At 67.8% G+C, this 99,024-nt stretch carries 88 protein-coding genes, 2 tRNA genes and 3 pseudogenes (1 of these 93 running past the window's edge); 49 read left to right on the top strand and 44 right to left on the bottom strand.

Annotated features, from left to right (window positions below; genetic code table 11):
- From ACYVLQ_RS18445 to ACYVLQ_RS18400, 10 genes and pseudogenes are all read right to left on the bottom strand, one after another.
- Nucleotides 1-490 (bottom strand): annotated as a pseudogene (locus ACYVLQ_RS18445) (hypothetical protein); the annotation flags it as partial.
- Nucleotides 487-1,347 (bottom strand): hypothetical protein, encoded by an 861-nt coding sequence (locus ACYVLQ_RS18440; protein ID WP_460698726.1) that lies wholly within the window; start codon nt 1,345-1,347, stop codon nt 487-489. The pseudogene ACYVLQ_RS18445 and the gene ACYVLQ_RS18440, both read right to left, overlap by 4 nt.
- Before the next feature lie 74 nt (nt 1,348-1,421).
- Entirely contained in the window at nt 1,422-3,986 is a 2,565-nt protein-coding gene (locus ACYVLQ_RS18435) for a hypothetical protein (protein ID WP_460698725.1), read from the bottom strand.
- Nucleotides 3,983-6,499, bottom strand: coding sequence for an ATP-binding protein (locus tag ACYVLQ_RS18430; protein ID WP_460698724.1), 2,517 nt, complete (start codon nt 6,497-6,499; stop codon nt 3,983-3,985). The genes ACYVLQ_RS18435 and ACYVLQ_RS18430 overlap by 4 nt, the downstream gene beginning before the upstream one ends.
- A complete protein-coding gene (locus ACYVLQ_RS18425; protein ID WP_460698723.1) occupies nt 6,499-7,035 on the bottom strand; it encodes a hypothetical protein in 537 nt (178 codons plus the stop codon). The genes ACYVLQ_RS18430 and ACYVLQ_RS18425 overlap by 1 nt, the downstream gene beginning before the upstream one ends.
- Nucleotides 7,032-7,295, bottom strand: a complete 264-nt coding sequence (locus tag ACYVLQ_RS18420) for a hypothetical protein (RefSeq protein ID WP_460698722.1) — start codon at nt 7,293-7,295, stop codon at nt 7,032-7,034. The genes ACYVLQ_RS18425 and ACYVLQ_RS18420 overlap by 4 nt, the downstream gene beginning before the upstream one ends.
- A gap of 19 nt (nt 7,296-7,314) precedes the next feature.
- On the bottom strand, nt 7,315-8,262 hold the full coding sequence (locus tag ACYVLQ_RS18415; protein ID WP_460698721.1) for a conjugal transfer protein: 948 nt from the start codon (nt 8,260-8,262) through the stop codon (nt 7,315-7,317).
- Nucleotides 8,263-8,385: 123 nt separating this feature from the next.
- On the bottom strand, nt 8,386-9,504 hold the full coding sequence (locus ACYVLQ_RS18410) for a GAF domain-containing protein (RefSeq protein ID WP_460698720.1): 1,119 nt from the start codon (nt 9,502-9,504) through the stop codon (nt 8,386-8,388).
- Between the two features lie 279 nt (nt 9,505-9,783).
- On the bottom strand, nt 9,784-10,680 hold the full coding sequence (locus ACYVLQ_RS18405; RefSeq protein ID WP_460698719.1) for an ROK family protein: 897 nt from the start codon (nt 10,678-10,680) through the stop codon (nt 9,784-9,786).
- A 50-nt stretch (nt 10,681-10,730) separates the two neighbouring features.
- Nucleotides 10,731-11,228, bottom strand: a complete 498-nt coding sequence (locus ACYVLQ_RS18400; protein ID WP_460698718.1) for a hypothetical protein — start codon at nt 11,226-11,228, stop codon at nt 10,731-10,733.
- A gap of 263 nt (nt 11,229-11,491) precedes the next feature.
- Between ACYVLQ_RS18400 and ACYVLQ_RS18395 the strand changes: the two genes are divergently transcribed.
- Entirely contained in the window at nt 11,492-12,211 is a 720-nt protein-coding gene (locus ACYVLQ_RS18395; protein WP_460698717.1) for a MerR family transcriptional regulator, read from the top strand.
- A 5-nt stretch (nt 12,212-12,216) separates the two neighbouring features.
- Here ACYVLQ_RS18395 and ACYVLQ_RS18390 read toward each other — a convergent pair whose 3' ends face one another.
- Nucleotides 12,217-12,435: a hypothetical protein gene (locus ACYVLQ_RS18390; RefSeq protein ID WP_460698716.1), complete on the bottom strand. Its 219-nt coding sequence runs from the start codon at nt 12,433-12,435 to the stop codon at nt 12,217-12,219.
- 130 nt (nt 12,436-12,565) lie between these two features.
- Nucleotides 12,566-12,976 carry a hypothetical protein gene (locus ACYVLQ_RS18385; protein ID WP_460698715.1) on the bottom strand — a complete coding sequence of 137 codons (411 nt, stop codon included), beginning with the start codon at nt 12,974-12,976 and terminating at the stop codon, nt 12,566-12,568.
- A gap of 146 nt (nt 12,977-13,122) precedes the next feature.
- Between ACYVLQ_RS18385 and ACYVLQ_RS18380 the strand changes: the two genes are divergently transcribed.
- Both ACYVLQ_RS18380 and ACYVLQ_RS18375 read left to right on the top strand, forming a co-directional pair.
- Complete coding sequence (locus tag ACYVLQ_RS18380) at nt 13,123-13,689, top strand: TerD family protein (protein WP_460698714.1); 567 nt, start codon at nt 13,123-13,125, stop codon at nt 13,687-13,689.
- A gap of 92 nt (nt 13,690-13,781) precedes the next feature.
- Entirely contained in the window at nt 13,782-15,539 is a 1,758-nt protein-coding gene (locus ACYVLQ_RS18375; RefSeq protein WP_460698713.1) for an alpha/beta hydrolase, read from the top strand.
- A gap of 43 nt (nt 15,540-15,582) precedes the next feature.
- On the opposite strand, the gene ACYVLQ_RS18370 is transcribed toward ACYVLQ_RS18375, so the two are convergent.
- Nucleotides 15,583-16,524 carry an oxygenase MpaB family protein gene (locus ACYVLQ_RS18370; RefSeq protein WP_460698712.1) on the bottom strand — a complete coding sequence of 314 codons (942 nt, stop codon included), beginning with the start codon at nt 16,522-16,524 and terminating at the stop codon, nt 15,583-15,585.
- Between the two features lie 149 nt (nt 16,525-16,673).
- Between ACYVLQ_RS18370 and ACYVLQ_RS18365 the strand changes: the two genes are divergently transcribed.
- The 6 genes from ACYVLQ_RS18365 to ACYVLQ_RS18340 all read left to right on the top strand — a co-directional run bounded on the left by ACYVLQ_RS18365 (nt 16,674) and on the right by ACYVLQ_RS18340 (nt 21,425).
- The gene (locus ACYVLQ_RS18365; protein WP_460698728.1) at nt 16,674-17,333 is read left to right on the top strand and encodes a TetR/AcrR family transcriptional regulator; all 660 of its coding nucleotides are present in this window, start codon (nt 16,674-16,676) and stop codon (nt 17,331-17,333) included.
- A gap of 196 nt (nt 17,334-17,529) precedes the next feature.
- A complete protein-coding gene (locus tag ACYVLQ_RS18360) occupies nt 17,530-17,964 on the top strand; it encodes a VOC family protein (RefSeq protein WP_460698711.1) in 435 nt (144 codons plus the stop codon).
- Nucleotides 17,965-18,053: 89 nt separating this feature from the next.
- Nucleotides 18,054-18,860, top strand: a complete 807-nt coding sequence (locus tag ACYVLQ_RS18355; RefSeq protein WP_460698710.1) for an ArsR/SmtB family transcription factor — start codon at nt 18,054-18,056, stop codon at nt 18,858-18,860.
- Nucleotides 18,861-18,937: 77 nt separating this feature from the next.
- Nucleotides 18,938-19,603, top strand: a complete 666-nt coding sequence (locus ACYVLQ_RS18350; protein WP_460698709.1) for a DUF998 domain-containing protein — start codon at nt 18,938-18,940, stop codon at nt 19,601-19,603.
- Between the two features lie 90 nt (nt 19,604-19,693).
- The gene (locus ACYVLQ_RS18345; RefSeq protein WP_460698708.1) at nt 19,694-20,131 is read left to right on the top strand and encodes a nuclear transport factor 2 family protein; all 438 of its coding nucleotides are present in this window, start codon (nt 19,694-19,696) and stop codon (nt 20,129-20,131) included.
- A gap of 256 nt (nt 20,132-20,387) precedes the next feature.
- Nucleotides 20,388-21,425 carry an LLM class flavin-dependent oxidoreductase gene (locus ACYVLQ_RS18340; RefSeq protein ID WP_460698707.1) on the top strand — a complete coding sequence of 346 codons (1,038 nt, stop codon included), beginning with the start codon at nt 20,388-20,390 and terminating at the stop codon, nt 21,423-21,425.
- A 79-nt stretch (nt 21,426-21,504) separates the two neighbouring features.
- On the opposite strand, the gene ctaD is transcribed toward ACYVLQ_RS18340, so the two are convergent.
- On the bottom strand, nt 21,505-23,244 hold the full coding sequence (ctaD, locus tag ACYVLQ_RS18335; RefSeq protein ID WP_460698706.1) for an aa3-type cytochrome oxidase subunit I: 1,740 nt from the start codon (nt 23,242-23,244) through the stop codon (nt 21,505-21,507).
- Between the two features lie 265 nt (nt 23,245-23,509).
- Here ctaD and ACYVLQ_RS18330 point away from each other — a divergent pair.
- Nucleotides 23,510-23,582 (top strand) — tRNA-Gly (locus ACYVLQ_RS18330).
- Nucleotides 23,583-23,611: 29 nt separating this feature from the next.
- Here ACYVLQ_RS18330 and ACYVLQ_RS18325 read toward each other — a convergent pair.
- From ACYVLQ_RS18325 to ACYVLQ_RS18315, 3 genes are read right to left on the bottom strand one after another with little or no spacing between them, the layout of a single operon-like run.
- A complete protein-coding gene (locus ACYVLQ_RS18325) occupies nt 23,612-24,397 on the bottom strand; it encodes an ATP-binding cassette domain-containing protein (protein ID WP_460698705.1) in 786 nt (261 codons plus the stop codon).
- Complete coding sequence (locus ACYVLQ_RS18320) at nt 24,394-25,389, bottom strand: ABC transporter permease (protein WP_460698704.1); 996 nt, start codon at nt 25,387-25,389, stop codon at nt 24,394-24,396. The genes ACYVLQ_RS18325 and ACYVLQ_RS18320 overlap by 4 nt, the downstream gene beginning before the upstream one ends.
- A gap of 6 nt (nt 25,390-25,395) precedes the next feature.
- Nucleotides 25,396-26,415: a substrate-binding domain-containing protein gene (locus tag ACYVLQ_RS18315; protein WP_460698703.1), complete on the bottom strand. Its 1,020-nt coding sequence runs from the start codon at nt 26,413-26,415 to the stop codon at nt 25,396-25,398.
- A 133-nt stretch (nt 26,416-26,548) separates the two neighbouring features.
- Here ACYVLQ_RS18315 and ACYVLQ_RS18310 point away from each other — a divergent pair, with 133 nt between their 5' ends.
- The 6 genes from ACYVLQ_RS18310 (at nt 26,549) to ACYVLQ_RS18285 (ending at nt 44,359) form a co-directional block, all read left to right on the top strand.
- Nucleotides 26,549-27,601, top strand: coding sequence for a LacI family DNA-binding transcriptional regulator (locus ACYVLQ_RS18310; RefSeq protein WP_460698702.1), 1,053 nt, complete (start codon nt 26,549-26,551; stop codon nt 27,599-27,601).
- A gap of 140 nt (nt 27,602-27,741) precedes the next feature.
- Entirely contained in the window at nt 27,742-28,137 is a 396-nt protein-coding gene (locus ACYVLQ_RS18305; RefSeq protein WP_460698701.1) for an AMP-binding protein, read from the top strand.
- 46 nt (nt 28,138-28,183) lie between these two features.
- Nucleotides 28,184-41,788 carry an amino acid adenylation domain-containing protein gene (locus ACYVLQ_RS18300; RefSeq protein WP_460698700.1) on the top strand — a complete coding sequence of 4,535 codons (13,605 nt, stop codon included), beginning with the start codon at nt 28,184-28,186 and terminating at the stop codon, nt 41,786-41,788.
- On the top strand, nt 41,785-42,750 hold the full coding sequence (locus tag ACYVLQ_RS18295; protein WP_460698699.1) for an ATP-binding cassette domain-containing protein: 966 nt from the start codon (nt 41,785-41,787) through the stop codon (nt 42,748-42,750). Before ACYVLQ_RS18300 ends, ACYVLQ_RS18295 begins: the two co-directional genes overlap by 4 nt.
- Nucleotides 42,747-43,559 carry an ABC transporter permease gene (locus ACYVLQ_RS18290; protein WP_460698698.1) on the top strand — a complete coding sequence of 271 codons (813 nt, stop codon included), beginning with the start codon at nt 42,747-42,749 and terminating at the stop codon, nt 43,557-43,559. Before ACYVLQ_RS18295 ends, ACYVLQ_RS18290 begins: the two co-directional genes overlap by 4 nt.
- Nucleotides 43,556-44,359 (top strand): ABC transporter permease, encoded by an 804-nt coding sequence (locus tag ACYVLQ_RS18285; protein ID WP_460698697.1) that lies wholly within the window; start codon nt 43,556-43,558, stop codon nt 44,357-44,359. Before ACYVLQ_RS18290 ends, ACYVLQ_RS18285 begins: the two co-directional genes overlap by 4 nt.
- A gap of 422 nt (nt 44,360-44,781) precedes the next feature.
- On the opposite strand, the gene ACYVLQ_RS18280 is transcribed toward ACYVLQ_RS18285, so the two are convergent.
- From ACYVLQ_RS18280 to ACYVLQ_RS18265, 4 genes are all read right to left on the bottom strand, one after another.
- Nucleotides 44,782-45,336 (bottom strand): CGNR zinc finger domain-containing protein, encoded by a 555-nt coding sequence (locus ACYVLQ_RS18280; protein ID WP_460698696.1) that lies wholly within the window; start codon nt 45,334-45,336, stop codon nt 44,782-44,784.
- On the bottom strand, nt 45,333-46,226 hold the full coding sequence (locus ACYVLQ_RS18275) for an alpha/beta fold hydrolase (protein ID WP_460698695.1): 894 nt from the start codon (nt 46,224-46,226) through the stop codon (nt 45,333-45,335). Before ACYVLQ_RS18275 ends, ACYVLQ_RS18280 begins: the two co-directional genes overlap by 4 nt.
- A 221-nt stretch (nt 46,227-46,447) precedes the next feature.
- Nucleotides 46,448-46,918 (bottom strand): NUDIX hydrolase, encoded by a 471-nt coding sequence (locus ACYVLQ_RS18270; RefSeq protein ID WP_460698694.1) that lies wholly within the window; start codon nt 46,916-46,918, stop codon nt 46,448-46,450.
- Between the two features lie 4 nt (nt 46,919-46,922).
- Nucleotides 46,923-47,663 carry a helix-turn-helix domain-containing protein gene (locus tag ACYVLQ_RS18265; protein ID WP_460698693.1) on the bottom strand — a complete coding sequence of 247 codons (741 nt, stop codon included), beginning with the start codon at nt 47,661-47,663 and terminating at the stop codon, nt 46,923-46,925.
- Between the two features lie 194 nt (nt 47,664-47,857).
- Here ACYVLQ_RS18265 and ACYVLQ_RS18260 point away from each other — a divergent pair, with 194 nt between their 5' ends.
- Both ACYVLQ_RS18260 and ACYVLQ_RS18255 read left to right on the top strand, forming a co-directional pair.
- A complete protein-coding gene (locus tag ACYVLQ_RS18260; RefSeq protein ID WP_460698692.1) occupies nt 47,858-48,121 on the top strand; it encodes a hypothetical protein in 264 nt (87 codons plus the stop codon).
- Nucleotides 48,122-48,353: 232 nt separating this feature from the next.
- Nucleotides 48,354-49,004: a Uma2 family endonuclease gene (locus ACYVLQ_RS18255; RefSeq protein ID WP_460698691.1), complete on the top strand. Its 651-nt coding sequence runs from the start codon at nt 48,354-48,356 to the stop codon at nt 49,002-49,004.
- A 9-nt stretch (nt 49,005-49,013) separates the two neighbouring features.
- On the opposite strand, the gene ACYVLQ_RS18250 is transcribed toward ACYVLQ_RS18255, so the two are convergent.
- The 4 genes from ACYVLQ_RS18250 to uraD all read right to left on the bottom strand — a co-directional run bounded on the left by ACYVLQ_RS18250 (nt 49,014) and on the right by uraD (nt 51,719).
- Entirely contained in the window at nt 49,014-49,778 is a 765-nt protein-coding gene (locus ACYVLQ_RS18250; protein WP_460698690.1) for an IclR family transcriptional regulator, read from the bottom strand.
- 200 nt (nt 49,779-49,978) lie between these two features.
- The gene (pucL, locus tag ACYVLQ_RS18245; protein ID WP_460698689.1) at nt 49,979-50,884 is read right to left on the bottom strand and encodes a factor-independent urate hydroxylase; all 906 of its coding nucleotides are present in this window, start codon (nt 50,882-50,884) and stop codon (nt 49,979-49,981) included.
- Nucleotides 50,885-50,889: 5 nt separating this feature from the next.
- The gene (gene uraH / locus ACYVLQ_RS18240) at nt 50,890-51,225 is read right to left on the bottom strand and encodes a hydroxyisourate hydrolase (protein WP_460698688.1); all 336 of its coding nucleotides are present in this window, start codon (nt 51,223-51,225) and stop codon (nt 50,890-50,892) included.
- Complete coding sequence (gene uraD / locus ACYVLQ_RS18235) at nt 51,222-51,719, bottom strand: 2-oxo-4-hydroxy-4-carboxy-5-ureidoimidazoline decarboxylase (RefSeq protein WP_460698687.1); 498 nt, start codon at nt 51,717-51,719, stop codon at nt 51,222-51,224. The genes uraH and uraD overlap by 4 nt, the downstream gene beginning before the upstream one ends.
- 443 nt (nt 51,720-52,162) lie before the next feature.
- Here uraD and ACYVLQ_RS18230 point away from each other — a divergent pair, with 443 nt between their 5' ends.
- The 7 genes from ACYVLQ_RS18230 to gcl all read left to right on the top strand — a co-directional run bounded on the left by ACYVLQ_RS18230 (nt 52,163) and on the right by gcl (nt 60,292).
- Nucleotides 52,163-52,972, top strand: coding sequence for a hydroxypyruvate isomerase family protein (locus tag ACYVLQ_RS18230; RefSeq protein WP_460698686.1), 810 nt, complete (start codon nt 52,163-52,165; stop codon nt 52,970-52,972).
- Between the two features lie 11 nt (nt 52,973-52,983).
- Nucleotides 52,984-53,868: a 2-hydroxy-3-oxopropionate reductase gene (locus ACYVLQ_RS18225; RefSeq protein ID WP_460698685.1), complete on the top strand. Its 885-nt coding sequence runs from the start codon at nt 52,984-52,986 to the stop codon at nt 53,866-53,868.
- 5 nt (nt 53,869-53,873) lie between these two features.
- Nucleotides 53,874-55,025: a glycerate kinase gene (locus tag ACYVLQ_RS18220; RefSeq protein WP_460698684.1), complete on the top strand. Its 1,152-nt coding sequence runs from the start codon at nt 53,874-53,876 to the stop codon at nt 55,023-55,025.
- Between the two features lie 571 nt (nt 55,026-55,596).
- The gene (allB, locus tag ACYVLQ_RS18215) at nt 55,597-56,931 is read left to right on the top strand and encodes an allantoinase AllB (protein ID WP_460698683.1); all 1,335 of its coding nucleotides are present in this window, start codon (nt 55,597-55,599) and stop codon (nt 56,929-56,931) included.
- Nucleotides 56,932-57,936: an allantoicase gene (gene alc, locus ACYVLQ_RS18210; RefSeq protein WP_460698682.1), complete on the top strand. Its 1,005-nt coding sequence runs from the start codon at nt 56,932-56,934 to the stop codon at nt 57,934-57,936. It abuts the gene before it with no gap.
- A 17-nt stretch (nt 57,937-57,953) separates the two neighbouring features.
- The gene (locus tag ACYVLQ_RS18205; RefSeq protein ID WP_460698681.1) at nt 57,954-58,340 is read left to right on the top strand and encodes an allophanate hydrolase-related protein; all 387 of its coding nucleotides are present in this window, start codon (nt 57,954-57,956) and stop codon (nt 58,338-58,340) included.
- Between the two features lie 161 nt (nt 58,341-58,501).
- Nucleotides 58,502-60,292, top strand: coding sequence for a glyoxylate carboligase (gcl, locus tag ACYVLQ_RS18200; RefSeq protein WP_460698680.1), 1,791 nt, complete (start codon nt 58,502-58,504; stop codon nt 60,290-60,292).
- A 73-nt stretch (nt 60,293-60,365) separates the two neighbouring features.
- Here the strand turns inward: gcl and ACYVLQ_RS18195 are convergent, their stop codons facing one another.
- The gene (locus ACYVLQ_RS18195; protein ID WP_460698679.1) at nt 60,366-61,298 is read right to left on the bottom strand and encodes an alpha/beta fold hydrolase; all 933 of its coding nucleotides are present in this window, start codon (nt 61,296-61,298) and stop codon (nt 60,366-60,368) included.
- A gap of 117 nt (nt 61,299-61,415) precedes the next feature.
- Here ACYVLQ_RS18195 and ACYVLQ_RS18190 point away from each other — a divergent pair, with 117 nt between their 5' ends.
- The 3 genes from ACYVLQ_RS18190 (at nt 61,416) to ACYVLQ_RS18180 (ending at nt 63,143) form a co-directional block, all read left to right on the top strand.
- Nucleotides 61,416-61,736: an ArsR/SmtB family transcription factor gene (locus ACYVLQ_RS18190; RefSeq protein WP_460698678.1), complete on the top strand. Its 321-nt coding sequence runs from the start codon at nt 61,416-61,418 to the stop codon at nt 61,734-61,736.
- A gap of 89 nt (nt 61,737-61,825) precedes the next feature.
- Entirely contained in the window at nt 61,826-62,395 is a 570-nt protein-coding gene (locus ACYVLQ_RS18185) for a hypothetical protein (protein ID WP_460698677.1), read from the top strand.
- Entirely contained in the window at nt 62,385-63,143 is a 759-nt protein-coding gene (locus tag ACYVLQ_RS18180; RefSeq protein ID WP_460698676.1) for an NYN domain-containing protein, read from the top strand. Before ACYVLQ_RS18185 ends, ACYVLQ_RS18180 begins: the two co-directional genes overlap by 11 nt.
- A 98-nt stretch (nt 63,144-63,241) precedes the next feature.
- Here ACYVLQ_RS18180 and ACYVLQ_RS18175 read toward each other — a convergent pair whose 3' ends face one another.
- Entirely contained in the window at nt 63,242-63,997 is a 756-nt protein-coding gene (locus ACYVLQ_RS18175; protein WP_460698675.1) for a hypothetical protein, read from the bottom strand.
- Between the two features lie 452 nt (nt 63,998-64,449).
- Here ACYVLQ_RS18175 and ACYVLQ_RS18170 point away from each other — a divergent pair, with 452 nt between their 5' ends.
- Together ACYVLQ_RS18170 and ACYVLQ_RS18165 are read left to right on the top strand one after the other, a co-directional pair.
- Nucleotides 64,450-65,256 (top strand): ABC transporter permease, encoded by an 807-nt coding sequence (locus tag ACYVLQ_RS18170; protein WP_460698674.1) that lies wholly within the window; start codon nt 64,450-64,452, stop codon nt 65,254-65,256.
- Nucleotides 65,257-65,293: 37 nt separating this feature from the next.
- Complete coding sequence (locus ACYVLQ_RS18165) at nt 65,294-66,103, top strand: ABC transporter permease (RefSeq protein ID WP_460698673.1); 810 nt, start codon at nt 65,294-65,296, stop codon at nt 66,101-66,103.
- A 35-nt stretch (nt 66,104-66,138) separates the two neighbouring features.
- Here ACYVLQ_RS18165 and ACYVLQ_RS18160 read toward each other — a convergent pair.
- Nucleotides 66,139-66,375, bottom strand: a pseudogene (locus tag ACYVLQ_RS18160) (zinc ribbon domain-containing protein); the annotation flags it as partial.
- 87 nt (nt 66,376-66,462) lie between these two features.
- Nucleotides 66,463-66,537 (bottom strand): annotated as a pseudogene (locus ACYVLQ_RS18155) (helix-turn-helix domain-containing protein); the annotation flags it as partial.
- A gap of 14 nt (nt 66,538-66,551) precedes the next feature.
- Here ACYVLQ_RS18155 and ACYVLQ_RS18150 point away from each other — a divergent pair.
- A complete protein-coding gene (locus ACYVLQ_RS18150; RefSeq protein ID WP_460698672.1) occupies nt 66,552-67,562 on the top strand; it encodes an ABC transporter ATP-binding protein in 1,011 nt (336 codons plus the stop codon).
- On the opposite strand, the gene ACYVLQ_RS18145 is transcribed toward ACYVLQ_RS18150, so the two are convergent.
- Nucleotides 67,502-68,311, bottom strand: coding sequence for a DUF4389 domain-containing protein (locus ACYVLQ_RS18145; protein ID WP_460698671.1), 810 nt, complete (start codon nt 68,309-68,311; stop codon nt 67,502-67,504). The genes ACYVLQ_RS18150 and ACYVLQ_RS18145 overlap by 61 nt on opposite strands.
- A gap of 257 nt (nt 68,312-68,568) precedes the next feature.
- Between ACYVLQ_RS18145 and ACYVLQ_RS18140 the strand changes: the two genes are divergently transcribed.
- From ACYVLQ_RS18140 to ACYVLQ_RS18125, 4 genes are read left to right on the top strand one after another with little or no spacing between them, the layout of a single operon-like run.
- On the top strand, nt 68,569-71,265 hold the full coding sequence (locus ACYVLQ_RS18140; protein WP_460698670.1) for a sensor histidine kinase: 2,697 nt from the start codon (nt 68,569-68,571) through the stop codon (nt 71,263-71,265).
- Nucleotides 71,262-71,690, top strand: a complete 429-nt coding sequence (locus ACYVLQ_RS18135) for a roadblock/LC7 domain-containing protein (protein WP_460698669.1) — start codon at nt 71,262-71,264, stop codon at nt 71,688-71,690. The genes ACYVLQ_RS18140 and ACYVLQ_RS18135 overlap by 4 nt, the downstream gene beginning before the upstream one ends.
- On the top strand, nt 71,687-72,118 hold the full coding sequence (locus tag ACYVLQ_RS18130) for a DUF742 domain-containing protein (RefSeq protein WP_460698668.1): 432 nt from the start codon (nt 71,687-71,689) through the stop codon (nt 72,116-72,118). The genes ACYVLQ_RS18135 and ACYVLQ_RS18130 overlap by 4 nt, the downstream gene beginning before the upstream one ends.
- The gene (locus ACYVLQ_RS18125; protein ID WP_460698727.1) at nt 72,099-72,704 is read left to right on the top strand and encodes a GTP-binding protein; all 606 of its coding nucleotides are present in this window, start codon (nt 72,099-72,101) and stop codon (nt 72,702-72,704) included. The genes ACYVLQ_RS18130 and ACYVLQ_RS18125 overlap by 20 nt, the downstream gene beginning before the upstream one ends.
- 472 nt (nt 72,705-73,176) lie before the next feature.
- Here ACYVLQ_RS18125 and ACYVLQ_RS18120 read toward each other — a convergent pair whose 3' ends face one another.
- Nucleotides 73,177-73,497: a hypothetical protein gene (locus tag ACYVLQ_RS18120; protein WP_068021320.1), complete on the bottom strand. Its 321-nt coding sequence runs from the start codon at nt 73,495-73,497 to the stop codon at nt 73,177-73,179.
- A gap of 420 nt (nt 73,498-73,917) precedes the next feature.
- Here ACYVLQ_RS18120 and ACYVLQ_RS18115 point away from each other — a divergent pair, with 420 nt between their 5' ends.
- Nucleotides 73,918-74,475, top strand: a complete 558-nt coding sequence (locus tag ACYVLQ_RS18115; RefSeq protein WP_460698667.1) for a DUF4254 domain-containing protein — start codon at nt 73,918-73,920, stop codon at nt 74,473-74,475.
- A 137-nt stretch (nt 74,476-74,612) separates the two neighbouring features.
- Here ACYVLQ_RS18115 and ACYVLQ_RS18110 read toward each other — a convergent pair whose 3' ends face one another.
- From ACYVLQ_RS18110 to ACYVLQ_RS18100, 3 genes are read right to left on the bottom strand one after another with little or no spacing between them, the layout of a single operon-like run.
- Nucleotides 74,613-74,936, bottom strand: a complete 324-nt coding sequence (locus ACYVLQ_RS18110; protein WP_460698666.1) for a hypothetical protein — start codon at nt 74,934-74,936, stop codon at nt 74,613-74,615.
- Entirely contained in the window at nt 74,937-76,085 is a 1,149-nt protein-coding gene (locus ACYVLQ_RS18105) for a fatty acid desaturase family protein (RefSeq protein ID WP_460698665.1), read from the bottom strand.
- Nucleotides 76,086-76,100: 15 nt separating this feature from the next.
- Nucleotides 76,101-77,270: a ferredoxin reductase gene (locus ACYVLQ_RS18100; RefSeq protein WP_460698664.1), complete on the bottom strand. Its 1,170-nt coding sequence runs from the start codon at nt 77,268-77,270 to the stop codon at nt 76,101-76,103.
- Between the two features lie 225 nt (nt 77,271-77,495).
- Here ACYVLQ_RS18100 and ACYVLQ_RS18095 point away from each other — a divergent pair, with 225 nt between their 5' ends.
- The 6 genes from ACYVLQ_RS18095 (at nt 77,496) to lysA (ending at nt 84,097) form a co-directional block, all read left to right on the top strand.
- Nucleotides 77,496-78,116 carry a TetR family transcriptional regulator gene (locus ACYVLQ_RS18095; RefSeq protein WP_460698663.1) on the top strand — a complete coding sequence of 207 codons (621 nt, stop codon included), beginning with the start codon at nt 77,496-77,498 and terminating at the stop codon, nt 78,114-78,116.
- A gap of 270 nt (nt 78,117-78,386) precedes the next feature.
- Nucleotides 78,387-78,974: a PadR family transcriptional regulator gene (locus ACYVLQ_RS18090; protein ID WP_460698662.1), complete on the top strand. Its 588-nt coding sequence runs from the start codon at nt 78,387-78,389 to the stop codon at nt 78,972-78,974.
- Between the two features lie 5 nt (nt 78,975-78,979).
- A complete protein-coding gene (locus ACYVLQ_RS18085; protein ID WP_460698661.1) occupies nt 78,980-81,049 on the top strand; it encodes an FAD-dependent oxidoreductase in 2,070 nt (689 codons plus the stop codon).
- Nucleotides 81,049-81,705, top strand: a complete 657-nt coding sequence (locus tag ACYVLQ_RS18080) for a VOC family protein (RefSeq protein WP_460698660.1) — start codon at nt 81,049-81,051, stop codon at nt 81,703-81,705. Before ACYVLQ_RS18085 ends, ACYVLQ_RS18080 begins: the two co-directional genes overlap by 1 nt.
- A gap of 34 nt (nt 81,706-81,739) precedes the next feature.
- Nucleotides 81,740-82,537, top strand: a complete 798-nt coding sequence (gene cmrA, locus ACYVLQ_RS18075; RefSeq protein ID WP_460698659.1) for a mycolate reductase — start codon at nt 81,740-81,742, stop codon at nt 82,535-82,537.
- A 216-nt stretch (nt 82,538-82,753) separates the two neighbouring features.
- Nucleotides 82,754-84,097, top strand: coding sequence for a diaminopimelate decarboxylase (gene lysA / locus ACYVLQ_RS18070; RefSeq protein ID WP_460698658.1), 1,344 nt, complete (start codon nt 82,754-82,756; stop codon nt 84,095-84,097).
- 116 nt (nt 84,098-84,213) lie between these two features.
- Here lysA and ACYVLQ_RS18065 read toward each other — a convergent pair whose 3' ends face one another.
- Together ACYVLQ_RS18065 and ACYVLQ_RS18060 are read right to left on the bottom strand one after the other, a co-directional pair.
- Nucleotides 84,214-86,046 carry a helicase HerA-like domain-containing protein gene (locus ACYVLQ_RS18065; RefSeq protein WP_460698657.1) on the bottom strand — a complete coding sequence of 611 codons (1,833 nt, stop codon included), beginning with the start codon at nt 86,044-86,046 and terminating at the stop codon, nt 84,214-84,216.
- A 433-nt stretch (nt 86,047-86,479) separates the two neighbouring features.
- A complete protein-coding gene (locus ACYVLQ_RS18060) occupies nt 86,480-87,646 on the bottom strand; it encodes a helix-turn-helix domain-containing protein (protein ID WP_460698656.1) in 1,167 nt (388 codons plus the stop codon).
- A gap of 215 nt (nt 87,647-87,861) precedes the next feature.
- Between ACYVLQ_RS18060 and ACYVLQ_RS18055 the strand changes: the two genes are divergently transcribed.
- The 4 genes from ACYVLQ_RS18055 to ACYVLQ_RS18040 all read left to right on the top strand — a co-directional run bounded on the left by ACYVLQ_RS18055 (nt 87,862) and on the right by ACYVLQ_RS18040 (nt 90,937).
- Nucleotides 87,862-88,527: a hypothetical protein gene (locus ACYVLQ_RS18055; protein ID WP_460698655.1), complete on the top strand. Its 666-nt coding sequence runs from the start codon at nt 87,862-87,864 to the stop codon at nt 88,525-88,527.
- A 308-nt stretch (nt 88,528-88,835) separates the two neighbouring features.
- Complete coding sequence (locus ACYVLQ_RS18050) at nt 88,836-89,405, top strand: hypothetical protein (RefSeq protein WP_460698654.1); 570 nt, start codon at nt 88,836-88,838, stop codon at nt 89,403-89,405.
- 32 nt (nt 89,406-89,437) lie between these two features.
- On the top strand, nt 89,438-90,424 hold the full coding sequence (locus ACYVLQ_RS18045) for a hypothetical protein (protein WP_460698653.1): 987 nt from the start codon (nt 89,438-89,440) through the stop codon (nt 90,422-90,424).
- Nucleotides 90,425-90,502: 78 nt separating this feature from the next.
- Entirely contained in the window at nt 90,503-90,937 is a 435-nt protein-coding gene (locus ACYVLQ_RS18040; RefSeq protein ID WP_460698652.1) for a hypothetical protein, read from the top strand.
- 118 nt (nt 90,938-91,055) lie between these two features.
- On the opposite strand, the gene ACYVLQ_RS18035 is transcribed toward ACYVLQ_RS18040, so the two are convergent.
- The 4 genes from ACYVLQ_RS18035 to ACYVLQ_RS18020 form a co-directional block, all read right to left on the bottom strand.
- A complete protein-coding gene (locus ACYVLQ_RS18035) occupies nt 91,056-91,223 on the bottom strand; it encodes a hypothetical protein (protein ID WP_460698651.1) in 168 nt (55 codons plus the stop codon).
- Nucleotides 91,220-91,582 (bottom strand): hypothetical protein, encoded by a 363-nt coding sequence (locus ACYVLQ_RS18030; RefSeq protein ID WP_460698650.1) that lies wholly within the window; start codon nt 91,580-91,582, stop codon nt 91,220-91,222. The genes ACYVLQ_RS18035 and ACYVLQ_RS18030 overlap by 4 nt, the downstream gene beginning before the upstream one ends.
- Nucleotides 91,582-92,013 carry a hypothetical protein gene (locus ACYVLQ_RS18025; protein WP_460698649.1) on the bottom strand — a complete coding sequence of 144 codons (432 nt, stop codon included), beginning with the start codon at nt 92,011-92,013 and terminating at the stop codon, nt 91,582-91,584. Before ACYVLQ_RS18025 ends, ACYVLQ_RS18030 begins: the two co-directional genes overlap by 1 nt.
- 138 nt (nt 92,014-92,151) lie before the next feature.
- The gene (locus ACYVLQ_RS18020; RefSeq protein ID WP_460698648.1) at nt 92,152-93,630 is read right to left on the bottom strand and encodes a recombinase family protein; all 1,479 of its coding nucleotides are present in this window, start codon (nt 93,628-93,630) and stop codon (nt 92,152-92,154) included.
- 18 nt (nt 93,631-93,648) lie between these two features.
- On the opposite strand from ACYVLQ_RS18020, the gene orn reads away from it, so the two are divergent.
- The gene (orn, locus tag ACYVLQ_RS18015) at nt 93,649-94,281 is read left to right on the top strand and encodes an oligoribonuclease (protein ID WP_460698647.1); all 633 of its coding nucleotides are present in this window, start codon (nt 93,649-93,651) and stop codon (nt 94,279-94,281) included.
- A 58-nt stretch (nt 94,282-94,339) separates the two neighbouring features.
- Nucleotides 94,340-94,412 (top strand) — tRNA-His (locus ACYVLQ_RS18010).
- Nucleotides 94,413-94,469: 57 nt separating this feature from the next.
- Here the strand turns inward: ACYVLQ_RS18010 and ACYVLQ_RS18005 are convergent.
- A complete protein-coding gene (locus tag ACYVLQ_RS18005; RefSeq protein WP_460698646.1) occupies nt 94,470-94,988 on the bottom strand; it encodes a hypothetical protein in 519 nt (172 codons plus the stop codon).
- Between the two features lie 277 nt (nt 94,989-95,265).
- Between ACYVLQ_RS18005 and ACYVLQ_RS18000 the strand changes: the two genes are divergently transcribed.
- Nucleotides 95,266-96,471, top strand: coding sequence for a glycoside hydrolase family 76 protein (locus ACYVLQ_RS18000; RefSeq protein WP_460698645.1), 1,206 nt, complete (start codon nt 95,266-95,268; stop codon nt 96,469-96,471).
- A gap of 347 nt (nt 96,472-96,818) precedes the next feature.
- On the opposite strand, the gene ACYVLQ_RS17995 is transcribed toward ACYVLQ_RS18000, so the two are convergent.
- From ACYVLQ_RS17995 to ACYVLQ_RS17985, 3 genes are all read right to left on the bottom strand, one after another.
- Nucleotides 96,819-97,334, bottom strand: a complete 516-nt coding sequence (locus ACYVLQ_RS17995; protein ID WP_460698644.1) for a hypothetical protein — start codon at nt 97,332-97,334, stop codon at nt 96,819-96,821.
- Nucleotides 97,335-97,475: 141 nt separating this feature from the next.
- Nucleotides 97,476-98,822: a DUF2252 domain-containing protein gene (locus ACYVLQ_RS17990; protein WP_460698643.1), complete on the bottom strand. Its 1,347-nt coding sequence runs from the start codon at nt 98,820-98,822 to the stop codon at nt 97,476-97,478.
- 102 nt (nt 98,823-98,924) lie between these two features.
- Nucleotides 98,925-99,024: the end of a L,D-transpeptidase gene (locus ACYVLQ_RS17985; protein ID WP_460698642.1), read on the bottom strand. 1,109 nt of this gene lie beyond the right edge of the window; the window shows 100 of its 1,209 coding nt (coding positions 1,110-1,209); the start codon falls outside the window, past its right edge — the gene reads right to left on this strand; the stop codon is at nt 98,925-98,927.

Raw genomic sequence — 99,024 nt, 5'->3', positions numbered from 1 at the left:
GCAGCATGCTCGCCGCCATCGCACCCGCCTGCAACGCGGCCGGAGCCAGACTGGAGACCATGTCCGGGTTGACCAAGGGCTCGGGCTCGGCGGGCGGTGGCGGAGCCGGAACAGCTTGCGGCGTACCGGATTGCGCCGGGGCGGCGGTGGCGGGCGCACCGGGGTCCCCCGGCGACGGCGCGGTCTGCCCCGGCTGCGCCTGCTTCGGTCCGATCGTCGGCGGCGGGGCGACCTGATTCGGATTCACCAGTTGCGACTGCCCGCCCTCACCCGGGGCCGTCGCCCCGGGCTGCGAGGGCGCACCCGACTGCGACCCGCCTGGTTGATTCGGCGCCCACGGCGACGTGAGGCGGGGCGTCGGCGCCCGCCGCCGGGTCCACGGGGTCTCCGACCCCGGCGTCGAATTTCCTTCCGCCGCAGCCGTTCCCGCTCCCGCATCGGCGTCGTCGACCGGCTCGACCGCCGTCGGGAACACCTCCGCGGTGGTCACGTCGCCCCCTTCAACACCCGCTTCACCCGCACCTCGCTGCCGCTCGGGATCGACTGCTCGACAACCTGTCCCGTGGCCGGGTCGCCGGTAATCACGTGGGACGCATCGACAGCGACCCCGACGCGGGTCGGAGCATGGGAGCGATAGTTCCAGAACACCAGGTCGCCGGGCGAGGTCGCGTAGGGGTCGACGCGCTGGCCGCACATCGCCTGTCCCGCAACGGTGCTCGGGAGCGTCACCACTTCCGACACGGTCGTCACCGCCGACCGCGAGCACGTCCCCGCGACCGCGGTTCTCCCGGGTGTCACGGCATCTTGCCCGCCCGTGGCGGTGGTATTCGCCGATAGCTCGCAGCGCCCCGTCACCGCCGCCTCCGACGCCTGGGCTATCACGTACTGCGCGAGCGTCGCGTCGTCGGTGACCGTTCGCCCGCCCAGCTGCTGCAGGGCCACGCCGCGGGCACAGTCGACCGCGGGGCCACGATTGACGGTATCCAGCGCCGGAAGCTGATACGGCGCCGACCGCATCGCGGTCAGGCACGACCGCTGCCAGGCCGACGCCTCGGTCTCGTCGGGCGCGATCGTCATCTCGGCGTACGGATTGGTCGTCGGTATGTCGGAGGGCGCCATCGTCTCGCGCGCGGACCCGGTACGAGGTCCGGCCGACGTCGTGGACGTGGCCGTCTCGGTGGCGGACGGATCGGGACCGAGCGCGCTGTCGCACTGGTACCGGAAATCCGCGGCCGCGGACGACGTGTTCTCACCCACCGCGAGCACGACCAGAATGCCCGCACCCGCCAGCACTCCCAGCACCGCCAGCAGCGCCATCAGCCCCAGCCATACTTGGAAAGGGACCATCGAGAGGAATATGAGTCGGCCGATCTTCACATTTCCTCCTGCGGGTTGATGGTTTCAGTCCGATCGAAAACCGATCAATCGAAACCGTCGCGGACGGCGGCCATTTTCTCCGACCACTCAACGTCCCGCCAGTGGGATCCACCCGTACTCGGCGTCACCGACAGCGACGGTCCAGCGTCTCCCCACATACGGTTATATGTCCGGATAGATTCGTAGGCCGAATTGCGCAACTTCCGGAACCGTTTCTGATCCGTGACATCGTCGAAGAAGCGGTTCTTGACCCTCTGCACATCCAGCGCGTGCTCGTTGGTGATCCACCGACGCATGCGGTCCGCGTCCTTGCTCTCCACACCATGGTCCTGGAGTATCTGGTACCACCGGTTCGGCTGACCTTTTTCATCCTCCTTCGGCGGCTTATAGTTGGCGTATGCAGCATCACCCAGATGTGCAACGTCGTTCAACGCCTCGACGAAGTGGATCTTGGATTCAAGCGATTCATCCCTATTGTAAACATAATCCTTCGCCAGCCGTTCGTGCAGGGGATCCAAATGGATCTGTCCACCCCCCTTGTGCGAATCTCGATACATCTCCACCGATTGATTCAAAGTTCCGTAAGCGGCCATGACCCGCTCGGCGTCGACATCCCCGTTGAGATAATCATTCGACAAATCGTGGGCGTTTCGAATCGAGGCAGCAAGGCGGGAGAGGTGCTTATTCTTGAACGGCTCGTCCGCAATCAAGCGTTCTACGACCCCCTGGTCCCTCCCAACCATGTGAGCCTTTCGCTCGGCATTTCCCCCAGCGCCTATGTATGCACCCAGGAAACCTTGCGGAAAGCCCCCCGAGTCAAGATGCCCCTGCAGGGCGCCAGCGGCACCCCGCCAGGTGTCGAGCCCACCGGCCTTAATCCCCTTTTCCCGCGCACCGACCGAGAATGCGTGCCAATTCATATTCGAGATTCGATACGTACCCCGCTTACCGCCATATAGTGGGTCCGACCAGGCAGCCTTTTGCGCCCTTGCCTGGTCCCGCTTCATCTTCGACTGCGGGTGACCGAAGCCGGGAATTCCGCCGACCAACCACTCCAGCGGTGCAAAATTGGAGATGGTGTTCGCCCCAGCCATCGCCGCCATCATCTTGAAATGATTCGTCCCGGCGGCGGTCTCTCCCATTCCCATTCCCATTCCCAGTGCACGCCCGCCGACACCGCCGGCACCCGCGCCGCCACCGCCGACACCCTCGCCAGCGCCCTGGATTGCCAGCGCTGTCCGGTTCGCGACCCAATCGGAGCCCCGCCCCATACTGTCCCGCAAATGCCGGAATTCGACGACACCGACGATCATGAAGAAAGGCCACAACACAAGCACCGCTAATACGTTCCCACCGGCCTGGCTCAGCAGATTGTCGGAGATGAGCAGGACCACACCGGTGCCCGCACAGTAGCCCATGAATCGCAGGACAGCGAACCCGGTAGACACCACATTAGTCACGAGAAACGTCTGCGAGGGACCATAGATATAGGCGCCCGCAGCAAATCCGAAAATTATCATGAAACCATGTATGAAGATGGCGAGCACGGCACGCGTGAGATTGGAGATCATGAACCCGAACCCGACGCATAGCACCAGCTGAACAAAGATCATCAGAAACCCGATCGCGATCTGAGCAGCACGGGGGTTGTCAGCGGACTTGTACGCACCGTAGTCGCCACATGTCTTCATGCCTTCTTTTATCTGGTCTTCGTCACCCACACTCGTGGCCGTCGACCACATTGCCTTGCATTCCGGCCGCATGTCTACGACGTGGCCGAAGTTCCATACCTGCAGCGGCTTCCGAATGAAGTTGTCGGCCATACTGGCCTGCAATGCCGGGACGAGCGCATTCGGGTTGGGGTTACTGTTCCCGTTCAGTCCGGCCGCGACCGACAGGCCAACGTCCCGCCCTTGCGCGAGCCAGCCGTCCTTACTCAGTTCATGCGCCATCGGATTGGTCAGAAAGAAGCCGGAAAAGGTCGCCGCGAGAAGGAGCGCCACTATCTGCCGAACGGCCTTGGCGACGAATCCCCGCACGAGGAAGTACGCGATGAACAAAGCGCCTATGGCCGCCGCAGTGAACGAGACGGCCAGCGTTCCCATCTGATCCGCGAAGCTCTGGGCGGCGCCCAGCAGCGGCTGCCTGAATGTATCGAGCCAGGAAAGGTCGATCCCCTTTCCCACCAGCCACACCAACACCTGGGCGATGAACAGCCAACCCGCGAACAGGATGACGATGAAGGACGATACGAAAGTGTCACCCGGATTGAGAATACTGCCGTGATTGGTCGCGAAGGTGTACTGCGAGACGTCTACGCCCGACGAGTCCTTGACCTCCAGGAACCCGAGGCCATTGGCCGGAGCGGTATCGGAGCCGGAGGCGGCGATCGCCACGGACCCCACGGCGAAGGGGAAGACCACGACGAAGAAGAAGATGACCAGCGTCCACGCCGTCCAACGCCGTCGGCGGGTCGCCCCGATCCACAGGCCACAGCGCCGCCACAGCTCCCGGGGCCGCCACCGCTCGGGGTCGAAATACTCCAGCTCCCACGGTCGTTCGGTGATCCACCGGTCGCGTCTGGGACCTTTCGTGTCGCGCGGCTTCACGAGGCTGCCCGTCCCTCCGGCAGCGCGGCACGCACGACCCCCGGCGTGCTGCTGATCGCGTCGGCACGGTCCTCGCGTGCGGGCCCGAGGATCTTGCCCCGCCCGATTCGATTGAGGGCGTCGCGCATGAACACCTCGCCGCGCCGCTCCTCCGGGACCGACCGACCGGGACCGGTCGCCGGGGATGTCTCCTCGCGCAGAATCTGCAGCAGAAAGGGTGCTTCCTGGAGATCGACGCCCAGCCATTCCAGGCTGTTGCGGGCCAGGGTCTCGTCGCGCTGACGGAATACGAAGCGGTTCGGGATCAGATTGTGCGCCGCCCCTTGGAAGTCCGTGGCCGGATCATGCGACGCCAGCCCGATCGCCGCCAGGTGTTTGCGGCCGTCACGGCTGAAGTCGGAGGTCACCGCGGACCCGACCTGCGTCTGGGTGAAATGGTGCGCCTCGTCCCCGACGAGCAGCCCGAACCGGCCGTTGTCGTTTAGGAACGCCTCCCGTGCGGCAACTCCGACCAATTCGTACAACGCCGTCCCCAGCCGCTTGGTCAGCGGCAGACGGTTGTACATGTGGGGCGTCGTGAGTTCCTCGGCGGTCGGCAGCGCCACGTTGTGGCTGCGGACCACCGTCGCCGCGGCATCGAGTTGCAGCGGCGGCAGATCGGCGTCGAACAGCACCGGCACCCGGTCGACGATCGTTCCCAGCCGCGCGGCGAGGTCGGAATATTCGTCGCCTTCGTTTCGGTCACGGAGCCTGCGCACCGCATGGAACAGATCGAGCATGCTGCGGATCCCATGCTCCTCGATCCCCCTGGGTGTCAGCAGGGTGCCGAAGGCAGCGCCCGGGCCGCTGGTCGGAGACAGATCCAGCAGCGGCAGAATCGAATCCAGCGTCCGCTCACCGGCCACCCTCGGGGCGAACAATCGCAGCGGGTCGAGAGATACGGTCGGATTGCTCAGATCGATGATGACAGCGTCGTCGATGGACGCGGCGAAATGCTCCCACTCACCCACCTGACTGCGGTCGATGGCGAGGAACTGCCCGCCCATGTCGTGCACCAGGACCGCCATGAGTTTCAGGAAGTACGACTTTCCCGATCCGAGCTCACCGGTGACCGCGAACGACGCGGACATATCGTGGTACGCGGCCTCCATGATGCCGAAGTGGATCGGTTCGAAATTCCCGGACAGCAGGTTCACGCCGATCACCGGCCCGCTGTCGTCGCCGATCTGACTGGTGGTGAAGGGGACGAAACCCGACCACATATCGGAGGGCAGGATATGGGCGAAATCGTCGTACGCGCGGCGGGCCGGACTGCCGGGCACCATCATCGACCACAGATCGACCTGGGCGCCGAGCGGCGCCGTCATCTCGACCTGAAACCGCTTGTACCGGCGTTTGAGGGTGTTGACCACGTCCATGGTCTCGTCGTGCGAGGCGCTGCCGACCGCGATGACCGTGGTGAACGATACCTCTGACTCACCGCCGTGGACCTCGAAGTGCTGGTTGTATTCCGCCAGCATCTGAGCCTTCGATATCAGGGTGTTCTGCGCGAAGGACACCTCCTGATCACGCTGGTCCATCTGCTCGCCCAGGCGCCGCAGGTTCAGCTCGTTGTTCTTGAGCACCGTTTCCGCGGGCTTGACCGATACCCGAATGGCCCAGTCGATGGTCGCGTCGCCCACCCCCTCCAGGACGCTCAGGAACTCACTGCCGCCGGGGAATGTCATGCCCGCGTAGGGGAACGAGTGCGGCGTGAGCATCGCCTGATAGGACGGCCGGTACTCGAAGTCCGGTTGCACGACCTTGATCACCGGAACGAACGACGGGCGGAACCGGCGATTACTGTCGGCCTGCGCGCCCTCGTCCAGAGCCGCCGATCGGAAGACCGCCGCCGTCGCATCGTCGAGGACTCCGGCGCGCGTCGGCGCGACCGGGTCCCCCGCGGCGCCGCGCGACAGATAGTGCTCCCACAGCCACTGGAACATCGACGCGGGGACCGGGACCGGGTCGAAATCACCACCGATGCGAGACAGGATCTCATTCGCCTTGTCGTCGAACGCATCCAACTCGGCCCGGGAGACAGAGGTGGGATCGAAGGTCGTCGCGCCGCCGCGCCACACCCGAGACAGCGAGGAGATCCCCGGGCTCGTGGTGCCGACCGGGATCGACAGCAGAAATATCCGAGTTCTGGGGACAATCGCCCGCACCCGCTCGTAGGAGGCGACCACCTCCAGCGCGTAGTCCTCGCACTCGTCCAGGTCGACGCCCTCGACCATCTTGCTCAAGACATCGAGGATATTCAGCCGCGCCTGAATACCGAGCAGCAATGATCCATTGGGCAGGTTGTTGATCAGTGAGTGATGCGCCGCCTTCACATCGAATTTGTCGGTGGCCTTGCGCAATCCGTAGCCCAGCGGGTTGATGAAATAGGTCGCGGTGACGAGCCCCGAATGGGTGAACTGCAGGTTGCCCCGGACGGCGGCCGTGGGTTGAATATCTCGTTCGAACGCCATCAGCGGCTCGCTCCCGACAGCGCGCCGTCGCCGTTTCCTCCGGCCCGAGCCGACGCGCCGGCCCATCGGTCGAGGACTGACAATGGTTGCGCGCTCGCCATCGAAGTGACAGGCAGGCGGCCCCCGGCCGATCCACCCACGCGGTCGGGGAGCAGGACGACCACGCTCTCCTCGACGAACAGGGTGTGCCGAGCAGACTCCTCGGTCACCGGCATTCCCGATGCCGACACCGGTTTCCGGAACACGATCAACCTCCCTACCCAGAACATCCGCGAGGAGAGCCGCACCCCGGTATAGGGCACCAGCCCGATCCCGAATGCCGATGCGATGGTGATCGCCGTGCCCGACACGAACGTGACGGCCGGGTTCGCGGGCAGGGTCATGGCCAGGACCGAGGTGAGCAGCAGCAGCACCATCCCGACCACCACCTGCGGCAGTGTGTACGGCCCGAACGGTAGCTTCTGTCCGCTCTGCGACTTGCCGATCATGGTGGGCACCCGCTTGACGGGGGTGAACACCTTGATCACCTGACTCACTGATAGCTCCCGATCGGGTGGTCGGGGATCACCGAATTCGAGTCCACGCGGGCGTAGTTCACCAGCGTCGGCAACAGCCAGAACAGCACCGCGGCAAGCAGACCCGTCGCGGCGACAACGAGAATCCGGCCCGGCGACAACCGCGACTTGGCCGCCTCGGAGATGAAGATCACGAGAATCACGATGGTGAGGATGATGATCCCCGCCCAGCGCACGAAATTCAGCACCTCGGAGAGGATGAAGCCGAATTGACTACCCATGAGACTGCCCCTTTCCGGATCAGTTCTGTGTCGCCGGTGGGATGGACACCGCGGTGGACGGCGACGCGCTGGTGGAACTCGGAGAAGCACCCGCCGTGTTGCCGCCACCGGCAACCACGGTCAGCGGATCCTTCAACGCCGGAACCGAATCCAGCGCTTGCACCTGCCACTGCCCCGCGGTGCGAACCATGGTCAGCGGATAAGCCAAAGTAGGTGCGGCGCCCGTTCCGGCCTTCGGATTGACCGTGACGAGCACCTTGGCGGTCGAGCTACTGATGCCGCAGTCGGCATTCTCGGCGCCGACGGAAACGGTTTCCACCGACGCGAACGGGGCAGGGCGCAGGGGCGCGATCCCCGAGTTCTGCGCGACGTAGCGGGTGACGTCGCCGTTGCCGCTGAGAAAAGCCGCCAGGAAGCCACTGGCCACCGGTGTCAGCGGAGTATCGGGTCCACAGGTCGACTTGTACCGCAGCATCAGGTCCTCGCCCCGGCCCGGCGGAGCGACGGCTGCCGGGAGGCCCAGCGCCCGCATTCGCCCGTCGACAGCGACCGATACGGCCACCCGGTAGTACTCGCGGGCGGCCGCGGCGCCGGAGGTCTTGGGCCGCACCGAGACAGTCACCGCCCAGACGTCGAGCTGTGCCGTTCCGACGTCGCGCGTGGAGTGGACGACGATCGCGTCGGAGACCTGCCGGGGCGTGGTCGGCAGGGTCACCTGCTGGCCGACGTCGACGAATTCCTTGATCTTGTCCTGCTGTCCCGCCGTCGCCCCCAGATACGTCACCACGAACTCCTCGGCGAACGACTCCGCCAACCGCGCGTGACCGACGATCGCTACCGTCGTCTTCTCGGAGGGTTTGGGCGGCGGCGGAGTGAACCAGCCGATGATCGTGCGCCCGCCGCCGAGTACCGCCAGGACGGCCAACACCGCGATGATCGCGTTGTCGCGGCGGCGGCGAGCGGCCATCCGGCGAAGTAACTCATCGCCCGAATCTGCCGTTCTGCCAACCGCTAGCCGCACTCTCGAAATGGTAGAGAGCGCGGGGGCTTCTATTTCCCCCACTATTCCCGCCTCTGGGAAGGTAGAAAATCAGTATGCGGGTGTGCGTTTCATGCGGTCGGCCAGCCAGTGGCGCAGCTGATCGTCGTAACCGATCGGCCCGCGCAGCCGCGGCTCCACGACCTGCCGATGCTCGAGCACGGGGACGTCGTCGGCGACCCGCACCAGCTGCGCGATGGCCAGTTGGCGGCTGGAAAATCCCGGATACGGGTACAGCAGCAGGGACGTCGGCGTGTAGCCGCCGCCGTAGTTCAACGCGCGGACCGTGACTCCCGCGGTGTCGCCGGAACGCAGGCGGTCACCGATCTCCACCAGCCGATTCCGGTCGTCGGGGTGAAAGACGTCGATCGGCCGGAAAAGATAGTCCCACCGGATCCACGGCGCCGGGTCGGTGAGCCAATGCGAGATGCTGGTGTGCTCGAGCTGCACCACCGCGAGATGAGTCCCGGCCCGGCGGTGCGCTTCCCGCAGCCCCACCCGCTCGAGGGTCGACCACGACGCGGGCAGCTCCTCCGTGGACACGTCCTCGATCAGCCACCAGGCGCCGCGCGTGCGCACGTCGTCGCGGGCGCGAATCGTGATGCGCCACTGGCCCGGTCGGCCGGACCCGTGCGGGACCGCGACGTCGAACTGCAGCTTGCTGCCCAGGGCGGGCGCATAGAGCAGATCGAGAACCTCGGCATGCCGATCGAAGGCCGACATTCGATGGAACAGCTCGGCGATCGACATGCGCGGCACGTACTCCTCGGCCGCGATCCCCGACAGTTGGGTGATCCCGCTGGGCTGCTGCAGGGTCTGCGTGGACAGGTCCCAGATCGCACCGACCGCGGCGCGCGGCTCCGGGATGTGCGCCGAGGCGGGCCCCAGCCATAGCCGGACCGCGTGGACGTCGCCCGCGGGTCCGAACACCGGCTGAATTTTCAGCAGATGCGCCCCGGACCGGGTCGGTATGCGCAGGTCGACCTCTTCGGCCCGGTCCCGGGTCGCGCGCATCGCCTCGGCGATCCGCGCGGTCGACAAACTGTCGTACACCGCCGGGATCTTGCTGAGCAGTCGTTGCAGCACCCGCTGCCACCCCGCGAAGTCGCGCGGCGCCTCCCCCACCGACGCCACGGACATCGAGTCCGGCGCCAACGTTTCGATCGTCACCCACGGGATCACTGCGTCACTTCGCATCGCGCTTGCCTGTACCAGCCGTTCCTCCGGATCATGGCTCGATCGAGCCATCTCCTGACATCAGGCAATGTACCGTTGTACAACGGTTCATTCAAGCGGGATCTTTGAACACAGAGCCAATACCAATCGGTAGGACCCGCCTGAGCTGCGGGTCATTCGACGTTAACGCCCCTGTTGCCGATTTGTCCCGAATTCTGCGAACTGAACTGTCCGCCCGACACGGCAGCCGATGAGATCGATGGGCCCGCGCCCTCACTCCGCCTGTGCCGCCGTCAGCGCGAGCACACCGGCACCCGCCAGTACGCCCATGTCACCGAGTTCCGACGGAACCACGCGCAGACCGGTCAGGAAGCTCACCCGCGCATGCGTCGCGACCGCCTTGTTGAGCGGCTTCCACAGCGGCGTCCCGGCTTTCGCGAGCGTACCGCCGACGACCACGCGATCGATGTCCAGCAGCGGCGCCACCGAGGCGATCGCCCGGCCCAGTGCGGTTCCGGCCCGGCCCAGCGCCGCGGCCGCGATCTCGTCACCGGTCCCGGCGGCCTCGACCAGGTCTTCGACACCGTGGCCCGGCCAGCCCTGGCCCTGCGCCCAGCGCACCAGGGCGGCGCCGCCGGCCACCGCCTCGAGACAGCCGCGGCCGCCGCATTCGCACTGCTCGTCGAACCCGGGTACCAGCATGTGCCCGATGTGACCGGCGTTTCCGGTGCGGCCCACCACGACGAAACCGCCCACCATGACGCCCGCGCTGACCCGGTGCGAGACCGTGATCGACAGCGCGTCCATCACCTCGCTGGTCGCTCCGAAGTTGCGTTCGGCCAGACCCAGGCACACACCGTCGAGGGCCAACTGCACCGAGGCGACGGGAAAGAGCTTCTGGACCGCTTCGACGATCCCGAACCCCATGCGCCACTCCGGAATCTCGGGCGGGGCCACCACCCCGGCCGCCATATCGATCGGCCCGACCGATGCGATGCCGACGGCGGTGACCTCGTCCTCGCCGGACACTTCCAGCAGCAGATCGCGGCAGACCTCCCAGGCGGCCCCGTCCGGTACCGGATGCCTGCGGATGTCCTCCTCGCCGACGTCATCGGCCACTCGGCTCGCCGCGAACCCCGCCGGGCCGATCTCCAAAGCCAGCAACGTCATGAGTCACCCACCGCTACACCTAGGTTCCGAGTTCTCGTGCACAGTACCGGTCACTGGCCGCCGGCGGCGGCCGGGCGGAGCCGATGACCGAGCACGATACGCCGCCGCGGGGTGGGCGCGGCGGATTCGGCGCATACCGGCCTCGTACCGGTGCGGATGATGCGCAGGGGGCGTTTGTGGTCGGCGGGCGTGGCGCGGTGCCGATCGAGGTTCTCCACGATCCGGCCCGCGCTGTCGTAGGCCACCCCGGCCCAGATCATGGCCCGCGGTCCGTCGCCGCGTTCGATCAGCGTCTCCGCGAGCTGTCGGCAGCTGGTGAACAGGGGGCAGCTGTTGCAGGTTCGCACCGCGGTCCGCCAGGATTCCGGAGTTCCGACATCGAGGTCCCAGTCGTCAGGCCCGTCCGCGCACGGCGGCCGGTGCGCACCCTTGGTGGCAGCGATCGGAGGCGCAACAGGTTTGGGTGCAACGGGTTTGGGGGCCACGGTCGAGATGTGCGTCGGCGCGTATGTGCCGATGAGTAGCCGACGAGTCTGGGGAATGGTCATAGCCGTCTCCGGGGATGCCGGGGCACGCGCCGAGGGGACGCGGCCCACTGGTCGGGCGGGCATCGGGGCTGCTCAACAGTCCCCGGAAACCAGCAGCGAACTGCTGTACTCCGCACGTTAACCGACGATTCGAGCAGCAGCAAGCACTTGCGCCGCTACGCAACGGCACGTTGACCAAGTGGTGATCTAGACGTATCGTTGCTTAACGGCTCGTTTCGGCACGATACGTTTTTTACGGGGTTAGTTGTGGTTTGCTAAGAGGTATGGCTGTGCAGTCGGAGTTCACGATCGACGAACTTGCGCGGGCCGCCGACACTACGGTGCGTAGCGTCCGCGTGTACCACGAGCGTGGGTTGCTGCCGTCTCCCGATGTTCGCGGGCGGGTCGGTTACTACGGTTCGGATCATCTCAATCGGCTGCAGACGATCAGCCGCCTGCTGAGTCGCGGTATGAAGCTGAACGGCATCCGCGAACTCCTCGACGCGTGGGACCGCGGTGACGGCTTGGCCGATGTGCTCGGCGTCAGCGAACCGGTCCCCTCGGAAACGCAGACGACACCCTTTCCGGCGGTGAACGAGCCCGGTCCGGAGCAGCGGGCCCCCGAACTCCCCGAGTACATCCGGCAGGTGCTCGACACCAGCAACGATCCGCTGGATGCGTACCAGCTGACCAATCCGCGCTGCAGCGATCTGGCCACCCGCCTCGTCGAGGCAGGATTGTCCACGACCGCGTCGTTCCAGCTGGTCGAGCAGTTGCGGGGCGCTTGCGATCAGATCGCGGAATGGTATGCGTCGGAACTGTTCTACTGCCTCGCCCGGCAAGGTTACGAGGAGTCGGAGCGCACCCCCAAGGACCGCATGAAGCTCGAGTCGGATCTGGCCATCGCGCGATTGATCACCACCCGCGCCGCCTCCGAACTCCTCGACCAGGCCTTCGCCCGATACGCGGAACTACCCCCGCAGGAGACGGCGGATACGCACTGACGCCGCTACGCGGTATCGGCCCGCCGGACGGCCAGCTCGGCCGTCTGGACGGCCCGGTGCCGCAGGCGGCACAGCGTGCTGCGTTCGACGCCGGTGAAGCTGCCGGTCTCGACTTCCCGGGCGAGAGCCTCCACGCGCCGCCGCAGCCGCGTCGCGGTCTCCAGGTTCAGCGGCCGTTGCGCCGTGGCGACGGCCGATTCCAAGCGCCAGCGTAGATGTCTCATACCTTCTCCCCAGGCTGCGTGCCTCCATTTCGGGGATTGCCGGTCCGAACGCCGCCGAAACCGCGAATCGCTGTGCCCTACGTCATTTCCGGCCCGGTGGAGTTCGGAGCGACTCCCGCCAGCGCGGATATCAGAGGTCTACAGCGGCACCGGCCGGTTTGCGGTCGGCGGCGCTGTGCGCACCGCTGGGTGCGCCGCTGCGGCCGACCACGCGGCTGCCGAGGAACGCGGTATAGGCGATCAGGCCGACGACACCCAGCGTGCGGGTGCGGCGCAGCGTGATCGCGAGGCCGAGCACCAGTTCGGTGAATCCGTTGCTGTAGGTCCACTGCCGCGTCGACCGCGGGAAGGCCACGCTGGTGAGCGGATCGAAGACCTGGGGCGCGGTGAAGTGGGCGGCGCCGGTTCCGGCCAGCCCGAGACCGAACAGCCGGGCGGCGGTGCTGTCGGGGGTGCGCGCGTCGAGCACCACCGGGCGCTTCGGTGTCCTGCCCTCGACCAGCGCCTGGCTCGCCCGGCGCTTCCTCCTCCTGAGCCCCATGATCACTCCTGTCGTCGGTAGGCGGCCGCAAACTTGTCTGGGACAGTCTGTCACATTCTGCCCGGCCGATCCGTTAGGGTTGGGGCCCAACGCAAGTCCGGACGCCCGGCGCTGTGTCACCGCGGTCCGGGGAGGGGAGCAATGCGGTGCTCATTCCGCTGCACCGATCGAGCGGCGCACCGATCGACCACATCGTCATGGGGCTGGGCTGGGACCCGACGCATCCGCGGCAGCGGAAGTCCTGGTGGTGGTGGTTCGGCGGCGGCAAGCCCGAGATCGATCTGAATTCGGCGGCGCTGCTGTTCAGCGGCGACGATCTGGTCGACGTGATCTATCACGAGCGACTCGGCACCGACGACGGCTCGGTGCGCCATCACGGCGACAGCGTCACCGGCGAGGGACCCGGCGACGACGAGGTGATCAGCGTCGACTTCCCGCGGCTGCCGGAGCAGGTGAGCGCCATCGTGCTGCTGGTGACCTGCTACAGCGGCCAGACGTTCGAAGGTATCGAGCGGGCGTACTGCCGCCTGGTGGACGACGAGGCGGGCGTCGAGATCACCCGCTACCGGCTCCCCGCCGGACCGTATACCGGGCTGGTGATGGGAGTCTTGGAGCGCGGCGCCTCCGGTTGGCGGTTCCGGCAGGTCGCGGCGGGCATCTCGGCGGCCCATCCGGTCGATGCGGTGCCACTGGTCGGCAAGTATCTGCACTGACCGTTCCGCCTCGGCGGCGGCACCGTGCCGGATGCACTCGGTGACCCGCGTGGCAACGACACCCGCCCGGGCAAACCGGCAACACTCTGGTTATGACCGAGGATTCGCTGCCGAAGGCCTCCGTCGGCGCCCGCCTCCTGGACCGGATACGGACCGCCGAGCGCCAGGCGCATCCGAGTTATCTCGGCGTGGTGGTCGCGGCGATCTTCTTCGCCTGGTCGGTGTCGCCGTCGCTGCTGCCGCGGACCTGGATTTTCCAGGGTTTGGTCAGCGGGGTCACCGCGGCGATCGGCTACGGCGTGGGCGCGACGCTGGGGTGGATGTTTCGGCGCTGGGTCCGCCCGCGGCTGCCCGCGCTCCCGCGGCGCCTGACCGCGGCGGCCGAACCGTCGCAGGGCGTGCGCGACGCGATCAAGGCGACCGTGCTCCTGGCCGTCGTCGTCGGGGCGGCCGCGATCCTGGCCCGGTCCGCGCGCTGGCAGCGCGACATTCAGAGCCTGATGGGCATGGACAGGACCACCACCTCCGGATATCTGCGGACCGAACTGCTCGCCTTCGCCACCCTCGCGATCCTCGTCCTGCTGTTCCGAGCGCTGCGCTGGGCGGTGAACAAGGTCGCCGGACTGCTGAGTTCGCGGCTGCGGGTGCCGCGCGCGCTGTCGCTGGCCGGTGGCGTCGTGGTAGTCGCCGTCGCCCTCGCGCTGCTGTTCCAGGGCATCCTGGTGCGGGGCTTCTTCGATGTCGCGAACTCGGCATTCGGTCTGCGCAACGGCCGCACCTCTCCGGCGGCGGTGCCGCCGCGCCTTCCGGAGCGGTCGGGCAGCCCGATGTCGTTGGCGCCCTGGGACACTCTGGGTTCCGAAGGACGATGGTTCGTCTCCTTCGTGCCGACCGCCGGACGCATCGCGGAGGTCACCGGTAAGCCCGCCACGGAGCCGATCCGGGTGTACGCGGGACTCGAATCCGCCCCCGACCCGGCGGCCGTCGCCGACCTGGTGGTCCGAGAACTGGAGCGCACCAAGGCTTTCGAGCGCAAGGTGCTGGTGCTGGTGACGACCACCGGGACCGGCTGGGTCGATTCGACCACGGCCGAGTCGATCGAGTACATGTACGGCGGCGACACCGCCACAGCGGCCACCCAGTACTCGTATCTGCCCAGCGTGCTGTCGTTCCTGTCCGATCGGGAGAAGGCGACGCAGGCCGGTCGGCTGCTGTTCGACAAGGTGCACGCCCGCTGGTCGACGCTCCCGCCCGAGGCGCGCCCGAAGCTGCTGGTCTACGGGGAAAGCCTGGGCTCACAGGGATCCGAGGCCGCGTTCACGGGCCTGGGCGATATCCGCGCGAAGGCCGACGGGGTGCTGTGGGTGGGCCCGCCGAATTCCAATCGCATCTGGGCCGAGGTGGAACGGCGCCGCGATCCGGGCACCCCGGAGATCCTTCCCGTCTACGCAGACGGACTGGTGGTGCGCTTCGCCGCCGCGGCAGATGAGCTGAATCAGCCTCCGGGGCAATGGCTTTCACCGCGCGTGGCGTACCTCCAGCACGCCTCCGACCCCATCGTGTGGTGGTCGCCGGATCTGCTGTTCGAACGCCCGGACTGGCTCGCCGAGCCGCGCGGACCCGACGTGTCGCGCTCGGTGCGCTGGTGGCCCATTGTCACCTTCTGGCAGATCAGCGCGGATCTCGCACTCGCCCAGAAGGTCCCGTCGGGCCACGGCCACCGCTACGGCACGTTGGTCCTGGACGGCTGGGCCGCCGTGACCGAGCCCCCGGACTGGAACCCCGAACTCTCCCAACGCATCCGCCAGGCCCTGGACGAGGACTGGGACCGCGAGATACAGGAGAAATAAGTCCCGGCCTACCCCTCTCGAGGCCGGGCGCCGGGCCTGTCGATCAGCCCGCGAGCGGGCGGGCCGCGCGGAGGCTGTACAGTTCGCGGGCCTTCGCGGGGGTGATGGTTTCGGGGGTGGTCGGCGGTTCCATCCGCACGTGCTGCGCGAGGATCCGCCCGGCCATGGGCGCGATGAACGGCGCGGCCTTGATGAGCCCGAACTTGTCGAATCGGGTGAACATCCACACCAGGACCTTGGCGGGGAGCTTGATGCCGAGGTCCACGATGCCCGGACGATCGAAACCGCCGAGGCGGCGCATCCACTTCGGCAGCGTCGCGACCGACGCGAGCGAAAGCAACCGGCTGCCGAGGGCATAGGAGAGCCCGGCGCCATTGCGGGGCGAGGTCCACAGCAGGTGGTGCATGCCCTCCTCGGCTCGTTCGGAGCTGCACAGTTGCGGGCGGACGCGTTCGAAGTAGGCGCGGACCTCGTCCCGGGAGCGGGGGACGTCCTGTGGCTTGCAGGTCTGCAGTTCGGCCGCGATCGCGCACTCCTGCCAGTACCGCGCCTCCTCCTCGGGGCCCAGCGGTCCGGGACCGAACATCTCGTAGGCCTTCAGGACCGAATGCCAGCCGGTGATGTGGATCCACAGCTGGGTCTCGGGGCTGTTGGCGCTGTAGCGCTTGCCGCTGATCGGCTCGATGCCCGTCATCGCGGCGTGCACCCGCATCAGATGCTCCGAGGCCTGGATCGCGGTGCGGCCGTCGCCGATCGCCACGATCAGGAAGTAGGAGAAGGTGTTGTCCAGGCGGCTGCGCGGGTCGCTGTAGATCCCGCGCGCGTCGGCGACGGCCGCGGTCAGGAACGGGTCGAAGTGCTCGAGGACGACCGCGCGCTGAAAGCCGATCACCGCCGTCGGGGCGGTCCAGATCTTCCAGCTGGGCGAATCCGGGCCGAAGAACCCGTAGTCGTCCCGGCGAAGGGTGGTCGGATCGAAGCCCATCAGCTACTCCTCTGTGCGCTGCCGCGGCGAATACAACGCCACCGTAGCAATTGTGGGCGGCGAATACAACGGACGCGTAATATTCGGGCCGGGACCGCGTGCGGCCCGCGGTGCGAGTGCTGACACGATGGGCCGTAGGAGGTGAGGTGGTGACGAAATCCCGCGGCGCGGCCGGTCGGCCGCGGCGCCGCTACGCGCCGCGCCTGCCCCGTGAGCAGCGCCGCGCGCAACTGCTCGACGCCGCCTTCGCCGTGCTGAGCCGCGTGGAGCTGCACGAGCTCAGCATGGAGGCCGTCGCGGACGCGGCCGGGGTGGGAAAACCCGTGCTCTACACCGTGTTCAAGACGCGGGCGGAGCTGGTGGAGGCGCTGCTCGAGCGCGAACGCGAGCGCGGCCTGGACCAGGTGGCGAGCACGCTGCCCACCGACCTCATCGGCGCCGACCCGGTGACCGCGGCATCGGCGACGATCGAGGCCTTCGTCGGTGTGGCACTGGAGAATCCGACCCGCTGGCGGCTGATCCTCGCCACCCCCGGCAGCGCTCCGGACGAATACCGCGCGGCACTGCGGAGTTCGCGCACCGGAATCTTCGATCAGGCCGAGGCACTGGTCCGCATGGGCACCGCCCTCGATTCCCGTTGGGCCACAGTCGATTCCGCGCTACTCACGAATTCCCTGCTGAGCATCGCCGAAATGCTCGGCAGGCTGGCGGTCAGCGAACCGGACGCCTATCCCAGGGAGCGCCTCGAAGACTTCGTGCGCTCCATCGTCGGTCTCCTGGTCGGCGCCCCCGCGGCCGACCGGAAGTAGGGCGATGAGTACCGCTCGGCGTCAGCTCAGTTGTGCCGCACCGAAAGACACGTGGAAGCGCTGGCACCACGGTGTCTCGACCAACTCAACCACTTCCGCGGCCTGATCGAGCCCGATCCGTGCCGGTCGTCACCGATTCGTCGGACTTCGAGACAGCCGTCCGGGCTCGGCGACCGAGACGGCTACCATGCGCCGCATGGCCATCAAACTCGAGAACGTCGCCATCGCCGTTCGCGACCTCGAAGCAACAATCGCCTTCTTCACCGATCTCGGTCTCACGGTGCTCGGCCGCGACACGGTCAGCGGTGAGTGGACCGACACCGCCGTCGGCCTCGACGGCAACCACGCCAAGATCGCCATGCTGCAGACACCGGACGGTCTCGGCCGCCTCGAACTCTTCGAGTACATCCACCCCCAGGCGATCGAGACCGAGCCCACCCGCCCCAACGAGATCGGCATGCACCGCGTCGCCTTCTCGGTCGACGATATCGACGCGGCCCTCGAGACGGCCGCGAAGCACGGCTGCTACCCACTGCGCGGCGTCGCGACCTATCAGGACATCTACAAACTCACCTACGTCCGCGGCCCCAGCGGCATCATCGTCATGCTCGCCCAGCAACTCCAGCAGTGACGCCCCCGCTACTCCTTTCCGCCATCCCTGGCCACCTCGGATTCTGTCGCGCATTGACATGTGACCTTTTGGTCACATATTGTCGGGACGTGGCAGACGACGACCTCGCGTTCAAGGCACTCGCCGACCCGAGTCGCCGGTTCCTGCTCGATCTCCTGTTCGCCCGCGACGGTCGCACGCTGGGGGAACTGGAGTCCGAGCTGGAAATGACCCGTTTCGGTGTCGCGAAGCATCTGCGGGTGCTGGAGGACGCGGGGCTGGTGGTCACGCGCCGCTCGGGCCGGGAGAAATTGCACTTCCTCAATCCGGTGCCGATCCGTCTGATCCACGACCGATGGATCGGCAAATACACCGAGCGGGCGGCCGCCGCGCTCGTCGACCTCAAATTCGAACTGGAGCAGCAAGCCATGGCATCGACACCCGACACCACCACCCGCACCGTCCAGGTCTACCGCGTGTACATCAAGGCGGCCCCGCAGGCGATCTGGGACGCCATCACCCAGCCGGAGTGGACCGTGAAGTTCGGCTACCAGGCACCGGTCGAGTACGACCTGCGTCCGGGCGGCACGTTCCGCGGACTGGCCAGCGACGCGATGAAGGAGCACGGCGCCCCGGACGTGGTGATCGACGGCGAGGTCCTCGAGGCCGATCCGCCGCGCCGGCTCGTACAGACCTGGCGCGCACTGTTTCTCGACGAGGACTTCACCCGGCTCACCTACGAGATCGAGGACGAGGGCACGGGCGTCTCGGTCCTCACCGTCACTCACGACGTAACCGGCGCACCGCAGACCGCCGCCCAGACCGGCGGCAAGCTGCCCAATGCGGGCGGCGGCTGGAATCAGACGCTCAGCGATCTGAAGACGCTGCTGGAGACCGGAAAAGCCCTGTACGCCTGACTATTTCACGTTCGCCTCGCACCCGCCGGGCGGGTGCGAGCACCCCTTCCCGACAAATCCACCCTCGGAGCACCATCATGTCCACTGTCACATCCACCGGCCCCCTGAACACACCCGCCGAATCACGCACCACCCGTACACTTCTCGCCTGCGGTATCGCGGCGGGCCCGTTGTTCGTCGTCCTGATCGTCGCACAAGCGTTGACCCGCAACGGTTTCGACGCCGCCCGACACCCATTGAGCATGCTGAGCCTCGGCGGGCACGGCTGGATCCAAATCGGGAACTTCGTGGTCTGCGGCGCGCTGGTGCTGGCCTCAGCCGTCGGCCTGCGCCGCGCGCTGGACCGCACGCGCTCCGCGACCTGGGCGAGCGCGCTCGTCGGCGTGTACGGCGCGTGCCTGGTGTGGGCGGGCGTACTTCCCACCGATCCCGCCGACGGCTTCCCGCTCGGCACCCCGGACGGCCCTCCCGCCGAGGTCAGCTGGCACAGCATGCTGCACAACGTCGCACCCGTCGGCACCGGTCTCGCGGTCAGCGCGGCGTGTGCGATATTCGCCTATCGGTATGCCCGTGCGGGACGCCGGGGGTGGGCGACCTATTGCGCCCTCGCACCGATCCTCTACCTCACACTCGCGTTCGCCGCCTTCCCCCTGCACGACTACCGCGTGATGCTCGTGGGCGGCGCCGCGGTATGGACCTGCGCCTCGGCCTGCGCGCTGAAAACGCTGACCGAGATGCCCTGAACCGGCCTCCCGCCGATTCCGCCGTTCCCCCTCCGGCGCACCGCGAATCCTGGTGACATGGGGGCGATCATCCGTCGTCAGGAGGCAGTCGTGTTGTCGCTACAGGAGATTTCGGACCGGCTGGAGATCGAGGACCTCATGGTCCGCTACTCGCACGCCGTCGACACGGGGCGATGGGACGAGCTCGACGAGATCTTCACCCCCGACGCATTCATCGACTACACCGCCATGGGCGGACCGAAGGGCGGCCTGGAGGAGATCAAGCAGTTCCTCGCCCAGGTGATGCCGAATTTCCTCGCCTTCCAGCACCTCATCAGCAACTCCTCGATCACGGTCGAGGGCGACACCGCCGCGGGCCGCACCATGTGCCACAACCCGATGCTCACCCCCGACGGCGACGGCGGGCAGCGCCTGATGCTCTGCGGCCTCTGGTATCTCGATACCTTCGCCCGCATCGATGGGTCCTGGCGCATCGCCCGGCGCGAGGAGGAGAAGAGTTACATGTTCGTCGCTCCGTCGGCGGGATGAGCCCGACTGCGCGGAAACCCGCCCGGGAGCACGGCATTCGATGCGACACTGAAGAGGGAATCCGACATTGCGGGCAGGCCCGCCGACGGAGGTGTCATGAAGGTCGGCGACCGGGTCAGATTGACCAAGAACCACGACATCGCCCCCCTCGCCGCGATCGCCGCCGGGACGGTCGGCGAGATCGTCGGCGTGCGCAACGAGCTCGCCCCGGCCTGACCGTCCGGAATCAGCGGCGGCCGGAGGCGTTGACACCGGTATGACGTCGTTGCACTCGGTCCGGTTCTCGATCTTGGACCGCTCCCGTGTCCGGCAGGGGCAGAGCCACCCGGCGGCGCTGCGGGACACCGTCGAATTCGGACAGCTGGCCGAGCGGTGGGGCTATCACCGGTTCTGGGTGTCGGAACATCACAGCGTGCCGGGCGTGGCCGGGTCCGCGCCGACCGTGCTGGCCGCGGCCGTCGCCGCCGCGACCGACCGGATCCGGGTGGGGACCGGCGGGGTGATGCTGCCCAACCACCAGCCGCTGGTCGTCGCCGAGCAGTTCGGGGTGCTGGAGTCGCTGTATCCCGGGCGGATCGATATGGGGCTGGGCCGGTCGGTCGGATTCACCGGCGGGGTGCGCCGCGCCCTCGGCCACGACAAGGGCGATGCCGAGGATTTCGACGCCCAGCTCACCGAGCTGCTGGACTACTTCGCCACAGGCCGCGACGGCGTGCATGCCTGGCCCGCCGAGGGGCTGCGGGTCCCGGCCTATCTGCTGGCCATCGGCTCGGGCGCGGATCGGGCGGCGCGCTTCGGCCTGCCCCTGGTGATCGCCGCCGCGCACGGCGAGGAGGCGATGGTGCGCTCCATCGAGCAGTACCGCAACGACTTCCGGCCCACGGCGTGGGGTGCGGCGCCCTATGTGATCGTCTCCGGATCGGTCGTCGTCGCCGATACCGCCGAGCAGGCGCGGCGGCTGCTGATGCCCGAGGCGTGGTCGGCCGCGTATTCGCGCACCCGCGGCGAGTTTCCGGTGCTGGCGCCGCCCGACAGCATCGATCCCGAGGCGATGACCGAGCGGGAGCGGCGCCTCTTCGACGACTCGATGCGCGGGCACCTGGCCGGTACCGACGACACCGTCGCCGACGGGCTGGAGCGGCTGATCGATCGCACCGGCGCGGACGAGATCCTGGTGCACACCAGCACCTTCGACCGCGCGGCCCGGATGGAGTCGCACCGGCGGCTGGCGCGGTTGGTCGGGCTCGGGAGGGCGGACCGGCCCGCCGAAGCGACAGACTCTGTGCCCCGGTAGGGCACAGAGCCTTCGGTCGCCTCAAGGGCACGAACTAGCGCAGGCCAACAGGAGCCCGGCACCGGTCCGAGCGGGAATCTTACTTCGATACGACAGTTTCCTCGGTAATTCGAGCGTGCGAGTTGCCGCCGAATCCGACGTGCGCCTCGCTCCGCATCCGCTCGACCATGTGCGGGTAGTGCAGCTCGAACGCCGGACGCTCCGACCGGATCCGCGGCAGCTCGTAGAAGTTGTGCCGCGGCGGCGGGCAACTGGTCGCCCACTCCAGCGAGTTGCCATACCCCCACGGATCGTCCACCGTCACCACCTCGCCGTACCGGTAGCTCTTGAAGACGTTCCACACGAACGGCAGCACCGAACCGCCCAGGATGAAGGCGCCGATCGTGGAGATGGTGTTCAGCAGCGTGAACCCGTCGGTCTCCAGGTAGTCGGCGTAGCGGCGCGGCATACCTTCGGCACCCACCCAGTGCTGCACCAGGAACGTGGTGTGAAAACCGATGAATGTGGTCCAGAAGTGCCATTTTCCGAGACGCTCGTCGAGCATCCGGCCGGTCATCTTGGGGAACCAGAAGTAGATTCCCGCGTAGGTCGCGAAGGCGATGGTGCCGAAGAGCACGTAGTGGAAGTGCGCGACGACGAAATAGGAGTCGGATACGTGGAAGTCCAGCGGCGGGCTGGCCAGGATGACACCCGACAGACCACCGAACAGGAACGTGACGATGAAGCCCACCGAGAACAACATCGGTGACTCGAACGTCAACTGCCCCTTCCACATCGTGCCGATCCAGTTGAAGAACTTCACGCCCGTGGGGACCGCGATCAGGAACGTCATGAACGAGAAGAACGGCAGCAGCACCGCACCGGTCGCGTACATGTGATGCGCCCACACCGCGATCGACAAGGCGGCGATCGCGAAGGTCGCGTACACCAGCGCGGTATAGCCGAAGATCGGCTTGCGGCTGAACACCGGGAAGATCTCCGACACGATACCGAAGAACGGCAGCGCGATGATGTACACCTCGGGATGACCGAAATACCAGAACAGATGCTGATAGAGCAGGGTGCCGCCATTGGCGGCGTCATAGACGTGCCCGCCCAGGTGCCGGTCGTAGAACAGTCCCATCAGCGCGGCGGTCAGCACCGGGAAGGCGACCAGGATCAACACGCTGGTCACCACGATGGTCCAGGTGAAGATCGGCAGCCGGAACGGCGTCATGCCCGGGCAGCGCAGGCAGACCACCGTCGTGATCATGTTGACGCCGCCGAGGATGGTGCCAAGGCCGGAGACGGCCAGGCCCATGATCCACAGGTCGGCGCCGACGCCCGGTGCGTGCACCATATCGTTCAGCGGGGAGTACGCGGTCCAGCCGAAATCGGCGGCACCGCCCGGGGTGATGAAGCCCGCCGTGGCCATGGTCGCGCCGAACAGATACAGCCAGTAGCTGAACGCGTTCAGGCGCGGGAAGGCGACGTCGGGCGCGCCGATCTGCAGCGGCAGCACGATATTCGCGAACGCGAACACGATCGCGGTGGCGTAGAACAGCAGCATGATCGTGCCGTGCATGGTGAACAGCTGGTTGAACTGCTCCGTCGACAGGAATTGTAGGCCGGGCCGCGCCAGCTCGCCGCGCATCAACAACGCCATCAGGCCGCCGATGAGGAAGAACGACATGGCGGTGAACAGATACATCTGGCCGAGCATCTTGGGGTCGGTGGTCGTCAGGGCCAGATACAGAAACGACCCTTTCGACCGACCCCGCGGCGGAAAGGGCCGCACGGCCACGAGCTCGCGCTCCGGCTTCGGAGATACAGCGGTCAACACATCCTCCTAGGTCGTTCCGCAGCGACCGTGTGCTGACGGAACCGGAACATGAAACCCACGAATGACGCGCACGACGAACGCAAGCAGCATACTTACAGCTACTGGCACGTGCGTCGGGAACACTCCGAGTCCACCGAGCTCGATCCCGCGACCATGGCGCCACTCCACCCCTGCAACCCACGCTCACGTACCGCCGCTGACCAGTCGATTCGCGGTGACTGACGGCGATCGACTATTCTTCCTTCGTCGCCGAGTGCGACATGCGGATGTAGCGCAGCTGGTAGCGCATCACCTTGCCAAGGTGAGGGTCGCGGGTTCGAATCCCGTCATCCGCTCTCCGACCGGGCCCTCCCCCACCTGCGGATCAGTCGCCGACGCGGTGGTCGTCCACCTCTTCCCCGGCCATCGCGCCGGTCATGATCGCTACGGCGTCGGACATCGTGAACTCGTGCGGGCGGATCACCGCTACCCGGCGGCCGAGGCGCTGGATGTGGACGCGGTCGGCGATATCGAAGACGTTGGGCATGTTGTGGCTGATGACGATTACCGCGAGGCCGCGATCGCGGACCCCGCGGATGAGGTCCAGCACCATGCCGGTCTCCTTGACGCCCAGGGCCGCGGTCGGCTCGTCCATGATCACCACGTGCCGGGCGAAGGCCGCACTGCGCGCCACGGCCACGCCTTGGCGCTGGCCGCCCGACAGCGTTTCGACGGTCTGCTTCATCGACCGGATGCCGATCTTCAGATTCGCCATGTGCTGCTGGGATTCTCGCAGCATCCGGTCCTTGTCGACCATCCGGAACACCGAGCCGAGCACGCCGCGGCGGCGCACCTCCCGGCCCAGGAACAGGTTGTCGGCGATATCGAGGGCCGGGGCGACGGCCAGGTCCTGATACACGGTCTCGATGCCCGCGCGGCGCGCGTCGATCGGGCGGCGGAAGCGCACCCGCGTGCCGTCGAGGTAGATCTCGCCCTCGTCCGGGACCAGCGCGCCCGACAGCGCCTTGATCAGCGTGGACTTCCCCGCGCCGTTATCGCCGATCACCGCCAGGATCTCGTTGGGGTACAGGTCGAAATCGGCGCCGTCCAGCGCGGTGACGTGGCCGTACCGCTTCACCAGGCCCGTGGCCCGCAGCACCGGCTCGGTCATCGCTGCCTCCCGCGATTGAACTGGTCGATGGCCACCGCCGCGATCACCAGCACGCCGGTGATCAGGGTCTGATAGATCGACGCGACACCCATGAGCTGCAAGCCGTTTCGGATGATGCCGACGATCATGGCGCCCAGCAGCGTGCCGATCACGCTGCCGCGCCCACCGAACAGGCTGGTGCCGCCCAGCACCACCGCGGTGATCGAGTCGAGATTATCGGTCTGCCCGGTATTCGGGTCGCCGACGCCGGTGCGCGCCACCAGCAGCAGCGCCGCCAGCCCGTAGATGAGGCCCGCCGCCGTGTAGACGCCGAGAAGCACACGGCGAGTGTCGATTCCGGTCAGCCGCGCGGCCTCCGGATTGTTGCCGACGGCGTAGACGTGCCGCCCCGACGCGGTCTGGCGCAGCACGTACCAGGCGACCGCGAACAGGATCAGCATCGCCACCGACCCGTAGGTGATGTCGGTATCGCCCACGGGGAAGGTCTTACCCAGATAGGTCAGGGCGTCCGGCAGCCCGGAGATCGTCTGCTCCTGCGAGTAGATGTGGGTGAGCGCGAACGCGATACCGTACATCCCGAGGGTGACGATGAACGGCGGCAGCCGCAGGAAACTCACCAAAGAGCCGTTCAGCAAGCCGAATCCGGCCGTCAGGGCCAGTCCGAGCGCGATCGCCAGCAGGGGCGGCATGCCGGAATCCACGGCCAGCTTCGTGATCACGATATTGCCCAGCGCCATCACCGCGCCGTTGGACAGATCGATTCCGGCGGTGAGGATGATCAGCGTCTGGCCGATCGCCAGCGTGCCGACCACCATCACCTGCTGCACGATCAGCGAGAAGTTCCCGCCGGTGAGGAAGCGGTCGGACTGCGAGGCGAAGAACACGACCGCGATGACGATCGCCGCGATCGGCCCGAAGCTGGGCAGGGATATGAGCCGCGTGAGTGCCGATATCGACTGTGCAGAAGGCGTTTTCGAGGCCGTGGTCGTCATGCGATCTCACCCCCAGCAGTTGTCCAGCCCGTACTGCACGTCCTTGGAGTCCACTCCCGCTTGCGGTTTCGCGGTCACCAGGTTGACGCCCGTGTCCGTATACCCCTCGGACTTCCTGCCGTTCTTGGCGTGGTCGACCACCGCCTTCACGCCCTCGCTGGCCATCTTCAGCGGGTACTGCTGGGAGGTGGCCGCGATCTTGCCGTCCTTGACCGCCTGCACCCCGCCGCAGCCGCCGTCGACGGACACGATCAGCGCGTTGTTCTCCTTGCCCGCCGTCTTCAGCGCGGTGTAGGCGCCCAGCGCGGACGGCTCGTTGATGGTGTAGACGACATTGATGTCCGGATCCTTCTGCAGGCAGGTCTCCATCGCCGTCTGCGCCTTGGACTGATCGCCCTGGGCCGGCTGGGCGCACACCACGTTCGGGGCGCTCACGTCCTGGCGCATCTCCTCGGTGGCCTGCGCCGCGCCGAAACCGGACAGAAACCCGTTGTGCCGCAACACACCTACGGTGACGCCCGGATTCAGATCGATCATCGCGATCTTGGCGGGCCGGTCACCCTGGACCGCCTTGGCGTACTTGCCGATCAGTTGCCCGGCGGTGAAGTTGTTGGTGGCGAACAGGGCATCGACCGCGCTCTGCGGATCGGTCGGGGTATCCAGCGCGATCACCTGGACATCCTTCGCGCGGGCCTTCTCGATGGCCGGGACGATCGCCTTCGTATCGCTGGCGGCGATGAGAATGCCCTTCGCCCCGGCGGCGACCATGTTCTCGATCGCGGTCACCTGGCTGGCATTGTCACCGTCGAATTTGCCTGCGGCCGTGAGCAACTTGACCCCGGCCGCATCGGCCTCCTGCTGTGCGCCCTCCTTCATCTTGACGAAGAACGGGTTGGTGTCGGTCTTGGTGATCAGCCCGACCGTGATCTTCCCGTCGCCGGAACCGTTGCCGCACGCGGTGGCGGCGCAGGCGAGGGATGCGGCGGACAGCGCGGCGAAGGCGATACGGACGGCACGTGAGGTCATCGATGTGCTCCTGCGGTACTACGTATGACAACGTTGTCATGACGATAGAGCGTGATCCAGCTCACGTCCAGAGAATCATTCTAAGATGTTCCGCGAGAAGGCGTTTGTGGGGCGTGAGGCGAAAATGGTTGCGATGTCAGCGTTGTCAGATCCGGGCGCGCCACGCCGCGTCGCCACCATGCGCGAGGTCGCCGCGCTCGCCGGGGTGAGCATCAAGACAGTGTCGCGGGTGGTGCGTGGCGAGGGTGGGGTTTCGCCGGAATTGACCGCCCGGGTCGCCGACGCCGCGGCCATGCTCGACTACCGGCACAATCTGGCCGCCAGCACACTGCGCGGGCACGGGCAGAAAACGGCCGCGATCGGGCTGCTGCTGATGGATGTCGCCAACCCGTACGCCTCGGCCCTGCATCGCGCGGTCGAGGATTTCGCCCACGGCCGTGGCACTCTCGTGTTCGCGGTGAGCACCGACGAGGACCCGGTCCGGCAGCGCGAGGTGCTCGACGCGCTGCTGTCGCGCCGGGTCGACGGGCTGATCGTGATGCCGGTCGGCACCGACCACGGCCTGCTGCTGCGCGAGCGGCAGCGCGGGACACCCATCGTGTTCGTCGACCGCGGCCCGGCCGCCGCCGAAATCGACAGCGTCACCGCCGACAATCGCGACGGTGCCCGCCGCGCCGTCGAGCACCTCGCCGCCCACGGCCATCGGCGCATCGCCTATCTCGGTGATCTGCAGACGATCTGGACGGCGGCCGAACGCTACGCGGGTTACGTCGAGGGCCTGGCGCGCACCGGCGTCACCCTCGATCCCGCGCTGGTCCGCACCGACCTGCACTCCCCCGCGGCCGCCGCGGCCGCCGCCGATGCGCTGCTGTCGGGTCCCGGGCGCCCCACCGCGCTGTTCAGCGCCCAGAACATGATCACCCTCGGCGCGTTGCGCGCCATTCAGAAACGCGGCCTGCACAACGAGATCGCGCTCATCGGGTTCGATGATCTTCCCCTCGCGGAGTTGCTGCACCCCGCCCTCACCGCCGTCGCCCAGGACCCGGCCGCCATCGGCCGCACGGCGGCGGAAATCTTGTTCAGCCGCCTCGACGGCGACGACTCCCGGCTACGGCACGAGGTGATCCCCACGCGCCTGCTGGTGCGCGGCTCCGGCGAAATCGCCTGCCGACCGCTGAGCCCGTAACGATCTCACCCGCCACCAAGGGTGGAGATTGTCCACACCCTGGGGTGGGCGTCCGCAGCACTGGGGGCGCTGTCGGCGGGGGTCCGCAGCGGCGACAGTGAATGTGTCCCGAACACAGCGAGACCCAAGGGGTTGGCACCATGCGGAACCACAGCGCACCGGCGACCGTCGCCGTCACGACCGACGACTGCGAACTGACCTGGGCGGAGTTGGACCGCTGGTCGAACCGGCTGGCGCGGATGCTGATGCAGCACGGCGCCGGGACCGGCAGCCGCGTCGCGATCGCCGTCACCGCTCCGATGGAGGCCGCCGTCACCCGCGCGGCGATCGCCAAGGTGGGCGCGGTCCCCGTCGAGGACGAAATGCTCTATATCCAAGCCGATCTGGGGGTCACGATCAGGGCGGAGCGCGACGGCCTGAACGACTCGATCGGCTGGCTGGTGCTCGACGACCGCACGACGCTGGTGGGATACCTCACCGGTTCGGACGCACCGCTCGCGAACGCCGCATGCCCGTCGGCGAAACAGGCCGCCTGACACCGATACGACACGCCGCCGGACACTGAAATCCCCAGGAATGCCCATGCCTCAGCGCTCGGAACCGGCGCCCACCGTCTCGCGCCCGCCCACCGGAGCCTTCGCCCTGTCGGCCGCTCAGCGCGGCATCTGGTTCGCCCAGCACTTCGCCGGTGACACGCCGATCTCCATCGCCCAGTTCGTCGAATTCTCGGGTGCGGTCGATGTCGACGCGCTCGCCGCGGCGGCCCGACAGGCCGGGCGCGAGTTCGGCACCGGATATCTGCGGCTGATCGAGATGGACGGTCAGCCATACCAGTTGGTCGATACCGAACTCGACGATCACATCGAGACCATCGATCTGCGCGGGGAACCCGACCCCGAGGCGGCGGCGCGAGCCTGGATGCGCGCGGAGTATTCCGCGCCGTTGAACCTGCTGACCGATCGGCTCGTCCAGGTCGCCATGCTGCGGATCGGGGCGGACCGCTGGTTCTGGTACTCCCGGTTGCACCACATCGTGCTGGACGGCGTCGGCGCGCTGACCATGATGCAGCGCACGGCCGAGATCTACGACCACTCGGTGCGGGGCCGCGAAGTCCCCGCGGGGCGGGCGGAGCATCTGCGCCGGATCGTGGAAGACGATCTGTCCTACCGGGATTCGGATCGCCTGCGGACCGACCGGGAGTACTGGCGCGAGCACCTGAACGGAATGGCGCAGCCGGTCACCCTGGCCGGGCGCGAGGCGGGCGTCGACGCACAGCCGAATCTGGTCAGCGGCGAATTGCCCACCGCGACAGCGCAATTGCTCGAGGTCGTCGCCGAGCGGCAGCAGTCGAGCGCGGCGCCGATCATCGTCGCCGCCTTCGGCGCGTACCTCGGCGCCATGACCGGTGCGCCGGAAGTCGTACTCGGCCTGCCGGTCTCGGGCCGCACCACGGCGACGCTGCGGCGCTCGGGCGGCATGGTCGCCAACGTGGTGCCGCTGCGGCTGCGCCTGGATCCCACGCAGACGGTGGGCGATCTGATCCGTGCCACTCAGGCCGAACTCACCGGGGCGCTGCGCCGCCAACGGTACCGGCAGGAGGACATCATCAGGGATCTCGGCTGGGCGATGGACGAGGTCACCTCGTTCGGGCCGACGGTCAATCTGATGATGGTGGACAGCCGGATTCGGCTCGGCGAGGTCACCGGGCGGCTGCACGTGCTGACCTCCGGCCTGATCGACGATCTGTTCGTCAACGTGTACCCGGGTGTCGGCGGGGAGTCCACCCATATCGACTTCCAGGCCAACCCGAAGCTCTACGACGAGCGCGAACTGGGCACGCAGCACGATCGCTTCCTCACATTCCTGTCGCGGTTCCTCACTGCCGGAGCGGATTCCGCGCTGGCGTCGGTCCCTGTGACCTCGGCGGCCGAGCGGGCCGAGCTGGTTCCCGCGCGCGGTTCGGCCGATGCGGCGCCGTGCACGCTGCCCGACATCCTGACGGTCGCGGCGCGGCCGCGGGCCGACGCGATCGCGGTGCGGGCCGAGGACGGTGTGCTGTCCTACCGACAGCTCGACGAGCACGCCGCGCGGCTGGCGCGGTTGCTCATCGCCGCCGGTGCGGGACCCGAACGCGCGGTGGCGATCTCCGTTCCGCGGTCGCTGCGGTCGGTGCTGGCGATGTGGGCCGTGGCGCAGACCGGCGCGGCCTTCGTCCCGATCGATCCCACCTACCCGGCCGATCGGATCGAGTACATGGTCGCCGACAGCGGCGCGGTCATCGGGGTGACCGTGGCGGCGGCGCGAGCGGCGCTTCCGGACCGGATCCGCTGGCTGGTACTCGACGATCCGGATACCGATTCCGCGGTGGCCGAGCAGGTTTCGGCGCCGATCACCGATGCCGACCGGCACGCGGCGGTCCACCCCGACCAGCTCGCCTATCTCATCTACACCTCGGGCTCGACCGGTCTGCCCAAGGGCGTACCGGTTTCGCATCGCGGCCTCGCGAATCTGGCAGCGGGCTCCGGCGCCGCGTTCGGTGTCGGCGCGGATTCGGTGGTGGCGCACGCGGTGTCGCCGAGCTTCGACATCTCGGTGGAGGAGCTGCTGGTGGGCTTCGCGGCGGGCGCGACGGTCGCGGTGGTGCCGCCGCGGGCCTATGCCGGGCAGGAGCTGGCGGACGTGCTGCGCGCGCATCGCGTCACACATCTGAATGTCACTCCGGCCGTGGTGGGTTCGCTGGACCCGGCGGCGCTGCCCGAACTGCGGACCGTCGTCGTGGGCGGTGACGCATGCCCGCCCGAACTGGTCTCGACCTGGTCCGGCCGCACCCTGCTGAACGGGTACGGGCCGACGGAGACGACGGTGACGGCCACGGTGAGCGGGCCGATGGCGCCCGGTGCGCCGGTCACCATCGGCGGCCCCGCGCGCGGTGTGACCGCCCTCGTGCTCGACCCCTGGCTGCGGCCGGTTCCCCCCGGGGTGACCGGCGAGCTGTATCTCGGCGGCGCGGGCCTGGCGCGCGGCTATCACCGCCGCACCGGCATGACCGCGACCAGCTTTGTGGCACACCCGTATACGCCCGGCGAACGCATGTACCGCACCGGCGATCTGGTGCGCTGGCGTCGCCGCGACGGGCGCCCGGAGTTGGAGTACGCCGGTCGCGGTGACGCGCAGGTGAAGGTGCGCGGGTACCGCATCGAACTCGGCGAGATCGACGCGGTGCTGCAAGGGCTGCCGGAGCTCGACTTCGCGGTCACGATCGGCGCCGAAACCGGTTCGGGCGCTACCGCTCTCGTGTCCTACGTAGTCGGCAAGCCCGGGGCGGACCCGGATCCCGAGCAGCTGAAGAACGCTGCCGCGCAGACCCTTCCGGCGTATATGGTGCCCGCGCTGGTCATGGTGCTGGACCGCGTCCCGCTGACGCCCGTCGGCAAGCTGGATCGCCGCGCGCTGCCGCCGCCGGACTTCCGGGCCCGCGCGAGCACCGGGCGCGCGCCCTCGACACCGCGCGAGCGGGCCCTGGCGGCGCTGTTCGCTGAGGTCCTGGGCCTGGACGCGGTGGGCGCCGACGACAGCTTCTTCACGCTCGGCGGCGACAGCATCGTCGCCATCCGGCTGGTGTCGCGAGCCCGGGCGGCGGGGCTGAGCTTCAGCGCACGGGATGTGTTCGAGCGCCGGACGGTGGCCGGGCTGGCGGCCGTCGCCTCCGACGCGGCCGCCACGGCCGTACCCGAACTGCCCGGCGGCGGGGTGGGCGCCGTCGAACTCACGCCGATCGTCCACGCCATGCTCGAAACCGGCGACGCCTGGGGACGTTTCGCGCAGGCCGTGCTGATCGGGCTGCCCGGAGATATCGACCGGTCACGGCTCACTGCGGCGGTACAGGCGCTCATAGACCATCACGACATGCTCCGCAGCTCGCTGCGGCGCACCGGCGACGGCTGGGAATGGGCTGTGGGCGAGCGTGGTTCGGTGCGTGCGGCCGACGTCGTGAGCAGCGTGCCGGTCGACAGCGACAGCGTGGATTCGGCAATCGACAGCGAACTGTGCAGGGCCGCGGACTCTCTCGACCCTGAGTCGGGTGCGGTCTTCCGCGTCGCCCTGCTCGAATCCCCCGGCACCGATCCGATGCTCTGGTTGGTGCTGCATCACCTCGTCGTCGACGGGATCTCATGGCGCATTCTGCTGCCCGACCTCGCCACCGCCTACTCCGGCGGCGCGCTGGAACCGGTGGGCACCTCCTACCGGCGCTGGGCAGACGGTCAGCGCGAGCAAGCCCTGCGGCGCGTCGACGAGCTGCCGCTGTGGCGCGACCTGCTCGCCACCGACGATCCGCCGCTCGGAGCGCGCGCGTTCGACCCGGCCGTCGATATCGTGGCCACCGAGGCCCGGCTGCGGACCACCGTCGACGCCGATCTCGCGACCGCGGCGCTGGAAACGATTCCGGACCGCTTTCATTGCGGCGCCGACGATGCCATGCTCACCGCGCTCGCCCTGGCCGTGGCCCGGTGGCGCGAACACCGCACCACACTGCTCACGCTGGAGGGGCACGGTCGCGAGGAGGCAGTGCTGCCCGGCGCCGACGTCTCACGCACGGTGGGGTGGTTCACCACTGTCCATCCGGTAGCCCTGGACCTGAGTGGGATCGACCTCGACGACGCCTTCGCCGGTGGCGCGGCCGCCGGGGCGGCGATCAAGTCCGTGAAGGAGCAGTTGCGCACGGTGCCGGACAAGGGCGTCGGCTACGGGATGCTGCGCCATCTGAATCCCGCTACGGCAGCGGAGCTTTCGAGGCAGCGGGAGCCGCAGATCAGCTTCAACTACCTCGGCCGTGCCACCACCGCCGACTCGGCGGCGACCCAGACAAGTTGGCTGCCACAGCGTTTCGAGGCCACCCGCGACGATCGGGCGCCGCTGGCCGCGGTCGTCGACATCAACGCGATCATGGGTGCCGACGGGCTCGAGGTTACGTGGGCGTACGCCTCCCTCCTGCTCGGCGAGGATCGGATCGGCGAACTGGCCGACCTGTGGGTCGCGGCGTTGAAAGCGCTCGCCGCGTACGCGGAGAACGCCGATTCCGGTGGGCACACGCCCTCCGATTTCGGACTCGTCGCCGTATCGCAACCGCAGATCGACTCCTGGGAGCGTGCCTATCCCGGCCTCACGGACGTGTGGCCGCTGTCGCCTTTGCAGTCCGGCATGCTGTTCCATGCCCGCTACGACACCGATACCGCCGACGACTACACCGTCCAGACCCGGCTCAGTCTCGCCGGTCGCATCGACGCGGATCGTCTTCGTGCGGCCGCGCAGGCGCTGGTCGACAGGCACGAGAACCTTCGGGTGGCCTTCGTCGAGACCGCCGACGGCCCGCGGCAGATCGTCGTGGGTTCGACCGAGATCCCTTGGCGTGATATCGATCTGACGGGTATCGCCGAGCTCGCCGAACGGGAGCGGGAACTCGAGCGGGCGATCACCGTCGACGCGAGCACCCGATTCGACACGACGCGGCCTCCGCTGCTGCGTTTCGCGCTCATCCACACCGGGGCACAGGCGTGCACGCTGCTCATGACGAACCACCACCTGGTGCTGGACGGCTGGTCGACCCCGTTGCTGGTGCGCGAGTTGCTCGCCGGATACCTCGGCCTGGTGTCCGGTCGGCCCGCCGAGTTGCCCGCGCCGCCGTCGTATCGCGCGTTCCTCGCCTGGCTCGCCGAACAGGACGACGAGGCGTCGCTCGCGGCGTGGACCGAGGCGCTGGCGGGCGTCGACTCGCCTACCCGCGCGGTGCCGTCGCTGGCGGGCATCACGTCGGCCGAATCCGCCACGGTGACCGTTGATCTGTCCCGGGACGTCGTGACGCGGCTGGAGTCCACCACACGGGACGCGGGCGCCACCGTCAACACCGCGGTGCAGGCGGCGTGGGCCTTGCTGCTCGCCATGCTTACCGGGCGCGGCGACGTGGTTTTCGGCGGCACGGTCTCCGGCCGCCCGCCACAGCTGCCCGGCGTCGAGGACATGGTGGGCCTGTTCATCAACACGGTTCCGGTCCGGGTGCGGCTGAATCCGGCCGAGTCGATCGCCGATCTGCTCGCCCGCGTACAAGCCGAGCAGGCTCGGCTGCTCGATCATCAGCATGTCGGGCTGGCCGCCGTCCATCGGGCCGTCGGATTGCCCGAATTGTTCGACACGCTGACGGTTTTCGAGTCGTACCCGATCGACCGAGAGGCGCTGTCGCAGGCCCTCGACATCGCCGGTATGCGGATTCTCGACGTGACCGGCACCGATGCGACGCCGTACCCGCTGAACCTCATGGCGATTCCGCTCCCCGACGGCCTGCGGTTGTCGGTCAAATATCTGGCCGACTACCTCGACGGCGGTGCCGCACGCGGGCTGCTCGACCGCTTCGTTCTGCTGCTCGAGCAGATCGCCGAGGAACCGCGGCGGCGGGTCGGCCGGTTGCGGCACTGCGACGCGGACGAACTGCGGGCACTGCTGCCGGTGCGTGGCGCCGATTCCGTTGCGCCGCGCATACTTCCGGACATCCTCGCCGCCGGTGCCCGGATCGATCCGGGCGCCGTCGCGGTCGGCGCCGGGGATCTGACGATGACCTACGGCGAACTGGACGCCTGGTCGAACCGGTTCGCCCGGGTGCTGCTGCGGCGCGGCGTGGGCCGCGAGGTGTTCGTGGTGCTGGCGCTGACCCGTTCGGTGGAGTCGGTGGTGGCGATGTGGGCGGTTGCCAAGACCGGCGCCGCCTTCCTGCCGCTGGATCCGAATCATCCGGTGGAGCGGATCGAGCACATTCTCACCGATTCTCGGGCGCCGATCGGAATCACGGTGTGCGCCACCGGCGAAACACTGCCCGGCTCCATCGACTGGCTGCTGCTGGACGACCTGAACACCATCCGCCGCGTGATGACCGTGTCCGACGCGCCCGTCACCGACGCCGAGCGCGGCGGGCCGATCGTCCTCGACCAGACCGCGTACCTGATCTACACGTCGGGCTCCACCGGCAAGCCGAAGGCGGTGCTGCTCAGCCATCGCGGGCTCGCCAATCTGGTTGCCGCCCAGCGGGAGTCGCTGGAGCTGAACCACACGGCCTCCGTATTGCAGGTCGCCTCACCGAGTTTCGACGCCTCCGTGCACGAGCTGCTGAAGGCGCACGGCATGGGCGGTCGGCTGGTGCTGTCGCCACCCGAGGTGTACGGCGGCGCCGAGCTGGAGAAGCTGCTGCGCGAGCAGCGGATCACGCACGCCGTGATCACGCCGTCGGTGCTGGCGACGATGGATCCGCGCGAACTCGACGACCTTCGCATGCTGTCGGTCGCGGGCGAGCCGGCCGGGCCGGAGCTGGTCGCCGAATGGTCGACAGGGCGGCGCATGGTGAACCTGTACGGCCCCACGGAGTTCAGCATCTGGGCTACCGGACCGGGTGAGCTGCGCGCCGGTGCGCCGATCACGATCGGCGGGCCGATCCGCGGCGCGGCGGCGATGGTCCTCGACGCCTGGCTGCGGCCGGTGCCGGTGGGTGTCACCGGCGAGCTGTATCTGGCCGGTCCCGCGCTGGCGCGCGGCTACTTCAACCGCTTCGCCCTCACCTCCACGCGGTTCGTGGCAGACCCGTACGGCGCTCCGGGCGCCCGCATGTATCGCACGGGCGATATGGTGCGCTGGGTCGAGACGCCCGGCGCCGGTGTGGAACTGGAGTATCTGGGCCGCACCGACTTCCAGGTGAAGATCCGCGGTCTACGCATCGAGCTCGGCGAGATCGATGCGGTGCTGGCCGGGGACCGCGAGGTCGACTACGCGGCGACGATCGGCTGCCCGGGTCCGACCGGTGCGACGGTGCTCGTGTCCTATATCGTCCCCGTCCCGGGGCACACCATCGATACCGAGCGCCTGCGGGGCCGCATTGCGGGCGCGCTGCCCGGCTACATGGTGCCGAGCTATCTCATAGTGCTGGACGAGGTTCCGCTCACCCCGGTGGGCAAGCTGGACCGCGCCGCGCTGCCCGCACCCGATTTCGCCGATCTGCAACAGCGCTACCTGGCGCCGCGCACGGCCGTGGAACAGGCGGTCGCCCAGGCCTTCGCCGAGGTTCTGGGCACCGAGCGGGTCAGCGCCGACCGCTCGTTCTTCGAGCTGGGCGGGAACTCGCTGAACGCGACCCGCGTTGTGGCACGGGTCAATTCGGCATTGGGTTCGACCGTCGCACTGCGTGATCTGTTCGATGCGCCCACCGTGGCGCGACTGGCCGCCCGGATTCCCGCCGCCACCGACGGTGCGGGCCGCCGGGCACTCGCGCCCCGGCTCCGGCCCGACCGGGTGCCGTTGTCGCCCGCGCAGCAACGCATGTGGGTGCTCAACCGGATGGACCCGGGCTCCGCCGCCTACAACATCGCCGCGGCCCTGCGCCTCACCGGCGAGCTGGACATCGCCGCCCTGCGAACCGCATTCGCCGACCTTCTCGCACGACACGAAAGCCTCCGCACGGTCTATCCGGCCGACGCCGACGGGCCACGCCAGGTCGTGATCGACGCCGCCGCAGCCCTGCCCGACATCCGGCTCATCCACACGGAAGACGGCACCGCCCTACGCAACCGCATCACCGAACTCGCCGGTACCGGATTCGACCTCGCCGAACAACCGCCGCTGCGAATAGGCCTGTTCCATCTCATCGAAAAGCCCGATCCCGCCGACGCCCCGTCCTCTTCCTATTTCCGGGCGGACGAACACGCTGGAAGTACGACGAATGGTGAGCGCGCCGGAGGACAGCCGCCCGTGTATGTCGTGGTGCTGGTCGTGCACCACATCAGCGCCGACGGGGCCTCGATGGCGCCACTGGCGGCCGATCTGATGGCGGCGTATGTAGCGCATCGGGACGGCGACGGGAGCCCGCTGCCGTCGCTGCCCGTGCAGTATGCCGATTTCGCGCTCTGGCATCGCGAGTTGCTCGGCGTAGAGTCCGATCCGGAGTCGCTGGCGGCCAAGCAGATTCGGTTCTGGACCGACACGCTCGCCGGAGCGCCCGATGTGCTGGAACTGCCCTCGGATCGGCCGCGCCCGGCGGTGCAGTCCATGCGCAGCGCCGATCGGCGTTTCGAACTCGACGCCGAACTGCACCTTGCGCTGGTCGATCTCGCGGCCGAGACCGGTACCAGCCTTTTCATGGTGGTCCACGCCGCACTGGCCGTACTGCTCGCCCGGCTCGGCGGCACCGACGACGTCGTGGTCGGCACGGCGGTGGCCGGGCGCGGCGAACAGGCCCTGGACGGGCTCGTCGGCATGTTCGTCAACACCCTCGCCTTGCGGACCGCGGTCGATCCGAATGCCGTCTTCCGGCAATTTCTTTCGCAGGTCCGCACCACCGACCTGGACGCCTTCGGCCACGCCGACATCCCATTCGAACGACTGGTGCAGGTGCTCGATCCCGCCCGGTCGACCGCGCACCATCCGATCTTCCAGGTCTCGCTGTCGCTGCAGAACTTCGTGGAACCGGTGCTGGAGCTGCCCGGATTGCGCGTCGAGGCCGAGCCGTTCGACCGCGACGCATCGCAGTTCGATCTTAGTCTCGATCTGCGGGAACGCTTCTCGGAATCCGCCCCGGCGGGCGTGGACGCTGTACTCACCTTCGCCACCGACCTCTTCGATGACGAGACGGCGGAAGCCTTCGCGCGTCGCTGGCGGCGAGTGCTGGCCCAGATCGTCGCGAATCCGGACCGGACCGTCGCCGAGATCGGCATACTCGATGACCCCGAATACGCCGCGCTGGTTCCGGTCTCGGGTGCACCCGGTACGCACGAGACGACCCTGGCAAATCAGCTCGCGGCGACCGCCGCCCGATATCCCGACCGCCCGGCACTGATCGCCGATGGCGCCACGCTCACCTACCGGGAACTCGAGCAGCGCTCCGGGCGACTGACGGCGGTGCTACGCGATGCGGGCGCCGGGCCGGAAACCGTTGTGGCCCTTGCTTTGACGCGCGGCGCTGAACTGCTCATCGGTCTCTGGGCCGCCGCACGGACGGGAGCGGCCTTCCTCCCCGTCGACCCGGCACACCCCCTCGACCGGATCGAGCACCTGCTCTTCGATTCCGGCGCGGTGCTGGGGATAACCGTCGCCAGTCATCGCACCCGGTTGCCCGCGGGCGCCCACTGGCTGGTTCTGGACGATCCGCAGGTGCTCCGGACCTGGCAGGACGCCCCGGAGGATGCATCGCTGCCCGAGGTCCGAGCCGACCACCCCGCGTGGATGATCTACACATCCGGCTCGACCGGAACTCCCAAGGGCGTCAGCGTCACCCACCGAGGGATCGCCGATCTGATTGCGGCACAGCGCGAGTCCCTCGGGCTGGACGCGACCGCGCGGGTGCTGCAGGTCGCCTCGCCGAGTTTCGACGCGTCGGTGTTCGAGGCACTCATGGCATTCGGGTCCGGCGGGGTCGCGGTGGTCGCGCCGCCCGACGTCTTCGGTGGCCCCGCGCTGGCGGAACTCATCGCGGCCGAGCGGGTCTCGCATCTGGTGATCACACCGTCCGCGCTGGCCACCATGGACCCCGACGCGGTGGCCAGCGTGCGGGTGCTCGCGGTGGCCGGTGAGGCGATCGGCCCCGAGCTGGTGCAGCGCTGGGCTTCCGGCCGCACCATGGTCAACCTGTACGGCCCCACCGAATTCACCATCTGGGCAACCACTTCCCGACCACTGCGGCCGGACGCCCCGGTCACCATCGGCGCACCTGTCCGCGGCGCCGCCGCCCTGGCGCTCGACGACCGGCTGCGCCCCGTCCCCTTCGGAGTAGCGGGCGAACTGTACCTGTCCGGTCCCGCCCTGGCGCGCGGCTACCAGTCCCGCCCGGACCTCACCGCGGCTCGCTTCGTGGCCGATCCGTTCGGCACACCCGGGGACCGCATGTACCGCACCGGCGACCTGGTCCGCTGGACCGGATCGCTCGACGCCCCCGAACTGGAATACCTGGGCCGCACCGACTTCCAGGTCAAGGTCCGCGGCCAGCGCATCGAACTCGGCGAGATCGACGCCGTCCTCGGTCGCGCGCCCGGAGTCGACTTCGCCGTCACCCTGGGCGTCCGGACGCCTACCGGTTCGACCACCCTCGCCGCCTACGTGGTCCCCGCGGCGTCCCGGAAGCTCGCGGCCGAACCGAGCCGGGCGAACTCGATCGGCCATCCAGCGGAACCCGCGGCGCACGCACTCGGCCCCACCGTGTCCGAGGAGGCGCCTCACCACACCGACGGCACGGGCCGTACGGCGAGTACCTCCGCTCCCGCACCGACGACAGGCTTGTCCGATAGCGCACCGGCTTCCGAGTCCGCCGGAGCTGCGGCACTCCGCCCGGCAACGGTGCCCGCCGAGGGCCTCGGAGCGCCGAGGCGTCCCGTCGCGGACGAAGGGCTCGCGGAGCGGGCGGCAGGAACCGGCACGGACTACCCCGACGGCAGCGCGGTGCGCTCTGCCGCGGCGGGGTTCGATGTGGCTGCTCTCCGCGCGTATGCGGCCGAGATTCTTCCCGCGTACATGGTGCCCTCCGCCTTCGTGGTGCTGGATGCCGTCCCGCTCGACGCGGTCGGCAAGCTGGATCGGAAGGCGTTGCCGGAGCCCGTTTTCGACGATGTGGGCATCGAGTACGTCGCGCCGCGCACACCCACCGAGTCGAGGCTGGCGGCCGTGGTCGCCGAGGTTCTGGGCCGGGAGCGGGTCGGGGTGCTCGATTCCTTCTTCGCCCTGGGCGGGGACAGCATTCTCGCCATCCAGCTGGTGTCGCGGGCCCGGGCGCAGGGCATCACGCTCACGCCGATGCAGGTGTTCGAGCACCGCAGCATCGCCGCCCTGGCCGAGGTCGCCGACGCGGGCGATACGGTGGTGGCGCTGGAGGAACTGCCCGGCGGCGGAGTCGGAGAGATGCCGCTGACACCGATCGTCCGATACATGGTCGAGCGGGGCGGCGACTTCGACCGGTTCGCCCAGACCGCGGTGCTGGAGCTGCCGGTCGGAATCGAGCGGCGGCAACTCGTGGCCACGCTGGCCGCGGTGATCGATCATCACGACGTGCTGCGGGCCATCCTGTCTCGCGATGATGACGGTGAATGGCGCTTGCGCACAAGCGGTCCCGGCGCCGTCGATGTGCATTCGCTGGTTCACCGAATCGAGTTCGCCGCCGATGCCGACACCGTGGACCTGCGCGAGTTCGCCGTCGCCGCCGTCGATTCCGCCATGGACCGCCTCGATCCGGCGAGCGGGACGATGCTGCAGTTCGTGTGGCTCGACCCGGTCGGCGCGGCCGGTGCCCGGCACCGCGCGGGTCGGCTGATCGTGATCGCGCACCACCTGGTGGTCGACGGGGTCTCGTGGCGCATCATGGTGCCCGACTTCATGGCCGCCTGGGCACAGGTTTCCGCGGGCACGCCCCCGGTCCTGTCCGAGTCTGGGACATCCATGCGCCGCTGGGCACACGCACTCACCGAAGAGGCACAGCGCTACGAACGGGCGGCCGAAACCGACTACTGGCGCAGGGTCGTCGACGGCCGCGATCCACTCGTCGGTCCCCGCGAGCTGGATCCCGCGGTCGATCGCGTGAACACCCTGCGCACTGTCGAAATCGAACTTTCCGAACGGGTTACGACCGACGTGCTCACGACGCTTCCCGCACTGTTCGACGGCAGTGTCGAGGATGGTCTGTTCGCCACACTGTCCCTCGCCGTGTTGCGATGGCGAGACCGCCGCGGCAGTTCACTCGCGACGGCAGACGAAAGCTCCGTGCTACTGCGCCTCGAGGGCCACGGCCGCCAGCAGGAGATCATCCCCGGTGCTGACCTGTCACGCACGGTCGGCTGGTTCACCAGCATCTACCCGATGCGCGTGGACATGGCGGGAATCGACATCGACGACGCCCTCACCGGAGGCCCCGCCATGGGCTCGGCGATCCGCGCCGCGAAGCATCAGCGATTGGCCATCCCCGACAAAGGCATCGGATTCGGGCTGCTTCGTTACTTGAATCCGACTGCCGCCGAACGGCTTCCGAAGCGGTTGCCCGGCCGGATCGCCTTCAACTATCTCGGCCGGTACTCCGCGTCGGAAATCCCCGCCGGACTGGAGGGCCTGGGCTGGCTGCCCACCGATGAGTTCGGCGATCTGCACGCCGATGAGCACGCCTCGGTCCCGGTGGCCGCGGAGATCGACGTGAACGCCCTCGTCGTCGGGGGCCGCCTGCGGGCAAGTCTCCGCTATCCCGAGACTCTGCTGACACACGACGATATCGCCGCCCTGGCCGCGATATGGTCCGAAATGCTCAATGCGGCAGCGATTTTCGCTTCGACATCGCACGCACGCCGCGCCGCGGCCGAGGAGGCGGAATACCTCGCGGCACAACAAGCGAGCAGCGAACCGGCCGGGCTCGGCCTGGACGTCCTGCTGCCGATCCGCCCCGAGGGCGACGACCCCGCGCTGTTCTGCATCCACCCCTCCTCCGGAATCGCCTGGACCTACCTGGGATTCGCCGAACACCTGCGCCCGGGACGGCCGATCTACGGCCTGCAGGCGCCGGACCTGAGCGGCGAGCCGTCGCCCGGCTCCATCGACGCCTTCGCCGACCGATATGTGCGCGAGATCCGCCGCATCCAGCCACAGGGCCCGTACCACCTGCTCGGCTGGTCGTTCGGCGGGCTCATCGCCCATGCGGTCGCCACCCGGCTCGAACGGTCCGGGGCCGAGGTGGGCATGGTCGCCCTGCTGGACGCGGACACCGCCGACATCGACGGCGCCAGCATCGAAAAGCTCACCGCCGGAGCCTTCGTCAACACCTTCGGCTCCGTCTTCGGCATCGACGAGGTGCCCGCGACGGCCACCGCACAGGTTGCGGCGGAGCTGATCCAGGAGCGTATGGGCGGTGTGTCGATGGTGGATGCCACCACCCTCGAGCGCATGGCGGGTTCCTACAACGCGTCGGCGGACACTCGCACCGGCTACCGCCGTCCCGTATTCCGCGGCGACGTCCTGTATTTCAGCGCGACCGTCGACACCTCCGACATCTTCGGCCCCGACGGGTGGCGCCCTTTCGTCACCGGCGTCATCACCAACCACGACATCGATGTAGCCCACGACGAGCTGACCGCTCCGCACGTGCTGCCGACCATCGCGCACGCGCTCGACAACCACCTGGAAGGCTGGCAGTGAACATATCCGGCGGAGTCCTCGTCGAGGGCATAGCGAAATCCTTCGGCGCCGTATCCGCGCTGCGCGGTGTCGATTTCGAGGCGCGGCCGGGCGAGGTGCTGGGCGTACTGGGCCCGAACGGCGCGGGCAAGACCACGACGGTGAACATTCTGTCGACGCTCATCGCGCCCGACCGGGGGCGTGCGCGCGTCGCCGGATACGACGTCGTGGCCGATCCGGCCGCGGTGCGCCGGTCCATCATGCTGACCGGCCAGTTCGCCGCCCTCGACGACATGCTCAGCGGCTACGAGAATCTCGTGATGTTCGGCCGCCTGATGGGTCTGCGCAAGCGCGCCGCCCGCGCCCGGGCCACCGAACTGATCGCCGAGTTCGATCTCGACGCGGCCGCCGATCGTCGCGTCGGCACCTATTCGGGGGGCATGCGCCGCCGCATCGACATCGCCTGTGGACTGGTGGTGCGGCCGGACGTGGTCTTCCTCGATGAGCCGACCACCGGACTGGATCCCCGCAGCCGCCAAGGGGTCTGGGACCTGGTCGCCGGATTTCGCAAGGAAGGGATCACGACGCTGCTGACCACGCAGTATCTGGAGGAGGCGGATGCGCTGTGCGACCGCGTCATCGTGATCGACCACGGCGTGGTGATCGCCGACGGCACCGCCGACGAACTGAAGGCCCGCACCGGCGGCAGCTACTGCGAGGTGGTGCCGCTGAACCCGAAGGAACTGCCCGCCATCGCCGCGGCGCTGGGTTCGCTGCTGCCCGACGCCAATCTGTCCGCGCTGACCGGTGATTCGGACCGGCTCGCCGTTCCGGCGCCCGACGGCACGCAGACGCTGACCGAGGCGCTGCGCCGAATAGACAGCGCCGGTATCGAACTCGTCGACATCGCGCTGCGCAGGCCGTCGCTCGACGACGTATTCCTGAAGCTCACCGGCCATCTCGCCGACGGGGCCGCCCGATGACCGCATGGCAGGCGTCGATACGCGCCACCCCGATCACCGTGCAGCAGTGGTGGGTGCTGACGGTCCGGTTGATCACGCCCTCGGTGAAGACGGGCGAGGTCCTCGCCTCGGTGCTGGCCCCGGCCGCGTTCACCGCGAGCTTCTACCTCCCGCTCGACCGCGTGATGTCGTTCTCCGGCACCGGATTCTCCAGCTACGCGCAGTTCATGATGCCGATCGTGATCCTGCAGGCCGCGGCGTTCACCGCGATCTCCGCCGCCTTCCGGGCCGCGACCGACGCGGTGTCCGGGCTGGACCGGCGGTTCGGGACGATGCCGATCGGCCCGCTGGTGCCGCTTGCGGCGCGCATGTCCGGCAACGTGTTCCGGCTGTTCGTCGCGCTGGCCGCCGCCCTCGCCTGCGGTCACGTCATCGGCTTCCGCTTCCATCTCGACGCCGCGCACACCCTCGGATTCCTGCTGCTGGCGGTGCTGATCGGCCTGGGCTTCACGCTCGGCGCGGATGCCATCGGCACCGCGTCGAAGAGTCCGGAGGCCACCACCCAGGCGCTGGTGCTGCCGCCGCTGATCTTCGGCATGCTGTCCACCGGCCTCGCCCCGGCGACCCAATTTCCGCACTGGATACAGCCTTTCGTGCGCAATCAGCCGATCTCGCAATTCGCGACCGCGTTGCGCGCGCTGGCCGGGGACACCCGGGCCGATGTCGGCGCGATGAGCTGGTCGCTGCTGGGCCCGCCGCTGGCGTGGGCGGGCGCGATCGCGCTGGCGGGGATCGCATTCAGCGTCCGGTTGAGCAGGAGGAAGGCATGACCACACAGCTCGCCGCATACCGGTCCGAAAACGGACCCTCGATTTTACTGCGGCACACCGTGATTCAGACGCAGCGCTTGCTGGTGCGCTGGATGCGGAGCCCGGTCACCCTGCTCGAGACCCTGATCATTCCGTGCCTGCTGCTGTTCATGCTGGACACGGTGGTCGGCGGTCAGATCGAACGTTTCTCGGGAACCGACGCCCTTTACGGCTCCGTGCCGATGGTGGCGATCGTCGGCGCGCTGTCGGGGGCGGTGGCGGGAGGGGTGATGCTCGGGCGCGAACGGGACGCCGGTCTGCTCGCCCGATTCTGGGTACTGCCCGTACATCGCGGGTCCGGGCTCGCGGCCCGCGTGCTGGCGGAAGGCTGCCGCATCTTCGCGGGCACCGTCATCGTCATCGCCGTGGGATTCGTCCTCGGCTTCCGGTTCCAGCAGGGCCCGCTCGCGGCCGCCGTCTTCGTGCTGGTGCCGGTGCTGTTCGGCCTGGCCTTCGCGACCATCGTCACCGCCGTCGCCGTGTTCACGGCGAAAGCCACACTGGTGGAAGGGATTACGATTCTGTCCTCGCTGCTGATGTTCTTCAGCACGGGATTCGTCCCACTGGCCGCCTATCCGCGGTGGCTGCAGCCGGTGGTCCGCAATCAGCCGATGTCGGTCACGGTCGACGCGATGAAGGCGCTGTCGCTCGGCGGCCCCCTCGCCCACCCGCTCACCCTCACCCTCGCCTGGTCCCTCGGCGGCATCGCCCTGTTCGCCGTCCCCGCGGCGCTCGGCTACCGCCGCGCCAGCAGGCGTTGACCCAGACCACCCCGCAGGTGAATCCCGTGGTACGGCCGTTCTTGCACAGGATCTCCCCCGCCCCGGCGGGCGCACCGATCCCGGTCAGCGTCGAGGGCCCGACCTGCCGCACCGGCCTCACCCTGCCGGGATCGAATTCGATGACGGCCCAGTCGTCTTCGGCATCCTGCACCACGACGAACCCGAGCGGTCCGGCGCCGGACGCCGCCTCCGCGCCGACCAGTGCCCCGGTATTTTCGGCGCAATGCCCGGCGGTAATTCCTACGAGCTTGTCCTCGCGGGTCGTAGCCGATCGCGGTCAGCGTGCACAGCGCCATCTGACCACGCTACGGCCCGATAGCCGACACACATGACAGACACTCCGGGGACGCACACACGAACCGGCTCTTCGGGACGTCCGCGGAGCCGAGGCACGCCCCGGATCAAGAATGTGCGGAGCGGAAACGCGCCGCCTTGGCCTGGTTCCCGCAGGTTTTCATGCTGCACCACCGACGGCGCCGACCGCGGGAGCTGTCGAGGAAGAACCAGCCGCAGCGATCGCAAGTACGCACGGGGCGCGGCGGTGGGCTCAGTACCAGCCTGATCCCGGCCAGCGCGACCACCGTGAGCGCGCCCTGAGCCGTTTGCGGCGCCACGGAACCGTCCGGCCCCACCGTGACATCGCTGCCGATGCCGCGACGTGCCGTATCGAGGAGCCCCGCCAACGCATCCGGGGGCACGGCGTGACCACGGGCCTGCGCCTCGAAGATCACCCAGAAGCGCTCCCGCAGCACCCGCGCGACGGCCAGCGCAGGCTCGTCGAGGTGGACCTTGCCGGACGACGGCAGCAGTTCGGCGTGGCGCAGCCAGGACGTCAGATCGTCGCCGCTACCGAGCAGATCGGCACCGAGTTCCGGCGTGCGACGGTAGACGGTATTCGCGAAGTCGAGGGCGATGTCACCGGCGATGAAATGGTCGTCGATCCACGTGGTGGTCACGCTCGCGCCGCCGCCCGATGGAGCACGTCACCGACGAAGGTGGCCAACTGCGCCGACACTTCGGCCGCGTGCGTCTCCAGCAGGCAGTGCCCGGCGTCGTACAGATGGGCGTCGAACGCGGTCATCTCCCGGTGATAGGCCAGGACCTCGGCGATGTCGAAGTACGGGTCGTGGCGGCCCCACAGCACCAGGCACGGGGGCTGAAACTCCTTGTGGTAGGCCGTGATATCCGCGAAGCGGGCCACGTGATTTCGATAGTCGTAGAAGAGTTGGAACTGGATATCGATACTGCCGGGCCGGGCAAGCCGTTCCCAGTCGAGATGCCACGACTCGCACGGATACAGCTCCTGCAACTCCGGCCGCTGTTCACCGATGTACTGATCACGGGTTGCCGAGAAGTTCAGCCACTCCGGCAGCGCCGCCCTGTTCTCCTCGGTCGGCTCCGCCCAGTACCGGCGGGGCGCATCCCACGCCTCGTGCAGCCCCTCTTCGTGCGCGTTGCCGTTCTGCACCACCAGCCCGAGCACCCGCTCCGGATGACGCATCGCCATCAAATACCCGACAGGCGTACCGAAGTCGGTCACGTAGAGCACATAGCGCTCCACACCGAGCTCGTCGATGAGCGACTCGATCACATGAGACAGATGCTCGAAGGTGTACTCGTACTCCTCGAGCGGCGGCGCACCGGAGAACCCGAACCCGGGCAGATCCGGCGCGATCGCATAGAACTGCTCACCGAGAACGGGCACCACCTCCCGGAACGTATACGACGAGCTGGGATAACCATGCAGCAGCAGCACCGCGGTCGAGGACGGCGCCCCCGCCTCGCGATACCGCACCGTCACCCCATCCAGCTCCCGCCACAGATGCCTCGTCTTGGCCATACGCATCACAGCACTCCCTCCAACGTCGGGACCTTGTACTCCCCAGAGTAACCTTATTGAGGGTTTTAAACGGTTGCTGATCTCAGCGCACCTGCACGGCCGGACGGGACGGGCTGGCAGCGCGGTCTTAGAACTGCACCCTTGGGACAGCCCGGAATTGACCGCGACACCGATCGAATGGTGTACCGACAGCTACGCCGGGTGGGTCGAGCGCGCTGCAGGCGAAATCAGCCGAGATATGGCGCGCTTCGTCCCTCCAGATAGTGGGTCAGCCTGAGTCGCTGCGTGTGATGCATGTCGAGACTGCTCAGATCGGCGGGGGATACGAACCGTAGTTCGGTGGACTCATCGGAGATCGCGAGCTCACCCCCAATGACACGAGCAAGGAAGCATACGTTGAACTGGCGTCGGACCTCGCCATCGCTGTAGGCGATTACGTGGCGCGGATCGGTGTAAGTGCCGACGAGCCCGGTGATTTCGATGTCGAGGCCGGTTTCCTCCTTGACCTCTCGTATCGCACAGCCGGGGAGACTGTCGGTCATCTCCATGCCGCCGCCGGGCAGCGCCCATAAGCCGCTGTCAGCACGCCGCTGAAGCAGAATGCGACCCGTGTCATCGCACACCACCGCGGACGCCGCAACGACAAGACTGTTCGGCTCCGGTGCTGCTGGGTCATCGTAGAACTCGGTGCGCGCCATCGGCTCAGCCTTCCACTGGTCGGCCCGTTTGCCAGACCGCGTTGAAACTGTCGCTGTAGGTGTCGAACAGGCCACCGTCGAGGGTGCGACGCAGATGCCAGACGGGCGCCTTGTAAGCATTCACTCCCCACATGTGGGCGTTGACCAACATTTCTTCGTCGGCTCGAAAGATGCTGTTGTAAAGCGTCGTGGCATGGGTCCGCAGCTCAATACTCGGTGTTACTCGCAGTGCCCGGTAGTGCATCAAGGCGAGACGGCAGCGGGATTCGATACCGTGCCCAAATTTCTCTTCCCTGCCCCGTTGCAGGACATTGGCGCTATCGGCGTCACCCACGGCGATCCGTATCGCACAGCCCGCCTCGGCTCGTTCGATCAGAAGATCGTTGAGACTTGGGTACGCCTCGTGGAGGAAGACCGCCGCGTAGACCAGGATGTCGATGCGGTCACGCGCCGCCGCGAACAGGTCGACGAACATCGACGCCGGGACGCATGCCCTCTGGTCGTAGAGGGCAACAAGCTCTGGACTGACGGCACGGGCTGTGCGCGGCTGCCGTAGAGCGGGCCACAGAGCATGGACATCCTCACCCAAAAACTCAGCAGCTTGGATCGCGGTACGCCGCCGAGGGACTCGACCGAGGTTCACCCAGCGTTCAACAGATTTCGGATCCACGCCTGTCGCCTCGGCCAAGCTCGCATGGGTCCATCCTCGCGACGCCAGGGCAGTTCGCAACCGCTCATTCGACATAGGGACGTTATACACCAGCCGGGACGTCCCGAAGTGGGAAACGTAGGAGGTTCCGATGCCCCAACGCTCAGCGAGACCCTGTGTGCAGCACGCGCTGCCGGGTGTCGCCAACCTCGGCAGCGAGTGCATCCCAACCACACACGGCAGGGGACACGGTGACGCGGCCGACCGCTTTCGGATGGATCGACTACGAGGTGAGCAGCGCGCCCGAGTGGGATCGCTCCCAGGTACAGCGGCTCGCGCGGCGGCTTGGATACCGGCTGGTGTGGCCGCGCGAACTCTCGGTCTTGCCGGTCGCGGATCAGGCGCGCAACGCTGGCGCGGATGTGGTGATCGTTCCGGCGCCCGACCATCTCGACCCACTCGAGCTGAACGCGACGATGGTTGTCGCGGACGTGGAAACGGTATTGCCGCGGTTGAGCTTCGCGCGCTGGTCGATAACGGGGGCGGCACGATGAGTGGGTGGAATGTCGTCGGACTGGTGGTCGCAGCCGGGCTGCCCCTGCTGGTGTTGGTGGCGTCGATCTGGTGGCCCGATAGGGACCAGGGCGACGAGTAGATACCCGCCGCCCGACCGAGTGGCGACTTTGCTCTCGGCAGTAGTGACTATGCATCTCCCAATCCGCCGCCCACAAGACGACCCGACGCAATCCTGCCGGTCGGCGGCAGCCCACGATTAACATCGACACCATGTCGACTCCACACGTCGAGCGACCCGATCTTCCCGAGTACATGACCTGGGAAGAACTCGGACGCCTCTCCGAGGAGATCGCGGGTCAGATCGAGCTGTGGGACGGCAGGGTGGTGTGGGTTCGGCGGGGTCCGGCCGAGCACCAGGACTTCTCGGCTGAGTTCCGTAATGCGCTGCGCAGATGCGCCCGGGATGACGTGGCCGGTCACCGAGAGCATTGCTGGCGAGTAACCATCGAAACGAATGTATTCTTCGGCGACACTGGGAAATCGGACTTCGTGACTCCCAATTTCCTCGTGTACAGGCGCCTGGAGGAGGCGTTTCAAGACATCCGTGCTGCCGATGTCTACCTCGCGGGCGAAGTACTTTCGCCGTCAAACACCGATCGCGACATAGAAGCGAAGAAGGCGCGTTACGCCAGCGCAGGCATTCCCTGGTATTGGGAAGTGCTCCTGGGGCGCGACAACCCCATCAACGTTGTCCGCGCATATGCGCTGGAGACGGGTCATGGGCGCTTGCCGTCCGGAGTCAGACCGCTTCACCCTGCCAACTACGTGATTGCCGATGAGTGGGCAGCGACCAGGACGGCAGGGATCTCGTTCGAGTTTCCCTATCCCATCCGTATCCCCTGGTCCGAGTTGGAGTTCTGACCGCGGCGGTCAGGTCTGGGCCGTCAGGTCCTTGCCCAGGTTCGCTGCGGTCTCCTGGAGTAGCGGAATGATCGAGTCCATGTCCAGGCCGGAGACTCGGGCCTGCGGGCCGGAGATCGAAATTGCCGCTCGCGTAGGGGCATTCGGGATCGCGACCGCGAAGCACCGGACGCCGATTTCCTGTTCGCCATCGTCGACCGCGTAGCCCTGGATGCGGATGCGGTCGACCTCGGTGCGCATGACCGACGGGTCGGTGATGGTGTGGGTGGTGCGGGGGCTCATGGCGATGCGGGACAGGATGCGGTCGCTCTCCTCGGGCGCCAGGGTCGCGAGGACGGCCTTGCCGACGGCGGTGCAGTGCAGGTCCACGCGCTGGCCCACCTCCGTGAACATGCGCATGGCGTGCGGGGAGGGCACCTGGGCGACGTAGACGACCTGGTCGCCGTCGAGCACCGCCATGTTGGAGGTCTCGCCGGTGAGGTCGCGCAGCCGGGTCAGGTGCGGGCGGGCCGAGGCGCCGAGCACTCGACCGGCGGTCTCGCCGAGGCGAATCAGCCTGGGCCCCAAGGAGTATCGGCGCGACGGCTGCTGCCGGATGTAACCGCCGGTAATCAGGGTGCGCAGCAGCCGGTGAATGGTCGGCTGCGGCAAGCCGGACGCCTCGGCCAGTTGCGACAGCGTCGCCTCCCCGCCCGCGTCGGCGACCAGCTCCAGCAGTTCGAAGGCGCGATCGACCGACTGCACCCCGCCGGTCCGCGGACTGGCTTCGGTCACGGCGATCCTTCCGTCCTGAGTGGGCATGCCCACCATCTTCGCAGCCTCGTTCCACCTTATGGAAGTTCGCATAGTGGAAATAGACTTCGATAATACGGAAGAGTTGACACGTCCTGCCGTCGCACCCGCCATTCTGGCACATCGGAGGCTTTCATAGCCGCCATCGCCGCACGCCGGTATTCAGATGCGTAGGCCGGGCGTCAGCAGAAGCCGGGGATTCCGTGCCACGCCGCGCCGCGGTCGGTGGCGTCGTCGCGCTCGACCGCGGCCTCGATCAGGCCGTAGGGCCGGTCCGCGGCGATGAACACCTCGCCCGGGTTGTCGAGGCCGAAACGTCCTATGTCGTACAGGAAGTGGTGCTTGTTCGGCGCGGAGAATTTGATCTCGGCGACCTCCCGATGCTGCTCGAGCACTGCGCGACCCATGCTGTAGAGGGTCTGCTGCAGGGCGTAGGAGTGCACGGCGGCGAACTGGCGCAGCAGGATCGAGCGAATGGAGTCGAAAGACTTGTCCCAGTTGACATCCGTGTGGTCGTAGCGCCACCGAGCCACCAGCGAGGTGGCCATAATCCGGTCGTTGGTCTCCTCGAGCGTGGTGTACTTGTCCTTGAAGTAGCCGTGGAACTCCGACCCGGTCGATTTCAGCACCACCAGATCCTTGATGCCCGAGACGACATGCGCGCGCCGGTCCGGGCCGACTCCGTCCACATTGATCACCGTCGTCCGCACGCCGCCGCCGCTCCGCACGAACGAGTGGTCGTGGCCGATGCCGTCGACAGGGATTCTGTCCCAGGCGTATTCGTCGATCTCCACGCGTGCGCCGTCGGCGCCCGGGCAGCGGGCGATGAAGTGGTCGGCGAGGGTCAGGCCGAAGTCCTCGATCGCCTCCACGCCCTTCTCCTTGGCGAAGGCGAAAACGGTGTTCTTCTGGGTGTCCGTGGGCAGGATGTCGCACTGGTCCCCGGTGATGTGGGCGTCGGCGAACCGGCCGCGCAGCGCGGAGGAGACGTTGAGGTCGCGGATCTGGTGTCGCGCGCTGTCGCGGAAGACCCGGACGAGGCGGTTCTCGGCCTTGCCGTACTGGTTGGACCCGAGCTGGATGGCCATGGAAGTCAGCTCCCTCGATAGGTGGAAATGGCGAACGGGGACAGCAGCAGCGGCACGTGGTGGTGCTGCCGCGGATCGGCGACGGTGAAGGTCACCGTCACCTCGGGAAAGAATCGGTCGCGATCGCCGAAATAGCCTGCGGCGTCGAAGATCAGGCGGTAGTCACCGGCGTCCACCCGCTCCGGACCGATGACCGCGACCCGGCCGTCGTCGTCGGTGCGGCCGCTGCCCAGCTCCCGCCAGCCGTCGCCGGTTCGGGCCTCCAGTCGCACCGCGACACCCCGAGCCGGATGACCGGCCGCGGTGTCGAGCACATGGGTGGTGATCGCGCTACGCGTCATTGAACAACCATCCGTTCCAGCCGCTGTCGTGCGATGGCGGCGAGTTCTCTTCGGGTGACCAGGATTTCGTCGGCCGGTTCGTTGCCGAGCCGTTCCGACAGGTCGGCGAGCATCTCGTGGCCGCTGCGGCCCGAGGCGCACACCAGGTAGATGTGGCCGAACTTCTGCTCGTAGGCGAGGTTGCCGTCGCGCAGTTGCTCGGCAAGTTCGGCGTCGGCGAGGTCGACCCCCGACTGCTCGCGCGCGGCCCGGGAGCCGGGCGCGGTGGCGGCGCCGATGCGCGGATGGTCAGCCAGCGCCCGGCGGACCTGAGCCTCGGTAAGCGCGAGCGCCGACCGCTCGGCCAGGTCCAGCAGCGCCGCCCGGTCGGCGTAGGGCCGGGCCGCCGCCACCTCGTCGATCCATTCCGCCACGGCCACAACGGGTTCCAGCGCCGCCCGCCAGGTTTCGGCGGGCAGTTCGTTGAGTCGGGCGATCGACTGCAATTCCTTCACCGGACGCACCTCCCTCCGGAAGACCGGGTAGCTATACTTCTGCAATGCGGAATTTCGATTCCGTATGATCGAATGTAAGGCCGGTCACAACGACCTGTCAACGGCCCGCCGGGAGTTCACTCGGATTTCGGCCAAAGTGTTGACCGCCACACTTGATTGCCGCTACCGTCGAATAACGGAAGAAAGATTCCATATCACGGAACCAAGGCCCAGGTGGTCAGGGCATAGATGCCGTTCCGTGAAAGGCCCGAACATCGCCTCGACCAGGGCGACATCCACCAACGGAACCGGCCGACGGGCATCCGCCGGAATCGAGACGGGACGTAGATCCCCAAGGTTGCGTCGGCGAGGGCATGCCCCGGCCGACAGCAGCACCGAGGACGACGGCGCCCCCGCCCGGCCCCCACCGGCGCGGCGGGTCCAACAGAGAAGAAGAGAACCGCATGACTGACCAACCACTGCCCTACGCGGTGAACCTGTCCATCCTGTTCAAAGAGATCCCGCTGCTGGACCGCCCCGCCGCGGCCAAGGCGGCCGGCTTCGACGCGGTCGAGTTCTGGTGGCCGTTCGACACCGCCACCCCCACCGACGCCGACGTGGACGACTTCGTGCAGGCCATCGAGCAGGCGGGTGTGCGGCTGATCGGCCTCAACCTCTTCGCCGGTGACATGCCCGCGGGCGAGCGCGGGCTGGTGTCGTGGCCGGGGCGCGAGCAGGAGTTCGCCGACAGCGTCGCGGTCGCCGTGCGGATCGGGCGCCGGCTGGGCTGCCGCGCGTTCAATGCGTTGTACGGCAACAGGATCCAGGGCGTCGACCCCGGCCAGCAGGACGAGGTGGCGCTGCGCAACCTGGCGCTGGCCGCGCGCGCGATCGGCCAGATCGACGGCACCGTGCTGCTGGAGCCGGTCAGCGGCGTCGAGGCCTATCCGCTGCGGACCGCCGCGGATGTGGTCGGTGTGCTCGATCGGGTGCGCGCCGCGCAGGGGGCGGCGAACCTGGGCCTGCTCGCCGACCTCTACCACCTGGCCACCAACGGCGACGACCTGGACAAGGTCGTCGAGCGCTACGGCGACCGGATCGCCCACGTGCAGATCGCCGACGCTCCCGGGCGGCACGAGCCCGGCACCGGCGAACTCGACATCTTCGGCTACGTCGACAAGATCGGCGCGGCCGGATACCGCGGTCATATCGCCGCCGAATACATCCCCTCCGGCGCCAGCGCCGACAGCTTCGCCTGGCTGCCCACGCGATAAGGAGCAAGTGAATGAGCAAGATCGGTTTCATCGGCCTCGGCATCATGGGTTCGCCGATGGCGGGCCACCTGGTGCGGGCCGGACACGAGGTCACCGGCTACACCCTCAACACCGAGGCGCTGGACAAGCTGGAGGCCGAGGGCGGCAAGAAGGCCGGGAGTATCGCCGAGGCGGTGCGCGACGCCGAGATCGTGATCACCATGCTGCCCAACCACCCTCAGGTCGAGGAGGTGGTGCTCGGCGCGGACGGCGTCTTCGCCAACGCCCCGAAAGGCGCTCTGCTGATCGACTTTTCGACCATCCGGCCGGAGAGTTCGATCGCGATCGCCGAGGCGGGCGCCGCGGACGGATTCCGGGTGCTGGACGCGCCGGTGTCCGGCGGTCAGGCCGGTGCCGAGCAGGGCGTGCTGTCGATCATGGTCGGCGGTGTCGAATCCGATTTCACCTCTGCCACACCGATTTTCGATGCCGTCGGTAAGACCTTCATCCACGTCGGCAAGCACGGCGCCGGGCAGATCGTCAAGGCCGCCAACCAGTTGGTCGTGGGCGGCACCTACGCCCTGGTGGCCGAGGCCATCGTGCTGATGGAGTCGCTGGGCGTCGACGCGGGCAAGGGACTGGACGTGCTGGCGGGCGGGCTGGCCGGGAGCCGCATCTTGGAACTCAAGCGCAAGTCCATGGTGGCCCGCGAGTTCGCGCCTGGCTTCCGAATCGACCTGCACCACAAGGATATGGGCATCGTCGCCGACGCCGCCCGGCAGGCCGATATCGCGCTGCCCACCGGCGCGCTGGTGGCTTCGCTCATCGCAGCGGGCCGCGCCGAGGGTTACGGATCGCTCGATCATTCGGCGCTGCTGAAAGTGATCGAGAACCTCAACGGCCGCGGCGAGAGGTAGCAGCCGTGAACGCACCACGAATCGTCCTGGCCCCGGACAAGTTCAAGGGGTCGCTGAGCGCCGGCGCGGTCGCCGACGCGGTGGCCGCCGGAATCCGGCGGGTCCGCCCCGACGCCGACATCCGCTGGGTCCCCGTGGCCGACGGCGGGGAGGGGACGGTGGACGCGGCGGTGGCGGCCGGATTCGACCGCGCCACCGCGGAAGTCAGCGGGCCGACGGGCGAGGTGGTGCGGGCGGCGTTCGCGCACAACGGAAGTGTCGCGGTAGTGGAGGCCGCCGCGGCGTGCGGGCTCTCGCAGCTGCCGGGCGGCAGGCCCGCCCCGCTCACCGCGACCAGCCTCGGGGTCGGTGAGCTGCTCCGCGCGGCGCTCGATACCCGTTGCGGCACAGTTGTTCTCGGCGTGGGCGGCAGCGCCTGCACCGACGGTGGCGCCGGTCTGCTGGCAGGGCTGGGCGCGGCGCTGCTGGACGCGGACGGGCGTCCGGCGGGTCCGGGTGGCGGTGGTCTGACCGACATCGCCTACCTGGATCTGCACCAGCTCGATCCCCGCATCCACGAGGTGGAGCTGTTGCTGGCCAGCGATGTCGACAATCCCCTGCTCGGACCGGTCGGCGCCGCAAGCATTTTCGCGCCGCAGAAGGGGGCGGGCGCCGGTGCCGTGGCCGCGCTGGAGGCGGGTTTGGCGCATTGGGCCAGGCTGGTCGCGCAACGCACCGGATTCGACGCCGCCGGGCGGCCGGGCGCCGGTGCGGCGGGCGGCATCGGGTTCGCGGCGATCGCCGTGCTCGGCGCCCGCCGGGCCGGGGGCATCGATGTGATGCTCGACCTGGCGGGCTTCGATCGCAGCCTGAAGGACGCGGACCTGGTAATCACCGGCGAGGGTTCGCTCGACGAACAGACCCTGCACGGCAAGGCCCCCGTGGGTGTCGCCGCGCGCGCCGCCGCGGCGGGCGTACCGACCGTCGCCGTTGCGGGCCGCGCCCTGCTCGACGAGAACCAGCTCCGCTCAGCTGGTTTCGCCGCCGCGTACCCCCTTACCGACCTCGAACCCGACCTCCAACGCTGCCAGGACAACGCCGCAGAACTCCTGGAACTCCAGGGCGAAAGCCTCGCCCGCGCCTTCCTCCCCACCCCCGCTCGAAGCAGCACCCCATGACCATCCCCCACCTCCCGCACCCACTACACATTCCCGCACCCCCTTCAGCCACTTGTAACCCGTGCGAGAACCGACAACCAGTGCGCATCGCCGCGCCGTCGCCCCTGCGGAGGCCGGGTACCCATACCGCCGTCAATGGGTCCCCGACTTCCGCTGGGCCGATGGAGCATCTGTCGCCCTGGACCGGGCGCTGCCGGGCGCCCCGGCTCCCCGCCGCCACCTGTCTCGCCGCCGACCCGACCGTCGGCGCGCCACCGCCGCCGCGTTCCGCCCGAACCTCGGAACCCGGCACCCCGTCGACAGCAGCGCGTCCTCGGCCCCTGCGCCCCACCCCCGGGCCAGTACCGAGGGCGACGAGAGGCGCAGCCGTCGACGGGCCGGTGCACCGCGGCGAGACAGGCGTTCCGTTGCTCAGCGGCGGGGAGCCACCACCGGCAGGCACACCGTTTCGGCATCGGGCGGCGAGTCATTCCAGCGGGTAGGTCAGGCCGAAAGAGCTTGTGCCGCTCCGGTGCGGCGGTAACACGGCCGGGTAACCGGTATCGATCGTCAGAGCAGTACAGGAGTAGTCGTGAATACCAACGCATCCAAGGTGTTTCGCGCCCGGCGGGTGATCACGCCCAACGGTGAGGTCGCGGCGGCGGTGGTGGTCCGGGGCGGGCGCATCGCCGAGATCGTGCCGTTCGACGCGCCGGTCGACGCCGCCGACCTCGTCGAGGTGTCCGACGATGCCGTGCTGCTGCCGGGACTGGTCGACAGCCACGTGCATGTCAACGAGCCGGGCCGCACCGCGTGGGAAGGGTTCGCCACGGCGACCCGGGCGGCCGCCGCCGGAGGGGTCACCACGCTGATCGATATGCCGCTCAACAGCATTCCGGCCACCGTGGACGTGACCGCGCTGCGGGAGAAGCGAGCGGTCGCGGCCGGGCAGTGCCACATCGACGTCGGTTTCTGGGGCGGTGCGGTCGGCGACAATCTCGCCGCGCTGCCCGCGCTGGCCGCGGCCGGGGTATTCGGATTCAAGGCCTTTCTGCTGCCGTCGGGGGTGGACGAGTTCTGCCATCTGGACGCGGCGCAACTGGAGGCCGCCGTGCGCGCGGTGGCCGAGATCGGCGCGACGCTGATCGTGCACGCCGAGGACCCGGCCGTCATCGATGCCGCTCCGGCCCCGCACGGCCCCATCTACGCCGATTTCCTGGCCTCGCGCCCGACCGAGGCCGAGACCCGCGCCGTCCGCACGCTCATCGAGCTGGCCGAGCGGTACGACGCGCGGGTGCACGTACTGCATCTCGCCGCCGCCTGCGCACTGCCGCTGCTGGCGGCGGCCCGGGCGCGCGGGCTGCGGATCACCGCCGAGACCTGCCCGCACTATCTCACCATCAGCGCCGAGCAGATCCCCGACGGCGCAACGGAATTCAAGTGCTGCCCGCCGATCCGCAATCGCGTCAACCAGCAGGGCCTGTGGAACGGACTGCGCGACAACATCATCGATGCCGTGGTCAGCGACCACTCCCCCAGCACCGTGGAACTCAAACGCGCGGGCGGCGGCGATTTCGGCAAGGCCTGGGGCGGCATCGCCGGTCTGCAACTCGGCCTGCCCGCGGTGTGGACCGCCGCGCCGGACTGGGCCGGACTCACCGACGTCGCGCACTGGATGGCCACCGGCCCGGCCGATCTGGTGGGCCTGAAGCACAAGGGCCGCATAGCGATCGGCGCCGACGCGGACCTCTGCGTGTTCGCGCCGCACGAGGAGTTCGTCGTGGACGCGGCCGCATTGCACCACCGCAACCCGATCACCGCCTACGACGGCCGCACGCTGCGCGGCGTGGTCCGATCCACCTGGCTGCGCGGCGAATACATCACCGGCGACCATCCCCGTGGCCGCCTGCTGCAGAAAGGGGTTTAGATGAGCGACTGGTCCCAGCTACCCGACCTGGCCGTCCGCCAGGTCGGCGGGAGCGTCGTCGCCGCGAACGACGAATTCTTCGCCGAGCGGGAGAATCTCATCAAGGACGCGGCGCCGGTGTACCGCCCGCACACCTTCACCAACAAGGGCCAGGAGTACGACGGCTGGGAGACGCGCCGCCGCCGCGACGGCAGCGCCGGGCCCGACTGGGCGCTGATCCGGCTCGGCATCGCCGGAGTCCCGGTCGCGCTCGTCGTCGACACCGCGTATTTCGTGGGCAACTACCCGCCGGAGGCCTCGATCGAGGGCGCCTGTGTCCCTGGCCATCCCACGGTCGATGACCTCCTCGCCGCCGACTGGCACTCGGTGGTCCCCCGCTCTCCGGTCGAGGGCGACACCCGCAATGTCTTCGAGGTCTCCGACGACCGACGACTGACCCATGTGCGGCTGAACATGCACCCCGACGGCGGTATCGCGCGGCTGCGGGTGCACGGCACCGCGGTCCCGGATCCGCAGTGGCTCGACGACATCCCCTTCGACCTCGTGGCCCTGCGCAACGGCGGCCGGGCCGTCGCCTGCAGCGACGGGTTCTTCTCCCCGCCGAACAATATGCTGCAGCCGGGCATTTCACGGTTCATGGCCGACGGCTGGGAGATGCGGCGGCGCCGCGACGACGGAAACGACTGGGCCACCGTCGCTTTGGCCGCCGAGGCGGTGCCGTCGGTACTGGAGCTCGACACCACCCACTACAAGGGCAACGCGCCCACCCGAATCTCGCTCGACGGCTACACACCCGCCGGTGACCTGGTATCGCTGCTGGCGCCCACGGACCTGCAACCCGACGCCCCGCACCGGTTCCGACTCTCGGGCGACCGGCCCGTGAATCAGGTGCGGCTCAACGTCTTTCCCGATGGCGGCATCGCCCGCCTGCGCCTGTACGGACCGCTCACCGCGTCCGGCAGGCAACACCTGCACGATCGTTTCACCGCCACATCCGGCGACTGACCGAACGGAGTACCCCGATGGTCCTCATGTTTCTCAACGGCGACGGCATGCGCGGCGGCCGCCTGCACGACCAGATCGCGGGCGCGCCCCTGTTGCGCACCGCCCGCAGCGCACCGAAGTACCGCTACTACTCCGTCGGCGACCGCTTCCCCGCCATGATCGCCACCGAGGCCGACGGCCGCGCGGTCACCGGCGAGGTCTACGACGTACCGATGGAAACCTTGCGCGACAACCTGATTCCGGCCGAGCCACCGGAACTGGAGCTCGGCCTGATCGAACTCGACGACGGCACCGCCTGCCTGGCGACCGTCCTGCGCCACGACCGCCTCGGCTCGCCGGAACTGATCGATATCTCCGATATCGGCGACTGGCGCGCCTACCGCGGCAACACGGTCACCACCTGACCGCACCAACCGAATACAACGCTCACGCCCGAAGCCGCGCGTCTCGGTCCCGGCGTTCGCCGGGTCGACGGAAGTCGGACGCGGAGAGTGACGGCCTCTTCGCCACGACCACCTGCCGATCCGGGACGCCCACTCACACAGGACAATTGGAGTAACAAGTCATGACACGGATGCGAGCCGTCGATGCGGCCGTGAAGATTCTGGAGCTGGAAGGCGCCACGCAGGCGTTCGGCCTGCCCGGCGCCGCGATCAACCCGTTCTATTCGGCACTGCGCGCGCACGGCGGCATCAAACATGTTCTGGCCCGCCATGTCGAGGGCGCCTCGCATATGGCCGAGGGCTACACCAGGGCCGCGCACGGCAATATCGGCGTGTGTATCGGCACCTCCGGCCCGGCCGGTACCGATATGATCACCGGCCTGTATTCGGCCATCGCCGACTCGATTCCGATCCTGTGCATCACCGGCCAGGCGCCGACCTCGCGGCTGCACAAGGAGGATTTCCAGGCCGTCGACATCTCCTCCATCGCCGCGCCCGTCACCAAGATGGCGGTGACGGTCCTGGAACCGGCGCAGGTGCCCGGCGCGTTCCAACAGGCGTTCCACCTGATGCGCTCCGGCCGTCCGGGCCCCGTCCTGATCGATCTGCCGATCGACGTGCAACTCGCCGAGATCGACTTCGACCCCGACACGTATCAGCCACTACCGGTGTACAAACCGGCGGCGACGCGCGTGCAGGCGGCCAAGGCGCTGGACATGCTGACCGCGGCGAAGCGCCCGCTGCTGGTCGCGGGCGGCGGCATCATCAACGCCGGGGCCGAGGACCTGCTGGTCGAACTCGCCGAACTGCTGCGGGTTCCGGTGGTGCCGACCCTGATGGGCTGGGGCATCATTCCCGACGACCACGAGCTGCAGGCCGGGATGGTCGGGCTGCAGACCTCCACCCGCTACGGCAATGCCACCCTGCTGGCCTCGGATTTCGTCATGGGCATCGGTAACCGGTGGGCCAACCGCCACACCGGTGGGCTCGAAACCTACCGCAAGGGGCGCACTTTCGTGCACGTGGACATCGAGCCCACGCAGATCGGCCGGGTGTTCCCGCCCGACTACGGGATCGCCTCCGACGCCAAGGCCGCGCTGGAACAGATGGTCGCGGTCGCGAAGGAACGCGCGCGGGCCGGAACCCTGCCGAACTACTCGGGCTGGGTGGCCGACTGCACCGAGCGCAAGCGGACCCTGCACCGCAAGACGCATTTCGACAACGTCCCGGTGAAACCGCAGCGGGTGTACGAGGAGATGAACCGCGCGTTCGGCCGCGACACCCGCTACGTGTCCACGATCGGGCTCTCGCAGATCGCCGGGGCCCAGATGCTGCATGTCTACAAGGCGCGCAACTGGATCAACTGCGGCCAGGCCGGTCCGCTGGGCTGGACGGTGCCCGCGACGCTCGGCGTGGTCGCGGCGGATCCGGAGGCGGATGTCGTTGCGCTGTCGGGCGATTACGACTTCCAGTTCATGCTCGAGGAACTGGCCGTCGGCGCTCAGTTCAACCTGCCCTATGTGCACGTGCTGGTGAACAACTCGTATCTGGGCCTGATCCGGCAGGCACAGCGGGCCTTCGACATGAACTATTATGTGCAGCTCGGCTTCGACAACATCAACGCCGACGACTCGATCGGCCAGGCCAAGGGCTACGGCGTCGATCACGTGCGGGTCGCCGAGGGCCTGGGCTGCAAGGCGATTCGGGTCGAGAACCCGGACGAGATCGGCCCCGCCTTCCAGCGGGCCAAGCATATGACCGCGGAGTTCCGGGTGCCGGTGGTGGTCGAGATCATTCTCGAGAAGGTCACCAATATCGCCATGGGGGCCACCGATATCGACAAGGTGACCGAATTCGAGGAGCTCGCCGAGACCGCCGAGGACGCGCCGACGGCCCTACTGCCGCTGGCCTGATCCGGCGGCACGCCACAGCGGACGACGCCGCGCCGTACCCGCGATCCGGGTGCGGCGCAGCGCTTCCCATACATCAGCCGAGGAACTTCACCAAGGCTTCGATGGTCGCACCGGGCTGCTCCTCCGGGATGTAGTGGCCGCAGTCGGCGATCTTCTCGACAACCACATCGGTTCCCTTGGCAGGCATCCGGTTTCGCAGATACTCGTAGTTGCTCCGATCCCCGCCCAGCGTGAGGATCGGCGTGGTGAGCTTCCCGTAGGCGCGTTCGTCCTCGATGTCCTGATTGAAGGCGCGATACCAAGCGTTACCCGCACGCACCGCCTCCGTGGTCGAGTACGCGCGGGCGTACACCTGACGCGAGCGATCGTCGATGGTCGAGGGATCCACGGTCTGCCGCGCGAACAGCCAATCGATCAGCAGCCGAAAGCGCCCGTCCAGCAGCTGTTCCGGGAGCCCGTTCACCTGATTGAACGCGAACCACCACAGATACGACCGCGCCCCGTCCTCGATCACCGAATCCACGTGCTGATCCGGCTCCGGCAGCAACCGCAGGTCCGACAGGCCGGCGTCGGGATGCGGCACATCCAGCAGCGCGATCTTGTCCGTGGCCTCCGGGTAGTTCGCCGCGTAGGCGTGCGCCACCATGGCGCCGATATCGTGACCGACAACGCTGGCCGAGTCCAGTCCGAGCTGGCGCACCAGAGCCCGGATATCCGCCGCCATCGTCTTCTTGTCGTAACCGGCGACCGGCCTGCCGGAGCCGCCCATCCCGCGCAGATCGACGGCGATCACCCGATAGCGCCGGGCCAGCGCGGGCATCACCTTGTGCCACTGCCACCACGTCTGCGGCCAGCCGCCGAGCAGCACTACGGCCGCACCCGCGCCGCCGTCGACATAGTGCAGCCGAATCCCGTTCACCTCGGCGACACGGCTGCTGAATCCACCGTCCAGGGACGCGGCCAGCGCCGCATCGGACAGCGTTTCGGATGGGTCGGTGCTGGTCATGGCGCCTCGTTCGCTCGCGGATTAGTACGAATATCTCGTACAGTTACGGTACGAGATATTCGTACAATCGACGGGGTGTGTCAACCGGACGGTACGAAATACCCGTACAGTGAACCCATGGCCGAGTTCCATCACCCCGAGGCGGAGACGTTGCGGCTCGTGGATGTGCTCGCGGCGCTCGGCCATCCGGTCCGGATCGCGATCGTGCAGGCCTTGGCCTCCGGCGACGAACTATCCTGCGGCGAAATCCTTCCGGAGGAGCCGAAATCCAGTAAGACCCACCACTGGCGGGCGCTCCGCGAGGCGGGCGTGCTCCACCAGCGCCGCGAGGGACGCAGGCACTTCCTGACCCTGCGTCGCGAGGAACTCGAATCCCGCTTTCCCGGGCTGCTCGACATCGTCTTCGCCCAGTCCGCCGAAACGAAGAATCCGGCCTAGCCGGTCCGCCACCGGTGCCGCGGCAGCGCCTATGTTCGTGAGAGGCTCGAAGCCGGCCGACGAGAAAGGATGCGATGCACTGGGATCAGATGACTGCCTCGGCACACGACCTGCGCAAACGCGCCACCCGCCTGCGTCGCGGCGTCGGTCAGCTCGGGGTGATCGAGTCGATCCTCGACGCGGCGGACGGGCCGTGGCTCGGGACGATGGATGCCGACGGGCGCGGCACGGCGGAACTGCGGATGCACCTCGCGGGGCGGTATCGTCTCACGGCCGTCGTGACCAGCGCCGGAAAACTGAGCCTCGCGCAGATGAACGCCCCCGTCCCCGGACCGGCCGCCGAACGCGTGCTCTCGTCGAAGCCCGCGCTTCGGCGCGGCTGGGACGAGACAACGCCGATGCCCAAGCAGCCGGAATGGCTCGATCACGTCGTGGAATGGGTGTCGAACGCGAGCCTGCACGTGGGCCGCCGGGCGGTCCTCGAGTGGCAGCTCGAGGGTGCGGACCGCAAGCTGACCTCGATGAACGACACCATCGACAGCCTGCGCATCAGCCTGCTGGAGCGCGAGCAGATGCGCGACGAACTGGCCGTCGAGGTCGCGGAGATGCGCGCCGAGCTGGAATCGCTCGAGAGGCGGGAGCCGACCGATGACCAGTGACAATGCCACACGGCTCGCCGTGCTGATCGATGCGGACAACGCGCAACCCGGGATCGCCGACGGGCTGCTCGCGGAGGTGGCCACCTACGGCACAGCGCACGTGAAGCGGGCCTACGGCGACTGGACCAGCTCGAACCTCAAGGGCTGGAAGGAACAGCTGCTCGAGCAGTCGATCCAGCCGATCCAGCAGTTCGGGTACACCACCGGGAAGAACGCCACCGATTCGGCGATGATCATCGATGCGATGGACCTGCTCTACACCGGCAACCTCGACGGGTTCGTCATCGTGTCCAGCGACAGCGATTTCACGCGCCTGGCCAGCCGCATCCGCGAATCCGGGCTGATCGTCTACGGTTTCGGCCAGCGCAAGACGCCCAAGCCCTTCGTCGCCGCCTGCGACAAGTTCATCTACACAGAAAACCTCACCGGCACAACGGAAGAGTCGGCCACCGCCCGGACCCGCAAGACCGCGGCCAATCAGCTTAAGGGCGACGCCAAGCTGATGAACCTGCTGCGCAACGCCGTGGACGCGGCCTCCGACGATTCCGGATGGGCGATGCTGTCGGGAGTCGGATCTATCATCAACAAGCAGCGCCCCGACTTCGATCCGCGCACCTACGGATACACCAAACTCGGCGAGTTGTTCACGGCGACAACACTATTCGACCTGGAAGGCCGCAGCCCGGCCGAGGGCAAGCCGGAGGTAACCTACGTCCGCGACATCCGGCACCGGCCCGAGAAGAAGTAGCGCAGCGCGAATTCGCGCGTTCGACGGATCGACCTGTCCGTCGTCGGCGTGCGGGACGGCACCGGTTCGATCCTGAAGTCCGGCACCACGCAACTCGGTCATCGGCGTGATCGCGAAGATTCGATCCACCACTGGATGGTCGAGACCACGGCGGCGACGATCGACGTGGCACAGGCGATCATGGCGGCGGCGGTGATGCTGGCGGTGGCGTAAGGCGAGGGACGGGCGCCCGGCAACACCAGGTCGCCGCCGGCGACGGCCCACTGGATCCACGAACCGATCTGGCCGCCGGTATCCCAGCCGCGCTGCGTCATGTCGTACAGATCCGACGCCCGGTTGCTGAGGTGCCGCAGCGTCGACAGCACGAACAGCGCCGCGGCGACACCGGAGACCGCGGCGACCCGAGACAGCGCCCGCGCGCGCATCCGGAGGTTGATCCCCACGACGGTCACCATCACGATGATGGCGGCGCTGGTGAGAATCGCCCAGGTGCCGTTGATATTCGCGGTGGTGGGCCCCGATTTGGACCAGCCCATCATGTAGCTGGTCGTGGCCTGGATCCTGCCGAAGGCGTTGGCGCGCGCCACACCGTCCGGCCCGGTGACGGTGAGCCAGGGCAGGAACAACAGCCCGAACGTGACGGCATTCGCGCCCGCGGCCGCCAGGTAGACGCTGTGTCCGCACAGCCTTCGCGCCCAGCGACCGGTGCGGACCGAGTGCCGTTCACGCAGCCGGGTCACCCAGCCGCGCACGCTCGCGCGAGCTTCGCGCGCCGAGGGTCCGGAGGTCTCGGCCGGGGCGGCAGTTTCGGAACGGGGCCTTTCCTTCAACTGCCAAGGGGTCGGGCGCGTCATCGCCGTCCGCCACGGAACTCGGGCGCCGAACCGTCGCAAATGTGTTTCCGCACAACGGATGTCACAGACCGGAACCCACGGCAAGCCATTCCCGAATGGTAGGCGGCGCGATCCGGTACGTTCGCTGTCCTATACGCACCCTTAACGCTTGCGGCCGCGTACCGTTCATTTCCCACACGGATTCTTTGCGTCCGCTCTCGAGCCGCAGCCTGTCGAACGCCCCGCGCACAGCCACCGCCTCACACGGTCGCGAGCACGTCCTCGAAGGCCGCCTCCGCGGCCCCGAGCAGTTTCAAATCCGTCCCCAGCGAGGACTTCTCGATGCGCACCCCGCCGAGCGCGGCTGACCATGCTGCCAACGGCTCAGCAACCGCCCGGTATCACTATCGGAACACCCTCGATTCCCGAATCCTGTTGTGAACGCAACTCCATGGCCGTAGCGTGATTTGGTTGTGCGCGCCGATCCTCGTGTCTACCTGTGCCTGGCGGAGGCGGGTTTTCGCAGGCAGTGGCACTATCGACTCGCGATGTTCGCGGGCATGTTCACCAATGTGGTGTTCGGGCTGGTGCGCGCCTCGGTGCTGCTGGCGGCGGTGCGGTCCACGACCGAATTCGGTGGCTACACCTCGGATTCGATCGGCGCCTACGTCTGGCTGTCCCAGGGGTTGCTGGGCGCACTCGGCGTGATGGGCCCGCCGCTGGACATCGTCGAGCGGATCAAGAACGGTGACATCGCCATCGACTTCCTGCGCCCCGTCGACATCCAGTTCTCGCACCTGGCCGCGGATCTCGGCCGCGCGGGCTGCACCCTGCTGCTGCGCGGCCTGCCCAGCGTCGTGGCGGGTATGTTCACCATGAGCCTGGGCCTGCCGCACGCCGGCATGCCGTACCTCCTGGGCGCGGTGAGTGTCGTACTGGCGGTGACGATTTCGTTCCTGCTGCTGTTCGCGGTGAGCCTGGTCGGTTTCTGGTTGGTGGAGACCCGCGGAATCCGGCTGCTGTATCAGATCGTGTCCACGTTCCTGGGCGGGTTGTTCCTCCCCGTACACCTGTTCCCGGGCTGGCTGTACATGTTCGCGAATCTCACCCCGTTCCCCTCCCTGCTGCAAACCCCGATCGATGTGCTCTCCGGGCGGGCGAGCGGGTTCGCGGCCGTACACGTCATCGGGGTCCAGGTCCTGTGGGTGGTCGCCGGGATCGCGCTGGGCCGGCTGCTGCTGCGGGCGGGGCGGCGGAAGCTGGAGGTCCAGGGTGGCTGATTCGGACCTATCCCCCGAAACCGCTCCGGAAGCACCTGTGGCATACGGGAATTGGCTCCGACCGTATGCCGCCGTGCTGCGCTCGCGGATGCGCTCACAGCGGGCCTATCCGCTGTCGTTCGCCGCCGATCTGCTGTCCTCGCTGCTGATCGGCATGGTGGAATTCGCCGAGGTGTGGGTGATCTACCACAACGCCCGGGTGCTCGGCGGACTCGATCTGGACGCGATGCTGCTGCTGTTCGGGATGTCCAATCTCGCCTTCGCGCTGGCCCAGATCATGGTGGGACACACCGACACCCTGCCGACCTACATCCGGACGGGCACCCTCGACGCCTTCCACCTGCGCCCGCAGCCGCTGCTGCTGCAGCTGATCACCAGCGATGTCTCACTGCGCCGCCTGGCCCGCGCCGGGGTGGCGGCGGCGGTGCTGTCCACGGGCCTGGTGGTCAACGACATCGATTGGACGGCAGCGACATTCATACTCCTGCTGCTCTCGCTGGTGACGGGGGTGGCGATCTTCGCCGGGCTGTTCGTGTGCGCGGCCGGGCTGCAGTTCTTCCTCATCGACGGTTCCGAGCTGACCAACAGCTTCACCTACGGCGGCTCGTTCGCCTCGCAGCAGCCGTCCTCGGTGTTCTCCTCGCCGATGAAGCTACTGTTCGGTTTCGCGGTGCCGGTGGCCTTCGTCGCCTACCTGCCGACGATCGCCCTGCTGGGGCTGCCCGGCCCGGCCTGGCTGCCGTCGGCACTGGCGTGGGCGACGCCGATCGCGGCACTGTGGATTTGGATTCTCGCGTTGACGTGCTGGAAGGTCGGCGTGCGGCACTACCAGGGAGGCGGTGGTTGACATCTCCCTGCCCTAATGGACTGGGGTTCCTGACCTCACGGTCGGGGTTTCCGCCTCGCCGACGATCGCCCGCCAGGAGTGCTCCTATGAGGTCTTACACCATCTCCACAGACAGACACCGCCAGCCCGGCGGCCGGAATGTTCTTGGCAGCATTCACATCTCGGGCGTGGGTTGCGCCGCAGCCGCATGTCCACACCCGCACGCGCATCGGCATGGACTCCTGTACCGCGAGGCACACCTTGGACGACGGACACCACCGATCCACCGCGATCGAGGTCGGGTTGTCATTGATCCGCGTGCCGTCGCGATACCACGAGCGGGTCCGCGCCTCCGGTGCGAGGTTGCACACCTTCCGCACGCACCCGAACGTCCGCTCGAGCTCGGCAGCCTGGGCGGCGTTCGGGTAGAAGCGATACTTGTAAGCCCGCTTCACCAGCGAGGATCCAGATGAACGCGATCGAGATCACGGATCTGACCCGGCAGTTCGTGCTCCGGCGCAAGGAGGACGGGCACTGGCGCCGCCGACGCGAGGTGCTGACCGCGGTCGACCGCATGAGCTTCCGGGTCGAATCCGGTTCCGCCGTCGGCTATATCGGCGCCAACGGGGCCGGTAAGTCCACGACCATCAAAATGCTCACCGGCATTCTCGTACCCACCTCCGGCTCGGTGCGCACCTGCGGACTGGAGCCGGTGCGGCAGCGCCGCGAACTCGCGGGCCGCATCGGGGTGGTGTTCGGGCAGCGCTCGCAGCTGTGGTGGGATCTGCCGCTGCGCGAATCGTTCCGGATCCTCGCCGCCATCCACCGCCTCGATCCGGACGCCGCGCGCAAGCGCATCCACGAACTCGTCGAACAGCTGGAGATGGCCGACACCCTCGACACCCCCGTGCGCCAGCTGTCGCTGGGCCAGCGCATGCGCGCGGAAATCGCTGCGGCCCTGCTGCACTCGCCCGAACTGCTGATTCTGGACGAACCCACCATCGGACTCGACGTGCTGGCCAAACAGCGGCTGCGCGAATTCCTGTCCTACGAGCGGATCCAACGCGGCACCACGCTGCTGCTGACCACCCACGACATGGGCGATATCGAGCGGCTGTGCGAACGGGTGCTGGTGGTCGACCACGGGCGGCTGGCGTACAACGGTTCGCTGACCGGGCTGGCCGCGAGGGTGGGGGTGCGGCGCGTACTCGTGGTCGACCTCGCCGCACCCACCACCGATCTCGTCGGCCTGCCGGGCGCTCAGCTGGTGTCCAGCGAAGGCGGCGGCATCCGGCAGCGGCTGGCCTTCGACCCCGAGACCACCACCGCCGCACAACTTCTCACCGCCGTCTCCACCCGCACCGAGGTCCGTGACCTGTCCATCGAGGAACCCGACATCGAGGATGTGGTGCGCCGAATCTACGACGCCGCTCCGGGACCGCTGGGCCCCTGGCCCGGCTCGGGATCGATCGGTCCCTGACTCGGCTCCGGCTCGACCGGGCTCGGTTCCGGCGCGGTCTCGCCGGGCCCGCGCAGCGGTGCGGCCATGGGCGTCGTCTCCACCGGTTCCGGCTCGCGCGGCCCCTGGTCCAAGCGGAACGGCGGGTACTCGTCGCGCATCAGCGTGGCGTAGGAGAACACCCGGATCATCCAACGGTTCAGACCCATCACGAAGGCGAACAGGCCGCCCGGGTAACGGCCCGTGAACAGCAGGCCGATGACCGCGATCAGGAGCAGGATCGTCAGGAGCCCGACGAAGCCGCCGCCGTAGTCGCCGTCATCACCGCCCCACGATTGCCAGCCGCCGCTGAAGGCCCACAGCACCAGGTAGTGCGGAATCGCCAGCAGCCACCATTTGATCAGAACCAGCCCGCGGCTGAGCCGTTCGGGATAATCGACCTCGAGATCGGCCGGATAGTCGTCCCGCGACTGCAGGCTGAACGGCGGATAGCGATCGGTCCCGAGCGCGGACAACGCATAGAACTCCACGCGCCAGGACCACCGCAGCACGCCGACGTTGAAGTCGAACAGCGCACGGGGATAACGGCCTGTGAACAATATGGCGAAGAAGGCGATCACCGTGACGACGGCGAACGCGATGTGCAGGAAGAACAGCACGATGTAATGCGGAATGGCCAGAATCCATTTGACGATCCACTGCCACCGCGACAGACCGGGGTCGAGGTCACCGCGCACGCGAACCGGGTACGCGGGTGCTGAAGAATTCATGATCACGCTCCTTCCGGGCGTTTCGGCTCATGCCCGAGCCGTATGCGATCAATTGTTTCCCATCCGCCCGGAAATCTATGGGACTTTCCACACTGGACGTGTCAACGGCGGCGCGTCGCGGGCGTGTCGCATTCGCGCCACCTGCTGTCGTAAGGCGCGATCCCTGTTGCGGAACCGGGCCGGGTATGCCAGGTTGCTTCTGATTCTCCGTGGCGTGCACCGGAGGGTCGGCGTCGAGCGGAAAGCGAGGAGTACAAGTGCGATTCCGCCGAACGCGGCTGTTGCCGACAGGTAGCAAAAAGCTCACAACGGCGGTCCGGCTGGTCCGCCCGCGCACAATTCTCGGGCAGTTGACTCGGGTGCTGGTGGCGTCGATCGCGCTGGCGCTGGTGCTGCTGGGCGTGATCGTCGCGCGCGAGGTCGGGTCCTACCGCGATACCGACGCCACCGTCCGCGCGGTCTCGCTGGCGCTGTCGGCGCAGGATCTGATGCACGAGCTGCAGCGCGAGCGCGGCCTGACCAACGGCCTGCTCGGCGGCGACGCGGCACTGCGCGCCGCCCTCGACAACCAGCGTGCGGCCACCGACGCGGCGCGGCGGGCGCTCGATGCCGCACTGCTCGCCGACGCCCCCGGCGCGAGCCGTGTCCGCACCGCGCTCGGGCAGCTGACGGCCCTCGGCGGCACCCGCGACGGTGTCGACGCCCGCGACACCGACCGCCCCGGGGCCTTCCAGTTCTACACCGGCGCGATCGGGGCGCTCGGCCAGGCGCGGCCCGGCCTCGACCATGCCCGCGACGAGCAGGTGTGGCGCGGACTGCAGGCCCTGTACTCGCTCGGCGACGCGAAGGAGTTCACCGCGCAGGAGCGTGGATTCCTCAACGGCGTGTTCGCGGCGGGCGGTTTCGGACCGGGCGAATACTCGCAATTCCTCAACATTCGCGCCGCCAGGCAGGCCGCGGTGACCGCCTTCGAGCAGCATGCGGACGCCGACCAGCGCGCCCGGTTCGACGCGGTGGCCCAGTCGGACGACGCCGTCCGGGCCGCCGAGACCGAGGCCGTGGCGCTCGCCGCCGACCACGGGCCGCTGCCGCGGCCGGTCGCCGCGGCCGACTGGTGGACGCGGATGACCGCGGTCATCGACGCTCAGCGCGCCGTGCAGGGCACGGCCGGCACGGCCATCGAACAGCGAGCCGATCAGCTCCGCACCGACGCCGCGGTCAAGCTGGGCGTGTACACCGGCGCGGCCGTGCTGGCCCTGCTCGCGCTGGTCGTGCTGGTGGTCGCCAGTGCGCGCGCCATCGTGCGCCCGCTGGCCGCGCTGTCGAGCGAGGCCGACGACGTGGCCTCGCGACGGCTGCCCGGCCTGATCGACGCCTGGCATACGACCTCGGGCGCCGAACCCGATCCCCCGCGCCCGGTGCGCACTCCCGCCGGAGCCAGCACCGAAATCGTGTCGGTGGCCGAGGCTTTCGACCGCGTGCAGGCCACCGCCTACGAGCTCGCCTCGCAACAGGCTCTGCTGCAACGCAATACGACCGAATCGCTGGCGAATCTGGGGCGGCGCAACCAGAATCTCGTGCGTCGGCAGCTGGCTCTGATCAGCGAGTTCGAGAAGGAGGAACTCGACCCGAAGATGCTGGCCAACATGTTCGAGCTCGACCATCTGGCCACTCGCATGCGCCGCAACGCGGAGAGCCTGCTGGTACTCGTCGGCGAGGCCAGCCCCCGACGCTGGGCGGAGCCGATCCCGCTGACCGACGTCGTCCGCGCCGCGCTGTCGGAGGTGGACGACTACCGGCGGGTGGCGCTGCGGCGGGTCGACGACATTCCGGTCACCGGCGCGGTGGTCAGCGAGCTGGCGCACATGCTGGCCGAGCTGATCGAGAACGGCCTGGCCTTCTCGCCGCCCGACCTCGAGGTCGAGATCTACGGCCGCCGCCTCGGCCAGCAATACCTGCTGGCGGTGGTCGACCACGGCGTGGGGATGTCGGCCGAGCAGCTGGCCGACGCCAATGCCCGGCTGCGCGGCGAGGCCGACTTCCTGGTGGCGCCCACCCGATTCCTCGGCCACTACGTCGTCGGCCGGCTGGCGCGACGGCTCGGCATCGAGGTGGAACTCATGGTGTCCCCGGTCAGCGGCGTGGTGGCGCGACTCATGCTGCCGGGTGGCCTGCTGGCCGACCCCGACGCGCCGCGACAGGCGAAACAGGAGTTGGAGCACGCCGTGCGGGACTCGCACGAATCGAATGGTGCGGGCCACCCCGCTATGCCCGCCGCCGGCACCTCGTCACCCTCCGCGACGGGGTCTCCGGCAGCCCGCCCTGCGATGCCCGCTGTGGGCGCGACCGGCGCAGACCGCGCCGCAGTCGCCCCCGGCAACGGGTCGGGCGAACCGTCGCCCGTCTTCACCGGTTCCGGGCTTCCCTCCGTTCTCCCCGGCCACGGCGAGAGCCGCGGCGGTGACGCGCAGCAACCGGAGGATCACCCCGGCACCGGGCCCGGACGCGAACGTCTCGGCAGACACCGTCTCGCCGCGGACCGGACTCCGTCCGGTGCTCAGCACGCCCCCGGGCAGCCCGACCCGTTCCCGACCCTGCCGCCCGGGCCGATGAAGGACTCGCTGTATGCCGCTGCCGCGCAACGGAATCGGCTCGGCACACCACCGGCTGACCCGGACTCCGGCTCCGGTTCGCCGCCGCCGCACAGCGGCGGTGACACGCCTGTAGCAGAGGTTCAACGCACACGAAACGGTCTCGTCAAGCGCGCCAAGAAGACTCGCGATGCCGGAGCCCGCCCGGGATCCACGGCCCGGCCCCCGGCGGCGCCCGCCGCCGACCGCTCACCCGATCAGGTCCGCAGCATGCTGTCGGGCTTCCGCGCCGGACACCAGCGCGGCGAATCCGGTGGGCAGCAACGGATCCCGGCATCGACCACACAGGAGGAACCCAGGTGACCACCCACCTGCCGGACACCGGCCCGCACACGTTCAACTGGATGCTCACCGACTTCGTCCGCACCACCGACGGTGTGCGCGATGCCGTCGCGGTGTCCTCGGACGGGCTGCTGATGGCGATGTCGGACGGCCTGGACCGCACCGACGCGGATCGGCTGGCCGCCATGGTGTCCGGCCTGGTCAGCCTGTCGCGCAGCGCATCTCGCAGCTACGACTTCGACGGCCTGAAACTCATCATGATCGAGATGCGCCGCGGATTCCTGCTGGTGTCGGCGATCGCCGACGGCAGCAGTATCGGCGTTATCGCGGGCAGCGATTCCGATGTGGGCCTGGTCGGCTACCAGATGGCGGTGCTCGCCGACCGCGCCGGCGCGCTGCTCACCCCGGCGCTCATCACCGAACTGAGAGAATCGCTGCGCAGATGACCGAGCCGCCCCGGCTGCCCGACCGCCGGATGATCCCGCTGAACCAGCCCGCGCCCTGGTCGGATCCCCTCGATGCGGCGCGGCGCCCCGACGCGGACGGCGCCGCCGACGAGCCCGTGGTGCGCCCGTTCCTGATGACCGGCGGCCGCACCACGCCGCTGATCGACGGGCTGCGCATCGAAACGCTCGTGCACGCCGCCCCGGCCGCGCTCTCGGCGCCGTTGCGGTTCGAGCAGCAGACCGTGGTGCGGCTGTGCCAGCATCCGCATTCGGTCGCGGAAATCGCCGCCGCGCTGCGTGTTCCGCTCGGCGTGGCCCGCGTCGTGGTCAGCGATCTGGTCGCCGCCGGGCACGCGTCGGTGCATACGGCCGATGAACTGTCCACCGCCGCCATCGAAAGGATCCGGGATCTTGTTCGGGCCCTCTGAGAACAGCCCCGCCGCACCAGAACCAGCGCCCTCCTCGGTCAAGATCGTGGTCAGCGGCGGGTTCGGGGTCGGCAAGACCACCTTCATCGGCGCGATCTCGGAGATCGAGCCGCTGTCCACCGAGGCCGCGATGACCGAGGTGTCGGTGGGTGTCGACGATCCGGGCCGTCGCGAGGACAAGACCACCACCACCGTGGCCATGGACTTCGGCCGCATCACCCTGGACCGGACGCTGGTGCTGTACCTGTTCGGCACCCCGGGCCAGGAGCGGTTCGAATTCCTGTGGGACGACCTGCTCGACGGCGCGCTGGGCGGGGTGATCCTGGTCGACACCGCCCGCGTCGAGGACTGCTACCCGGTGCTGGACTACTTCGAGCAGCGCAACACGGCATTCGTAGTGGCGGTCAACCGCTTCGACGACGGCCCGCACTTCGAACTCGACGAGGTGCGCGAGGCGCTGGACATCGACGAATCGATCCATCTGGTCGAATGCGACGCTCGCGACCGCGAATCGGTCAAGCAGGTCCTGGTCGACCTACTGGAACAGGTCCTCCTACACCGGCTTTCACACCCGGTCGCCAGCTGAGACAACCCTCCGTCACCCCGGCACGCTTTTAGCCGGGATCCACACGCGATTCCGGCCAAATGCACGCCGGAACGACGGGTGCACGACACGACACCGCCCCGGCACTATGCATGGCCGGGGCGGTGCGAGGAGAGTATGTCCGACGGGGCTCAGCCGCCGAAGGAGCCTGTCCACAGAGTGTTCAGGATGCCGTGGAAGGCAGCGCTTCCGGTGTTGAGCAGACCGCCGAGCGCAGCGCTACCAGTATCGATGATGACCGGGATCATGGTCGAACCTCTCTGTAGGGAACAGGTTTGGCACCGAAGCTCCTTGTTGGACCTCCGGCCGGAACCCACGATTCCCAGGTCTGCTTACAGATCACTGGCCTATAGCTGAGACAGTGCTGAGAGCGCCTGTGCGAAACGTCATGCTAACGAGAAGGCCTGCGGCAGCGATGGCGTCGCGCCACGAGACCCACTGCCACCTGCGAAATTCAGCCGGGTATGCTGCCCTGCGAGGAATACAGGCTGACCCCGCCCTCGTCGTCGAGAAACGCGTTCACCAGCATCGTGCGATTAGCCAGCAACTCGTCGGGCTCCGGCGCGGCGGTGGTGATGGAGATCTGCGGAATGGCGGCCCAGTTCACCACGTAGCGCTCCGGCGGCCCCGCGGCGCCGGTGACGTGCGCCAGCCGGAATACCGAGACGGTCCGGCGTTCCATGAGGTTTCGCACCACCTCGGCGATTCGCTCGGGATCTTCCAGGGCGAACAGGAAGCCGAAGGTCAGCTCCGGGGACGACACATAGGCGGACACGAAATACCAGGCTATCGGACGGCGGGCGAGCGTGGGCGGGCGCATCGCCGAGGTAGCTCCCCGATCGCGGTGGCCCAGGAGAGACACCCTCGGCGGCACCGCGTTTCGTACCGTGTCGATCATCGATCTTCGCGATCATGTGACCGGCTTGTAATGGTGTATAACGATTGTCCAGCAGCTTCGGTGTTTGGGCATCAGCCGGTTGCGCGGGTTCTTCCGACGCGCTTTCCTGAATATGTCCCGCCTTTCCCGGACAGTCTTCTATCGCATCGTCGCGGATTTCCCGGTTTCTTCACCGTGAGCGTTTGTGGTGGGCTGTGATGTCCGGGCCGCGGGGCTGCGCCGGAGCCGAGGGGAGCCCCTCCCCGATACCCCCTCGGCCCTGGCGTATCCAGTCGAGCGCACGAGGGTGGAGGGATCATGGCATCCGAATACGCCGGTGGCCGTAACAGATTCGGTGAATTGCCGTCCCCCGCGGAACTCCTGCGAGCCTTCCGCGACGACCCCGCCGGGAGCGATCACGCCGCGCTCGAGGCCGCGCACGCGCTGGTGCAGTGCCACGAGCGGCGCCGATCCGCACAGCAGGCCGCGCACGCGCCCGACGCGTCCAGCAGCCGGGTGGCCGCGTGCAGCCAGATCGTCGACGACATCGATGTCACCAGGGCGCGGCTGATCGTTCGCATCAACACCTGGGTCACCGACAATATCCGCCATCGGACCGGGGCCTCGCTGCACACCGAGACTTTGGGCGACGTCATCGATCGGATGGCGGCGAAATGGGTGGCCGCCCAGCACGCCCTCGGCCTGCCCACCCCCACCGCGCGGATCGACACCCGCTCGCGCATGAGCATGCTGTCCCACCAGGGCGTGGACAGCGAGGCACACCTCCAGTGGGTGCGCCTCGCCGAACTGGCCGACGGCTACCAGGACCTGATCACCGACGTAGCCGAACACCGCCGCCGCCTACCGGTCTTCTGAGCCGCCAAGCCCCAGTGCGCCCCTCGGTCATCCCCGCCCTGCACGGCCCATCCGTCATCCCCGGCTTGCGCGGCCCATCCGTCTTCCCCGGCCTGCACACCTATCTCTCATTCCCGGCATGCTTTTGGCCGGGATCATCACTTCTCGTCGGGGTCGACGATCTCCACATCGGCGTCGATGTAGGGCTGCTCGGTGGAGACGTGCGGGGCCTGGCGGGGCTCGTCGAGCAGCACGTCGGGCTCGTCGCCACCGGCGTCCACGTCCGCCGCGGCCTCCTTGTCGCGCTGGGCCGCGGCGGCCGCCTCACGCATCTCGATGGCGTCGGTGACCCATTCGCCGATCTCGCGCGTCACGTCCGCGACCGTGCCGGTGATAATCGTTGCGATATTGCCGACATGCCGCGCCCCGGACGACGTCAGTTCCTGGATCAGATCCTTGTTGCTTTCGAATTTTCCGATCATTCACACGCCCGCTTCGCTCGGCTGTCGCTCCCGCATCACGATAACACCGGGCTGTTCGCTCTTCCCCGCGAGCGCGGGCGGCAATGCGTACCGGAACAGTTTCAGCCACACCTGCCCGACCTGCTTGCTCAGCGGGCCGGTGGTATAGGGCAGACCGAATTTCTCGCACAGCGCGCGCACCTCGGGCGCGATCTCCGGATACCGGTTGGCGGGCAGATCCGGAAACAGGTGGTGCTCGATCTGGTGCGACAGGTTGCCGGACATGATGTGGAACAGCTTGCCGCCGCTGATATTGGCCGAGCCGAGCATCTGGCGCACGTACCACTCACCCCGGGTCTCGTCCGCGGTCTCCTCCTCGGTGAACGTCTGTACGCCGGACGGGAAGTGGCCGCAGAAGATGATCGAGTAGGCCCACACGTTGCGGACCAGATTGGCGGTGGCGTTTCCGGCCAGCGTGGACAGGAACAGCGGCCCGCTCAGCAGCGGGAACACCACGTAGTCCTTGAGGACCTGTTTACCGGCCTTGCGCAGTTGCCCCTTGGCCAGGCGCTTGATGTCGGACCACTTACGCTTGCCCTTGATGATGTTGTCGGCCTCGAGGTCGTGCAGCATCACGCCCCACTCGAACAGCAGCATCAGCAGAAACGCGTAGGCCGGATTGCCCAGGTAGTACGGATTCCACTTCTGCCCCTCGTCGATGCGGAGCACGCCGTAGCCGATGTCGCGGTCGCGGCCGTGGATGTTGGTGAAGGTGTGGTGCATGTAGTTGTGCGAGTGCTTCCACTGGTCGGCCGGGCAGACCGTATCCCATTCGAACACACGGGAATTCAGGCCCGGCTCGCGCATCCAGTCCCACTGGCCGTGCATGACGTTGTGGCCGATCTCCATATTGTCCAGGATCTTGGAGACGCTCAGCGCCGCCACCCCGGCCAGCCAGAACGGGGGCAGGAAGCCCAGGTACATCAGGCCGCGCCCGGCGATCTCGAAACCGCGCTGCGCCTTGATGATCGAGTAGATGTATTCGCGGTCGCGCTCGCCCAGGTCGGCCGTGATGCGCTCGCGCAGCTCGTCGAGCTGACGGCCGATCTCCTCGACCTCCTTCGGGCTGAGGACCAGCGGGCCGTCCTTGGTTTCGGTGAGGATCGTCATTTCCGTTCTCCCCTTTCAGATTTCGATGTCGACGTCGTCGACGGCGGCGTTGATGCAGAGCTGGATGGGCTGGTCGTCGTCGGCATCCAGCTCGCCGGTGCGTAGGTTGCGGGTGCAGCCGGACCGCCGGACCGCGGTGCAGGAGAAGCAGATCCCCATCCGGCAGCCGTACTCCGGTGTGAGCCCGGCGGATTCGGCCTGCTCGAGCAGGCTGGCGCCCTCGTTGTCGGACCGCACGCCACTCGCCGAGAAGGTGGTGGAGCCGGTGACGTCCGCCGCATCCACCGGAACGGTCGACAGCGTGAATTCCTCGGTATGCAGCCGATCATCGAGCCCCTCGGCCTCATAGATGCGACGAACCGCATCCATCAGCACGGACGGACCGCAGACGAAGGTCTCCCCCGCCGCGAACCAGGGCGCGATGTGCTCGAGGGTGTCGTAGTCGAAATGCCCGACCGGGCGCGCATCCGCCGCACACGACCACAGGGCGTCGGCGCCATGTTCCCCCGCCTTTCCGGCATGCTTCGGGCCGGAATCCACTCCGACCGCCTGACCGATCCGCTCCCCCACACTCAGGCTCGGATACCGCAGCTCGATGTGGAAGTTGTTGTGCCGCTGCGCGATATCCTCCAACTCCGCCCGATGCGGCACGGCCTCGGGCGACTTGGCGTAGTGCAGGAACACCAGCGTCCCCCGGTAGTCCTCGTCGGCGAGGGTGCGCAGCATCGACAGCACCGGCGTGATGCCGCTGCCGCCGCTGATCAGCAGGAGGCGCTCGGGGGCGGATTCGGGCAGCGCGAAGGCGCCCGCGGCGGGCGCCAGATCGACCACCATGCCCGGGGCCGCGTGGCGGTGCAGGTACCGCGAAACCAGCCCGTGCGGGTGGGCCTTGATCGTCAACTGCAGGTGCCGGTCCCGGCGCCCCTGCGGGTTGACCGGCGAATAGCACCGAGTGTGCTTGACGCCGTCGATCACCACGCCGATCTGCACGTACTGCCCGGCGCGATGGCCGGACCACTGCCGTGTCGGGCGCAGCGTCAGGGTTACCGAGTCCGACGCCGAGCGCCGCACACGGGTGATCTCGGCGCGCATATCGCGCACGGTCAGCGTCGGCCGCACCAGTTCCAGATAGCGATCGAGCGGGTGCGGCGAGGTCAATGTCTGCACCAGGTCGATGAGTCCCACTGTCGGTTCTCCAAAGCTGCTAGTCGGGCCGTGTGTGTCACCGCGGTCCGCGGGGCCCCTCAGTGCTTGTTCACAAGCGTCGGGACAACGCCCACGTTTTCGGTGCACATCTGTACACTCAGATAGTGTGCCCGCTGGTGGCATATAAGTTCAACCAGCAGATGCTGTGACCGAGGCAACATCCTTAGGAGAAGACGAATCGTGAACGGATGTATGCTCAGCGACATGAGTGAGCAGGCGGAGTCCCGCGTCGAGCGCAAGGAGCGCACCCGGCAGGCCCTGCTGGAGGGCACTCTCACGCTGGCCGCCGACCGTGGGTTCGCCGCGCTGTCCCTGCGCGAGATCGCGCGCTCGGCCGGCATCGTTCCGACGGCGTTCTACCGGCACTTCACCTCGCTGGACGAGTTGGGTACCTCCCTCGTCGACGAGGGCGTGCGCCAATTGCGTTTGGCGCTACGGGAAATGCGCCGCACCCCGGATTCGCGGCTCGCCGAGACCGTGCGCTTCGTCTTCGGCCAGGTCGCCGGGCGGGAGGAGCTGTACGGCTTCCTGATCCGCGAGCGGCACGGCGGCTCGGCCGCGCTGCGCGGCGCGATCATCGTAGAAATGCAGCTCATCACCCGGGAATTGGTGGTGGACCTCTCCAGAGTAAGGGCCCTCGACACCTGGTCGCCCGACGACCTGGAACTGGCCGCGGACCTGATCGTCTCCACGGTCGCCGACCGCATCGCCGACTACGTCGCCGCCCCCCTCCGCGACCGCCCCGACACAGTCGACCGAACAGTCCGCCAAGTCCGCCTCATAGCCCTGGGCATGGGCGCTTGGCGCTCAACCACCGCCCGCTGAGGCAACCACCCTCCCGCCCAAGCACCACTCGGCGCCCGGCCGATCCCTCCGTCATTCCCGCCGTGCCGGTCACTTCGCCCAACGGTCACTTCGCCCAACGCTGGAAACTCAGAAGGACACCCCGCGGACCTCCCGGCTTCGCGAGGTGCCCTTCCCGTATCCGAGATGGTGCGAGCACCGAGATTGATGCTACAAGGCGTCTCGAACAATTGCTCGGCAACTCTATGCACCGAGTTGCATAGTACACCGAGTATCGGTTAATCTCGCGACATGGCCCTCGAGCATGCGCTGCTGGTATCGCTGACCGAGCGCGCCGGCTCGGGCTACGAGCTGGCGCGCCGCTTCGACAAGTCCATCGGCTTCTTCTGGAGCGCCACCCACCAGCAGATCTACCGCGTGCTCAAGCGCATGGAGGAGCAGGGCTGGGTGACCGGCGAGGCCGTCGCCCAGGAGGGGCGGCCGGACAAGAAGGTCTACAGCGCCAGCGCCGCCGGTCGCGCCGAACTGGCCCGCTGGATCGCCGAGCCCAGCGAGGACGTCGGCCCCCTGCGCAGCGAGCTCGGCGTCAAGATCCGCGCCGCCGCCCACGGCGACCTGCGCGCGCTGCTGACCGAGGTCGCCCGGCACCGCGACCGGCACGCCCAGCGGCTCGATGTGTACCGGTTGATCGAGAAGAAGGACTTCCCCGCCCCGCACCGCCTGACCGGCACGGCGCTGCACCAATACCTGGTACTGCGCGGCGGCATCCGCGTGGAGTCCGGCTTCGTCGAATGGTGCGACGAGGTACTCGAGGCATTGCGCCCATCCGCCCGCCCGGATGCCCCAGCCCGGCATCCGCGTACCGCTACCGAAAGGTGAACTCGATGACCGCGAATCCCGATTCTGCGGCCGCACAGTCGAATTCGACGCCGTACCCGCATCTGTTCGAGCCCCTGGATCTGGGCCACACCACGCTGCGCAACCGCGTGGTGATGGGATCCATGCACACCGGTCTCGAGGACCGGGCCTGGGACACCAATCGCCTGGCGGCCTACTTCGCCGAGCGCGCCCGCGGCGGCGTCGGTCTCATCATCACCGGCGGCTACGCGCCGAACCGCGAGGGCTGGCTGCTGCCGTTCGGCGCCAAGCTCACCAACAGGACCGAGGCCTACCGGCATCGCGCGATCACCCGGGCTGTGCATCGCGAGGGCGGCAAGATCGCCCTGCAGATCCTGCACGCCGGTCGCTATGCCTATGTACCGTTCAGCGTTTCGGCGTCGTCGATCAAGGCGCCCATCAATCCCTTCCGGCCCCGCAAGATGTCGGGCAAGGGCATCGAGCGCACCATCGACGACTACGTGCGCTGCGCGGAACTGGCGAAGTTCGCCGGATACGACGGCGTCGAGGTGATGGGCGGCGAGGGCTACCTGATCAACCAGTTCCTGGCCCCGCGCACCAACAAGCGCAAGGACAAGTGGGGCGGTTCGGCCGCCGACCGGCGCCGTTTCCCGCTGGAGATCGTGCGGCGCATGCGCGCCGCGGTGGGCGACGACTTCGTCATCGTATTCCGGCTCTCCATGGCGGAATTCGTCGAGCACGGCCAGACCGAGTCCGAGATCCTGGCGCTGGCACGGGAATTGGAGACCGCGGGCGTCAGCATCATCAATACCGATATCGGCTGGCACGAGGCCCGGGTGCCGACGATCGTGACCTCGGTTCCCCGTGCGGCTTTCGTCGAGTACACGGCGAAAGTCAAGGCGCAGGTGAGCATTCCGGTGTGCGCGTCCAACCGGATCAACATGCCCGAGACCGCCGAGGAGATCCTCACCCGCGGCGACGCCGACCTCATCTCGATGGCCCGCCCGCTGCTGGCCGACCCGGAGTGGGTGAACAAGGCGCGCCAGACTCGCGACGACGAGATCAACACCTGCATCGCCTGCAACCAGGCCTGCCTGGACCACGCCTTCGTGCACAAGACGGTCTCGTGCCTGCTCAATCCGCGTGCCGGGCACGAGACGGAGCTGAAGCTGCTGCCTACCCGGCGGATGAAGCGGGTCGCGGTGGTGGGCGCGGGCCCGGCCGGGCTGTCGGCGGCGGTCAACCTGGCCGAGCGCGGCCACAAGGTGGATCTGTTCGAGGCCGACGACAAGATCGGCGGCCAGTTCGACATCGCGCGGCGCATTCCGGGCAAGGAGGAGTTCAACGAGACCCTCCGCTACTTCACCCGCAAGCTGGAGGTCAGCGGCGTCCGGGTGTTCCTGAACCGGCGGGTCGCCGCGGCGGAGCTGGTGGAGGGCCGCTACGACCATGTGGTACTGGCCACCGGGGTGCGCCCGCGCATCCCGAACATCCCCGGTATCGACCATCCGAAGGTGCTCACCTACGCCGAGCTGGTGCGCGAGGAGAAGCCGGTCGGCAGGAAGGTAGCGGTGATCGGCGCAGGCGGAATCGGTTACGACGTCAGCGAATTCCTCACCGTCGACGGGCATCCCTCGCTCAAGCTGGACGAGTGGAAGCAGGAGTGGGGCGTGAACAGCGACGACCCCGAGGCTCCCGGCCAGCTCGCCGAGCCGAGGCCCTCCCCCGCCGCGCGGGAAGTCGTACTGCTGCAACGCAAGTCGACGCCGTTCGGCAAGAGCCTGGGCAAGACCACCGGCTGGGTGCACCGCGCCGCGGTGAAGGCCAAGGGCGTGGAGCAGGTCGGCGACGTCAACTACGAGCGCATCGACGATCGCGGGCTGCACATCAGCTTCGGCGAGAAGCGGCTGCGCCCGACCGTCATCGAATGCGACAACGTGATCCTCTGCGCCGGGCAGGAATCCGTGCGCGAGCTGGAGGAACCGCTGCAGACCGCGGGCGTGGAGATCCACCTTATCGGCGGCGCCGACCTGGCCGCCGAGCTCGACGCCAAGCGCGCGATCGACCAGGGCACCCGGCTGGCGGCGGCGCTGTAATGCCGACGCTGACCCAGCTCGGGCTGCCGGGTGAGGAGAAGCTCTGGGCGGCACTGGGTTTCGACCTCGAGGACCGCAGGCTGCAGATCGGTGACGTGACCTGCGCGGTCGGCATGCGGCCGAGCTGGGGCTTCGACGAGCTGCGCGCCGACGCGTCGGCGCTCGGGATACCGGAGCTGGTGTGCGAGGGTGCGACCGACTCCGACGACCGGGTCGATCGGTCCCTCGAGCATCCCTCGTCTTCCAGCCTTCCGTCGGCCGAAAGCCTTTCCGGTGCAACGCATCCCAACGGCGTCACCTTCGTCGACCACATCGTGTACACGGTGACAGACCTGGACGAGGCGGTCGCCGCGCTGGCCGATGTGCTCGGCGCCGCGCCCCGCCGCCGCTTCCGGCCCCGCGGCCCGTCCGGCCCGGAGATGGCCTTCTACCGGGTGGGCGAGGCGTTCATCGAGGTCGTCGCCACCGGTCAGGCCCCGGCACTGATCGGAATCGCCTTCGGCACACCCGACCTCGATGCCACGGTCGCGGCCGTCCGCGCCGCGGGCGGGCCGATCAGCGACCCCAAACCGGCGGTCCAGGGCGGCCGCATCGCCAGCGTCTGGACAGGCCACCTGGGCTGGGGCGTCGCCTTCATGGAACCCGAGCCGCGCTGAGCTCGGCGCGATCACGGCCGGTAGGCTCGCCCGCGTGAGCCTGCCTGCACCAACCGCCGAAAACCGTGCCGTCGTCACCGGAGCCTCGTCCGGGATCGGATCCGCGCTGGCCGAGGAGCTCGCCCGGCGCGGGTACTCGGTAATCCTGGTCGCCCGCCGCGGTGACCTGCTGACCGAGCTCGGTCAGCGGCTGACCGACAGGTACGGTGTCACCGCCGAGGTGCGCGCGGTGGACCTGTCCGACCGCGAGCAGCGCGCGCCGCTGGCACAGGAGCTGTCGGCCCGCGATATCGCGATCCTCTGCAACAACGCCGGCGTCGCCACCTTCGGCCCGGTCTCGGACCTCGATCTCGACTTCGAGCGCTCGGTCATGGAGCTCAATGCCGTTGCGGTGCACGACCTCACGCTCGCCGTGCTGCCCGGCATGATCGCCCGCGGAGGCGGCGGCGTCCTTGTCACCGGGTCGGCGGCGGGCAATATGCCGATCCCGAACAATGCCACCTACGCGGCCACCAAGGCGTTCACCAACAGCTTCTCCGAATCCCTTCGCGGCGAGCTGACCGGTACCGCGATCAACGTCACCCTGCTCGCACCGGGCCCGGTCCGCACCGACAATCCGGATCAGGACGAGGTCGGCGGCAAGATTCCGGACTTCATCTGGGTATCGGCCGCCTACACCGCCAAGATCTCCATCGATGCGCTGGAGCGCAACAAGATGCGGGTGGTTCCGGGCTTGATCAGCAAGGGAATGAGCGTGGCGGGGCAGTACGCGCCCCGCGCGCTCACCGCGCCGATCGTCGGTTCCTTCTACAGGAAGCTGGGCGGGAGCTGACCGCGGCGCGGCAGCGGCGATTCCTCCGCGCGGCGACTCGGGGATGAGCCCGTAAGCCCGAGTGTCGCTGGTCACACGGGTGTCAGCAGGCCGTCAAGATGGCCGGGGGCGGCTGTCAAAGCCGTGTATCCGAGCGGTTGCGCGCCCACGAAACGGCGTAGTCCTGTCGGTGGCCCCGCAGCACAGGCGAAAGCGGGGAACACAGCAGGAGAGACCGTGACGCTGCTCGAGATATTCCCCTCGTTGCGATCGGGAATGCCGTCCCCGCGTGTGGACACGACCGTCTGGCCGTGCGAAACCCACTACGACGACCTCGGACGCATCACCGTCGGCGGAGTCGCCCTGGCCGACCTCGCCGACCAGTACGGCACCCCCACCTACGTCCTGGACGAGACCGAGGTCCGCCGCCGCTGCCAGGCCTATCGCAAGCACTTCCCCGACGCCGAGATCATCTACGCGGCCAAGGCGCTGCTGACCAAGGCCGTGGCGGGCTGGGTCGTCGAGGAGGGCTTGTCGGTGGACGTGTGCTCGGCCGGTGAGCTGGCGATCGCGCTCGCCGCCGGTGTCGATCCGCGGCGGATCGTGCTGCACGGCAGCGGTAAGCCGTTCGCCGAACTGGAGGCCGCCGTCGCCGCCGGGGTCGGGCGGATCGTGATCGACTCGCTCACCGAGATCACGCTGCTGTCGGCGCTCGTATCGCGGCCGCAACAGGTGCTGCTTCGGTTGTCGCCCGGCATCGATGTGCACGGGCATCCGGCGGTGAAAACCGGTGTGGCAGACCAGAAATTCGGCTTTCCGCTGGGCAGCGCGCAGGCCGCCGAGGCGGTCGAGCGGATCCTGCGGCAGCCCGGCCTCGAGCTGGTCGGCTTCCACTGTCATCTGGGCTCGCAGATCCACGACCCGGACCACTACGGCGAGGCGGTGCGCCGGATGGTGGGCGCGATGGCGCACGTGCGCGACGAGCACGACGTCGTGCTCACCGAGCTCGACCTCGGCGGCGGGCACGCGGTGGCCTACCGCTCCGGCGACGCCGAGATGAATCTGTACGTGCTCGCCGACATTCTCGACGATGCGCTCGATGCCGCGTGTGCGCGCCACAGCTTCCCCCGCCCGCGGCTCGCGCTGGAGCCGGGCCGGGCCATCGTCGCCCGGGCCGGGGTGACGCTGTACCGCGTGATGACGGTCAAGCACATCGAGGGCGGACGCTCCTTCGTGATCGTCGACGGCGGCATGAACGACAATCCGCGGGTCGCGCTCTACGGCGCCCGCTACGACGCCGTTGTCGCCAACCGCCACCCCACCGGCCCGCACATGACCGCCACCGTGGCGGGCCGCTACTGCGAGGCGGGCGACATCCTGGCCGCCGACGTCCGCCTGCCCGCCGACCTGCGCCCCGGCGAAATCCTCGCCATCCCCTGCACCGGCGCCTACCACCACAGCCTCGCCTCCTCCTACAACGGCGTAGGCCGCCCACCCCTGATCTCCGTCCACAAGGGCCGCTGCCGCGAACTCATCCGCCGCGAAACCCCCGCGGACCTCCTCACCCGAGACCTCGGCTGAGCCACCCACCACAAATCCCGCGCCCCTCGCGAATTCACGCACCCTCTCCAGGATCTGCATGGGGTGCGGGAGTGCGCGAGAGAAACGCCCGCATCCCTCGCGCAATGCCCGTAGCGTCAGCGACGGCGGGTGCCGAAGATGCTGCGGCTGATTTCGCGGCCCGCGGCGGTGGCGGCGGACCGGAGGAAACCCTTCACCGCCGGGTTCTTCATGATGCGCTCAGCGGCCGAATCCTCAGCGGGAGGCTTGCGTGCGGGGCTGCGGTCGGGCTCCGGTTCCGGTTCTGCCGCAGCCACTTTCGCGGCCATCAGCTCGTAGGCGGATTCCCGGTCGATGGTTTCGCCGTACTTGGCGTGCAGCGGGCTGGACTGCGCCGCCGCGCGGATGGCGTCCTCGCCGATGGTGTCCATCAGCGAGCGCGGCGGGCGCAGGCGGGCCCACGCGACCGGCGTCGGGGCGCCTTTCTCCGACAGCACCGTCACCACGGCCTCGCCGATGCCCAGCGAGGTGAGCGCCTTCTCGAGGTCGTACGCGTTGGTCTTGGGGTAGGTGCGAACCGTCTTGGTCAGCGCCTTCTGGTCGTCGGGGGTGAAGGCGCGCAGCGCGTGCTGGATGCGCGCGCCCAGCTGCGACAACACTTGATTCGGGATGTCGGTGGGCAACTGCGTGCAGAAGAACACGCCGACGCCCTTCGAGCGGATCAGCTTCACCGTCTGCTCCACCTGGTCCAGGAACGCCTTCGACGCGTCCTTGAACAGTAGATGCGCCTCGTCGAAGATGAAGACCAGTTTCGGTTTGTCCATATCGCCGATCTCGGGCAGCGTCTGGAACAGATCGGCCAGCACCCACATCAGGAAGGTGGAGAACAGCACCGGCCGCGACGCCTGCGCGCCCAGCTCGAACAGCGTGATCACGCCCTGTCCGCCCGCGGTGCGCAGCAGATCCGACGGATCCAGCTCCGGTTCGCCGAAGAACGTGTCGCCGCCCTCGCTCTCCAGATTCACCAGCGCCCGCAGGATCACCCCCGCGGTGGCCGCCGAGACACCGCCGATGCCCTGGAGATCCTCCTTGCCCTCCGGGCTGGTGAGGTGCTGGATGACCGCGCGCAGATCCTTCAAGTCCAGCAGCGCCAGTCCCTGCTTGTCGGCCCAGTGGAAGATCAGTCCGAGCGTGGATTCCTGGGTTTCGTTGAGCCCCAGCACCTTCGACAACAGCACCGGACCGAACGCGGTGATGGTCGCCCGGATCGGCACCCCGATCCCCTCGGTGCCCAGCGAGACGAACTCGGTGGGAAAACCGGCAGGGGCCCAGTCGGTGTCGCCGGTCTCCCGGGCCCGCGCGGTGAGCTTGTCGTTGGAGTGCCCCGGCTGCGACAGCCCCGACAGGTCGCCCTTCACATCCGCCAGCACCACGGGAACCCCGGCGGCGGACAGCTGCTCGGCGATGCCCTGGAGGGTCTTGGTCTTACCCGTACCGGTGGCACCGGCGACGAGACCGTGACGGTTCATCGTCCGCAGTGGAATCCGCACCCGCGCAGTCGAATCCACCGTATCGTCGATCACCACCGCACCCAGCTCCAGCGCCGCTCCCTCGAAGGCGTACCCGGCTGCGATCTCCTGCGCGACCGGGTTCGAACCATCGGAATTCGACGCCGTCGGCTTTGTGTCGGACTCCGAGCCGTCCTCCGCCGCAGCGGTTTTCGCGGCGGAATCCGAATCCACCTCCGCCGCAGCCTTACTCGCCGCGGCCTGGGTAGCCTCCGCCTCGGCTTGCGCCTTCCTCGCGTCGGCCTTCTTGCTCTCGGCCTTCGCCTCCTGCGCCTTCGTCGCCTCGGCCGCGGCCGCCTCGCGTTCGGCGGCCTCCGCCGCCGCGGCCGCCTCCGCCGCGACGCGGGCGGCCTCCTCGGCCGCCTTCCGCGCCGCCTCCGCCTTCTCCTGAGGAGTACTCATCGCCGACCCTCCGTCTGCCCTGCCAACTTCCCGCCAACAATGCCGACCGCCTGAGCGAAGCACGGATCTGCGAAAACCTTATCCCCAACCATCCGAATAGGTGCCGCAACCGCCCCCAGCAACTCCGTAGTGACGCACAAACCCACCCGCGACACCACTTGCCACGGACACCGACAACCGCGAGCGCCCCGCCTGAACTCTTCCCGCACCCCGTGCAATCTCTCGCACCCGCTACAAGCGCTGCAGCGGGTGCGAGAACCAATGCGGGGTGCGGGATGGGGTGCAGTGCTGCGGGTTCGCCGAACGGCGGACGGCCGCGTTGTAGTGTCGACCGAGTGTCGGACAAATACATGGTGTCAAATTTGACGCTTGCGATACACGCTAGTCCCAGGTAAAGCACTTTAGGGTCGCTGCCTAGGCCATCCGTGTAGCGTCACACGGACGTGCCCAGCCACGAGGCGAACCCAACCAACGACTCGCTTTGCCGTCGCTGGGCAGCTGCAATCCCATGCAACGTCTCTCGGACTGACGGGTGCAGCCGTGTCTGCTGCGGCGCTATCGCTCGGGCCTTGTTCAGGGCCATCAGCGCCGTATCGGGTTTACCCGCCATCAGCCAAGCCCTGGCGTTGTCCTGCCAGTGGTGACCGATCCGCGTGGGCTTGTCATAGCCCCTCGGGATAGCCAGCTGTGCGCCTTCGTGCGCGGCCTTGTGAGGGTCGCCGGATTCCAGCTCGATAGCGTGCCGATGGAACTCGACGTTCAGCGGTCCGAACGATGTCATGTACAGGTCTGTCTCGCCGGTTCGTTCCGCATACTCCTCGGCGGCGTCGACATGCGCTATGGCGTTGGTGTAGTTGAGTTTGCGCGCTTCATTGATGCAGCCAGCAAGGTGCGAGTACCCGGCCATCACGAGGCCGGCCGGGGTTGTGTCGTTCTCGGCGCGACCGATCACGGATTCAACCAGCTGACCGGCGACGTTCGATTCACCCATGTGTGTCAGCACGCGGGCGCGAGCCAAAACCGAGAAGTCGCCGTATCGGAGATCCGCGCCGAGCGGCGCATAGTGGTCGGCCAAGTCCAGGGCGGGGATGGTTAGTTGAGTCTGGCCCACACGGCGCGCCGACCATTCCGCGAAGATGTACGCCGACGCCAGCAGCGAGTACGCGCGGGCTTGGTTGTCCCCTGTCGTGTCTCGGACGGCGCCGTGCAGACGCCGGATGATGTACGGCAGCGCCTCGATAGTCTGCCGGGTGCGGTCGGCGCGATACAGGCGACGAGTCTCGTTCAGGTCCGCCTCGATTGCGTCCAGCGACCCTGGTTCTTCAGCGCGGGCGTAGCGGCCTTCGGCCAGTAGCACGGTGAGCCCGTTTACCGCGTCGGACATCGGCTTGCCGTCGTCGTACGGCGCCCCGGTCAGCTGCTCGGGAAGGATGCGCAGCACCTTCGCCACCGCGGAAATCAGGCCAGGACTGGCCGGTTCGCGACCTTGCTCAACGGCCTTGACGAGACTCAGACTGTAGGTTATCCGGTTCGCCAGGCCGCGCTGAGTGAGGCCCGCAAGCTTCCGCTCGCGAGCAATAGCTTCGCCCGCTGTGGTCATAACCCGAGGGTAGATCGTTCGGCGCGGTCGCGCTCCCGTTGTCCCTTTCCTGTCCCTTGACGGCACCCCGATCCGCAACTCTCATAACCGGCCCCGCCGCCGGGTCGATGTAGTGCCTCTTCCCGCAGTCGACCGACCCAGCCTCCCAACCGGTCGACGGCGAACCGCTCCCCGGTGGCGGGCGCCGGTCAATGACCGAGCTGTGAGAGGAAGTCATGGATTCCGGGGAACAGAGTACTGATCGGCCCACTGCGGTCTGCATGGTCCGAGGTGATGTATCGGGGCTGAAGGCCCCAGAGCACGCGGTCCTAGCGCAACGGCACGCCGTGCAGCTGGGGTACATCTGGCTCTACACCGTGAGGCCGCCCGCCGACTATCCGGACCCGATCGGGTACGGGCTCGGCATGGCGGCCGGGCTCAACGCCGATGCACTCGTGGTCTACGACCTGGCTACGGTCGACAACGACCCGAGCCGGACATGCGAGACCTTCACCCTGGAAACCGTCAGCCCGCCGAACACGTGGATGGCAACGCTGCCAAGTATCGCCAACTCCGATCACACGCACCCGGACCAGCCACTGACAGCGGCCGAGGCGCATCGAATTCTTCAGCAGCACATCGGATGTCGTGCCGTCGCGTGTCCACGCAAGCAGAGTGCGTACTCCCACTTGGTTCGAATCGGGAAGATCGTCCCCCCAGTGGATACCGTCAGGGAGCGTGCCGCCGCACGGGGTCTCGATACCCCGCCCAGCATCCCCGAACAGTCCGAGCCATCGGGTCCGGACTTGCAGACCTTGTTGAACCTGCTCGACGGCCTTGCCAGCAACGCTACCGACTCCCACCTGTTCGCGGCACGGCTGTCCCCGGGCTCGGAAGGGTAGGCGGCCATGGGCTTCGACTGGTTGGGCCGCCGCGCACTCCCCGGTACAAGCGTGCGGGGGATTCGAGAACGCCTGAAGAGGGAGCAAACGTTGATCGGCTGGACACACGAAGCGCCAGACGGGCCGCTGACGGTCGGTGAGGCGCACAGGATTACCCAGCAGCACAGGGACTGCCGACTGGAGGACTGCCCGCGGAAACGCACTGCGTGGCAAACACTCGTTGAGGCCGGGAAGATCAAACCGGACAGCGGACGGAACTATTAGGCTTCCAGCCCGACCCACACCGTCACGAGGAGAGGCAGCCGGACGTGAACGACGATCAACTCGGATTCGACATCCCCGTCGATACCACCACCGAGGAAACCCCGTGGGCAATGTGGGCTGATCCTCAACGACAGGCAGCGCAGGTCCGGAAACTCCTGACTCGCGCCGAGCTGCCCGCGCTGCCTTCGGAGCCATGGGATTTCGAGAAGGACGAACCGAACCAGCTCAATGATGTTGTCGCGGAGCTATTTCCAGACCTGGACGCAGTGAAGCAAGACGCGGATGTGGCTGATCAGCTTGTGTGCATGATCGGCCAATGGTTCACGAAGTATCTCGATGCCACATGGGTCGACGTGACCGGACTCCCAACCACCGGAATCAACGACACCACCGCCCTAACTCTCTATGCCGGCTTCACCCCAGCGCTTGCGTTTCCGCATCCCGGATGGAAGACATGCACCGCCGATGTATTCGTGGAATACGTTGTGGCGAACGAGTTCTTGAGGATCGTTGAGCTTGTGGGGCCGGGATACTGGCGGTTGCGGAAGGCAGGCCAGGGCGGCCCGCTGTTCTCCGAGTTGGCGCACGACTCCGACGCGCCACCGTTCATGTAGTCCACGGGACAAACCCTCGGGGGGTGCCCGCTATGGGCGACGGATACGACAACGATCGGGAGAACTATCGTCCCGAGGAACGCGGCCGGATCTTCGAAAACGGTTGCGACAGATACTTCAAGGATCGGGAGCGCGGATACGTCCGTGACTCCCGCACCTTTGAGGGACGTGACGGCCGGATGCAGGTCGACAAGGTAAAAGAGGGGCCCGACCGTACCGATACGGTCGAAGAGAAGTCCGGGCGCGTCGGCGGCACCAAGGATGAAACACAGCTGAAGGTAATCCGGGAGCTGTTCGACCGGGGTGATGTGGATCACCACACGCTGAGGTCTGTTGAGGGTGAGGCGATTTCGAAACAGGCGCGGGAGCTGATCGACGGGCTACTGCGGGATTACCCGGAGAGGTTCACGCATCAGATCATTTCGAGAGCCGACGCTCGAGAGATCTGGGCGAAGGGGTTGCAACGCGAGCCAGGACAGCAACTCGAGATCCCCGAAGTCGGGGAGAAGGCACGCCAGCAGCGGACGCAGCAACGGACCAGGCGGCGGGAGGAACGCCAGCGGGAGGAACGCGCGCGAGTCCAGAAGGAGGCAGCCGAACGCGCGGCGCGGGAGTTCCCGACGATGGGAGAGTTGCTGGCGCGCGGGCGCGGGGAGTCAGAGACTGCGGAGAAGGGCAGCCGGACCGAACCAGACGCGGCAGAGAAGGCAAAGGCACGAGAGGCAGCCGACGCCGCGGAGAAGGCGAAGAAGGGGCGGGAGGCGGCCGACGCTGCTGCATGGCAACGTCAGCGAGAAGCGGCCGATCGGCTCGCACAGGCGGGACGCGACGCACGGGAAGCAGCAGCCAGGGGGCTGCCCGGCGACATGGCTCGCGAGGCAGCCGACATTCTGAGGGTCACCCAGCCGACACCAGGCGTCGAACCACTAACCCGCGACCAAATAGAGGCGGCGCGGACACGCGCCGGTCGAGACGAACGCGGAAGGGAACGCGAGATCGGGCCACGGACCCGGCATTGAGCGCGGGGGATGAAACAGATTGCGGCCCATGCCGATAGACCCGTGCCGGTAACGGCGTGCGAGTAGAAGGTGTCCAGGATGAGGAAAATTCTCGGCGTAGCGGTTATACCGCTAGCGCTGGCGGCGTGTTCGTCGGAGCCAAGCGGCACGGCGGAGCCAACGACTTCGGTTCCGGTGCGGGTGGTCTCAGCCGACGATCCGAGGTCGCAGCAGGCGCTCGAAGCGGCGTCTCGGCGGATGAGTGATCGGGTAGCCGCGAAGGATGTAGATCAGGTGTGGGAGGTGTACTCGGCCCGCTGCCAGGCGCAGATGGACAACCGGGATGTTCTCCGGATCATGCTGGAGAAGAACGGGGAGGGTCGGAATCCTCAGATCACGTCGGTTACCGCGAAGGTGAACGGTTCGTCCGGTCAGGTTGTAACGGTGGATGCAGATCCGGCCGCGCCAGCGTCCTCGATGCAGCCGCGCACGTGGACGTTCATCGACGGCGCATGGCGATTCGACAGCTGCTAGGCCAGAAACACGAAAAGACCCCCTCCACGAGGAGGGGGTACTTCACGTATCCGATTGGGCATCGGCTGCGGGTCAGTGTTATTGGCCCGCGGTCACAGTATCAGCGGCCCACGCTCAGCTACTCACAGCCTCCGCTGTAGGAGCTGCCTGAATCGCACGATCCGGAGGAGTAGCTACCGGAGTCGTACGACGACGAGGCGGCCGACCAAGCGTTCTCGATCGCGACCGATGTCGAGTCGTAGCCGTAGCTGTAGCGGCGCTTCTTGTCCTTGTCCTTCTTGGTCACTTTTCCTCCAGTTCCAGTATCCGAGCGGTCATCCGCTCGATTTCCATCTCCAGGCCGTACTGCACGGCGATCAGTTCGTCCTTCTCGGCGTCGAGCCGGTCCGACTCGTCGAGAGCGTCTTGTGTGCGGCGGACCAGCTCCGGGATGACTCCGTGAACGAACGCGATGAACTTCGCGTCGGCCTCGTGCATGAAGTCCGCGATCGAGGCACTGCCGGCCTCCGCCGGTGTCGCATCCTCGGTCATGATGCAGTAGCCGTCGATGATGTCGTTCTCCTTGGCGAACCACGTACGTTCCTCGGCGCCAGAGGTTTTCGACCAGAGCTGATACAGCGCGTCGAAGAATTCTTGATCGTCCATCAGCCCTCGATGATCTCCACGAACGGGCCGTAGTCATGGTCCTTCGCGAAGTCGTCGTTCCAGACCCCTCCTAGGATCGGCCCCCACTGGCTACCGAGGCCGACGTTCCGGTACTCCCAGCGGTCGCCGGCCGAGTCCCGGACCGGGACACCTACCGGGACGTCCCTCAGTTCTTCCCACTTCCTAGGACTCTCTGCATCCGGCGCGGGGATCGACCACGGCCGGAGGTCGGCAGCGTTCCGCACAGGGAGTCGCTGGTCTTCCTGGCCAGGCTGGGAGATGACCAGCTCTCCCCACGGTCGCACGAACACCGGACGCCAGCCTCGGCGCTCCAGCTCCTCGACGACCGCCTTCACCCCTTCAGCCTCGCGGCCCTGCTCGAACGGTGGGAGGTCGTCCCAGGTGTCTCCCTCGTCGGGGTCGTCGTTCATGCCCACCAACACCTACGCAGGACTCCGCGTGAGCCGAGGCTCGCTCGCCGACTCCGCCAGTTGGAACGATGTCCGGATCTACTCCGGGCTCAGCTAGATACAACGAGACCCCCTCCTTCGGGAGGGGGTCTTTTGTGTTTACGAGGCCATCCGAGCTACCAAGTCCTCGGGCACCGTCAGCTCGTAGTGTAAGACACCCGGCCCTGTCCGGGTCCGGTCCGTCTGCTTGATCCTCAGCGTTACCCCGTACTTCAGCAACAGCTGTCGCCGCTCCTCGGGTGTCTCGCAAGCTTCCCAGGCTTCGCGGTACGTCCGGCCGGTGTCCTCGTACTTGTAGCCCCCTTCTTCGACCGGCGTCTGCTCTAGCGCCTCAATCCGCGTGTCCAGCGCGGACATCTGTTCCTTCAGCCGGTCCTTCACGCTCTGCGATTTCGCCGTGGCCAACATTGCGGCGATCTCACCTACCGCCTCTTGCGCCTCGGCCAGCTCTGCGGCGCTGTTGCTCGGAGGGACGTAGATGCGCTTGCGCTCCGGCTTGTCGCCTACGTCAGCGAGAAAACTCTCCTCCAACAGCTTTTCGACACTGCCGGCGTCCATCATCGTCTTGGACGAGCAGCCCTTAGTGATGCAGTGGTAATAGCGATACTCCTGTTTGCCGTAGTCCCGGGGCATCACCCGATGCGCGTGCTGTTTGCGACAGTCGTAGCAGTACGCCACACCGAGAAGCGGTTGGGTGTTCCTGGTTCGGACCGGTCCGGTGCGTCGCTTCTCCAGGGCTTCCTGGATGTCGTCGAACCGCTCCTTAGTCATCAGAGGCTCGCCGTACTGGATCGGCATGCCCTCCATGTCCCGAACGGTCTCTTTGTCTCGGGTCGCGTAACCCAGCAAGGCCGTCTTGTTCTGCATCGTGTCCCAGATCGCCTTCGAACTCCACTTCGATCCGCGTAGGGCATCGCGCTTCATCTTGCGGAAGTGCTCTGACGGCGGGAGTACATCGTCGTCGTTGAGCTGGTCACGAATCCAATCAACTGCGTTCCCCTGGATCAGGAGGTCACCGATCCAGTCGATCGTCTTCTTCGCCTCTGGATCAATAGCGAGAGTCCATCCGACACCCGACTTCTCCGGGATTCGTCCGAACGGCGGGCGGCCTCCCGGCCATCTGCCAACCTCCAGGAGCTTCTTGCGGCTGAACTGGATTCGCTCGGTGATTGCCTCAAGCTCACCTTCCGCCATGCCAGCGATCACGTTGGCGATCATTCGCCCTACCCAGTGGGACAGGTCGAAGTTCTCTGTGACCGAGACGAGTGTCTTGTTGTTCTCTTGGCACCAACCGATCATCTTGTTGAGATAGATGGAACCGGTCGCGATTCGGTCGAGCTTCCACCCGGCGATCTTGTCCCACTCGGCGGCTCGGTCCTCTTTCAGCCATTTTCCCAGCTCCGGCGTGTTGAACGGATCGACGGTGCGGGAGACATCTATGTCGACAGCCCAGCCGATCACCTGGTCATCGTTAGCCTTGGCATAGGCTTTGATGATGTCTTGCTGTCGCTCGGGACTGGTGGACTCGTCGGTGAAGCGGGATAGCCTGATCCGACCGAGAACTCTCTGACCTGCCATAATTGGAGTATACAAAGCATGAACTACCTGGTGTGGATGGATTGCGAGATGACGGGCCTGCGACTGGACAGCGACAAGCTGATCGAGGTGGCCGCGCTGGTGACCGACAGCGATCTCAATATCCTCGGCGAGGGTGTGGACATCGTCATCCACGCCGACGATGCCGCGCTGGCCGCGATGCCGCCGGTGGTACAGGAGATGCACGCCCGCTCCGGCCTGACCGACGAGGTGCGCCGCTCCACCGTCACCATGGCCGAGGCCGAGCGCCAGGTCCTCGACTACATCAAGGAGTACGTGCCGTCCCCCCGCACGGTCCCGCTGGCCGGTAACTCCATCGCCACCGACCGCGGCTTCATAGCCCGCGACATGCCCGAACTCGACGCCCACCTGCACTACCGCATGGTCGACGTGAGCTCGATCAAAGAACTGTGCCGCCGCTGGTACCCCCGCATCTACTTCGGCCAGCCGGAGAAGGGTCTCACCCACCGCGCCCTGGCCGATATCCAGGAGTCGATCCGCGAACTCGAGTACTACCGCCGCACCGCCTTCGTCTCCGCGCCCGGCCCGTCCACGGCGGAGATCGCCGCGGTCGCCACCTCCCTCACCGAAGGCAGGACCAGCGCAAAGGCCTCCCAGCAGGGAGCCGATTAGGTCCCGCGCCGCGGTACGAGTTACGATCTAGCCCGGCCGGTTCGCGAAACCGGTCATGGTGGGCGTAGTTCAGTTGGTAGAGCACCAGGTTGTGATCCTGGCTGTCGCGGGTTCGAGTCCCGTCGTCCACCCTGAAGGGGCAGGTCAGGAAGTTCCTGACCTGCCCTTCGTCTTGCCGTACGGCTGTGTCAGGGCAACACCTGCGGAACCACGTTCGGGTTCGTGGCGCCGACCACGGCACCGATCAAGGCGCCGATGGCAGACCCGGCGGACCCGGTCACCGAGCCCGTCGCCAGGCCGACGGCCGATCCGACGGCGGAACCGACCGAGGCGCCCGCGGACGCTCCGTTCAACACCGGGTCGGGGATCAGAGCGTCAGGATTGGTGGTGACGTCCTCGCTCTGCAGCGGAATACCGGCCACGGGTTCGGCCACCGGCCCGGAATCAGCCGAGGCAACCCCGGCGAACACACCCACCGCAACCATCGGCAACCCCACAACCGCCACCACGCGCCGCGCCGTCACCAAGGAATCTCGAAGCATCAGTCCCCAACCTCTTTCCAGGGGGTGCAACCACACCCGCATTACCCGAATGGCATCAGCCACTCGACTCAAACAATACTGCGGCACAAGCAAATTCGTGGCCACATCGACAAACGCCTTGGCGCGGCGAAGATCTCGACACGACCGCCCGTCAACCAGAAGCATCTACTGAGTACATCGGACTGCGGCGCATCGGGCCAGTGTGGACGCGTGGTGTGGACGCGATGCGAGCAACCCCACGTCCGCCCTGCCGACGCGCCATCGAACCTCACCAATACCAACTCGAACCCCGGATCGGCGGTGTAGGCATCGAACCGATTCATGTTCGCGTACCGCGGGCCAGTCCGATACCTGCGGATCGACGACGCGCCGAGGTCGGCGTTGCGGGATAGTATGCAGCCGCAGGGTTTCCGGTCGTCGTTCAGTCGAGGGAGTCCGAGCGATGCATCGCCGGGGTAAGGAGATCAGTCGGCGCGGCGCGCTGGTGGCGGCCGGGGCCGTGATCGCACTCACCGCGATGGCACAACCGACGCGGGCAGGGACGATCACACCCCAGGCGCCGACCGGCCCCGACGAGCCGCGAAAACGCGCCCACCTGGCCGAACAGGCGATAGCCGAGCGACACCTGCGCACGCTCTGGGGACAACCGGGCAAGCAGCTGGGCATGCTCGTCTGGCCGTCGTCCCTGCTGGACCAGTCGTTCGCGAAGTGGTGTTATTGGTGGCAGGCCCACCTGCTCGACTGCGCGGTGGACGCCGCACACCGCGCCCGCACCCCCGAACGCATCCACCGCGTCGTCGCCGTCGCACACGGCATCCGGACCCGCAATCTCACCGGCTGGACCAACCGCTATTACGACGATATGGCCTGGCTGGTACTGGCGCTCGAGCGCGCCGACCGGCTGCTCGGCATCCGTTTCGACGGGGCTGTCGAGGACCTGCGCACCGCCCTGATCGAGGGCTGGAATCCGGTCGCCGGTGCGGTGCCCTGGCGGTCCGGTGACGATTTCTACAACACCCCCGCCATCGGCCCGACCGGTATCGCCATGGCACGCCTGGGCGAATTGTCCCGCGCCCTGAGATTTTCCGAGTTCCTGCACAGCCGATTACGAGACCCCGATACCGGCCTGATCCTCGACGGCGTCCACGAACCCGGCGGACGGATCGAGCGGGCCGTACACACCTACAACCAGGGCGTCACCATCGGCCTGGAGACCGAATTGACAATGCGCACAGGCGATTCGCTGCATTACGACCGCGCGACCACGCTCGTGGCCGCGACCGGGAAGCGACTCACGAACGCGGGGGTGATCGCCGCGTCCTCCGGCGACGACTCCGGCCTGTTCATGGGAATTCTCGCCAGATATCTCGCCGACGCCGCACTGTCCCTGGGCAACACCACCGCGGCCGATATCGTGCACGCCTCCGCACAGGCCGCCTGGGAGAACCGCGCCGAGGTCGACGGACTCCCCTTGTTCGGCGTCGACTGGACCCGCCCGGTCACGGCGCCGGAGTATCCGGGATCCGTTCCACCACTGGCACATTCACCCACCGCCCCCTCAGCAAACCTCAGCCGCGACCTCTCGGTACAACTGAGCGGATGGATGCTGCTCGAGGCCGACTACCGTCTCACCGCCGCGGGACTCTGAACTCAGCAAGCGGCGCACATCCCGTCCAGGCAGAAGCCCACATCGAGACATCGTGCTGCGCAATAAGATTCACTAACCTCCTCACTCACTGGGACGTTGCGATGTGCCGTCGAAAAGCCTGTCGAGGCAGTAATCGATAGCGGCCGACGCGGCGTCGGGATCGATGACGTCGAGGTCGAGAAGGTGCCGGGGCCCAGACGGTGATCCTCCCCGACGCGGGGCACAGCCTCCTGGCCGACGTCGAACCTGTCCGCAGCCTCGTCCTCGAACACCTCCGACGAGAGGACTCGCCGACCTGATACCGCTGCAGCGAACCCCGAACAGGACTCCGGCGGTGATCGTGGCGCTCAGCCCTCGGTGCGGGCGGTGAGGTCGTCGAGGAGGATCATGACCTCGCCCTCGCGCTTGACGACCTCGGTGAGACGGATCTGGACGCCGTGCAGGGCGGCATCGGTGATCGGGGCGTCGAGGCGGCCCTCGATGCGCTGCCACTCACCGTCCGCGGATACGGTGCCCAGCAAGAGATCTCGCGCGCCTTCACCGAGATCGGCGGAGATCTCGAGCGACGCGTGGGGCGAGCGCACCCACAGGTTCAGCGCACCCAGCGTCCCGGCGATCGCGAAGTCCCGCCCGGGTTTCGCGATCAGGTCGACCTCGAGGTCTTCGGTAGCCGAGCGGACGAGCAGGACGAGGGCGCGGTGGTCGGCGCCGGCGGCGCCGTCTGCGTAGACGCCCGGCCGCTTACCCGGCGCCCCCTCGGCGAACGTGGTCAGATGGGTCCTGCTCGCCCCGGCTCCGCCGATCTCCCACCGGCCCTTGTTCTCGAAGTCGTCCAGCAGCACCTCGGTCGATGCATCCGACATCGTCGCTGTCCCTTTCATCCGCTCGGCAACCCGATACGTTCCGATGGGTAGCACCTTACAAGCGCACACCCGCGCCGACCGGGCGTCGACCAGGTGTGCAACCGGTGTTCACCTACCGAACCCATTGCGCCGCGCGGATTCTCAGTCGTCCTCCCCGACGGCCCGGAGCGCACCGCTCTCGACCGTGCGGACCAACTCCGCGTGGTCGGCCTCGGTCTGGTCGGCGTAGTCGACAGCGTAGCGGGCGAAGGCGGAATCCAGCTTGTCGCCGTCCTCGCAGTAGCCCGCCAGCACCCGGGGATCGATCGACCGGCTGTGGGCGCGGGCGAGCAGGGCACCGGCGAGGCGGCCGTAGTCGTCGAGGTGGTCCTTCTTCAACTCGGTGACCTCGATGGAACCCTTGCGATTGCGGAACTGGCGGATGATGTAGGGCCGCGACTCGATGGTGGCCCAGCCGAGCAGGATGTCGGTCTCGGCCTGCACCAGGCGCGCGCCGTCGACGATCCGCTGCCCCTCGTGCGGCACCGCCGCGAGGCCCAGCACGTCTTGCAGCACGCTCGGCCGCGCCTGCTTGGCCTGCAGCACCAGCGCCTCATCGTCGTTGCCGCGCAACAGGATCAGATAGTTGCGCAGCCCGACGCTCCCCGTCCCGACCACCCGGAAGGCGACATCGCACACCGTGTACCGCTTGATCAGGTGCGCCCGGGACTCGCGCAGGGTGTCCACGTAGTCGGGCAGCGCCTCGGCGACCTCCGCGGCCGTCTCCTCGGACACCTCGGTCAGCACCGGCGGGTCGGCGACGAACCGCCACTCCGAGCCCTCGGCGCGGGTAGTCTTCGCCGCCACCTTGGCGCTGGTGTTCTTCTTGGCCTTCCCGGCGGCCCTGGCGAAATCGTCGGTCAGCTCGTCGGCGTCGGCCCGGTCGATCACCGACTCGTCCCCGAGCGCGGTCCAGGACTCCAGGAACGGCAGTTGCGCCAGGTGGTCGATGGTGCGGCGGTAGCTCTTGGCGGCGTCGTGCGCGGCCTCACGGCAACCGCTCTCCGATACTCCGCCCACCCGGCCCGCCAGCACCAGGCTGGCGGCGAGCCGCTTCAGGTCCCACTCCCAGGGGCCCGGGGCGGTTTCGTCGAAGTCGTTGATATCCATGACGATTCGGCCATCGGGCGTGCCGTACAGGCCGAAGTTCGCCGCGTGCGCGTCACCGCAGAGCTGCGCGGTCAGGCCGCTGTCGGGGGTCGCGGTGAGGTCGCCCGCCATCAGCGCGGCGCTGCCGCGGTAGAACGCGAACGGGGACTCCAGCATCCGGCCGACCCGCAGCGGGATGAGCTCCGACACCCGGTCGACATTGCTGGCCCGCACGAAATCAACGATCGACGGGCGGCCCGCCGGTAGCTCGAACTCCCGGTGTTCCTTGTGGTCGACGCGTTCACGCAGCGCGCGGCCGCGGTCGTACGCCTCGTCCGAATCCATCCACGAACCGAACATGTCCGCACTCCTCGCTCTCCGCTTCCCCCTGTCACCCTCAACGTGCTGGTCGGAGCGCCGGTTCCGCGAGACGTGCGGACATCGTCCGGATCACAGCCGGGGTCAGCGGCTGGTGTCGGCGTTGCCCGCCTTCCACTCGGCCCAGGGAATGTTCCAGTCGCCGAGCCCGTCGATGCCCGACAGCGTGTCGCCGATCGTGTTC

This window comes from Nocardia thraciensis (genome assembly GCF_054782435.1).
The sequence above is the reverse complement of the archived record's forward strand: the minus strand, read 5'-3'. Positions and strand labels throughout refer to the sequence as shown.

What these genes read in the sequence shown, in the direction of transcription:
- ACYVLQ_RS18360 (WP_460698711.1), top strand. Translation starts at nt 17,530, where the DNA reads ATGGCCATCAAACTCGAGAACGTCGCCATCGCCGTTCGCGACCTCGAA.
- ACYVLQ_RS18385 (WP_460698715.1), bottom strand. Translation starts at nt 12,976, where the DNA reads ATGGGGCTCAGGAGGAGGAAGCGCCGGGCGAGCCAGGCGCTGGTCGAG.
- ACYVLQ_RS18320 (WP_460698704.1), bottom strand. Translation starts at nt 25,389, where the DNA reads ATGACGACCACGGCCTCGAAAACGCCTTCTGCACAGTCGATATCGGCA.
- ACYVLQ_RS18005 (WP_460698646.1), bottom strand. Translation starts at nt 94,988, where the DNA reads ATGCTTCTGGTTGACGGGCGGTCGTGTCGAGATCTTCGCCGCGCCAAG.
- ACYVLQ_RS18275 (WP_460698695.1), bottom strand. Translation starts at nt 46,226, where the DNA reads ATGCGTATGGCCAAGACGAGGCATCTGTGGCGGGAGCTGGATGGGGTG.
- ACYVLQ_RS17990 (WP_460698643.1), bottom strand. Translation starts at nt 98,822, where the DNA reads ATGTTCGGTTCGTGGATGGATTCGGACGAGGCGTACGACCGCGGCCGC.
- ACYVLQ_RS18025 (WP_460698649.1), bottom strand. Translation starts at nt 92,013, where the DNA reads ATGAACGACGACCCCGACGAGGGAGACACCTGGGACGACCTCCCACCG.
- ACYVLQ_RS18285 (WP_460698697.1), top strand. Translation starts at nt 43,556, where the DNA reads ATGACCACACAGCTCGCCGCATACCGGTCCGAAAACGGACCCTCGATT.
- ACYVLQ_RS18185 (WP_460698677.1), top strand. Translation starts at nt 61,826, where the DNA reads ATGACTGCCTCGGCACACGACCTGCGCAAACGCGCCACCCGCCTGCGT.
- ACYVLQ_RS18190 (WP_460698678.1), top strand. Translation starts at nt 61,416, where the DNA reads ATGGCCGAGTTCCATCACCCCGAGGCGGAGACGTTGCGGCTCGTGGAT.
- ACYVLQ_RS18150 (WP_460698672.1), top strand. Translation starts at nt 66,552, where the DNA reads ATGAACGCGATCGAGATCACGGATCTGACCCGGCAGTTCGTGCTCCGG.
- ACYVLQ_RS18020 (WP_460698648.1), bottom strand. Translation starts at nt 93,630, where the DNA reads ATGGCAGGTCAGAGAGTTCTCGGTCGGATCAGGCTATCCCGCTTCACC.
- ACYVLQ_RS17995 (WP_460698644.1), bottom strand. Translation starts at nt 97,334, where the DNA reads ATGTCGGATGCATCGACCGAGGTGCTGCTGGACGACTTCGAGAACAAG.
- ACYVLQ_RS18265 (WP_460698693.1), bottom strand. Translation starts at nt 47,663, where the DNA reads ATGTCGAATGAGCGGTTGCGAACTGCCCTGGCGTCGCGAGGATGGACC.
- ACYVLQ_RS18230 (WP_460698686.1), top strand. Translation starts at nt 52,163, where the DNA reads ATGACTGACCAACCACTGCCCTACGCGGTGAACCTGTCCATCCTGTTC.
- ACYVLQ_RS18390 (WP_460698716.1), bottom strand. Translation starts at nt 12,435, where the DNA reads ATGAGACATCTACGCTGGCGCTTGGAATCGGCCGTCGCCACGGCGCAA.
- ACYVLQ_RS18370 (WP_460698712.1), bottom strand. Translation starts at nt 16,524, where the DNA reads ATGGGCTTCGATCCGACCACCCTTCGCCGGGACGACTACGGGTTCTTC.
- ACYVLQ_RS18305 (WP_460698701.1), top strand. Translation starts at nt 27,742, where the DNA reads ATGCGGAACCACAGCGCACCGGCGACCGTCGCCGTCACGACCGACGAC.
- ACYVLQ_RS18350 (WP_460698709.1), top strand. Translation starts at nt 18,938, where the DNA reads ATGTCCACTGTCACATCCACCGGCCCCCTGAACACACCCGCCGAATCA.
- ACYVLQ_RS18145 (WP_460698671.1), bottom strand. Translation starts at nt 68,311, where the DNA reads ATGAATTCTTCAGCACCCGCGTACCCGGTTCGCGTGCGCGGTGACCTC.
- ACYVLQ_RS18040 (WP_460698652.1), top strand. Translation starts at nt 90,503, where the DNA reads ATGAGGAAAATTCTCGGCGTAGCGGTTATACCGCTAGCGCTGGCGGCG.
- ACYVLQ_RS18130 (WP_460698668.1), top strand. Translation starts at nt 71,687, where the DNA reads ATGACCGAGCCGCCCCGGCTGCCCGACCGCCGGATGATCCCGCTGAAC.
- ACYVLQ_RS18420 (WP_460698722.1), bottom strand. Translation starts at nt 7,295, where the DNA reads ATGGGTAGTCAATTCGGCTTCATCCTCTCCGAGGTGCTGAATTTCGTG.
- ACYVLQ_RS18115 (WP_460698667.1), top strand. Translation starts at nt 73,918, where the DNA reads ATGGCATCCGAATACGCCGGTGGCCGTAACAGATTCGGTGAATTGCCG.
- ACYVLQ_RS18180 (WP_460698676.1), top strand. Translation starts at nt 62,385, where the DNA reads ATGACCAGTGACAATGCCACACGGCTCGCCGTGCTGATCGATGCGGAC.
- orn (WP_460698647.1), top strand. Translation starts at nt 93,649, where the DNA reads ATGAACTACCTGGTGTGGATGGATTGCGAGATGACGGGCCTGCGACTG.
- ACYVLQ_RS18175 (WP_460698675.1), bottom strand. Translation starts at nt 63,997, where the DNA reads ATGACGCGCCCGACCCCTTGGCAGTTGAAGGAAAGGCCCCGTTCCGAA.
- ACYVLQ_RS18300 (WP_460698700.1), top strand. Translation starts at nt 28,184, where the DNA reads ATGCCTCAGCGCTCGGAACCGGCGCCCACCGTCTCGCGCCCGCCCACC.
- ACYVLQ_RS18400 (WP_460698718.1), bottom strand. Translation starts at nt 11,228, where the DNA reads ATGACCATTCCCCAGACTCGTCGGCTACTCATCGGCACATACGCGCCG.
- ACYVLQ_RS18060 (WP_460698656.1), bottom strand. Translation starts at nt 87,646, where the DNA reads ATGACCACAGCGGGCGAAGCTATTGCTCGCGAGCGGAAGCTTGCGGGC.
- ACYVLQ_RS18395 (WP_460698717.1), top strand. Translation starts at nt 11,492, where the DNA reads ATGGCTGTGCAGTCGGAGTTCACGATCGACGAACTTGCGCGGGCCGCC.
- ACYVLQ_RS18195 (WP_460698679.1), bottom strand. Translation starts at nt 61,298, where the DNA reads ATGACCAGCACCGACCCATCCGAAACGCTGTCCGATGCGGCGCTGGCC.
- ACYVLQ_RS18085 (WP_460698661.1), top strand. Translation starts at nt 78,980, where the DNA reads ATGACCGCGAATCCCGATTCTGCGGCCGCACAGTCGAATTCGACGCCG.
- ACYVLQ_RS18255 (WP_460698691.1), top strand. Translation starts at nt 48,354, where the DNA reads ATGTCGACTCCACACGTCGAGCGACCCGATCTTCCCGAGTACATGACC.
- ACYVLQ_RS18405 (WP_460698719.1), bottom strand. Translation starts at nt 10,680, where the DNA reads ATGACGTTGCTGGCTTTGGAGATCGGCCCGGCGGGGTTCGCGGCGAGC.
- ACYVLQ_RS18205 (WP_460698681.1), top strand. Translation starts at nt 57,954, where the DNA reads ATGGTCCTCATGTTTCTCAACGGCGACGGCATGCGCGGCGGCCGCCTG.
- ACYVLQ_RS18030 (WP_460698650.1), bottom strand. Translation starts at nt 91,582, where the DNA reads ATGGACGATCAAGAATTCTTCGACGCGCTGTATCAGCTCTGGTCGAAA.
- ACYVLQ_RS18375 (WP_460698713.1), top strand. Translation starts at nt 13,782, where the DNA reads ATGACCGAGGATTCGCTGCCGAAGGCCTCCGTCGGCGCCCGCCTCCTG.
- ACYVLQ_RS18430 (WP_460698724.1), bottom strand. Translation starts at nt 6,499, where the DNA reads ATGGCGTTCGAACGAGATATTCAACCCACGGCCGCCGTCCGGGGCAAC.
- gcl (WP_460698680.1), top strand. Translation starts at nt 58,502, where the DNA reads ATGACACGGATGCGAGCCGTCGATGCGGCCGTGAAGATTCTGGAGCTG.
- ACYVLQ_RS18000 (WP_460698645.1), top strand. Translation starts at nt 95,266, where the DNA reads ATGCATCGCCGGGGTAAGGAGATCAGTCGGCGCGGCGCGCTGGTGGCG.
- ACYVLQ_RS18055 (WP_460698655.1), top strand. Translation starts at nt 87,862, where the DNA reads ATGGATTCCGGGGAACAGAGTACTGATCGGCCCACTGCGGTCTGCATG.
- ACYVLQ_RS18045 (WP_460698653.1), top strand. Translation starts at nt 89,438, where the DNA reads ATGGGCGACGGATACGACAACGATCGGGAGAACTATCGTCCCGAGGAA.
- ACYVLQ_RS18290 (WP_460698698.1), top strand. Translation starts at nt 42,747, where the DNA reads ATGACCGCATGGCAGGCGTCGATACGCGCCACCCCGATCACCGTGCAG.
- alc (WP_460698682.1), top strand. Translation starts at nt 56,932, where the DNA reads ATGAGCGACTGGTCCCAGCTACCCGACCTGGCCGTCCGCCAGGTCGGC.
- ACYVLQ_RS18440 (WP_460698726.1), bottom strand. Translation starts at nt 1,347, where the DNA reads ATGGTCCCTTTCCAAGTATGGCTGGGGCTGATGGCGCTGCTGGCGGTG.
- ACYVLQ_RS18110 (WP_460698666.1), bottom strand. Translation starts at nt 74,936, where the DNA reads ATGATCGGAAAATTCGAAAGCAACAAGGATCTGATCCAGGAACTGACG.
- ACYVLQ_RS18225 (WP_460698685.1), top strand. Translation starts at nt 52,984, where the DNA reads ATGAGCAAGATCGGTTTCATCGGCCTCGGCATCATGGGTTCGCCGATG.
- ACYVLQ_RS18080 (WP_460698660.1), top strand. Translation starts at nt 81,049, where the DNA reads ATGCCGACGCTGACCCAGCTCGGGCTGCCGGGTGAGGAGAAGCTCTGG.
- ACYVLQ_RS18095 (WP_460698663.1), top strand. Translation starts at nt 77,496, where the DNA reads ATGAGTGAGCAGGCGGAGTCCCGCGTCGAGCGCAAGGAGCGCACCCGG.
- ACYVLQ_RS18415 (WP_460698721.1), bottom strand. Translation starts at nt 8,262, where the DNA reads ATGGCCGCTCGCCGCCGCCGCGACAACGCGATCATCGCGGTGTTGGCC.
- ACYVLQ_RS18340 (WP_460698707.1), top strand. Translation starts at nt 20,388, where the DNA reads ATGACGTCGTTGCACTCGGTCCGGTTCTCGATCTTGGACCGCTCCCGT.
- ACYVLQ_RS18090 (WP_460698662.1), top strand. Translation starts at nt 78,387, where the DNA reads ATGGCCCTCGAGCATGCGCTGCTGGTATCGCTGACCGAGCGCGCCGGC.
- ACYVLQ_RS18325 (WP_460698705.1), bottom strand. Translation starts at nt 24,397, where the DNA reads ATGACCGAGCCGGTGCTGCGGGCCACGGGCCTGGTGAAGCGGTACGGC.
- ACYVLQ_RS18310 (WP_460698702.1), top strand. Translation starts at nt 26,549, where the DNA reads ATGTCAGCGTTGTCAGATCCGGGCGCGCCACGCCGCGTCGCCACCATG.
- pucL (WP_460698689.1), bottom strand. Translation starts at nt 50,884, where the DNA reads ATGGCCATCCAGCTCGGGTCCAACCAGTACGGCAAGGCCGAGAACCGC.
- ACYVLQ_RS18065 (WP_460698657.1), bottom strand. Translation starts at nt 86,046, where the DNA reads ATGAGTACTCCTCAGGAGAAGGCGGAGGCGGCGCGGAAGGCGGCCGAG.
- uraH (WP_460698688.1), bottom strand. Translation starts at nt 51,225, where the DNA reads ATGACGCGTAGCGCGATCACCACCCATGTGCTCGACACCGCGGCCGGT.
- ACYVLQ_RS18270 (WP_460698694.1), bottom strand. Translation starts at nt 46,918, where the DNA reads ATGGCGCGCACCGAGTTCTACGATGACCCAGCAGCACCGGAGCCGAAC.
- ACYVLQ_RS18105 (WP_460698665.1), bottom strand. Translation starts at nt 76,085, where the DNA reads ATGACGATCCTCACCGAAACCAAGGACGGCCCGCTGGTCCTCAGCCCG.
- ACYVLQ_RS18315 (WP_460698703.1), bottom strand. Translation starts at nt 26,415, where the DNA reads ATGACCTCACGTGCCGTCCGTATCGCCTTCGCCGCGCTGTCCGCCGCA.